The organism is Pseudomonas sp. 32A (assembly GCF_052682255.1).
The window spans coordinates 1-113,282 of sequence record NZ_JBQYLY010000001.1 but is presented as its reverse complement, the minus strand read 5'-3'; the positions used below and the strand labels follow the sequence as shown (position 1 = coordinate 113,282).

Sequence of the window (113,282 nt, the reverse complement as noted above, 5' to 3'; positions counted from 1 at the left end):
GGAACCATGCACAGCGCCCACCAATGGATACTGTTGGACCAACGCCTCCAGACGCGCCTTGAAATGTCCGCCCACGACTTGAGCGTTTTCCCAGAGCTTTTCCTCCTCCATCACGTCCAGCACTGCCATGCCGATCCGGCAACTCACCGGGCTGCCTCCCGAGGACGAGAAGAAGTAACCCTCGGCCTCCAGCGCCTCGGCAATTTCCCGGCGGGTGATTACCGCGCCCAATGGCTGGCCGTTGCCCATGCCCTTGGCCATGGTGATGATGTCCGGCACCACGCCCTGCTCTTCAAAGCCCCAGAAGAAATGGCCCATGCGGCCGTAACCCACCTGCACTTCATCGGCGATGCACACGCCGCCCTGTTCCCGGACAAGGGCGTACACCTGTTGCAAATAGCCGGGCGGCAGGGAAATCCCGCCGGCATTGCCATACACCGGCTCACAGATGAAGCCCGCCAGCTGGCGGTTCTGCGCGGCGATTTTCGCCAGGTTATGTTCCACGCTACGCACATAGTCCGGGGCACTGCCCTGCCCGCGAAATTCGCCGCGATAGGTATTCGGCGCGGTCACCGGGTGCACCCAGTCCGGGCGGCTGCTCAAGGCCTGGGGGTTGTCGGCAATTGAGGTCGACACCGCGTCCGCCGCCACCGACCAGCCGTGGTACGCCTCCAGCACACTCAGCATGTCGCGCCCGCCGCTGTAGGCCCAGGCCAGGCGAATCGCCAGGTCGTTGGCTTCGGTGCCGCTGTTGACCAGGAACACCCGGTCCATGGAATCCGGCGCCAGCGCCAGCAGACGCTCGGAGAATTCGGCAATCGCTGCATAGTGGAAGCGCGAGTTGGTGTTCAGCAGCGACCATTGCCGCGCCGCCACCTGAGCCATGCATGGGTGACCATGGCCGAGCACCGCGACGTTGTTGAGCATGTCTAGGTAGGAGCGGCCCTGCATGTCGATCAGGTGATTGCGCCAGCCGCGCTCAATGCGCGGCGGGTCGACGTAGTAGTGCTTCTGCGAGCGGGCGAAACTGGCGTCGCGCCGGGCCAGCAGTACTTCGGGGTCCAACTCTGGCTCGGCATCGCACGCCAGTCCGAGCAAAGTGGCCGGGGACGGGCACAACACCTGCCAGGCCGCAGCCCGGGAAGGCGTGCAGAACAGCGGCGGTTCAAGCTCGGCGCGGCACAGTTGCACGATCAGCGGTGCGACAACTTCACCGAGTACCTGGCCTTTTACCACTGCGGCACCGTGCTGCAACAAGGCGTTCACGCCCCACAACCGTACGCTCAACTGCGCGCTGTGCAGGCACAGCAGACCATCGGCCGCGTAGCGCAAGGTGCCGGCGAACGGTGCTTCCACCGTGGCGCCCAGGGGCATATGCAGTTCTACGTGAAGCGGGAAAGTGTCCGGTTCCACGGCGCTGTCGGGTTGGGTGCGGGAAAGTCGATATTGACCATAACGACTGGCTGCCAGCCCATGCACCAAGGCCGCCTCCTCTAAAAGCCGCCGATCAATGCCTTCCTGCTCCCAGTTCCCCGCCTCGAAATGCGGGCTGAGTACGCCCAGGTCGATCAACGCAAATTCACGTCCGACCAAACCCGGTAACAATGGCGCAAAGCCCTCGCCGGCAATGGGTGACAACTCGACACCGACACAGCCAAGAATCGCCGCCTCCATCAGCTCAAAAGGCACCGAGGTGGCCACGCGGAAGATTTCCCACTCATGCTCGGCGTTCTTCAACAGGTACGCGTTATCCGGGTCCAGGCTTTGCTGCTGTTCACTGCTCAGCACCAACACCGCAGCCCGCGCGACAATCAGCGGCCATAGCACCTGCAACTCTTCGTGCTGCAACGGGGTGATCGCGTGGCATGCCTGAATGGCCGGCAGAATGGCGAACGGATCGCCCTCGGCATGGTGCAGCAGCGCCGCGCAGGTCACCGACAGGTCGGCAATGCGCCAGGTGCGTACCAGGTCGCCGAAGTCGATCACGCCCTGGACCTGCCAATGCCGCTGGGCATCGCGCTGCCAGACCACGTTGTCATCGGTGATATCCATGTGCACGGCTTGCCACGGCAAGTGGTCGGCCAAAGGCCGCACGCGGCGCTCGACCTGCTCCACCACGTGCTCAAGCTCGGCACGATACGGGAGGTTTTCGAGGGTCGACAGCAAATGGGTGATCAGCTCAAGGGCGTGGCGCGGGTCCCATTGCAGGGTCCGCTCCAGGCCCGGATGCTCGAAAGCGGCCAGCGCCTGACTCATCCGCCCGCAGAGTTCGCCGAAGCCTGCGATCACTTCACGGCCTAAATGAGGCAAGTGAGTCAGCGGTTGGCCGTCGATGTAATCCAGCAGCCGCAGGTGCACGGTTTGACCGGCGACCGTCTCGGTCAGCAGTTCTTCACCATTAAGAGCCGAAATCACTCTTGGCACCCGTACGTCCGAATGTTCCTGCAGATGCTTGAGGGCGGCGTGCTGGGCCTGCAACTCGACAGCGGCATAGTCGCCCCGGCAGATTTTCAGCACAAAACGACCACGGTCGCTGTCGATGCGGTAGTTGAGGTCTTGCTGGCTGCCGAGGGACTGCATCGCCCCGCCGAGGCCGTAATGCTGCTCCAGTAGCTGCGCCGCAGGCTCCGGCCCGACTTGCGGGCAGGACAGGCTGGCGCGATGAATCAACGTGGCGAGCAACATATGACGACCCCTGGTGTCTGTATCAGGCGCCTATATCGCCATTGTTGACGGGGGTTATGCAACCCCTGCAAATGCGGTGTTTCGGCACGCAAATTGCCATCACCCCTTGCACCGTCTCGCGCCACAACTCAAGCTATGCTCCATTCGCTTAATGTCCGTCTAAGGAAAAGGGCTTCCGACATGCGCATTCTCATCACCGGCGGCGCCGGATTCATCGGTTCCGCTCTGATCCGGCACCTGATTCAACACACCGAGCACGAAGTGCTCAACCTGGACAAACTGACCTATGCAGGCAACCTCGAGTCGCTGACCAGCGTCGCGAGCAACAGCCGCTATGAGTTCGTCCAGGCCGACATCATCGACCAGGCTACCGTCAGCGCCGTGCTCGCGCGCTTTGAGCCAGACGCGATCATGCACCTGGCGGCCGAGTCCCATGTGGACCGTTCCATCGACGGCCCGTCGGATTTTATCCAGACGAATATCGTCGGCACTTACAGCCTGCTGGAGGCCGCCCGCGCCTATTGGCAGAAGCTGGAAGAGCCGGCCAAAAGCGCCTTCCGCTTCCACCACATTTCCACGGATGAAGTGTATGGCGACCTGCACGGCGTCGATGACCTGTTCACCGAGACCACGCCCTACGCGCCAAGCTCGCCTTACTCGGCCAGCAAGGCCGCGTCCGATCACCTGGTCCGCGCCTGGCAGCGCACGTATGGCCTGCCGGTATTGCTGACCAACTGCTCGAACAACTACGGGCCGTTCCACTTCCCCGAGAAGCTGATCCCGCTGGTGATCCTCAATGCCCTGGCCGGTAAACCGTTGCCGGTATATGGCGATGGCCTGCAAGTGCGCGACTGGTTGTTCGTCGAAGACCACGCCCGCGCGCTGTTCAAAGTGGTGACTGAAGGTGTGGTAGGCGAGACCTACAACATCGGCGGCCATAACGAGCAGAAGAATATCGACGTGGTGCGCAGCATCTGCGGCCTGCTGGAAGAGCTGGCCCCTCAGCGTCCGGCCGGCGTTGAAAAATTTACCGACCTGATCACCTTCGTCAAGGATCGTCCAGGCCACGACCAGCGCTACGCGATCGATGCCAGCAAGATCGAACGCGAACTGGGCTGGGTGCCTGAAGAAACCTTTGAAACCGGCCTGCGCAAAACCGTGCAGTGGTACCTCGATAACCTGGAATGGTGCCGCAGGGTCCAGGACGGCAGTTATCAGGGCGAACGATTGGGCAACACTGACGTTAAGGATTTGATCGCATGATGAAGGGAATCGTATTGGCCGGTGGCTCCGGCACTCGTTTGCACCCCATTACCCTGGGCGTCTCGAAACAGCTGTTGCCGGTGTATGACAAGCCGATGATCTACTACCCGATCTCGGTGCTGATGCTGGCCGGGATCAAGGACATCCTGCTGATTTCCACCCCGGTGGACTTGCCGCAATACCGCAATCTGTTGGGCGACGGCAGCCAGTTTGGCGTGCGCTTCACCTATGCAGAGCAGCCGTCCCCGGACGGCCTGGCCCAGGCGTTTTTGATTGGCGAAGAGTTTATCGGTGATGATCCGGTGTGCCTGATCCTGGGCGATAACATCTTCCACGGCCAACACTTCGGCGACCAACTGCGCACGGCTGCTGAGCGCCCGTCCGGTGCGACCGTGTTTGGTTACTGGGTCAACGACCCGGAGCGTTTCGGCGTAATCGATTTCGACGCACAAGGCCGAGCCCTGTCCATCGAAGAAAAACCGGCCAAGCCAAAATCCAGCTATGCGGTGACCGGCCTGTACTTCTACGACAACGACGTGATTGAGATCGCCAAGGCGGTCAAGCCATCGCCGCGCGGCGAATTGGAGATCACCGACGTCAACAACGCCTATCTCAAGCGCGGCGACCTGCATGTCGAACGCTTCGGCCGTGGTTTCGCCTGGCTCGACACCGGTACCCATGACAGCCTGTTGGAAGCCTCCCAGTACGTACAGACCATCGAGCACCGCCAAGGCTTGAAAGTCGCGTGCCTGGAAGAAATCGCTTACGAGAACGGCTGGATCGACCGCGACCACCTGCTGGAGCGAGCTAAGTACTTTGGCAAGACCGGCTATGGTCAATACCTGTACTCACTGGTCGGGGAGCGTAAATGAAAGTCACCGACACCTCGTTGCCAGGCGTATTGATCATCGAACCGAAAGTGTTCGGTGACGAGCGCGGCTTTTTCTACGAGAGCTTCAACGCCCGGGCCTTTGAAGAGGCCACCGGGCTCAAGCGTGATTTCGTGCAGGACAACCACTCCCGCTCGCAAAAAGGCGTGCTGCGCGGTCTGCATTACCAACTCGAACACACCCAAGGCAAACTGGTGCGCGTCACTGCCGGTGAAGTGCTGGATGTGGCCGTCGACATTCGCCGCAGCTCGCCCAATTTCGGGCAGTGGGTGGGCGTGCGGCTTTCAGCCGACAACCATCGCCAGCTGTGGGTACCGGAAGGTTTTGCCCATGGCTTTGTGGTGCTGAGCGACTACGCCGAGTTCCTCTATAAAACCACTGATTATTACCAGCCGAGTGCCGAGCGCTGCATCCTCTGGAACGACCCGACGCTGGCCATTGACTGGGAACTGACCGAGGCGCCGCAACTGTCCGCCAAGGACCAGGCCGGTAAAAGCTTGCAAGAGGCCGACCTCTTTCCATGAACGCACCGTTGAAAATCCTCATCAGCGGCCAACACGGCCAGGTCTCCCGGGAGCTGCAACGGCGCCTCCAGGGCCTGGGCGAGTTGATCGTGCTGGGCCGCGACCAGCTGGACCTGACCCACCCCGAGCAGATCCGCCAGCAAGTACGCGCCCATCGCCCCGGCCTGATCATCAATGCCGCCGCCCACACAGCGGTGGATCAAGCCGAGAGCGAACCGGACGTGGCCTTCGCCATCAACGCCACCGCGCCCGGCGTTTTCGCTGAGGAAGCCAAGGCACTGGGCATTCCGCTGATCCACTACTCCACCGACTACGTGTTCGACGGCAGCAAGGCCGCGCCCTACAACGAAGACGACGCCACCCACCCGCTGGGCGTCTACGGCGCAAGCAAGCTGGCCGGTGAACAGGCGATCGCCGCAGTCGGCGGTGAGCACCTGATTCTGCGCACCAGTTGGGTCTACTCGACCCATGGCAAAAACTTCCTGCTGACCATGCAGCGCCTGCTGCAGGAAAAACCGCAGATGCGCATCGTCGCCGACCAGATCGGTGCACCAACCTGGGCGGGGACCATCGCCAACAGCACCCGTGCCTTGATCGAACGCTGGCAAGCAGGCCAGGCCGGGGACTGGGGTGTCTATCACCTGACCGCCCAAGGCGAGACCTCGTGGTTCGGTTTTGCCCAGGCCATCGGCGAGCAACTACGGGCCAGCGGCCGTGCCTGCGCCGAGCTGGAACCGATTCCCTCCAGCGCCTATCCGACCCCGGCCAAGCGCCCACTGAACTCGCGCCTGGATTGCAGCCGCCTGCAACAGCAGTGGCACGTCTCGCAACCGCAGTGGCACGACGCATTGCGCGAGTGTCTTGCCGAGCAGCACTAGGCATAATGCGCCTGTACCCACAGGCGCATGACTCCCATGACTCCACCCCTTCCGCGAAGACCCCGCTGGCGCAGCCTGGCGTTGCTGGCGCTGTGCCTGGCACCGTTGTTGTGGCCGCTGGAGCACTTGGCCGAGCGCTATTACCGCAGCGAACTGGCCGGTCAGAACCGTCAGACGCTGGACCTGTACGTCGCCAACCTGCTGGGCACCCTGCACCGCTACGAAGTATTGCCACAAATTCTCGGCGACCTGCCGGCCCTGCGTACCGCCATCGACGCTCCCCACGTCAGCACCAACCTGGTCAACGCCAACCACCTGCTCAAGGACGTCGCCGCCCAGGCCGGGGTGGAAGTGATGTACCTGATGGACACCACCGGCAAGACCCTCGCCGCGTCCAACTGGGACAAGCAGGACAGCTTCGTCGGGCGTAATTTTTCCTTTCGCCCGTATTTCAGCGAAGCCATGGCCGGGCGCTTGGGGCGCTTCTTCGGCCTGGGCACCACCTCGGCCAAGCGCGGCTACTTCTTCGCCGCCGCCGTGCGCGATGGCGACAGGATCATCGGTGTGCTGGTGGTCAAGGTCGACTTGGACCACACCGAAAGCCTGTGGGGCAACACCCCCGAACAATTACTGGTGACCGACCACAACGGCGTGGTGATCCTGACCTCGCGCCCGCAATGGCGATTCCGTGCCACCCGCCCGCTGACGGACGAAGAACGCCGCGCCATCATCGCCATCCAGCCCTACCCGACCCGCGACCCGCAGCCGCTGAACCTCAGTTCCACAGCCTGGGTGCGCCAGTCCACCGACATTGCCGAAACCGGCTGGAAAGTCGAGATTCTCGCGCCGCGTACCTTGATCAGCCGTCCGGTGCGTACCGTGGTTGCTGTGGGTGGCGCCGCCTTGCTGGTGCTGATGCTGTTGCTCGGGCTGATGATGCAGCGCCGCCGTCACTACCTTGAGCGCATCGCCTTCGAAGCCAAGGCCCGTCGCGAGCTGGAGATGCGCGTGATCGAGCGGACCAGCGACCTGGAAGGCCTCAACCGCCGGCTGAAGCAGGAAGTGCTGGAGCGCGAACACGCCCAGCAGGAATTGGTGCGGGCTCAGGATGACCTGGTGCAGGCGGGCAAACTTTCCGCGCTGGGCACCATGTCGGCCAGCATCAGCCACGAGCTCAACCAACCGCTGGCGGCGATTCGCAGCTACGCGGAAAATGCCGGGATTCTGCTCGACCATGAGCGCACTGACGACGCCCGTGGCAACCTCAAACTGATCAGCGAACTGACCGGGCGCATGGCCTCGATCATCGCCCACTTGCGCGCCTTCGCCCGACGCGACCGGCATGCGCCGGAAAGCGTGGCCCTGCAACCGGCCCTGGACGATGCACTGGCGCTGCTGGCCAAACGGCGGCGGGCGATGGAAGTGGAACTGATCCGCGACCTGCCCGAGGCCACCTTGTGGGTCGCCGCCGGCGAAACCCGCCTGCGCCAGGTGCTGGGCAATCTGCTGGCCAATGCCCTCGACGCCCTGACCGAAAAAGGCCCGCCGCGCAAACTCTGGTTGAGCGCCGAAACCACCGAACAGGGCGTCAACCTGTACATTCGCGACAATGGCCCGGGCTTCTGCATGGAAGCCCTGGGCCGCGCCAGCGAGCCCTTCTACACCACCAAGACCCGCACCCAGGGCCTGGGGTTGGGCCTGGCGATCTGCGACACCCTGATGCGCGCCTTTGGCGGTGAACTGTTGTTCGCCAACCACAAGGAAGGTGGCGCGCTGTTAACCTTGAAACTGCGCGCCGGAGCACCGGGTGTCAGTCTGCAACCGTCCGAGGACCGCAGTGTATGAGTATCGATAACCAGATTCAGGTGGTGTTGATCGACGATGATCCACACCTGCGTCAGGCCCTGTGCCAGACCCTGGACCTGGCCGGGCTGAAAGTCCTGACCCTCGGCGAAGCCCAGGGCCTGACCGCGCGCCTGTCCCGGGACTGGCCGGGGGTGGTGGTGAGCGACATCCGCATGCCCGGCATGGACGGCCTGGAACTGTTGAGGGAGCTCCACGCCCAAGACCCGGAACTGCCGGTGCTGCTGATCACCGGCCACGGCGACGTGCCGCTCGCGGTACAGGCGATGCGCACCGGCGCCTATGACTTCCTGGAAAAACCCTTCGCCAGCGACGCCCTGCTCGACAGCGTGCGCCGCGCCCTGGCCTTGCGCCGCCTGGTGCTGGACAACCGCAGCCTGCGCCTGGCCTTGAGCGACCGCCAACAATTGAGCACCCGCCTGGTGGGGCACTCCCCGCAAATGCTGCGCCTGCGCGAACAGATTGGTGCGCTGGCAGCGACCAAGGCCGACGTGCTGATCCTCGGCGAGACCGGCGCCGGTAAAGAGGTGGTGGCCCGCGCGCTGCACGACCTGTCGAACCGCCGCACCGGCCCGTTTGTGGCGATCAACGCAGGCGCACTGGCCGAGTCGGTGGTGGAAAGCGAGCTGTTCGGCCATGAGCCAGGTGCCTTCACCGGCGCCCAGAAGCGGCGCATCGGCAAGTTCGAATTTGCCAACGGCGGCACGCTGTTTCTCGACGAAATCGAAAGCATGAGCCTGGATGTGCAAGTCAAGCTGCTGCGACTGTTGCAGGAGCGCGTGGTGGAACGTCTTGGTGGCAATCAGTTGATCCCCCTGGATATCCGCATCATCGCCGCCACCAAGGAAGACCTGCGCCAGTCCGCCGACCAGGGCCGCTTCCGCGCCGACTTGTACTACCGCCTCAACGTCGCGCCCCTGCGCATTCCGCCGCTGCGTGAGCGGGGCGAGGATGCGCTGATGCTGTTCCAGCACTTTGCCGACGAAGCCAGCACCCGCCACGGGCTACCGATGAAAGAGCTGCAACCGGGGCAACGCGCGCTACTGTTGCGTCACAGCTGGCCGGGCAATGTGCGCGAGCTGCAAAACGCCGCAGAGCGTTTTGCCCTTGGCCTTGAACTGGCGCTGGACAGCACCTCGGACAGCCCTTCAGCCAGCGTCCTGACCAGCAGCCCCGGGGGGTTGAGCGAACAGGTCGAGCAGTTTGAAAAAAGCCTGATCGCCGCAGAGCTGGCACGCACCCACAACTCCATGCGCAGCCTCGCCGAGGCCCTGGGCGTGCCGCGTAAAACCCTGCACGACAAACTGCGCAAGCACGGACTGAATTTCGCCGACAGCGGCAACAGCCACGCTGACGACGAATGACCCTTTTCCACCTGCCACGAGGCCACCATGAGTCGCGATAGCCGTTACCTGGAATCGATCCTTCACCACGACATTCCCCTGACCCGGGAAATGGGCCTCAAGGTTATCGACTGGCAGGACCGGCGACTGCAACTGCACTTGCCGCTCGACGCCAACATCAACCACAAGAGCACCATGTTTGGTGGCAGCCTTTATTGCGGCGCCGTGCTTGCGGGTTGGGGTTGGCTGCATTTGCAGCTGCGCGAGGAAGGGATCGAAGACGGGCACATTGTGATTCAGGAAGGGCAGATCAGTTATCCGCTGCCGGTGACTACCGATGCGACGGCGATTTGCCAGGCACCGGATGACAAGGTGTGGAAGCGGTTTTTGGCAACCTATAAACGGTATGGCCGGGCGCGCTTGGCGCTGGAGACATGGATCGTCAACGAGGGCAGTGAAGAGCGAGCCGTGGCCTTTACCGGGCAGTACGTCCTGCACCGCTAAAAGCCATTACCCATAACCAATGTGGGAGCTGGCTTGCCTGCGATAGCATACTGTCAGTCGATATTTTTGTTGGCTGGCCCACCGCTATCGCAGGCAAGCCAGCTCCCACAGTTGATCAGTGTTTGGTTTAAGAACGAGCAAGAGTCAGCAACCGCTCACGCCACTCCGCTTTAGCCGGCAGTGCTAAAAAGAACGGATTCAACAGCGATTCCCGCGCCGGGTAACTGAACGGCTGCCCATTCAATTCCAGCACTTCACCGCCCGCCCCTTCCAGCACACCCTGTGCCGCTGCGGTGTCCCACTGTGAGGTCGGCGCCAAGCGCGGGTAGCAATCGGCGCTGCCTTCGGCCAACAGGCAAAACTTCAATGAACTGCCGATGTTCGCCAGTTTCAACTCACCCAATCCGGCGCTTAGGCCCGCGAGCAAGCGGTCCTGTTCAGGGCTCGTGTGGCGACGACTGGCAACCACGGTAAAGGCTTCACCCGTCGCCGGTGTCTGGCGCACCTGGATTTGCTTGGGCGGAGCGTTCACATCGGAACGCCAGGCACCCAGCCCGGCACCTCCGAAATAGCACCGACCGCTGGTAGGCATCGACACCACACCAAACACCACGCGGCCCTTTTCGATCAGTGCGATGTTGACGGTGAACTCCTCGCTGCCGGAGATGAACTCTTTAGTGCCATCCAGCGGGTCCACCAGCCACCAGCGCCGCCAACCGGCGCGCACGCTCTGGTCAATGTCCGCGTCTTCCTCCGAGAGCACCGGAATGCTCGGGTCCAGGGCAGTCAGCCCGGCGAGGATCAAGTGATGGGCAGCCAAGTCTGCGGCAGTGACCGGCGAATCATCGGTCTTGGTGGTGACGGCAACATCGGCGCGCCAATATGGCAGGATGACCTCGCCGGCCTGGCGGGCCAATTCAATCACGGGGGCAATAAACGGGTGACCCAGGAACAGTTCGCTCATGGCTGGAACGCTCCACGTTGAGTCAACAGGTCGCGCACCAGATACAGCGCCGCCAAGGCGCGGCCCTCGCTGAACTGCTCGTTCTGCGCCAACTGCGAGAGCTCCCGCAGGTTAACCCGGTCGACGCGCATCGGCTCCGGCTCATCGCCTTCCAGGCGTTCTTCGTACAACTCGGTGGCCAGTACCACCTGGATTTTCTGGCTCATGTAGCCGGGGGACAGCGACAGCTCGGTGATGTGCTCCAACTGGCGGGCGCCAAAACCGGCTTCTTCCTTGAGCTCACGGTCTGCTGCCGCCAACACGTCTTCGCCCGGTTCGATCAAGCCCTTGGGCAGTGACAACTCATACTCGTCGGTGCCGCCGCAATTTTCTTCGATCAGCAACGCATGGTCCGAGTCGATCATCGCCACAATCATCACCGCGCCATAACCGGCCCCTCTGCCCACCAGGCGCTCGTAGGTCCGCTCCACGCCATTGGAAAAGCGCAATTGCACTTCCTCCACGCGGAACAAACGGCTACTGGCGACTATTTCGCGGGCGAGGACGGTGGGTTTCTGGCGCATGAGCGGCTCCTTGGCGTGATCGGGTTACTATACCGTGGCTTTTCCGATTGTCTGTGTCGGATATCTTTTCTTACATGAGTGTTCTTTATGCCTCCATTGCCTTGGCACGCCATCGACACCGTCCTGCTGGACATGGACGGCACCTTGCTCGACCTGCACTTCGATAACCATTTCTGGATGGAGCACCTGCCCCAGCGCTATGCCGAGTTGCATGGTGTGAGCCGGGCCATGGCCGAGATGGAGTTGCAACCACTGTTCGAGCGTAACGCCGGACAGTTGCAATGGTATTGCCTGGATTTCTGGAGTGCCGAACTCAAGATCCCGGTGCGCGAACTCAAGCTGGAAACCGCGCACCTGATCGCCCTGCGCCCGGATGCCGATACGTTCCTGGCGGCGATCAAACAAGCGGGCAAACGAGTGATCCTGATCACCAACGCCCATCGGGATTCGCTGTCGTTGAAGCTGGAACGCATCGAGTTGGCGCCTTATTTCGAGCGACTGATCAGTTCCCACGACTATGGTTTCGCCAAGGAAAACCCACAGTTCTGGGACGCCCTGCACGCCGACATCGCCTTCGACCCAGCCCGCAGCCTGTTTATCGACGACACCTTGCCGATCCTGCGCAGCGCCCGGGACTTTGGCGTGGGGCACTTGCTGGCGGTGAAGGAACCGGACAGCCGGAAGGGGCCTAAGGACACGGCGGAGTTTGCGGCGGTTGGGGATTACCGGGAATTGATCGTAGGTTTGTGACAACGCTGAAGATCCAATGTGGGAGCGGGCTTGCTCGCGAATGCGGTGTGCCAGCCACTGAATATATTGACTGATCCACCGCTTTCGCGAGCAAGCCCGCTCCCACATTTGGTTCGCGTATTACTCAGGAATACGCAGCGTCTGCCCTGGGTAGATTTTGTCCGGATGGGACAGCAGCGGCTTGTTGGCCTCGAAGATTTTGTTGTACTGGTTGGCGTTGCCATACACCGCCAGCGAAATAGCGCTCAGGGTGTCGCCCTTTTTCACCACGACAAAGCGGGCCGCAGCGACAGCAGGACCGGAAACGGTGATCTGGTCATCAACACTCGCAACGCCGGCAATATTGCCCAGCGCCAGCAGGATTTTTTCTTTCTCTTCCTGGGTGGCGACTTCACCTGTCACGGTCACCTTGTCACCGTCGACGGTGGTTTGCACATTGGGGTTACCCAACCCGACCTTGGCCACGTGCTCTTTTAACTGCTCGCTCGCGTTGGCATTACCCGGTGTCAATAGATCAATCAACTTCTCGCCTGCTTCCTTAACAAAGCTTAAAAGACTCATGGTGCGCTCTCCTTGGGATTTAATTTCCAGATGCCAAAGACTAGACCAGTCCTACAGAATTGGGTTCCAGCCTGACCAAAGACCCAAACACGCTAGAATCCCACCGCATTGGAATAAGCCCGGAGCGAAGATGGACATCAAACAGCTGAAATTCCTCATCGCCCTCGACGAAACCCGTCACTTCGGCCAGGCGGCGGCGCGCTGCCACATCACCCAGCCGACGCTGTCGATGCGCCTGCGCAGCCTTGAGGACGAGTTGCAGTTGCCGCTGGTCAATCGCGGCCAGCGTTTCGAAGGCTTTACCGCCCCCGGCGAGCGCGTGCTGGCCTGGGCACGCACGGTGCTGGCCGCGTATGACGGTTTGCAGGCCGAAGCGGCGGCTTGTCGCGGCAATCTGGTGGGCACGTTGCGCCTGGGGGTGGTGCCGTTGTCGAGTTTCGATCCGCTGGCATTGATGCAGAAGCTACACAAGGAACACCCCAGCCTGCGCTTTGAGTTGTCCGCGTTAAGCTCCGAACAAATTCTTGAACAACTGGCGAGCAACCGCCTGGACCTCGGCGTGTCGTACCTCGAACGCCTGGACGCCGAGCGCTTCGACTCCCTGGCCTTGGGCGAAACCCGCATGGGCCTGCTGTACGACCAACGGTTTTTCAGCTTCGGCGACAAGCCCCTGAGCTGGGAAGCGCTGATCGAACTGCCCTTGGGCATGCTCACCAGCGGCATGCACTTTCGCCAGTCCATCGACCACAACTTCCACAGCCGCGGCCTCAACCCGCAGCCGCTGTTACAGACCGATGCCGTCCATCAATTGTTACAAGCCGTGCACGGCGGCCTATGCTGCGCGGTGATGCCACTGGACGGCGGCCTCGACGCCCTCACCGAGCACCTGCGCCTGCAACCCATTGAAGACGCCCACACACTGGCCCGCCTCGGGCTGATCATGCGCCGCAGTGCGCCACGCTCGGCGCTGGCAGAAGCCTGTTTTGCGCTGTACCAGAAATCGCTGCTGGAACCTTGATCGACGTCATCTATCGGTAGATCAGTACTGGCGATTAGACGCGACCCTTTGTCGCGCCTAGTCTTACAGCTGAATACTTCCGGTGGTAATGCCCAATGAACGCCCAGCGCCCAGTTTGCGCGGCGCCCGCCCTCGAAACGCCCGCGCCCGCCGCCAGCCAGAGCTACCAGTTTTGTAATCTCGAACACACCGAATCGGCCAGCACCGCGCTCGCCGAGGAAGTGGCGTTGGCGATTGCTTATAACGACATCAGCCAAGCGGTGATGCTGGTGACGCCAACTGACCTTGAAGACTTCATTGTCGGGTTCAGCATCGGTAGCGGCATCATCGAAGACGTTAGCGACATTTATGACCTGAAAATCAGCGGCTCGGGTTCGACCCAATACGCTCAGGTGCAGATTTCCAGCCGCGCGTTCTGGAATATGAAGCAACAGCGCCGGCAACTGGCGGGTACCAGCGGCTGTGGGCTGTGCGGCGTGGAAGCGGTGGAACAGGCACTGCCCAATCTCAAGGTGCTGCCCGGCGCGCCCCTGCCGCCCGCCGAATGGCTGGACGGCCTGCGCCAGCGCATCAGCGCGTTCCAACCCCTGGGCCAGTACAGCGGCGCGGTGCATGCGGCAGTGTTCATGAACAATCAGGGCGAATTGCTGCTGGGCCGTGAAGACATCGGCCGGCATAACGCCCTCGACAAGCTGATCGGCGCGCTGATCCGCCAAAAGATTCCGACCGACGGCGGCCTGGCGATTGTCACCAGCCGCTGCAGCCTCGAGCTGATCCAGAAAGTATTGCGCGCAGGCATCCAGACCCTGGTCAGCCTGTCGTCGCCCACCGGCCTGGCCCTGCAATGGGCCCGCCGGCACAACCTCAATCTCATCCACCTGCCGCAGAAAAGTGCGCCGCGGGTCTACAGCCCTGCGATGGAGAATCAAGCGTGAGCACTCATCATCAAGCCGACGACAAACCTACCCCGCGCTACAAGCCCTACAAAGGCCCGGCCGGTGGCTGGGGCGCACTGATCAGCGTGGCGCAAGCCTGGCTGACCAGCGACAACGCGCTGAAAAACATTCGCATGATGCTCAAGACCAACCAGAACGGCGGCTTCGACTGCCCGGGCTGCGCCTGGGGTGATTCGCCGGAAAGCGGCATGGTCAAATTCTGCGAGAACGGCGCCAAGGCAGTTAACTGGGAAGCCACCAAGCGTCGCGTCGACGCGGCCTTCTTCGCCAAGCACAGCGTCAGCGCGCTGCTGGAGCAGAGCGACTACTGGCTTGAGTATCAGGGCCGCCTGACCGAGCCAATGAGCTATGACGCCGAAACCGATCGCTACAAACCCATCAGTTGGGAGTCGGCTTTCGACTTGATCGGCAAGCACCTCAATGCGCTGCCAAACCCGGACATGGCCGAGTTCTATACCTCGGGCCGGGCCAGCAACGAAGCGGCTTACCTGTATCAACTGTTCGTGCGTGCCTACGGCACCAACAACTTCCCGGACTGCTCGAACATGTGCCACGAAGCCAGCGGCGTCGCCCTGGCGCAAAGCGTGGGCGTGGGCAAAGGCACCGTGACCTTCGATGACTTCGAACATGCGGACGCGATCTTCGTCTGGGGCCAGAACCCCGGCACCAACCATCCTCGGATGCTGGAGCCACTGCGTGAGGCGGTCAAACGCGGCGCTCAGGTGGTGTGCATCAACCCGCTGAAAGAGCGTGGCCTGGAACGTTTCCAGCACCCGCAACACCCGCTGGAAATGCTCACCAACGGTGACAAACCGACCAACACCGCCTACTTCCGCCCGGCGCTGGGTGGCGACATGGCCATCCTGCGGGGCATGGCCAAATTCCTGCTGCTGTGGGAACGCCAGGCCCAGGCCGAAGGCAAGGAAGCCGTGTTCGATCACGACTTCCTCAACGAACACACCGCCAACGTGCTGGATTACCTGGGCAAGATCGACGACACCTCATGGGATGAAATCGTCGAACAGTCCGGCCTGACCCTGGTGGAGATCGAGCAAGCCGCGCGCATGTACGCCAAAGGCAAAAACGTGATCATGTGCTGGGCGATGGGCATCACCCAACATCGCCACTCGGTGCCGACCATCCAGGAAATCGCCAACCTGATGCTGCTGCGCGGCAACATCGGCCGCCCCGGCGCCGGCCTGTGCCCGGTGCGTGGTCACAGCAACGTGCAGGGCGACCGCACCATGGGCATCAACGAACGGCCACCGGTGGCGTTCCTCGACTCCCTGGAGCGTCGTTTCCAGTTCCAGGTACCGCGGGACAACGGCCACAACGTGGTGGAAGCCATTCACGCCATGCTCGAAGGCCGCTCCAAGGTATTTATCGGCCTGGGTGGCAACTTCGCCCAAGCCACGCCGGACAGCCCGCGCACCTTTGAAGCCCTGCGCAATTGCGACCTGACCGTGCAGATCAGCACCAAGCTCAACCGCAGCCACCTGATGCACGGCAAGGACGCACTGATCCTGCCATGCCTGGGCCGCACCGACATCGACATCCAGGCCGAAGGCCCGCAAGCCGTGACCGTGGAAGACTCGTTCAGCATGGTCCACGCCTCCAATGGTCAACTGCAGCCATTGTCGAAACAGATGAAATCCGAGCCTGCGATTCTGGCGGGCATTGCTGCCGCTACATTGGGCAGCAAGCCGGTGGACTGGAACTGGCTGGTGGCCGATTACGACCGCATTCGCGACCTGATCGCCGACACCATTCCAGGCTTCAAGGACTTCAACGAACGCCTGAAAAACCCGGGCGGTTTCTACCTGGGCAACTCGGCCGGCGCCCGTCGCTGGAACACCCCATCAGGCCGTGCCAACTTCCGCCCGAACATCCTGCCCAAGGACCTGGTGCATGAACGCACCCGCAACACCGGGCAATTGCCGGACCTGATCATGCAGTCGATGCGCTCCCACGATCAGTACAACACCACGATTTATGGCCTTGACGACCGCTATCGCGGGGTCAAGGGTCAGCGTGACGTGTTGTTCGTCAACGAAGCCGACATCATCCGCCTGGGCTTCAAGCCAGGGCAGAAGGCCGATATCGTGTCGATCTGGGATGACGGCCGTGAGCGCCGCGTGAAGGGCTTTACCTTGCTGGCGTTTGATATCCCGGCGGGGCAGGCGGCGGCTTATTACCCGGAGGTGAACCCACTGGTGCCGCTGGAAAGCACCGGGGATGGCAGCCACACACCAACGTCGAAGTTTGTGGCCATCCGGCTGGAAGCGGCGAGCGCGACCGGCTTGATCATGGCGAAGTCGGCCTGAGCGATACCTCATTGTGGCGAGGGAGCTTGCTCCCGCTCGGGTGCGTAGCGCCCGTAGAATTTTGGGGCCGCTGCGCAGCCCAACGGGAGCAAGCTCCCTCGCCACAGCCAGCACCCAAGTTTTCTACGGGCACAAAAAAGGCCGCTTTTGCATAAAAGCGGCCGTTCCGAAGTCAATAAAGACTCGCAAAAACAACTTAAGTTCCCCATAAAAAACAGCAACTTAGAGAATTGTATACAACCTATACCACTGGTCGGGTTTCGATTGTCACCGTCTCGATACAACCTCAGGATCGCGCCGTCATCCTCTTGAGGTTCCTCTATGAAGTTCTCCTCGATTCTCTTGTTGTCCCTTGGCCTGGTCAGTGGCGCAGCCATGGCCGGTGGCACCACCGAAGCCGGTGTGGGCGGCGCATTGGGCGGGGTTCTAGGTTCGGTCGTAGGTCAGCAGTTGGGCGGTAACACCGGTTCAGCCATCGGTGCGGCTCTCGGCGGCGCAGGCGGCAGTGCGGTCGGCGCAGACAAGCGCAGCCGCGGCGAAGCGGCCATTGGCGGTGCATTGGGCGCAGCCGGCGGCAACGTTGTAGGCCGAAGTGTCGGCGGCAGCACCGGCAGCCTGATCGGCGCAGCCGCCGGCGGTGGCGCTGGTGGTGCACTGGGCAACTACATGGGCAACAAGAGCGATGACGATGATCGTCGTTACCGTGGGCGCGATAACCGCCGCTATGACCGCGACGACCATCGCGGGCGCGGCCATGCTTATGGGCATCGCAAGAACAAGCATCACTATCGCCACCACCGGTAATACGCAAATCGAAAGAACACAGCGGGCTTAATGTGGGAGCGGTGGGTCAGTCGCCGGATGTATTGGCTGATACACCGCCTTCGCGAGCAAGCCCGCTCCCACATTTGATCTTCACTGTTTCGCAGATCGTATTCAGACCACCAATTGCTGTAACGCGTCGCGCAACATCCCCGGAATCGCCACCGGCTGGTTCGACGCCCGATCTACAAACACATGCACAAACCTCCCCGCAGCACAGGCATCGTCTTCTCCCGCCTTGAACACCGCCAGCTCATACTGCACCGAACTGTTGCCCAATTTGCCCACCCGCAGGCCGATCTCAATACGGTCCGGAAAGGCAATCGAGGCGAAGTAGTCGCACGCCGAACTCACCACAAATCCCACTACCTCACCGTCATGAATATCCAACCCGCCCTGCTCGATCAGGTAGGTATTCACCGCCGTGTCGAAGAAGCTGTAGTAGGTGACGTTATTCACGTGGCCATAAACGTCGTTGTCGTGCCAGCGCGTGATGATTGGCTGGAAGTGGCGGTAGTCGGCGCGCTGTGGCATTGAGTCGGACATGGAAAGATCTCGGGTCAGTGAAGTTACAGGTCGTTCAAATGAGCTTCGGCCCATTCACGCACCTCGGCGTAGGGATACTCCTCCAGCACAGCAAAACCTGGAATCCCTTTCGCCTTCAACTTGGTAAACAACGGCACGCTGATCCCGCCCAGAAACCGGGTCAAACGCTCAGCGCCCGGCAGGTGGCCGTTGTATTCATGATGCCTGTGGATAAATTCACCGCACAGCGCCTGAAAGTTTTTATCCACAAGCGGCGGTAGGCTCGGCGGCGCAGGCAAGTGGGCGACGTTGCCATGGCACACCGAGCAGTGCCCGCACTGCCGGGGCGCGTTTTCATCCCCGAAGTAATGCGCCAGGCGGTAACCCAGGCACTCCTGCGTCGCGAACAGATCCAGCATGGCGTGAATCCGCGCCACTTCCGTCACCTCATGCTGCTTGAAGCCTGTGTATAACTCCGTGCTCAGCACCTGTGGATCAAAGTCGGTATTCAGCAGGGCGTAGACTTCGGTCATCTGCTTGCTTTCCATCTCGATCAGGCCCTGTTCCTGGAAATAATCCAGGGCCTTCACCACCCGACTGCGCTCGGCCTGGTGCTGTTGATACAGCGCGTCGAAGTCCACCGTCGCCCAGGTTTTTGCCCTTTTACAGACCTGGATAATCGCCGCGACAAACTGCTGTCGCTCACCGGAAAAGCGCGCCAGTAGTGCTTCAGGTTCAATCAGATACTTGAATCGATATTCAGCATAAAACGCATAGCGCGGCGCGATCACGCCTTTAAGTTCAAGCTGCACCAGCAACGTCTTGAGCGGCAGTTCGCGGATGTTGCTGAGATCCGAAAGCGAGCGGAGTAAAAACTCCCATTGCCCATCACCACGGGCGGCCTGTATTTCCTCCAGGACGCGGCGAATACCTGCCTGTTCCGGTGTGTCGCCGTACACAAAGTTTTCCAGGATATTCAGGCTGTCGCGGTTGGCCAAAACCAGACAGTCAGACGGCTGCCCGTCACGCCCGGCACGGCCGATTTCCTGGCTGTAGTTCTCGATGGATTTGGGCAGGTCGAAGTGCACCACGTTGCGGATATCACTCTTATCGATACCCATGCCGAAGGCGATGGTAGCGACGATGCAATTGGACTGGCCACCCATGAACCGCTTCTGAATGCCCTCGCGTTTATCGTGGGCCAAGCCCGCGTGATAAGCCTCGGCCTGGATACCGTTACGATTCAAATGCTCGGCAATGTGTTCGGCGGTTTTCTGCAGGGTGACGTAGACGATGCTCGGCTGATTGGCCCGCGCCTTCATCCATTCCACCAGGCGTCGGCGCTTGTCCTGGCCGCTGACGGGCTCCACCAGCAGGTTGAGGTTGGAGCGGTAGAAGCCGGTGGTGATCACATCGTCCGGCGCAATGGCGAACTTGGCCTGCATGTCGGCGATCACCTTGGGCGTCGCCGTGGCAGTCAACAGCAGCGCCTGGGGGATACGGAACTGACGCTGATAGTCCGGCAGCTTCAGGTAGTCCGGGCGAAAGTTGTGGCCCCATTCGGAAATACAGTGGGCCTCGTCCACCACCAGCAGCGAGATTGGCACGCTTTGCAGGAAGTTGCGAAAGCGCTCGTTCTTCAAACGCTCCACGGAAACCATCAGGATTTTCAGCTCGCCCGAACGCGCCCGGGCCATCACGTCATTGGCATCATCGCGGCTTTGGGCCGAGTCGATGCTGCCCGCCGAGATACCGTGGCGCTGCAAGAAACCCAGCTGATCCTGCATCAACGCCAGCAACGGCGACACTACGAGCGTCAGGTGCGGCAGCAGCACGGCAGAAAGTTGATAGCACAGGGACTTGCCGGAGCCGGTGGGAAAAATCGCCGCCGCCGAACGGCCGGCCAGCACAGCGCTAATCGCCGCCTCCTGGCCCAAACGAAACTGTGGATAACCAAAGACCTGTTGGAGGGTGTTGTGCATAAGCTGTCACTCCATTGACCGCTGAACGAGCCCAAAACATAGACCAGCGCATTCAGCGAATCGAGAAAGGTCGCAAGGAAAAAAGAGTCTGGATGATACACAGCCTGGGAAGCGGAGTAGGCACCCGTAAGAAACGTTCCAACCTTACGCAGGACGCATCTCGAAACTCATTGCGCTACAATCAAGCTTCGCACCGAGAGGACGCTGTCATGGCTGAACTGACGTTTGAGCAAAAGCAGGATCACTACCACAAGATCCGCCGTTCCAACTACCTGGCCAGCCTGCGCCTGGAGGGGTTCGACACCCAGCCCGCCGATGTCGACAAACCCCTGCCGACCCGCGAAGCCGTCCTCGCCAAGTACCGCAACACCCCACGCTGATGCTCGACAAATATGGCGTGGGCCAGGACCCGTACTGCTACCGCGGTAGCAGCGTCCTGCGCAACCGCCTCGATTTGTTCGACGAAGAACGCCTGCATCAGGCCGAACGGGAATTGTCTGAAATTGCCGTCGGCAGCCTTCCGCTGTATCCGCCGCCCTACGACCTGGAACGCCTGCAACACATCCACCGCACCCTGTTCGGGGACATCTACGAATGGGCCGGGGAACTGCGTACGGTCAACATCCAGAAAGGCGACACGCTGTTCTGCACACCGGAGCGAATTCCGCCCGAGGCGGCCAAGATCATCCAGCACATGGCGCAGGCCAATTGGTTTGTCGGGGTGACGCAGGCAGAGTTGGTGACGCAAATTGCCGAAGCCTATGGCGACCTCAACGTGATCCACCCGTTTCGCGAAGGGAACGGCCGGGCGCAAAGGATTCTGTTCGAGCAGATCATCGTCAATGCCGGGTTTTCGGTGAATTGGTGGCTGGTGAAGAATGCGGCGTGGATACCGGCGAATATCGACGCGGTGGCGTGTGATTACCGGGGGTTGGAGGCGATTTTTGAGCGGTGTATCAGCACCCCGCGCTAGCCCCGATCGTTCCCTACGCTCCGCGTGGGAATGCCGCCAGGGACGCTCCGCGTCCCGTCATCCGCGCACGACCCAAGCCATGAACACTGGTGACGCGGAGCGTCACGGGATGCATTCCCACGCGGAGCGTGGGAACGATCAGTAATGACCAACTCGACAGCTAATCGCTACCGCTTTCTTACAACCAACGTTACCGAGACATATCCGCTTCTCATCGACACCGAGGCCGCTACCGAAGACATCCAGGCAGCTGCACACCAACGCATCCGTGCCGCTGCCGACCTCCTAGAGACCCTCTCCTGCCTGACCTATGAACAGGCGGACATCAAAGACATTTCCCACATCACCAACGCACTGTATTTGCTGGTCCAGGATGGCTGTGACCTGCTGGAAGTCGCCCAATACGGCATGATGCAACTCACCACCACCGACGCCGTAAAGCGAACACCACCTGAGCAGCCACACAACTAAAAATGTGGGAGCTGGCTTGCCTGCGATAGCGGAGTGTCAGAAAACACCTCTACCACTGACACACCGCCATCGCGGGCAAGCCCGGCTCCCACATTTGACCTGTTTCGTTTGAAGGATCATGGTTCGATCGATAAAGTCAGTCGCCCTGCCCACTCACGCGTAACCACCATGAACCTGGCCCCCAACTTTCCTGAAGACCTTGCCATGCAACAGCTCTTGCAACTGCTGCATGAAGAAATTGGCTTGCCTGAACATAAGACGCTGCGCCTTGAAACCGCCATCAACCTCGACCTGGGATGCGACGGCACCGAAGCCAATCAATTGATGGAAGCGCTGGAGCAAGACTTCGCTGTCGACTTGAACGACTACGACGCTTATCGTTATTTCCAACCTCCCGTCTTCGATGTCTTCCTGAAGCACAGAGCCAAAGGCCGCGGCGACAAAATTCCGCTGACCATCGGCATGCTTTACCTGGCGATCAAGGCCCAACGCTGGGACACGCAAACCCTGGAAAACCGGGCGTACAAAAAACCTTAATTTGATACACCGCTGCCCTCAAAAAATAATAAGGACCTTACATGGACGTACTAATGGGCCTGCTGGCCGCCCTGCTCTGGGGCGGCACGGACTTCCTCGTCGGCCTCAACGCCCGAGCCGTCGGCGTCAAACGCGCGGTGTACTTCGGCCAGGCCCTGGGCTTCCTGATCATGACCTTGCTGCTGGTCATATTCCCGGCGTTCCTCGTCAGATCCCTCGCGGCGCCTTTGAGTGTCTGGCTCCTCGGCGCCGCAGCAGCCCTGCTGACCGTCTCCGGCGCCCTCGCACTGTCCAAGGCCTTCGCTCTGGGCAAAGCGGCCATCGTCGCGCCTCTGGTGACGTCCTACGGCGTGGTGACTACTTTGCTGTCATGGGCCAGCGGCGAACACATCAGCCTGAGCCAGCTCGGCTGCATCGCCTTGTGCGTGGTGGGTGTGATCCTCTCCAGCATCCACAAGGACAACGGCGTGCCTCGCAACAACTCCAGCAGCGCTATCGGCTACGCGATGCTCGCAGCGTTGCTCTACGGCACCAGCTTCTGGGTGCAGGGCCGCTACACCCTGCCGACGCTTGGCCCGGTCACGATGCTTTGGCTTGGGTATTTGGTGGGCCTGTGCGTCCTGGTGTTGATGGTGCTTAAGATCAAAGACGGCCTGAAAGTCCCGCCACTGAAACTGCGCAACGCTGACCGGCGCGAGCCTGATGAACCTCGGCGGGTTCTCGGCGTTCTCGTGGGGTGCAATGGCGGGATCGGTTTCGGTAGTGACCGTGATCAGTACCTTATCTGGCGGGATCGCCGCGATCCTGGGGTTTGTGTTTTTCAAGGAACGACTGTCGGCAGTGCAAGTAACCGGTGTTGTGCTGGTCTTAGTCGGAGCCGTGGTTTTGCACCTCGTCGACTAATTCTTCGCCCACAAAAAAGCCGCCCACTAGGGGCGGCTTTTTCACAACGGCCGAATCTTACAACTTCGGACCCGCAGCCTTGATCGCATCGCTCACTTCAAACTTCTTGAAGTTCTCAACGAACAGACCCGCCAGCGCCTTAGCGGCTTCATCGTAGGCAGCCTTGTCAGCCCAGGTGTTACGTGGGTTCAGCAGGCCAGTCTCGACGCCCGGCACAGCCAACGGCACGTCCAGGTTGATGGTGTCGAGGTGTTCGGTCTCGGCACCAATCAACGCACCGCTCTGGATCGCTGCAATCACGCCACGGGTGGTCGGGATGTTGAAGCGCTTGCCAACGCCGTAGCCGCCGCCGGTCCAGCCGGTGTTGACCAGGTAGACCTTGGAGCCGAAGCCGCGGATGCGCTTGATCAGCAGCTCTGCGTATTCGCCGGCCGGGCGCGGGAAGAACGGCGCGCCGAAGCAGGTGGAGAAGGTCGACTTGATGCCGGCACCCGAACCCATTTCGGTCGAGCCCACCAGTGCGGTGTAGCCGGACAGGAAGTGGTAGGCCGCTTGTTCTTCGCTGAGGATCGAGACTGGCGGCAGTACGCCGGTCAGGTCGCAGGTCAGGAAGATCACAGCGTTTGGCTCGCCACCGAGGTTTTTCTCGGAGCGCTTGGCAACGTGTTCCAGCGGGTAGGCGGCGCGGCTGTTCTGGGTGAGGCTGACGTCAGCGTAGTCGGCGTGCTTGGCGTCATCAATGACGACGTTTTCCAGCACGGCGCCGTGTTTGATGGCTTTCCAGATAACCGGTTCGTTCTTCTCGGACAGGTCGATGCACTTGGCATAGCAACCGCCTTCGATGTTGAACACAACACCTTCGCCCCAGCCGTGTTCGTCGTCGCCGATCAGGTAGCGGCTTTCGTCGGCGGACAGGGTGGTTTTACCCGTGCCGGACAGGCCGAAGAACAGGGTTACGTCGCCGGCTTCGCCAATGTTGGCGGCGCAGTGCATCGGCAGTACGTCGGAGGCCGGCAGCAGGAAGTTCTGCACCGAGAACATGGCTTTTTTCATCTCACCGGCGTAACGCATGCCAGCGATCAGCACTTTTTTCTGGGCGAAGTTGAGGATCACGCAACCGTCGGAGTTGGTGCCGTCACGCTCTGGCACGCATTCGAAGTTGGCCACGTTGAGCACTTGCCACTCTTCACGACCGGCCGGGTTGTACTGGGCCGGGTTGATGAACAGGCAACGACCGAACAGGTTCTGCCAGGCAGTCTGGGTGGTCATTTTCACGGCCAGGTAGTGGTCTTCTGCAGCCCCTACGTGAACGTGGGAAACGAAATGCTCTTGCGCGTTGTTGAAGGCCTCGACGCGAGCCCACAGGGCATCGAACTTGTCGGCCGGGAACTTGCGGTTGATCGGGCCCCAGGCAATGGCAGCCTGAGTGGAAGGCTCTTCAACGATGAAGCGGTCGACTGGCGAACGGCCGGTACGATGACCGGTTTCTACGACCAGCGCGCCGGTATCGGCAAGCACGCCTTCACCGCGCTGCAGGGCTTCTTTGACCAGATCGTCAACACTCAGATCGGTGTATACGGCGTTATTGGCTTGCGTCATGAGGTTCCCCGTCGGCCAGTGGCCGAGTGCTCCAAACGTTTTGTAGTAGAAAGTTGCGCACTACTACCGCGAAAAAAGTGGGCCGGATTATGCCAGAAAAGCCCAAAAAGAGTAGGGCCCTCCGGTCAGAACGGCGGAAATCCGGCGTTTGTCAGGTGATTTACCTGTGCTTAAACGTTTTAGTGGCGGGTGCCTGAAGGGGTGTCTACGCCCGCGCCGGCGAATAATTGAGCAATATCGGCGGCGTCGAACAGGTAGCGCTGGTTACAGAACTGGCAATCGATCTCGATGTTGCCACCGTGTTCCACCACCAGGTCCTGCGCATCTTCCAGGCCCAGGCTGACCAAGGCCGTGGCCGAGCGTTCGCGGGAGCAGCTGCAGTGGAATCGCAGGGATTGCACGTCGAACAGGCGCACGGCCTCTTCGTGGTAGAGGCGGTGCAGGATGGTTTCGTTGTCCAGGCCCAGCAGTTCTTCGGCTTTCAAGGTACCGGCCAGGGCGGTGATATGGGCCCAGCTGTCGGCACGGTCCTCTTCATCCTTGATACGGTCGGCCGGCAGTTGTTGCAGCAGCAGGCCACGGGCACGCTTGCCGTCGGCGTTGAGCCAGAAGCGGGTGCCCACTTGCTGGGACATCACGAAATAGTTGGTGAAGCAGTCGGACAGGGTTTCGCCGTCGAGGTCGACGATGCCTTGGTAGCGCTGGCCAACCGTCGGGTCGACGGTCAGCGCCAGCACACCGTCAGGCATCAGGTCGGCCAGGGTCGCATCTGGGGCAATCCGGTCGGCGTCGTATCGGGCCAGGCCACGGATCTCGCGCTCGCTGGAACATTCGATCATCAATAGCGGGATCGGGCCTTCGGAGCGGGCCTGCAGGATCAGCAAGCCGTCGAACTTCAGGGTGCCTACCAGCAGCGAGGCGGCCGCCATCAGTTCGCCGAGCAATTGTGCAACCGGCTCCGGATAGGGGTGCTTGGCGAGGACTTCGGCATAGCTGCGCTCCAGGGCGACCAGTTCGCCGCGGGCGTCGCTGTCGTCGAAGATGAAGCGTTGGGTGAAGTCGGTATCCGGTAGATCAGTCATAGGTCTGGGTATCTGAATTGATGACAAAATGATGACAACGTTTATAAAATTACACGCTTTAGCACCGTTTTGGTGCGGCCTTCTGCGGGAAAACGAAGCGCTTTAAAGCAAAGAGGAAACAGTTTATGAACAATCCGGGTCTGTTCCAAGCCAAGTGGAACCTCGGGCGCTTGGCCCTGTGTAATTTACTCGCTGTGGGACTCCTGTGTTTTTGGCTCTGGCCGGCGGGCCAGGCGCTCTGCGTAGTTTTCGACGAGTGGCTGTTTCATCTGCTCAACGACCCGTTGGCGAGCAGCTCGACGTGGCTGCATGTGTGGGCGGTGGCGAGTTTGCGACCGTTCGATGCGGTGGTCGGGGTGATTCTGCTGGCCCTGTTGATTCGTGGCGACTGGGTGTTCAAGGCAATTCACGTGCGCCAGGCGTTTTTCGGATTCCTGGGCATTCTGCTGCTGTTGCTGTTTATCCGCATGCTGTTTTCCAAGCTCGCGGCCCAGATGGGCTGGCAACACCATAGCCCGTCGATGGTAATCAGCGGGGCGATTCAGATGAGCGACTATTTCCCGGGCCTTGAGAAGACGTGGGAACTGAAGGACCGCTCCAGCCAGAGTTTCCCGGGGGATCACGCGTCGGTGTTGTTGATCTGGGGGATGTTTATGACGGTGTTTGCCAAACGGATCAGCCAGATTGTGGTGATTTGGGGGCTGGCGCTGCTGTTCATGATGCCGCGGCTGGTGGCCGGCGCGCATTGGGGGCAGGACGATTACATCGGCGGGGTGTTGCTGGCGCTGTTGGCGTTGGGCTGGGGTTACTACACGCCGTTTGCGGCGAAGGTTTCCGGGGGATTGGTGCGGGTGACGACGCCGCTGCTGGATTGGTTTCAGCGGGTACCGTTGGTCAATCGCTTGAGCGTTATCCGCAGCGCTTGAGTGGAAGTTGCAGGAGCCGCCTGGCTCCTGCGGTTTTCCGGTTAATCATCATTGCCACTGCCGCGAAACTTGAACAGGTCGCGCCGCTGTTTCTTACTCGGCTTGCCGTCAGTGGTCATGCCCAGGGAGCCCGCCTTGCGCATGGCCGCCGCGTTTTCGCGCTTGGCGATGCTGGCTTCGGTTTCGGTATACAACGCCTGCGCCTCGGGAGCGCCCTTTCGTACAATTGAAAGCGCCTGGACCACGACGGTTCGCTCATCAAAACCGGCACGAATCTGGAATTCATCGCCGATGCGCGGCTCCTTGCCGGGCTTGCAACGCTCTCCGCGCCAATGCACCTTGCCACTCTCGATGGCCGCTTTGGCCAGGGCGCGGGTCTTGAAGAAGCGCGCCGCCCACAACCACTTGTCCAAACGGACTTTTTCTTCCTCTTCCTGCTTCTGAGCCACTTGAATTCCTCGCTCTGAAAAATGTCGCAACTTTAACGTTGAACCCCTTCAACGCATAAACCCTTGAGCTCACCTAAGATACGCCAGGTAGCATCCTGTTTTCGCGAGGTTAACGCGTGACCGACTTTCCCATTTCACTCACCTCGCCCAAACAAGCCTGTGCGGGTTGCCAGCAAAGCGAACCGCTGGGCTTTGAGTTTGACTTTGCGTATCAGCCTATCGTGGACCTGCGGGACCAGTCGATTTTTGCCCATGAAGCCTTGGTGCGCGGCGTGAATGGTGAGGGCGCGCTGTCGGTGCTGGATCAGGTCAACGACAGCAATCGCTACCGTTTCGACCAGCAATGCCGCACCAAGGCGATCGCCACCGCCTCGACACTGGCCATGCAGACGCACCTTTCAATCAACTTCATGCCCAACGCCGTCTACCGGCCAGAGCTGTGCATTCGCAGCACCCTGGAGGCCGCTCGCGCACACAATTTTCCGCTGGACCGACTGATTTTTGAAACACTGGAAAGCGAGCACGTAGATAACTATCGCCATTTGACGAATATTCTGCGTGAATACCGAGAATTCGGCTTCAAGACCGCCATCGACGATTTCGGGGCGGGCTATTCGGGGCTGAATCTGCTGGCTGATTTCCAACCCGACTTGATCAAACTCGACATGGCGCTGATCCGCGATGTCGACCGTGATCGTGTCCGTCAGGTGATCGTCCGGGGGATTGTCACAATCTGTGAGCAGTTGGGCGTTACTGTCATCGCCGAGGGCATCGAAAGTGCCGGTGAGCGGGACTTTCTCGCCGACTGCGGAATATTCCTGATGCAAGGCTACTGGTTCGCCAAGCCTGCATTCAAAGCCCTGGCCAAGGTATCACCCGACGCCTGGGCGAATTAATTGCCGGTTATTCATATTGAAGACATTTGACCATTTGACCGTTGTGGGTCTGCGTGAGTGGGTGGCACTTCCCGACCTGGGAGTGGCAGGCCTGCGCGCCAAGATCGACACCGGCGCCAGCACCTCGAGCCTGCACGCCACCGAGATCGAGCCGTTTGAGCGCGACGGTGCGAAGTGGGTGCGCTTTACCGCGCACCTGGGCAGCGTGGTGCAACTGCGCCACCGGCGCTGCGAAGCGCCGCTGGTGGCGATGAAAACCATTAAAAGCTCCAACGGCCAGGCCCAGGTGCGGTACGTGATCAGCACCACCCTGGCCCTGGGCGATCGGGTATGGCGGGTGGAATTCACCCTCGCCTGCCGCAAGGCGATGCGCTATCGCCTGTTGCTCGGCTCCAAAGCCCTGATTGACGGCCAACTGGTGGTCAATCCCGGCCTCAAATACGTTCAAGACAAGCCGGTGTTCCCGGTCTCTACTACCTCTGCCACAGGTGTTGCATGAAGATCGCTGTGCTGTCGCGTAACCCGCGTCTGTATTCCACCCGTCGCCTGGTCGAGGCCGGCACCGAACGTGGCCATGAGATGGTGGTGATCGATACGTTGCGCGCCTATATGAACATTGCCAGTCATAAGCCGCAGATCCACTACCGGGGCAAACCGCTGGAAGGTTTCGATGCGGTGATTCCGCGTATCGGTGCTTCGGTGACGTTCTATGGCTGCGCGGTGTTGCGCCAGTTTGAAATGATGGGGGTGTTCCCCCTGAATGAATCGGTAGCCATCGCCCGTTCGCGGGACAAGCTGCGCTCGTTGCAGTTGCTGTCGCGCCGTGGCATTGGTTTGCCGGTGACCGGCTTTGCGCACTCCCCGGATGACATTCCCGACCTGATCGACATGGTCAATGGCGCGCCCCTGGTGATCAAGGTTCTGGAAGGCACCCAAGGCATCGGCGTGGTGCTGTGTGAAACCGCGACAGCGGCCGAGTCGGTGATCGAGGCGTTCATGGGCCTCAAGCAGAACATCATGGTGCAGGAGTACATCAAGGAGGCCGGCGGTGCAGATATCCGCTGCTTCGTGGTGGGCGACAAGGTGATTGCCGCGATGAAGCGCCAGGCCAAGCCGGGTGAGTTTCGCTCCAACCTGCACCGTGGCGGCAGCGCCAGCCTGATCAAGATCACCCCGGAAGAACGCATGACGGCCCTGCGGGCAGCCAAGGTCATGGGGTTGAGTGTGGCGGGTGTGGATATCTTGCGCTCCAACCACGGGCCGCTGGTGATGGAGGTGAACTCGTCACCGGGCCTGGAAGGGATTGAGACCACCACCGGCAAGGATGTGGCGGGGATCATCATTCAGCATCTGGAGAAGAATGGTGGGCCGAATATGACCAGGACCAAAGGCAAAGGTTGAGGACTCCCAACCTGTAAAGCACCGCAAAACCAGTGTGGGAGCGGGCTTGCTCGCGAAGGCGGTGGATCAGTCAACATTTCTATGGACTGACCCACCGCCTTCGCGAGCAAGCCCGCTCCCACATTTAGACCGCGTCCCTGGGCAACATCAGCCCCAACGGCAAGCGAACCCGTGCTTCCAAACCGCCATCCGGCCGGTTACGCAATTCGACATTGCCGCCATGCATCGAAGCAATCCGCCGCACAATCGCAAGCCCCAGGCCCGTACCTTTGCCGCCCCGGGCACGATCGCCACGGGTGAACGGGTTGAAGATGCCTTCCAGCTCTGCGGGATCGATACCGGCGCCACGGTCCATGACACTCAGCACCACATACGGCGCGCTGGTATCCCCGGAAACGTAGGCCGCCACTTCCACATCGGAACCGGCGTGATGCAGGGCGTTGCCAATCAGGTTGTTCAGCAGGCGTTTCATCGAGACCCGACGCAACGCGAACGGCTGGATCGGTTCCAGGCGCATCCGCACCTGCTCACCGTTCTGGTTGTAGGGCGCCACCACCTCACGCACCAGGTCCGTCAGGTCGACTTCTTCCACTACCTCGTCGCGACCGTCGCGGATAAACGCGAGGAACTGATCGAGAATCGCGTCCATGTCCTCGATATCGCGGACCATGTCGTCGGTAAGGTCGGTGTGGTTGCCCATCAGCTCCAGGGAAAGCCGCAAACGCGTCAATGGCGTGCGCAGGTCATGGGACACCCCCGCCAGCATCAGCTCGCGCTCGCGCCCCGCCTGTTCGACATCCTCGGCCATCTGGTTGAACGCGCTGTACACCTCGGTCATTTCACTCGGCGTGTCGCTGATGGGCAGCCGCACACTACGGCCCTGACCGAGCTGGCGTGCAGCAAACACCAGGCGTTTGAGCGGCTGGTTGAGCTGGCGCACAAAAATCCAGGCAGACGCGGTGGAAAGCAAACCAATTGCCAGGAACCAGCCCAGCACGTTCCAGATCTTCTGCCCCCGCAGTGGATGCGGGTACAGCGGCACCTTCAGCCAGTCCTCCCCCAGGCTCGGGGCCCGCACCCACAGCGCCGGCGACACATGCATGCGCAGCCGTACCTCGGTGTCCTCACCCAGTTCGGCCTGCATCTGTCGTTGGTAGATTTCGCTGTAGGGCCAATGTTGCTCGCCCTCGGGCACGCCCGCACCTGCGACCCGGACCAGGGTGGCAGCCTTGGCGATCTTCTCGCGGTTCTCGGGGTCTGCGGCCCAGTAGGCGCGCAAGGTCAGGGCGACACCGTGGCTGTACTGCCGGTCCACCAGCACGTCTTCGTTCATCAACAGATAAACCAGTGTCAGGGCCTTGGAAAACAGTACGACGATGAGCACCAGCCAAAGGGTGCGTGAGAAAAAACTTTGGGGGAACCACAACGGGGTTTTCATAGAAGACAGCTAGACACCTTGCAGGAGCGAGCGAGGCTCGCAGAATTGCAAACGCCGGGCAACCGGCTGACTCTTATCGAGTCAACACCGGCGAGCCCGCTTCTGCAAATCATCGGTCACTTGGTTGCAGTGCCATCCGGCACAAACACGTAACCCACACCCCACACCGTCTGGATATAACGCGGCTTGGATGGATCGGGTTCGATCATCCGGCGCAGACGGGATATCTGTACGTCGATGGAGCGCTCCAGGGCGTCCCACTCGCGGCCACGGGCCAGGTTCATCAGCTTGTCACGGGTCAGCGGCTGGCGAGCGTTCATCACCAGTGCCTTGAGCACGGCGAATTCGCCGGTGGTCAGCATGTGCACTTCATCGCCACGCTTGAGCTCACGGGTGGCCAGCGACAGCTCGTAGTCACCGAAGGTCACGCTTTCGTCTTCGCTGCCTGGGGCACCCGGTACCGGGGCGGCCTGGCGACGCAGTACGGCCTTGACCCGCGCCATCAGCTCATCCGGGTTGAACGGCTTGGCCAGGTAATCGTCGGCACCCAGTTCCAGGCCCTTGATACGGCTCAGCTCATCGCCCTTGGCGGTCAGCATGATGATCGGGATCTGATTGTTGGCACCGCGCAGGCGTTTGCAGGCGGTCAGGCCGTCTTCGCCGGGCAGCATCAGGTCCAGCACCACCAGGTTGAAGACTTCACGTCCCAACAGGCGGTCCATCTGTTCGGTGTTTGGCACCGCGCGTGCGCGATAGCCCTTGGAGTTGAAGAAACGCTCCAGCAGGCTGCTCAGCCCCGGATCGTCATCAACGATGAGAATTTTTTCGCCTTCAGCAGTTTGTGCAGTGCTGCTCATTAGATGCTCCTCTTATCTCGGCGCGCATTATGGCGTAGCTGCCGTTATACGCACCGTGTGCATTGTTAGCAGATTTTTCCTCTACCGCCAGCGAACCCGCGCCCTACAACCTTGGCGGCAATCCCCCCAAGGGCGGAACGCTGGTTATAATGCGGCGCCTTTGTGCAGGGCAACGTCAGTTCGTTACCGTTTACTGCCAGGGGATTTTTTCACCCGCTTGTAGTGATTTTTTCGATTTCGAGGGTCAATAGGCTGCCTCTTGACCCAGGCAGCGGCGCCAGTCGGGCCGCTCAACCAGCCTCGCAAGCCTTGTTTTCCGGGCCTGCGAGCCTGCTTTCAGAATTTCAGGTGGTTTTATGGACAGCATCAACAGCCGCATCGCCGAGGAACTCGGTGTACGCCCACAACAGGTCGAAGCGGCCGTCGCTCTACTGGATGAAGGCTCCACAGTGCCCTTCATCGCCCGTTACCGTAAAGAAGTCACCGGCAGCCTCGATGATATCCAGTTGCGGCATCTGGAAGAGCGCCTGCGCTACCTGCGAGAACTCGACGAACGGCGTATCAGCATCCTCGCCAGTATCGAAGAGCAAGGCAAGCTGACCCCGCAACTGGAACGCGACATCAAGCTCGCCGACACCAAGACCCGCCTCGAAGACTTGTACCTGCCGTACAAGCAGAAGCGCCGCACCAAGGGCCAGATCGCCCTGGAAGCCGGCCTCGGCGAGCTGGCAGACGGCCTGTTCAACGACCCGTCCCTGGCCCCGGAAACCGAAGCTGCACGTTTTGTCGATGCCGAAAAAGGCGTCGCCGACGTCAAGGCCGCCCTCGAAGGCGCCAAGTACATCCTCATGGAGCGCTTCGCGGAAGACGCCAACCTGCTGGAAAAACTGCGCAATTACCTGAAGCAGGAAGCCACCCTCAGTGCCCGCGTGATCGCCGGCAAGGAAGAGGAAGGCGCCAAGTTCCGCGACTACTTCGAACATGATGAGCCGCTGAAAAGCATGCCGTCCCACCGCGCCCTCGCGATTTTCCGCGGTCGCAACGAAGGCATCCTGAGCTCCGCGCTGAAAGTCGGCGACGAGCTGCCAGGCACCATGCACCCGTGCGAAGGCATGATCGGTCAACAATTCGGCATCCAGAATCAGAATCGTCCTGCGGACAAGTGGCTCAGTGAAGTCGTGCGCTGGACCTGGAAGGTCAAGCTCTACACCCACCTGGAAACCGACCTGCTGGGCGAGTTGCGCGACGGCGCCGAGACCGAAGCCATCAGCGTATTCGCCCACAACCTGCACGACCTGCTGCTGGCCGCACCCGCCGGCCCACGCGCAACCCTGGGCCTCGACCCGGGCCTGCGCACCGGCTGCAAGGTTGCCGTGGTCGACGCCACCGGCAAGCTGCTGGATCACGCCACAGTTTACCCCCACGTGCCACACAACAAGTGGGACCAGACCATTGCGATCCTGGCCGCCCTGTGCGCCAAGCACTCGGTGGACCTGATCGCCATCGGCAACGGCACCGCCAGCCGTGAAACCGACAAGCTGGCCGCCGAGCTGATCAAAAAATACCCAGGCATGCAGATGACCAAGGTGATGGTCTCCGAGGCCGGCGCTTCGGTGTACTCCGCGTCTGAACTGGCGTCCAAGGAATTTCCGGACCTCGACGTGTCGATCCGTGGCGCCGTGTCCATCGCTCGCCGCCTGCAGGACCCACTGGCCGAGCTGGTGAAGATCGATCCGAAATCCATCGGCGTCGGCCAGTACCAGCACGACGTGTCGCAGCTGAAACTGGCACGCGGCCTGGATGCGGTAGTGGAAGACTGCGTGAACAAGGTCGGCGTGGACGTGAACACCGCCTCGGTAGCGCTGTTGGCCCGGATCTCCGGCCTCAACACCACCCTGGCGCAGAACATCGTGACCCACCGCGATGAGAACGGTGCGTTCAAGACCCGCGCAGCACTGAAAAAAGTCGCACGCCTGGGCGAAAAAACTTTCGAACAGGCCGCCGGCTTCCTGCGCGTCATGAACGGTGACAACCCGCTGGACTCCTCGGCCGTCCACCCGGAAGCCTACCCGCTGGTGCAACGCATCGCCGCTGAAACCGACCGTGACATCCGCTCGCTGATCGGCGACGCCGCGTTCCTCAAGCGCCTGGACCCGAAAAAGTACACCGACGAAACCTTCGGCGTACCGACCATTACCGACATTCTGCAAGAACTGGAAAAACCTGGCCGCGACCCGCGTCCCGAGTTCAAGACCGCCGAGTTCCAGGACGGCGTCGAAGACCTCAAGGACCTGCAACTGGGGATGATCCTCGAGGGCGTCGTCACCAACGTGACCAACTTCGGCGCGTTTGTGGATATCGGCGTGCATCAGGACGGTTTGGTGCATATCTCCGCGCTTTCGGAGAAGTTCATCAAGGACCCGCGCGAAGCGGTGAAAGCCGGTGACGTGGTCAAGGTCAAGGTCATGGAAGTCGACATCCCGCGCAAACGCGTCGGCCTGTCGATGCGCATGAGCGACACCCCAGGCGAGAAAATCGACGGTGCCCGCGGCGCACGCCCAGGCTCGGCGCCACGCCAGTCCCAAGGCAGCGCACCCCGCAAGGAAACCACTGCGCCAGCCCCGGCCAACAACGCCATGGCTTCGCTGTTCGCCAACGCCAAACAACTGAAGAAACGTTAATGGAACTGCCAGCCGGCTTGACCCACAGCGCTTTCAGCGAACTCATTGGCTGCCGCCTGCAACGCCTGGAAACCGGGGTTGCAGAGGTGGCCATGACCCTGGAGCCGCAGTTGCGCAACCGCGCTGGCAAGCTCCATGGCGGGGCGATCTTCAGCCTGGTGGACATTGCCATGGGGCTGGCCTGCTCCAGCTCCCATGGTTTCGACCAGCAGAGCGCGACCATCGAATGCAAGATCAACTACATCCGCGCCGTTTCCGAGGGCGATGTGCTGTGCACTGCCCGGGTGATTCACCCGGGTCGGCGCACGCTGGTGGTCGAGGCGGACGTGTACCAGGACGAAAAACTGGTCGCAAAAGCACAAGGCACCTTCGCTGTCCTATAGCTCCCTGTCATCGATTTGAGTTAATTTCGGCGCTTCGAAAGTTGCGCCGAACTTTTCCTCGTGCGCGATAGCCAGAATCAGGGACGAGGGCGGCTCTTTCAGAGTGGGTCAATCCGGCTCGAAAACCAGGCGATAACGCCAGTTTCCACTTCACCCTTGTAGACCGTCCTGCCCACCCCCATATTGGGGCGACTGACGCGTGAAGGAATCCAACTTGAGCGAACTTCTCAACCGCCGCCTGGCCCTGCTCGGCAAGCACGAACACCTCTCTTTGCTCGAGCAATGCCTGCACGGCATCGAGCGCGAATGCCTGCGCGTCACCGGTGAAGGCCGACTGGCACAAACGCCGCATCCCGAGGCGCTGGGCGCTGCACTGACCCACGAACAAATCACCACCGACTATTCCGAGTCGCTGCTTGAGTTCATCACCCCGGCGTTGGCCAACCCGGCCGATACCTTGAGCAGCCTCGACAAGATCCACCGTTTTGCCTACAGCAAGCTCGGCAACGAGTACCTGTGGAGTCCATCGATGCCGTGCCCGTTGCCGGCCGAGGAAGATATTCCGATTGCCTACTACGGCACCTCCAACATCGGACAGCTCAAGTACGTGTATCGCAAGGGCCTGGCCCTGCGGTACGGCAAGACCATGCAGTGCATCGCCGGGATCCACTACAACTTTTCCCTGCCGGAAGAGCTGTGGCCGCTGCTCAAGGAAGCCGAAGGCTTCGTGGGTACCGACCGCGACTACCAGTCCACCGCCTATATCGCGCTGATTCGCAACTTCCGCCGCTACAGCTGGCTGCTGATGTACCTGTTCGGCGCCTCGCCGGCCCTGGACGCGGGTTTCCTGCGTGGTCGCTCGCATCAGCTGGAAGTGCTGGACGCCGAAACGCTGTACCTGCCATACGCCACCAGCCTGCGCATGAGCGACCTGGGTTACCAGAGCAACGCCCAGGCCGGCCTGACGCCTTGCTACAACGACCTGGCGAGCTACACCGACAGCCTGCGCACAGCGGTGGCAACGCCCTACGCGCCGTACGTCGAAGTCGGCACCCATAAGGACGGTGAGTGGGTACAGCTCAACACCAACATCCTGCAGATCGAAAACGAGTACTACTCCAACATCCGGCCCAAGCGCGTGACCTACACCGGCGAGCGGCCGATCCAGGCGCTGATGGCCCGTGGCATCCAGTACATCGAAGTGCGCTGCCTGGACATCAACCCGTTCCTGCCGATGGGCATCGACTTGCAAGAGTCGCGCTTCCTCGACGCGTTCCTGCTGTATTGCGCGCTGAATGACAGCCCGCTGTTCGCCGACAACGAGTGCGGCAACGCCACCTCCAACTTCCTTAGCGTGGTCAAGGAAGGTCGCCGTCCGGGCCTGCAATTGCAGCGCCGTGGCGAATCGGTGGACATGAAGGAATGGGCCGCCGAGTTGCTGGAGCAAATTGCTCCGTTGGCAGCCTTGCTGGACCAGAGCCAGGGCATCAATGAACACAGCCAGGCGCTGGACGCCCAGTTGGCGAAGGTCAAGGATTCGTCCCTGACCCCGTCGGCCCAGGTGCTGGCGGCGATGAGCGAGCGTAAAGAGAGCTTTGCGCAGTTCTCGTTGCATCAGAGCCAGGTGCATGCCGAACACTTCCGCAGCGAGCCGTTGAAGGCTGAGGAACAGGCACGCTTTGAAGAGCTGGCGCGTAATTCGCTGGCGCAACAGGCGGAGCTGGAGCAGAACGAAGTGGGCGATTTTGACGTGTTTGTCGGGTCGTACCAGGCGAGCATCCTCGCCATCAGCAACTAAAAGCCTGACACAAAACCCTGTGGGGGCCGGGCTCTTGTGGGAGCCGGGCTTGCCCGCGATGCAGGCGCCGCGGTATTTCATTAGTACCGAGTCGATGCTATCGCAGGCAAGCCAGCTCCCACATTTGGCCCATGCGCCTTCTAGCCTGGCGCTCAAGTTTCTCCTCATAAGCTAATTCGAAAAGGTTATTTATTTTCGGATTCTTAGATCATTTAGTCTTCTCACACGCCGACCTCCGGCCGCCTGATGAGGACCTCCCCTTGAAACTGCACTTCCCCCTTCGCCTCTTGGCGGCATTGTCCCTGGCCGGCGCCAGCCTGTTTGCCCAGGCCGCCGACGTCACCATCGCTTACCAGACCACCGTTGACCCGGCGAAAGTCGCCCAGGCCGACGGCGCTTACGAAAAAGCCACCAACGCCAAGATCGACTGGCGCAAATTCGACAACGGTGCAGACATCATCGCCGCCATCGCTTCCGGCGACGTGCAGATCGGCTACCTGGGCTCCAGCCCGCTGACCGCTGCCGTGACCCGCAAGGTCCCGGTAGAAACTTTCCTGATCGCCACCCAGATCGGCGGCGCCGAAGCCCTGGTGGCCCGCAACGGTTCCGGGATCAACAGCCCGCAGGACCTGATCGGCAAGAAAGTCGCCGTGCCGTTCGTTTCCACCGGCCACTACAGCCTGCTGGCCGCGCTGAAGCACTGGAACATCGACCCCTCCAAAGTGACCATCCTCAACCTCGCGCCGCCGGCCATCATCGCCGCCTGGAAGCGCGGTGATATCGACGCCACCTACGTATGGGACCCGGCTCTGGGCGTAGCCAAGGAAAACGGCAAGGTGCTGATCACCTCCGGCGAACTGGCCAAATTTGGCGCACCGACTTTCGATGCCTGGATCGTGCGTAAGGATTTCGCCGAGAAGCACCCGGAAATCGTCACGGCTTTTGCCAAGGTCACCCTGGACGCCTACGCCGCTTACCGCAAAGACCCACAAGCCTGGCTGGCGGACAAAGGCAACGTCGACAAACTGGTGAAGCTCTCCGGGGCCAAAGCCAGCGACATTCCGCTGCTGCTGCAAGGCAACGTCTACCCGCTGGCGGCTGACCAGGTGACCCTGCTCGGCGCACCGACCACCAAGGCCGTCACCGACACCGCCGCGTTCCTCAAGGAACAGGGCAAGGTCGACGCCGTACTGCCGGACTACGCCCCGTACGTCAGCCCGAAGTTCATCACTAACTGATACCAGGAGTTCACCGCGATGGCCTTGCTACAACTGGAGCGCATCAGCGCACAGTACCCAGGCAGCCCGGAGCCCGTACTGGCCGATATTTCCCTGAGCCTTGGGCCCCAGCAATTGCTGGTAGCCCTCGGCCCTTCCGGCAGTGGCAAGACTTCGTTGTTGAACCTGATTGCCGGCTTTGTCGAACCCAGCGCCGGGCGCATCACCCTTGATGGTGTGCCGGTAAAAGGACCGAGCGCCGAACGCGGCGTGGTGTTCCAGGACGACGCCCTGCTGCCCTGGCAGGACGTGCTGGCCAACGTCGGCTTCGGCCTGGAACTGGCGGGCGTACCCAAGGCCCAGCGCGAAATCCGCGCTCGGGAAATGCTCGCCCTGGTGGACCTCGCCGGCTTCGACGGCCGCCGCATCTGGCAACTCTCCGGTGGCCAGAAGCAACGTGTGGGCTTGGCCCGCGCGTTGGCTGCTGACCCGCGCGTATTGCTGATGGATGAACCGTTCGGCGCCCTCGATGCCTTCACCCGCGAACAGATGCAGGAACTGTTGCTGCAAGTCTGGCGGCGCACAGCCAAGCCGGTGTTCCTGATTACCCACGACATCGAAGAAGCGGTGTTCCTCGCTACGGACCTGATTCTGCTGGCGCCCAATCCCGGCCAGATCGTCGAGCGCCTGAGCCTGGACTTCGGCCAGCGCTACGCCGCCGGGGAGTCTGCACGGGCGATCAAATCCGACCCGCGCTTTATCGAAACCCGCGAACACGTGCTGGGCAAGGTGTTCTCCCAACGGCAGGTGTCCGCATGAGCAGTTACGAATTACCGGCCACCCGCACCGCGCAAACCCCGGTGGTGCCGGTGCGCCGCAGCCTGAGCACCCGCTGGATCAGCGTGCTCACCCTGGTGACCCTGGTTGCCATTTGGTGGGCCGTGACCGCCAGCGGGCTGATCGAGCCGCTGTTCCTGCCACCGCCTTCGGCCGTGCTGCAAAAGGGCTGGCTGCTGGCGACCACTGGCTACATGGACTCCACCCTGTGGCAGCACTTGGGCGCGAGCCTCAAGCGTATCGGCCTCGGCCTCGGCTTTGCCGTGCTGACCGCCGTGCCGGTGGGGATTGCCATCGGCTCCAACCGCATCGCCCGGGGCATTCTGGATCCGCTGATCGAGTTTTACCGCCCGATCCCGCCGCTGGCTTACCTGCCGCTGATCGTGATCTGGTGCGGCATCGGCGAGCTGTCCAAGGTGTTGCTGATCTACCTGGCGATTTTTGCGCCGATCGCCATCGCCACCGCCACCGGCGTACGCACTGTCGACCCGGCCAAACTGCGCGCTGCGCAGTCGTTGGGCGCGACACGGGCACAGCTGATTCGTCACGTAATCCTGCCGAGCGCCCTCCCCGACATTCTCACCGGCGTGCGGATTGGCCTCGGTGTCGGCTGGTCGACGTTGGTGGCCGCCGAGCTGATCGCCGCCACCAGCGGCCTGGGCTTTATGGTGCAGTCCGCCGCGCAGTTTCTGGTCACCGATGTGGTGGTGCTGGGCATCCTGGTGATCGCATTGATCGCCTTTGCGATGGAAATGGGCTTGCGTGCCCTGCAGCGCAAACTGGTGCCGTGGCATGGCCAGGCACACTAAGCATTTTTCGACGAGAATCCCATGAGCAGCCTGACCGTAACACCTCTCAGCACCGCCCTTGGCGCCCAGATCAGTGGCGTCGACATCACCCAACCGCTGAACATCGAACAACGCGACGCTATCGAACAGGCGCTGCTCAAACATTCGGTGCTGTTCTTCCGCAACCAGCCGATCAACCCGCAGCAACAGGCGCGGTTCGCGGCACATTTCGGCGACCTGCACATTCACCCGATCTACCCCAACGTGCCGGAACAGCCTGAAGTGCTGATCCTCGACACCGCCGTGACCGATGTGCGCGACAACGCCATCTGGCACACCGACGTGACCTTCCTGCCCACGCCCGCCCTCGGCGCGGTGCTCAGCGCCAAGCTGTTGCCGGAGTTTGGTGGCGATACGTTGTGGGCCAGTGGGATTGCCGCGTATGAGGCGCTGTCCGAGCCGTTCAAAAAGCTGTTGGACGGTTTAACGGCGACCCATGACTTCACGCGCTCTTTCCCTCTGGAACGCTACGGCAATACGCCGGAAGACCTGGCGCGCTGGGAAGAAGCCCGGCGCAAGAACCCGCCGCTGTCCCATCCGGTGATTCGTACGCATCCGGTGAGCGGGCGTAAATCGTTGTTCGTCAGTGAAGGGTTCACCAGCAAGATCAACGAACTGGAGCCGGCGGAAAGCGAGGCGGTGTTGAAGCTGCTGTTTGCCCACGCGACACGGCCGGAATTCACCATTCGCTGGCGTTGGCAGGAAAATGACGTGGCGTTCTGGGATAACCGCGTGACCCAGCATTACGCGGTGGATGATTACCGGCCGCAACGGCGGGTGATGCACCGGGCGACGATTTTGGGGGATGTGCCGTTCTAGCAGGCACACCACAGATCAAATGTGGGAGCTGGCTTGCCTGCGATAGCGGTGGGTCAGCAACATATTCATCGGCTGACACACCGCCATCGCGGGCAAGCCCGGCTCCCACAGGTGACCGGTGTTGATTCAGAAACTGCTTATTCAGCCGTCGACGGCTTTTCCCACAAGTTAATCCCGCCTTCCTGGGCAAACCGGTCAATCTCCGCCAGCTCTTGCGCGCTGAAGCTCAAATTCTGCAACGCCCCGACGTTTTCAATGATCTGCTCCGGCCGGCTCGCGCCGATCAGGGCGCTGGTGACCCGTGGATCACGCAACGTCCACGCCAACGCCATCTGCGCCAGGCTCTGGCCGCGACGCTTGGCAATTTCATTCAGCGCGCGGGCGTGGGCGATGTTGGCCTCGGACAAGTGCTTGGCCTGCAACGAACCACCACCCGGGCGATTCACCCGCGCATCCGCCGGTACGCCGTTGAGGTATTTGTCGGTCAACAGCCCCTGGGCCAACGGCGTAAAGGCAATCACCCCGGCACCGAGCTCTTCGGTGACGTCCAGCAGGTCTTTTTCCACCCAGCGATTGAGCAGGTTGTAGGCCGGCTGATGGATCAGCAGCGGAACCTTCCACTCTTGCAGCAGCGCGGCAATCTCCCGGGTCTTCACGCCGGAATAGGACGAAATCCCGATGTACAACGCCTTGCCCTGTTGCACGGCAGTGGCCAGTGCGCTGGCAGTTTCTTCCAGTGGGGTGTCGGCATCAAAACGGTGGGAGTAGAAGATGTCCACGTAGTCGACGCCCAGGCGTTGCAGGCTCTGGTCGAGGCTCGCCAGTACGTACTTGCGCGAACCGCCGCCCTGGCCGTAAGGGCCTGGCCACATGTCCCAACCCGCCTTGCTGGAGATGATCAGTTCATCGCGGTAATGCTTGAAATCTTCCCGCAGTAAACGGCCGAAGTTGATCTCGGCGCTGCCGTACGGGGGGCCGTAGTTGTTGGCCAGGTCGAAGTGGTTGATACCCAGGTCGAACGCCGTGCGCAGGAGGGCGCGCTGGGTGTCGATCGGGGTGCTGTCGCCAAAGTTGTGCCACAGCCCCAGGGACAGTGCCGGCAGCACCAGCCCGCTGCGACCTACGCGGCGATAAGGAATAGATTCATAGCGGTTTTCGGCAGCAATGTAAGTCATCGAATCCTCTCTTGGACTTGGGGCAAATAAGGCCCGGGAATAAGCATATTCCCGGGCCTTTTAAGCAGCTGAATCGCTTAAGTCTGCCTTTCCCTTTTACAGCAAAGTCCTACCAGAGTGGAACGACATAGCTCACATACAGACGGTTTTCATCTTGCACGGTGGCGCCCGTAATATCCGGGCTGGCGTGGGCATTTCGCCACGTCACGCCGAGGCCTTTGAGTGTCCCGGTGGGCACTTGGTAAGCCACTGTGACGTTACGTTCCCATTCACTGGTAGTGCCCTGGGTGGTGCGGATGTCATCACCGTGTGCGTAGGACGTGGCGAACGTCAGGCCATTGAGGCCGAGCTTGCCGAAGTCATATTTGTACTGCGCCAGCCAGGTGCGCTCGCCGGCATGCTGGAACTTGTTCAGTTGCATGTTGGTGAGTGCCGGGGTGTCGGCGCCCGAGCCCGGGCCCTGGTTGCTGGCACCGCTGTTCAGGCCGGAATCCAGGTACGGGAAGTCGCTGTCGCCGCTGTTTTTCTGGATGCCCAGGCCGACGGTATGGCCGTCCAGACTGTAGCTTTCCAGCAGGCTGACGGTGGACTGGTTGATGCGACCCTTGGAGGTGCCGTCGCCATAAAAACCGGCTGCGGAATAGTCCTTGTCGCCATCGGCGTTTGCACCCACACCCAGGCTGCGGTACAGGCGCACGTCGGTGTCGATTGCGCCCACAGGCAAGGCGTCATGGCGCTTGGCACCGAGGAAGAACTGCTGGTAGTAATCCTCAAGGTTGGAGTACCACAGGCTGACGGTGGTGTCCGGCAAACCCTTGTAGTCCGCGCCACCGTAGAGGAAGCGATCACTCTCTTTGGTGCCGCCGGCGGTGATCATGCCCTGGTCGCCGGTTTCGTTGCGGATCTTGGTCTTGAGGATGTCACCGGCGGTAAAGGTGAAGTCGGTCAAGTCTTTGGAAACCAGCTGCACGCCCGTGTTGGTCTGCTGGTACAAGCGACCGTCGGTGTTGGCCAGTACCGGGTTGTTGCCGTAGAGCGTGCCGACGCGCAATTCATCCTGGGCGAAGCGCATCTTGAAGGTCGGGCTGAGCACGCCGAATTGGTCGGCGGACTTGCCGTCATCCAGCGGGAACATGCTGCCGGGGTAACGGCCCTGATGATCCTTGTCATTGAGGTCGCCACCGGAATCCAGTTTCAAGCCGTAGAACGCCTGCAAGTCCAAGCCAAAGCCCACTGGGCCATCGGTGTAGCCGGACTTGAAGTTGAACTCAAAACCCTGGCCCCAATCACGGATGCTATGGGCCTTGTTATTGCTGTTCACCACATCGCGCCCCTGCTGATTGAGGTAGCGGTTGAGCAGGGTCACGTCGGCGTGGCTGTCATCGATAAAATCGGCGTGGGCGGACAGCATAAAGCTCGCCATGGCGGCACCTACCATGGGGCTCAATAACGTCTTCATTGGTACCGGTCTCCGTCACTGTTCTGAAATGAAAGCGTCAAACGCTTCACACAATTAGGCGATGGCCATGTGACAGTTCGGAGTCAAAACACCCTTTACCCGGATGAAATTAAATTTAAGGAACCCTTCAAGCACGGGGCTTTGCGGGCGCTGGCGAGCGCTTCAGCGCGCCAAGGGTGGAGGAGTATGGAGGAGAGACGAGGAGCAAAAAAAAGGCCCTGTTCGAGGTATTGAACAGGGCCTTTTCGTTTAGCGAACCAGATGCAGGAACTGCATATGCCGTTCGTACTGGTCGAGGATGTCGTTGATGATCTGCTCTTTGGTGTAGCCCACCAGGTCGTAGTCCTGGCTGCCCTCACTCAAGTGCACTTCCGCCCGGTAGTAGCGGCGGTTGTTGAGCTGCTTGGAACCCATGCCGCCCCGTGCAAATGACGGGGTGAAATAGCCGCGCATCTGCACCTGGTACACGAACGGATGCTGTTCGCCGTGGCCGATTTCCAGGCTGACGCTGTCGTTGGACGGATCAGGCTGGGTGACGACGTTGAGGCCTTTTTCGACAAACACCGCCGTCACTTCTTCGATGGCCGGACGCACCGTGGTCTCGAGGAAACGGTACACCTCATCCCGTGACGGGAAATGCACCGCCTGGCTCAAACGCTGGCGCCAACCGCCCGTGCCTTTGCGTGAGCCCGACACCGGCGCGAGGGAATGCATCTGCGCAATCTGCTTCTGGGATTCGAGGTAGAACGCCTTGTGCAGCCCCCACATCATCAGCAGCAAAATCATCGAGAACGGTAGCGAGGTCAGCACCACGGCCGACTTGAGCGAGTCGATGCTACCGGCAAACAACAGCGCGCTGGTCACCAACGCGGTCATCGCGCCCCAGAACACCCGCAGCCACTTCGGCCCGTCTTCATCGGCGTTGCCGCCTTTGGCCGACAAGGTCGAGAGCACCACGGTGCCGGAGTCGGCCGAAGTGACGAAGAACACGAAGCTGATAAACACCGTGACGGCGATCACCGTCTTGCTCCACGGGTAGGTTTCCAGCAGCAGGTAGAGGCTCATCGACGGATCATCGATGGCCGACTGCCCGAGCGCCGTGAGGCCGTGGTTGAGCACCTGGTCGATGGCGCTGTTGCCGAAGATCGACATCCACGCCAGGGTGAAGCCCAACGGGATCAACAGCACGCCGAACACGAACTCACGGATGGTGCGGCCGCGGGAAATACGCGCGATAAACAGGCCCACGAACGGCGACCATGCGATCCACCAGGCCCAATAGAACACGGTCCAGCCGCCCAGCCAGTCGCTGGGTTTGTCGTAGGCGTAGAGGTCGAAACTCTTGGTCGGCAAGGCGCCGAGGTAGTCGCCGATGTTCTGGATCAGGGTGTTGAGCAAGTGCTGGGTGGGCCCGGCGAACAACACGAACAGCAGCAGCGCACAGGCCAGCAGCATGTTGATGTCGGACATCACCCGCACGCCCTTGTCGACGCCCGAGACGGCGACAAGAATTGCCGCGCCCATCATCAAGGTGATGAGGCCGACCTGGATCCACTGGGTGTGGGCCACGCCGAACAGGTAATCGAGCCCGGAGTTGAGGTGCAACACGCCAAAGCCCATGTCGGCGCCAAGGCCGAACACCGTGGCGATGATGCCGAAGCCGTCCACGGCATAACCGATGGGGCCGTTGATGCGCTTGCCGATCAGCGGGTATAGCGCCGAACGCAACGCCAGCGGCAGGTTATGCCGGTAGGCGAAGTACGCCAAAGCCATGCCGACGAAGGCGAACACGCCCCAGCCATGCAGGCCCCAGTGCAGAAAAAGGATCTGCATGGCCTGGCGCGCCGCGTCACCGTTCAGCGCCTCGCCCTGAGGCGGTTGCACCAGGTGAGTCAACGGTTCGGACACGCAAAAGAAAAACAGCGTGATGCTGATCCCGGCGGCGAACAGCATGCCCGCCCAGGACAGGTAACTGAATTCGGGCTCGTCGTGGTCGGCACCGAGTTTGATCTTGCCGTAGCCCGATAACGCGGTGACCACCACGAAGACCAGATACAGGGTCATCGCCAGCATGTAGTACCAGCCGACCGTATTGGCCGCCCAGTTTTGTGCGGCCAGCAGCCAGGCGCCGGCTTGTTCGGGAATCGCGATGACAGTCAGGCCGAACAGCAGGATGAAGCTCGCGGCGAAGTAAAACACCGGCGGGTTCATGCGGACCTGACCGCTTGAAGGTATGGACGATGCACTCATGAAGGGTGCACCTCAAGGGTATGGGATGTGGCTGTAAAAAACGGACTCAGCAAAGGTAAGCCTCCTGTTGTGAGCGGGCAGCGAACCACCGATTTAACTTGAACGAACAGTCAAGTTAAACATGGATAGGGGTTTGAGGACTAATCGCAGGGCCGAGTGGTAGGTATTTCCTACACTAGCTCAAGGAAAGGTATGACGTATGGGGATGACGAAACGTTCAGCGATGGCTGAGGGAAATACTGGCCGAGACTGGAATGCGATCCATTGTGGGAGCTGGCTTGCCTGCGATTGCGGTAGGTCAGCCAGACATCTGTTGCTGATACACCGCAATCGCAGGCAAGCCAGCTCCCACATTTGATCTGTGTGATCTTGAGAGAGGGGTGCTACTTCTGCGTCCCATCATCATGCTGCAGATTCGCCTGGGTCAGGTTCGCTCCCGCTGGCACGCTCCGCGTCAGCCACACGTTGCCGCCAATGGTCGAACCCTTGCCAATGGTAATCCGCCCCAGAATCGTCGCCCCGGCGTAGATCACCACATCATCCTCGACAATCGGATGCCGCGGATGGCCCTTCTGCAATTGCCCGTCTTCATCCGCCGGGAAACGCTTGGCGCCCAAGGTCACGGCCTGATAGATACGCACCCGTTCGCCGATGATCGCCGTCTCGCCAATCACCACACCTGTCCCGTGGTCGATGAAGAAGCTCGGGCCAATCTGCGCGCCCGGGTGAATATCAATCCCGGTTGCCGAGTGCGCGATTTCCGCACTGATCCGCGCCAGCAATGGCAAACCTGCCCGGTACAAGTGATGCGCCAGGCGATGGTGAATCACCGCCAGAATCCCCGGGTAGCACAACAGCACTTCATCCACGCTGCGGGCCGCCGGGTCGCCGTGGTAGGCGGCAAGTACGTCGGTGTCCAACAGGCTGCGCAAGGCCGGCAATGCCAGGGCGAAATTCTGGATCAGGTGGATGGCATGGGCGTCGACCTCACTGTCATCCTGGCCGCCTTGGCGTGCGGCATACCGCAGCTCCAGCCGCGCCTGGGCGAGCAACGCGTTCAGCGCCACATCCAGGGTATGGCCGACGTAGAAGTCTTCACTTTCTTCACGCAGGTCCACCGGCCCCAAACGCATGGGGAACAGCGCACCGCACAACGCCTCGAGAATCTGCGCCACGGCTTCCCGTGAAGGCAGCTCGCGCCCACCCTGCTCGCCGCTGACCCGGCCATTGCGGGTGCGCCACTGGTCCCGGGCGCTGCGCAGCTGGCTGACGATGGTCTGTAATTGCCAATGACTGGAACGCTCACTCACGGTCTTCACTCCTGACGAAATGCCCACCACTTTACGGCAAGGCACCTGAGCGTCCTTAAGAACCAATAGTGCAATGCTAATAACCCACAGACATAAGCGATTGGCGGTTGCCCCCTGAAAAGTGCCTGCCTATAGTCGGTGCATCTCTGACCACCCGTGCGTAGCCATGATCAAACAACAGCTCGACCGCTTTAACCGTCTGGAACTGCTGGGCGGCGCTACCGCCCTGGAAAAACTCGAGCGGCTGTCGGCCTGGCTGGGGCGTGACGTCTACGTCAAACGCGACGACACCACACCATTGGCGATGGGCGGCAACAAGCTGCGCAAACTCGAATACCTCGCCGCCGATGCGCTCGCCCAAGGTGCCGACACCCTGGTGACCGCTGGCGCGATTCAGTCCAACCATGTACGCCAAACCGCCGCACTGGCCGCCAAGCTGGGCCTGGGCTGCGTCGCCCTGCTGGAAAACCCGACAGGCACCGATGACCCCAACTACCTGGCCAACGGCAACCGCCTGTTACTGGAACTGTTCGACGCCAAGGTCGAGCTGGTAGAAAACCTGGACAACGTCGACGACCAGCTCAACGCCCTCGCCGACCGCCTGCGCAGCAACGGCAAGAAGCCGTACCTGGTGCCCATCGGTGGCTCCAACGCCCTCGGCGCCCTGGGTTACGTGCGCGCCGGGCTGGAGCTGGCCGGGCAGATTGAAGCCAGCGGCATCCCGTTCTCCACCGTGGTCCTGGCCTCCGGCAGCGCCGGCACCCACAGCGGCCTGGCACTGGCACTGGCCGAAGTACTGCCGGACCTGCAAGTGATTGGCGTCACGGTGTCCCGCACCGACGAAGCCCAGCGCCCCAAGGTGCAAGGCCTGGCCGAACGCACCGCCGAATTGCTCGGCGTGCCGCTGCCGGACGCGTTCAAGGTGATCCTGTGGGACGAGTACTTCGCGCCCCGTTATGGCGAACCGAGTGCCGGCACGCTGGCGGCGATCAAGCTGGTGGCCAGCCAGGAAGGCTTGCTGCTGGACCCGGTCTACACGGGCAAAGCCATGGCCGGGTTGCTGGATGGCATTGGCCGCCAGCGCTTTGAAGAGGGGCCGATCATCTTCCTGCACACTGGTGGCGCACCGGCGTTGTTCGCTTATGATTCGAGCTTTTGATATTCCATAAGGAAATATCAGTCTTATTTTATATTATTTTCAAGTCTTAAAAACCGGCTTTATAGTCGCGCCGTAGGCGAGCTTGATGGCGATACGCATGACTGGGCAGATCCAAAACACCGAGTTGATGCAATCGCGGGCAAGCCCGGCTCCCACACACCGCGCTTTTAAGGCAGGATACGACTACCGCGTCACCTGCATCGCTCAACATAAAAACACAGGGGCTCTTCATGACTATTTCCGTATTCCGTCGCACGTTACTGGTTGGTACGTTGGGGCTGGCGCTTGGCGCCGGGTGGCTCGGTCAGGCGGTTGCCGGCGAGCAGTTGGACAACATCAAGAAAGCCGGCGAAATCAAGATTGGCCTGGAAGGCACCTACCCACCGTTCAGCTTCGTCGATGAAAGCGGCAAGCTCAGCGGTTTCGAGGTGGAGTTGTCTGAAGCGCTGGCCAAGAAGCTCGGCGTCAAGGTCAAGCTGCAAGCCACGCCGTGGGATGGCATCCTCGCCGCCCTGGAATCCAAGCGTCTGGACGCAGTCGTCAACCAGGTGACCATCTCCGACGCACGCAAGGAAAAGTACGACTTCTCCAAGCCGTATACCGTCTCCGGTATCCAGGCGCTGACCCTGGCGAAAAACGTCGACACCATCAAGACCGCCGACGACCTGGCCGGCAAGAAGATCGGTGTGGGCCTGGGCACCAACTACGAACAATGGCTCAAGGAAAACCAACCGAAAGCCATCGTCAAAACCTATAACGATGACCCAACCAAGTTCCAGGACCTGCGCATCGGCCGTGTCGACGCCATCCTGATCGACCGCCTGGCGGCGCTGGAATACGCCAAGAAAGCCAAGGACACTGCCGCTGCAGGTGCTGCTTTCTCCCGTCAGGAAGCCGGTATCGCCCTGCGCAAAGGCGAGCCTGAACTGCTGGCTGCGGTGAACAAGGCCCTCGACGAACTGCGCGCCGACGGTACCTTGAAGAAGCTGTCCGAGAAGTACTTCAACGCTGACGTTACTCAATAATGGAAGCAGGTTTCCAACTCGCGCTGGACTCCGCGCCCTTTCTGCTCAAGGGCGCGTATTACACGGTCATTCTTAGCCTTGGCGGGATGTTTTTCGGCTTGCTGCTGGGCTTCGGCCTGGCCTTGATGCGCCTGTCGCGCTTCAAGCTGTTGAGCTGGACCGCCCGCGTCTACGTGTCGTTCTTTCGCGGCACGCCCTTGCTGGTACAGCTGTTCCTGATCTACTACGGCTTGCCGCAAGTGGGCATCGAGCTGGATCCTATCCCGGCTGCCATGATCGGCTTCTCGCTGAACATGGCCGCCTATGCCTGTGAAATCCTGCGTGCCGCCATCGGTTCCATCGAGCGCGGCCAGTGGGAAGCTGCGGCCAGTATCGGCATGACCCGTGCGCAGACCCTGCGCCGGGCCATCCTGCCGCAGGCCATGCGCACGGCCTTGCCGCCGTTGGGCAACAGCTTTATTTCCCTGGTCAAGGACACCGCCCTGGCCGCCACCATCCAGGTGCCGGAGTTGTTTCGCCAGGCGCAATTGGTCTCGGCCCGTACCTTCGAAATTTTCACCATGTATCTGTCCGCCGCCTTGATCTACTGGATTCTTGCCAGCGTTCTGGCGCACGTGCAAAACCGCCTGGAAGCACGAGTCAACCGGCATGACCTGGAGTCTTGAAGCATGATCGTGGTTGAAAAACTGACCAAACAATTCAAGGGTCAGGTGGTGCTTAACGGGATCGACCTTGAGGTCAAGGAAGGCGAAGTCGTCGCCATCATCGGCCCCAGCGGTTCCGGCAAGACCACCTTCCTGCGCTGCCTGAATTTCCTCGAAGAACCCACCAGTGGCCGGATCAAGGTCGGTGACATCGAGATCGACAGCAGCCGCCCGCTCAATCAACAACAAAGCCTGGTGCGGCGCCTGCGCCAGCACGTGGGCTTTGTGTTCCAGAACTTCAACCTGTTCCCCCACCGCACTGCCCTGGAGAACGTCATCGAAGGCCCGATCGTGGTCAAGAAGATGCCCCGGGCTGCCGCGGATGCACTCGGCCGCAAGCTATTGGCCAGGGTCGGCCTGGCGGGCAAGGAAGACGCCTACCCACGGCGCCTGTCCGGCGGGCAGCAGCAACGGGTAGCCATTGCCCGGGCCTTGGCGATGGAGCCTGAGGTAATCCTGTTCGATGAACCCACCTCGGCCCTGGACCCGGAGCTGGTAGGCGAAGTGCTGGCGACCATTCGCAGCCTCGCGGAAGAAAACCGCACCATGGTCATCGTGACCCACGAGATGAGTTTTGCCCGGGATGTTGCCAATCGCGTGATCTTCTTCGACAAGGGTGTAATTGTTGAACAAGGCGATGCAAAGGCACTGTTTGCCAACCCGAAAGAAGAACGTACCCGGCAGTTTCTGAGCAAGTTTATCAACAACTAACTTGTGCCTAGCAAGTGTAAGAATCTTCGCTTAATAGAGTTGCCGAAAGGCAACTCTCTTCTTTAGCACTTTTTGGGAAGTGCCCTTTATTCATTGGGTAAAAGTCACCTTGAAACACTCACTTCAAGTGCCCCTCCAGTAAGACCTTTCTGAATATTCCATAACCTCCCGTTTGCCCCTCCCAGCCTCTTGACGCCAACTAACCAAGCCTCTTATCTAGAACCCAGATAATTGGATCCATTCCGGTTTTTCATTAAGTCGTTCCTTTCGGACTATGCCGCCTGCCCGCGCTTAATGTCCGGAGCGATGGCTGCTGGCTGCATCAAGGAGATTATTTATGAAGCGTATTTCCACCCAGGCGCTGCTCACTGCCCCGACCTTGCCCCAAGCCAATCGAGAAGGCATCAATGCCCTCGCCGCGACAAACCTGCAAGTCGATATCGCGCCTTACGGCGGCATGGATGAAGGCGACCTGATCGAGTTGTTCTGGAACAACTGCTTTGCCGCCTCCCGGCGTGTCACCGCCGGCAAAATCGGCATGCCCACCCGCCTGCGGGTGCCGGAAAGCTTTGTGCAAAATGGCCCGGCGCGGATTCATTACCGGGTCATGCAAGTCGGACGCGACTCGGCGCGCTCGGCCATCACCCGGGTGCAGATCAAGACTGATTACCCAGGCGGCCTGCCCTGTGCACTGAGCATTGACGAAAACCAGAACCTGGCCGCCGTCAGCCTGCCCGAAACCATCCGCCGCCATGGCGTCAACAGCAGCCAGATTCGCCGAGGTGTGCCACTCACCATCGAGCCGTACCTGAACATGGCAACCGACGACGAGATCACGCTGCGCTGGGGTGACGTACGCCTGGACCTGCCAAAAAACCAGGCCGGCGATGTCGGCAAGGCGGTGCAGGTGTGGGTGCCGTCGACGATCATCGTCGAGGCCGGGGATGACCATCGCCTCGAAGTGACCTACTGCATTCGCGACCGAGTCGGCAATAATTCACGCTGGGCGCCAGCCCGCACCCTGCGCATCGCCACGTACGCTCCCAAGGCCCCGACCAGCGCCGCCAAGCCTGTGCTGGTCTACCAACCCCGCCGCCCCGGTTCGCCCTGCGAGCCGGGGTGACAGACCTTCTATGCATATTCCTAAAAGTTAGTTTATTTAAAAATTTAACACGCTTAGGGTATATGCACCGGACCACCGGACATTCCTGATTTTTTATCTTTTCAACGGATGTGAGGTAGGTATGGTCAAAATTACCCCGGTGCGTAACGCCAGGGCATTACGTGCAGCCAAGGAGCGGCGCTGATGTCTAACTTGGCACAAACACCCCCCCAGAGTGATCTGGACGTCGCCCCGCTGTTGTTGCCCGCCAAGGTGCTGCGCAACGACGCCGAGGCCCTGAGCGCGGCTCATGAGCTGGCACAGGCTGCGCGCCTGCAAGCGGCCAGGCGCGATCAGCAACGCAAACTGCCCTGGGCTGAAATCGAGCACTTCACCCGCAGCGGCCTGGGCAGTATTTCCATTCCCCGTGAGTACGGCGGCCCGCAAGTGTCCTTTGTGACCCTGGCCGAGGTGTTCGCGATCATCAGCGCGGCCGACCCGGCGCTGGGGCAAATCCCGCAGAACCATTTCGGCATCCTGCACGTGCTGCAAGGTGCGGCCAGCGAACGCCAGAAAAAGCAGCTGTTCCGGAGCGTGCTGGACGGCTGGCGCATCGGCAACGGCGGCCCGGAACGCGGCACCAAAAACACCCTGGACCTCAAGTCACGCATCACCGCCGAGGGTGACGGCTACGTCATCAGTGGCCAGAAGTTTTACTCCACTGGCGCGCTGTTCGCTCATTGGGTGGCGGTCAAGGCGTTGAACGATGACGGCAAAGTCGTCATGGCGTTCGTGCGCCGTGGCACCGAAGGCCTGCGTATCGTCGATGACTGGTCAGGCTTTGGCCAACGCACCACGGCCAGCGGCACGGTGCTGCTCGATCAGGTGGCGGTGGACGCCGAACTGGTGGTGGAGACCTGGCGCCTCGGCGAAACGCCGGGGATCCAGGGCGCCGTTTCGCAATTGATCCAGGCGGCCATCGACGCCGGCATCGCCCGTGGTGCGCTGGACGACACCATCAGCTTCGTACGCGAACGCTCGCGGCCATGGATCGACGCCAAGGTCGAGCGGGCCAGCGATGACCTGTATGTGATCGCCGATATCGGCAAGCTGAAGATCGAACTGCACGCCGCTGAAGCGCTGTTGCGCAAGGCCGGCCAGGTACTGGATCAAGTCAGTGCCGCGCCGATCACCGCGCAGTCAGCCGCACGCGCCTCGATTGCCGTGGCCGAAGCCAAGGTGCTGACCACCGAGATTTCCTTGCTTGCAAGCGAAAAGCTGTTCGAACTGGCCGGCAGCCGCGCGACCCTCGCCGAATTCAACCTCGACCGTCACTGGCGCAACGCCCGGGTGCACACCCTGCACGACCCGGTGCGCTGGAAGTACCACGCGGTGGGCGCCTATCACCTGAACGGCGCTTTGCCTGCCCGGCATTCCTGGATTTAACGACCAGACCTCTGGAGAAACCTATGACTCTTTCTCATCACGTCGCGGTTATTACCAGCGATGAACAAGCCCTTATTGTCGCCAGCGACCTGGCCGAAGACTTCCGCCGCGACAGCGCCTTGCGTGACCGCGAACGCCGCTTGCCCCTGCCCGAACTGGACGTGTTTTCCCGCTCCGGCCTGTGGGGCATCAGCGTACCCAAGGAATTCGGCGGTGCCGGCGTTTCCAACGTGACCCTGGCCAAGGTCACGGCACTGATTGCCCAGGCGGATGCATCCTTGGGGCAGATCCCGCAAAACCACTTTTATGCCCTCGAAGTACTGCGGGTAAATGGCAGCCCGGCGCAGCAAAAACGCTTGTACGCCGAAGTGCTCGCCGGCCAGCGCTTCGGCAATGCGCTGGCAGAACTGGGCACCAAGACCGCCCACGACCGCATCACGAAAATCACCCGCGACGGTGACGGTTTCCGTATCACCGGTCGCAAGTTCTACTCGACCGGCGCGATCTACGCCCAACGTATTCCCACGTCTGTGGTGGACGAAAACGGCGTGCAGCAACTGGCCTTTGTCACCCGTGACAGTGAGGGCCTGACTGTGATCGACGACTGGAGCGGCTTCGGCCAGCGCACCACCGGCAGCGGTTCGGTGGTGTTCGATAACGTGTGGGTCGCGGCCCAGGACGTGATTCCGTTCCAGAGCGCCTTCGAACGCCCGACCACCGTCGGCCCGCTGGCGCAGATCCTTCACGCCGCCATCGACACCGGCATCGCCCGTGCGGCCTATGAAGATGCGCTGCACTTCGTGCGCACCAAGACCCGGCCATGGATCGACGCCACCAACGACAAGGCCACCGAAGACCCGCTGACCCTGAAAAGCTTCGGCCACTTGAGCATCCGCCTGCACGCCACCGAAGCCCTGCTGGAGCGCTCCGGTGAATTCCTCGACCGTGCCCAGGCCGACAGCAATGCCGACACCGTCGCGGCCGCGTCCATCGCCGTCGCTGAAGTGCGCGCCCTGAGCACCGAGATTTCCCTGGCCGCCGGCAGCACCCTGTTCGAACTCGCGGGCAGCCAGGCCACCCTCGCCGAACACGGTCTGGACCGCCACTGGCGCAACGCTCGGGTGCACACCCTGCACGACCCGGTGCGCTGGAAGTACCATGCGGTGGGCAATTACTACCTCAACGATGAAAACCCGCCACTGCGGGGGACTATCTGATGGCCAAGAAAAAGATCCTGCTCAATGCCTTCAACATGAACTGCATCGGGCACATCAACCATGGCCTGTGGACCCATCCACGGGACACTTCGACTCAATACAAGACCCTCGAATACTGGACCGAACTGGCACAGCTGCTGGAGCGCGGACTGTTCGACGGGCTGTTCATCGCCGACATCGTCGGCGTGTACGACGTCTACCAGAACTCGGTGGATGTGCCGCTCAAAGAGTCGATCCAGCTGCCGGTCAACGACCCGTTGCTGCTGGTCTCGGCCATGGCGGCGGTGACCAAAAACCTCGGCTTCGGCCTGACCGCCAACCTCACCTACGAACCGCCGTATCTGTTCGCCCGGCGCATGTCGACCCTCGACCACCTGAGCCGTGGCCGGGTGGGCTGGAACATCGTCACCGGCTACCTCGACAGTGCCGCCAAGGCCATGGGCCTGACCGAGCAGGTCGAGCACGACCGGCGCTACGACCAGGCCGACGAATACCTGGAAGTGCTCTACAAGCTTTGGGAAGGCAGTTGGGAAAACGACGCGGTGATCAACGATCCGCAGGCGCGGGTGTATGCCCAGCCGGAGAAGGTGCACAAGGTCGAGCACAAGGGCGAGTTCTATCAGGTCGAGGGCTATCACCTGTGCGAGCCGTCGCCGCAACGCACACCGGTGCTGTTCCAGGCGGGCAGTTCGGACCGTGGCTTGCTGTTCGCCGGGCGTCATGCCGAGTGCGTATTCATCAGTGGGCAGAACAAGGCCTCGACCAAAATCCAGGTGGACAAGGTGCGCGCCAGCGCCGTGGAAGCCGGGCGTAACCCGGACGACATCAAGGTGTTCATGGGGCTGAACGTGATTGTCGGCGCCACCGAAGAAGCCGCATGGGCCAAGCACGCCGAGTACCTGAGCTACGCCAGCGCGGAAGCCGGCGTGGCGCACTTCTCGGCGTCCACCGCGATTGATTTTTCCCAATACGAAATCGATGAACCGATCCAGTACGTGAAGAGCAACGCCATTCAGTCCGCGACCAAAAACCTGCAAAACAACGACTGGACCCGGCGCAAATTACTGGAGCAACACGCCCTCGGCGGCCGCTACATCACCCTGGTGGGTTCGCCGGCACAGGTGGCAGATGAACTTGAATCATGGATCAGCGAAACCGGCCTGGATGGCTTCAACCTGACGCGCATCGTCACCCCGGAAAGCTACGTCGACTTTATCGAACTGGTGGTGCCGGAGCTGCAGCGCCGGGGCTCGTACAAGACCGCGTATGACACCGGGACGCTGCGGGAAAAAGTGTTCCACCACTCAGCGCACCTGCCCGAACAACACACCGGCTCCACCTACCGCCACTGAACCCTGTAGGAGCGAGCTTGCTCGCGAAAATCGTTAACGATAACGCGGGGCACCTGACACCCCGCGGCGCCCTCAGGTTTTTCGCGAGCAAGCTCGCTCCTACAATTGGAAATCCATTATGAAAAAAACATTGCTCAGCCACCCAGTCAAAGCACTGGCCCTCGCCCTCGGACTCTTCAGCTCGGCGGTATTCGCCGCTGACGCCCCCTTGAAAGTTGGCACCACCGCCGCCTTCGCAATCCCCCTGGAAGCCGCCGTAGAAGAGGCCGGAAAACAGGGTTTGAAAGTCGAACTGGTGGAGTTCACCGACTGGATCGCACCCAACGTCAGCCTGGCAGCGGGCGATATCGACGTGAACTACTTCCAGCACATCCCGTTCCTGGAAAACGCCAAGGCCGCCGCCGGGTTTGACCTGGTGCCGTTCGCCCCGGGGATCATCAACAACGTCGGCCTGTATTCGAAGAAGTACAAAAACCTCAACGACCTGCCCCAGGGCGCCAGCGTGGCGATTGCCAACGACCCGATCAACAGTGGTCGCGGCCTGCAACTGCTGGCCAAGGCCGGCTTGATCACCCTCAAGCCGGGCGTGGGCTACAAGGCCACTGAAGAAGACATCGTCACCAACCCGAAGAAGATCAAGATCCTGCAAGTGGAAGCCGTGCAACTGGTGCGCGCCTATGACGACGCCGACCTGGTGCAGGGCTACCCGGCGTATATCCGCCTGTCCAAGACCTTCGATGCCGAGTCGGCGCTGCTGTTCGACGGCCTCGACCACCCGGAATACGTGATCCAGTTCGTGATCCAGCCCAAGAGCAAAACCGACCCGCGTGTGATCAAGTTCGTCGACATCTACCAGCACTCGCCGGTGGTGCGCGCCGCCCTGGATAAATCCCTGGGCAAGCTCTACCAAGTCGGCTGGGAAGGCTGAACATGAGCGCCGCCACAGCACAACGACGCGAGACGCAACCACCGCACCTGGACGCGCAGCAGACCGAGCTGCATCCGGCGCTGAACCATGCCCATGTGCGATTCATCAACCTCGGCAAGACCTACGACGGCCAGGTCGTGCCCGCCCTGCAAGGCATCGACCTGGCGATCCAGCGCGGCGAAGTCTTCGGCATTATCGGCCGCAGCGGCGCCGGCAAGTCGTCGCTGATCCGCACCATCAACCGCCTGGAACAACCGAGCAGCGGCCGGGTGTTGATTGACCAGGTCGACATCGGTGACTTCGACGAAGACCGCCTGGTAGCCCTGCGTCGACGCATCGGCATGATCTTTCAGCACTTCAACCTGATGTCGGCCAAGACCGTGTGGCAGAACGTCGAATTGCCGCTGAAAGTCGCAGGCGTGCCCAAGGAGCAGCGCGAGAAGAAGGTGCGCGAGCTGCTGGAATTGGTGGGTTTGCAGGACAAGCACAAGGCCTACCCGGCGCAGCTTTCCGGCGGGCAGAAACAGCGAGTGGGTATTGCCCGTTCGCTGGTGCATGACCCGCAGATTCTGTTGTGCGATGAAGCCACTTCGGCGCTCGACCCGGAGACCACCCAATCCATCCTCGGCCTGTTGCGGGAGATCAACAAACGCCTGGGCTTGACCATCGTGTTGATCACCCACGAAATGGCCGTGATTCGCGAAATCTGCGACCGCGTCGTGGTGCTGGAACACGGCCACGTGGTCGAGCAAGGCCCGGTGTGGGAAGTGTTTGGCAACCCGCAGCACGACGTCAGCAAAACCCTGCTGGCCCCGCTGCAACACGGCTTGCCTGAAGAGTTGCAAAGCCGCTTGCAGGCCACTCCGGCATCCAAGGACGCTGCCGTGGTGCTGCGCTTGCAGCTGACCGGCAGTGCCGAAGACGAACCAGACCTGGCGGCACTGTTCAGCGCCCTCGGCGGGCGCGTGCGCTTGCTGCAAGGCGGCGTGGAGCGCATTCAGGGCCATGCGTTGGGGCAATTGCTGCTGGCGGTGAGCGGCTCGGCCCTGACCGCCGAAGAACTGCGCACCCGCGCCGGGCACTGGGCACAACAGGTGGAGGTGCTGGGCTATGTGGTTTGATCGTTTATTGCAGGGCGCCATCGACACGCTGTTGATGGTCGGTGTGTCATCGCTGATCGCGCTGCTGGTGGGGATTCCGCTGGCGGTGTTCCTGGTGACCAGCGACAAGGGCGGCATCTATCAGGCGCCCGCGTTGAACCGGGTGCTGGGGGCGTTCGTTAACCTGTTCCGCTCGATTCCGTTCCTGATTCTGATGGTGGCGCTGATCCCATTCACCCGGCTGATCGTCGGCACCACCTATGGCGTGTGGGCTGCGGTGGTGCCGTTGACCATCGCGGCCACGCCGTTCTTTGCGCGGATCGCCGAAGTCAGCTTGCGCGAAGTCGATCACGGCTTGATCGAGGCCGCGCAGGCCATGGGCTGCCGACGCTGGCATATCGTCTGGCATGTGCTGCTGCCGGAGGCGCTGCCGGGGATTGTCGGCGGGTTCACGATTACCCTGGTGACGATGATCAACTCCTCGGCCATGGCCGGGGCGATTGGCGCCGGCGGGCTGGGGGATATTGCCTACCGCTATGGTTATCAGCGCTTTGATACCCAGATCATGCTGACGGTGATTGTGCTGCTGGTGATTCTGGTGGCGGTGATTCAGTTGGGCGGCGATCGGTTGGCCAGGGTTCTGAACAAGAGGTGAGGTATAGTCGGGCCCTCTCAGCGCCCGGTATTGCTCGCCATGAAACTCGCCCCCGACGACCTCGACCAGATCACCTCCACCACCCTCGGCCACTACAACAAAGTGGCCGAGGATTTTCGAGAAGGCACCCGTGACCACGACGTGAGCCAGAACATTGATGCGTTGTTGCGGCATATCCAGGGCGACGCGCCGTTTACCGTACTGGATTTCGGCTGCGGGCCGGGGCGGGATTTGCAGACGTTTACCCGCATGGGCCATATCGCGGTGGGGCTCGATGGTTCGGAGCGTTTCGCGCAGATGGCCCGGGAAGACAGCGGCTGTGAAGTGCTGCAGCAGGACTTCCTGAAGCTGGATCTACCTGCCGGACGTTTTGACGGGATCTTCGCCAACGCGGTGCTGTTTCATATTCCCAAGCAGGAGCTGCCGCGCATTCTCGGGCAATTGCATGGGGCGCTGAAGGTCGGTGGTGTGTTGTTCAGCTCAAACCCTCGGGGTGAAAACCAAGAGGGTTGGAACGGGCCGCGGTATGGCTCGTATCACGACCTACAGGCCTGGCAAGAGTTGCTTACGGCAGCGGGGTTTGTGGAGTTGGAGCATTACTACCGCCCCGCCGGATTGCCTCGGGAACAGCAGCCGTGGCTGGCGAGCGTATGGCGCAAGCTGTAGGTCTTTGTTGTTTGGGCTTACGCCTTCGCGAGCAAGCCCGCTCCCACATTTTGGAATGCATTCCCCTGTGGGAGCGGGCTTGCTCGCGAAGGACTCACAGCCGCCACTAATCCAGCTGATACACCACAGCCTGGGCGCCAGGCACAAAAGCCGTAATACGCCCCTCAGCAAAATTCGCCACCAACCGCGTCCCATCGGCAAAGGTGGTCTGCTGCACCTGCTTATCTTCCGTCAGCCAACGAAAATCCGTCATCGCCTGAGTCGCCAACCGCTCATGCAGCGGCCGAAAGAACGCGTCCTGGCGCTGAATCATCGGCAAGCGCTGCTTCACCGTCGCCGCACTCAGGTGATACAGCGGCGGCACGTTGTAGAGCAGTTGCGTCAGCTCGTTCTCGGCCCGCACGTTGCTCAGTTTCAGGCTGTCGAACAGCCAATGGTGGGTGGTGATCACCGAGCCGTGGAACACCGACTGATACAGCGGCAGGCGCATCGTCGGGTCAAAATAGACCGTGCGAAACGGCTCTTTCAACGGCACTGACTTGAAGAACACCGCCGGCTGTTCCGGCGGGTACCAGGCCCCGACGTAATACGGCGACTGCTTGTCCTGGGTCATCTCCCGATCACCCCAGCCCAACACCGGTGTTTGCATGCCGTGGGCAAACAGGATGCCTCGGGCGGTGATCGCGTTGCCGTCCTCGGAACCTGCCGGCAACTTCAGCGCCGTATTGATCCACCGGGCTGCGTCGATATTGCCTTCGGCGTTTTGGGCCTGGGTCATGCTCGCACCCGTGCGATAGCTGTCGAACAACATGCTGGTGGCATAGGCGTCGAGGAACCAGGCGTTGAACCCGGACTTGGCCTGCACCGCCTTGATCCGCGCCTCCAGCAATGGCCGCACGCAGCGCGGGTCGGTGTAGTGGCCGGACTTCTGGAAGCCGGTCTTCAACTGGCCGCCCTTCAACACGATTGCGCACTCGCCATAGGCCTTGCTGCCCAGGTGCGCGGTGGTCCAGTCGGGGTTTTCAGTGGCAGACAGTGCCGTTTCATAAGAGTCGTAGGGCGCCATCAGGTAACCGGCGTCGACTCCGGCCTTCACCGCTTCAGGATGCCAGAGCCCACCTTCCCAGCCCTCCCCCTGGGTCACCAAGAGACGTTTGAGGCCGGCGCCCTTCAATGCATTGGTGACCGACAACGTATTGCCCCAGGTCTCGGGCGTTGTGCTCAAGGCACCGGCAAAGGCCACGGCCAACTCACGACGCAGCGCACCATAGCCATCAGCGAGTTGGGTCATATTCGGTTCGGTGGAGGGCTGCCAGCCCTGCCGGGCCTTTGTGTTGATCGCCGCATTCAGGCCGCGCAGCAGGACAGCCTGCTCATACGGTTGCTTGACCTGTCGAACCTGCGCAGCCTCTTTGTCCAGCAAGCCATTCAACTCCGCCGCCAAGCCTTTGCCACTGCGCAGCAGTTTGAGCAACTGCGGCCAGTCCCGCACATCCCCCAAGCTCAGCAGGTCATTGCCCCACAGGTAGATATGGCTGGCGCCCAGCAGCTTTTCCGCTTCAGGGGTTTGCCGCAACTTGTCCGCCAACGGTTCAAACAGCCCCTGCTCCACCAGCCACTGGTGATAACGCTTGGCGCCGGCCAGCGGGTCGCTTTCGCCCAGGTGCAACAGCACGGTCATCGGCGCCGCTGGGTCCAGTGTGGTGAACTCATGGGAGGCGGACAACGCCAGTCCTTTGCCGTCTACCTGCCAGTGCAAACGGTTGTTGTAAGGATTGGTCATCAGCCAGTTGAGGGTAAACGCGCCGTGATCCACACCCCACAGCGGCAAGCTGAGGTCCTGGGTGGTGTTGACGTCGCCCTGTTCCAGCAGGAAATCCTGCCATACCGCATTGCCCGCCGGCACGTAATGCCCCTCGGCCAGGGGCCAGATCAGGCCCTTGCCCATGGCGCTGGCGGGTTGCCGCAGGATCGCCAACTCACCGGCATCACGGGCGGTAATCGTCAGGGCAAGATCCCGTTGATCGAGGGTGGCGCTCAGCCGATAGGCACCATCGTCCCACTGCCAACTGGCCTGACGGGTGCTTTGGGAGAGCTGGTTGACCCTGTGCGCAGGGACTCCGCTTGAAGCCTGCACGGCGGTCTTGTCACTGGGAATGACGTGGATCGCAAGGGTCGCCGGGTCGATCTCAACCCGCCACAGGGCGTTCTCCAGCACCGTGCCGGCAAGGGCCACGGGCGACAGCAACACGCTACAAACCAGCAGGAAACAACGCATGAGGCAGGCCTTGGCAAAAGGATCAGGCCCGGAGGGTAAAACAATCGACCGGGCGCCAAGGGCAAAAAAATGTTTCAGGGAACATTCCCACGTCCGTGTAGGAATGTCATCGCAGTGGCTGTCAGGCGTTTTCTTTCTTCGGCTCGCGAATCTTGTACCAGGCCACATACAGCGCCGGCAAAAACAGCAGCGTCAGCAAGGTGGCGATGATGATCCCGCCGATCATCGCGTAGGCCATCGGCCCCCAGAACACTTCCCGGGCAATCGGGATCATGCCCAGGCTGGCCGCCGCTGCCGTCAACAGGATTGGCCGGCGCCGGTGTTCGGTGGCTTCCACCACCGCATCCCACGGCGTGTAGCCGTCGCGCTCGTAGGCGTCGATCTGGGTCACCAGAATCACCGAGTTACGGATGATGATGCCGATCAGTGCGAGGATCCCCAGGATCGCCACAAAGCCCATGGGCGTGCCCGTGGGAATCAGCGCCAACACCACGCCAATCAACCCCAACGGCGCGACGCTGGCCACCAGGAACATCTTCTGCACGCTGTGCAGCTGGATCATCAGGAAGGTCGCCATCAGGAACAGCATCAGCGGCACCACCCTGGCAATCGGGCCCTGGGCCTTGCCGCTTTCTTCCACGGTACCGCCGGTGGCGACCTTGTAGCCCACCGGCAACGCGGCGCTGAACTTGTCGATTTCCGGCTTGAGCTGTTTCACCAGGTCGGTCGGCTGCATGTCGTCGCGCACCGCCGCCTTGATGGTGATGGTCGGTTTGCGGTCGCGACGCCACACCAACGGCTGTTCCAACTCATAACGCACGGTGGCAAACGCCAGCAGCGGAATCGAGGTGCCGTTGGGCGTGACGATCTGCAGGTTCTGCAAAGTCTCCGGCGTACCGCGTTCGGCATCTTCGGCGCGGCCGACCACATTGATCAGGTAGATATCGTCATGCACCTGGGTCACCGACGCACCGCTGACCACGCTGTTCATCAACTGCGCCACGTCTTCCGACGACAGCCCCAATTGCCGCGCCTTGTCCTGGGCGATGTCCACCCGCAGGACTTTGCCGGGCTCGTTCCAGTCGTAGATGATTTCGCCCATGTGGGTGTTTTTATCGAGCATGGTCGCCAGTTCGATCGCGTGTTTGCGCACTTGGTCGATGTCCTTGCCAGACACCCGATACTGGATCGGACGCCCCACCGGCGGCCCCATTTCCAGTGGCTGCACGAAGCTGCCCACGCCGACAAAATCTTCCCGCAGGCGTTTTTGCAGGCGCGCAATCAAGGCGCCGCGCTCTTCCAGGCCCTTGCTGACGATCACCAGTTGCGCGTAGTACGGGTTCTCCAGTTGCTGGTCCAGCGGCAGGTAGAAACGGATCGCACCCTGGCCGATATAGGTGCTCCAGCGGGCGATGTCCGGGTCGTCCTTGATGATTGCCTCAAGACGGTCGACGGCCTTGCGGGTCTCGTTGATCGAGGCGTTTTGCGGCAGGTTGAGGTCGACGAGAATTTCCGGACGGTCCGAGGACGGAAAAAACTGGTTCTGCACAAACTGCATGGAAAACACCGACGCCACAAACAGCAGCACGGTAATGCCAATGGCCCACCAGCGGTTGCGCATCGCCCACAGCATGCCGCCATTGAACGCCCGGCCCACACGGCCCGGCTCGGCGTTATGGGGTTTTACCTTGCTGCTGAGGATGTGCACCCCGAGCACCGGCGCGAACAACACCGCGACCACCCACGACACCAGCATCGCCACGGCAATCACCGCGAACAAGGTGAAGGTGTACTCGCCCGCCGAACTCGCGTTGAGGCCAATCGGCACAAAACCGGCAACGGTCACCAGCGTACCGGTCAACATCGGGAACGCCGTGGAGGTGTAGGCGAAGGTTGCCGCCTGCTCCTTGGTTTCGCCTTTTTCCAGGCGCGTGATCATCATCTCCACGGTGATCATCGCGTCGTCCACCAACAGGCCGAGGGCAATGATCAAGGCGCCCAGCGACACCCGCTGCATGGTGATGCCGCTGTATTCCATGAACACGAACACCAGCGCCAGCACCAACGGAATCGAGCACGCCACCACCAACCCGGCACGCACACCGAGGCTGATAAAGCTCACCACCAGCACGATGATCACCGCCTCAAACAACGCGCTGGTGAAGCCGCCGACGGCCTCTTCCACCACTTCTGCCTGATCGGAAACCTTGTGCACGCCCACACCCACCGGCAGGTCGGCGGTCAGCTCGTCCATGCGTTTGTGCAGGGCCTTGCCGAAATCCTGGATGTTGCCGCCCTTCTGCATGGCGATGGCCAAGCCAATCGCCGGCTTGCCATTGAAACGGAACATCGGCGTCGACGGGTCGACATAGCCACGGGTGATTTCCGCCACGTCAGCCAGCCGATAGAAGCGGTCATTGAGCCGCAGATTGACGTTGGCCAGGTCCTTCTCCGAGGCGAACTGCCCGGAGGTGCGCACCGAAATCCGCTCCGGCCCCGCCTCGATCACCCCGGCCGGCGTCACCGCGTTCTGCGATTGCAGGCTCTGCACCACCTGGCGCTGATCAATCCCCAGGGCCGCGAGTTTGCGGGTGGAGAAATTCAGGTAAATCACTTCGTCCTGCTGGCCGATCATCTCGACCTTGCCCAGCCCCGGCACCGAACGAATCTCGGCGCGCGCTTGCTCGACGTAGTCGCGCAACTGGCGCATCGACAAGCCATCGGCGGTAAACGCATACACCGAGCCGAACACATCACCGAACTCGTCGTTGAACGCCGGCCCCTGCAAGCCTTGGGGGAAGCTGCCGCGGATGTCATCGATCTTCTTGCGGACCTGGTACCAGATCTCCGGAATAGCCTTGGCGCTGGTGGTGTCCTTGAGGAACACAAACACCGTGGACTCACCGGGCCGGGTGTAGCTTTTCACGTAGTCGAGGGAATCCAGCTCTTCGAGTTTTTTCTCGATGCGGTCGGTGACCTGCTTCAGGATTTCTTCCTGGGTCGCGCCTGGCCAACGGGTCTGGATCACCATGGTCTTGATGGTGAACGACGGGTCTTCCTCGCGGCCGAGGTTCATGTACGAGAACACGCCCATCAGCAGCGCGACGAACATCAGGTACCAGACGAAGGACTGATGCTTGAGGGCCCAGTCGGATAAGTTGAAGCTCCCTTTCATCGCGGGCTGTCCTCGTCGATTTTGACTTTTTGCCCGGGCTTCAGGCTGTTCACGCCGGCACTCACCACGCGCTCGCCGGGTTTGGCGCCGGCGTTGAGCAAGGCGCTGTCGGCGTCGCGGCTGACGATGGTGACGTCTCGGGGTTGTACGGTCTGGCTTTGGGTGTCGATCACCCAGATGCGGGTCTTGCCGTCGGCTTCCTGCAAGGCGCTGAGGGGCAGTTCGATACGCGGAGCGATGGCTGAGCTCAAGGTCACGCTGATAGCGGTGCCGAGGCGAAACGCGGGCGGCGTTTCGGCCAGGGTCAGGCGGGCGCGACGGGTGCGGGTGGCGCTTTGGGCCTGGGGTTCGATCTCGCGCACGGTGGCAGTCGTGCTGATGTTCGGGTCCATTTGCCCGGCGACCAGGAACACCACATCCGGCGGCAGGCGCTCGGCGAGGCCGGCGGGCAAATCAATGACGGCTTCCTTGACGTCCGGGCGCGCCAGGGTCACCACTTGCTGACCGGCGCTGACCACCTGGCCGGCCTCGGCATTCCACGCGGTGACGATGCCCGCATGGTCAGTGCGCAGTTCGCTGTAGTTGAGCTGGTCCTTGGCCTGGTTGACCGAAGCCTTGGCTTGGTCGAGGGAGGCCTGGGTGGTTTTCAGGTCGGTCTGGGCGATGTCCAGTTGGGCCTGGGCGCCGACGCCACGGCTGAACAGTTCCTGCTGGCGGCGGGCATTGGCCTGGGCGTTGATCCACTGCGCCTGCACGCGAGCCAGGTCACCTTGGGCAGCACGCAATTGGTTCTGTTGATCGGTGGGGTCGAGCACGGCCAGCAACGCGCCCTGCTCCACTTCGGCACCCACGTCGACCGCGCGCCGGGCAATGCGACCCGGCACACGGAAACCCAGGTTGCTTTCATAACGGGCCTGGATCGTACCGGCGAAGCGGCCGAGGTTTTCCTGGTCCTCGGACTTCACTTCAATCGACAACACCGGGCGCACAGGTTCCGGCGCCGGTTCTTCCTTGGAGCACGCCATCAGCAGCAGGCTGGCAGCGAGCAATACCGTCAGCCGCTTCATGGCTGCACTCCCTGGGCCTGAGCCTGATCCGGCGGCTGGGCGATTTCCACGATCATGCCGGGGTGCAGCAGTTGCCCGCCGGCCACCACGACTTTTTCGCCGCCCTTGAGCCCGTCGCTGATGATCACCTTGCCGGTAAGATAACGCGCGACCGTGACCTTGTGCAGTTGCGCCTTGCCGTCGCCATCAATCAGCCAGACAGCCGGCGCGCTGATGTCTTTGGTCAAGGCAGCCCACGGCAACTCGATGCTGGCCTTGGCCGGCCCGTTGGCGGTGGCGCTGACCACCGAGCCCAGTTGCATGCCCTTGGGCAGCGCGTCGAGGGCGATTTTGACTTGTACCGTGCCGGTATTGGCGGCCACGGCCGGGGTGACTTCGCGGACCTTGCCCACGGCGGTAATCTGCGGGTTTTCCAGCAGGCTGACGGTGATCGGTTTGTCCGGCGGCGGCTCTACCAGCAGTGACTCATAGACGTTGAACACCGCGTCGCGCTCGCCATCCCGGGCCAGGCTGAAGATCGGCACGGTGGCCTGCACCACCTGGCCCACCTCGGCCTGGCGCGCGGTGATGATGCCCGGCGCGTCGGCGACCAGCGAGGTGTAGCCCAACTGCTCGCGGGCATTGGCCAACTGCGCCTGGGCGGCGGTCAACGCGCTTTGACTGCTGCGCAACGCGGCCTGGGCGGAGTCGTATTCACTGCGGCTGGTGTAGCCCTTGGGCAAGAGTTTTTCCTGGCGCACAAACGCGGCGGCAGTCTGTTTGACCCGCGCCTGTTCGGCGACCACCTGGGCCTGGGCGGAGTCGACGTTGGTCTGCAAATCCTTCGGGTCGAGCTTGGCCAGCACTTGCTTGGCGCTGACGCGGTCGCCGACATCCACCATGCGCTGGATGATCTTGCCGCCGACGCGGAACGACAGATCGGTCTGCACCCTGGCCTGGATATCGCCGGTCAAGGTCACGGCGGCGGCAAAGTCGGTGGACTTCACCGTCTGCACGAACACCCGGGAATGTTCCTTGGGTTCGGCTTTTTCCTGGCCGCAACCGCTCAGCAGCGCCAGCAAGCCAAGGCCGAGGATAAATGTGGAGGTGGGACCGCCCATGCAGGCTCCTTGCTTGATTGACGCGTCGGTGATTATGCGACTGTTAGCGTAGTTCAGGGTTCCGCGTCGTAGGCATTGACTTACAGGAAATCAGGACGCTCGCGACACATCTCCGCCAGCCGACGCAGGTAACATGCGGATCCACATAATCGCGAACATCCTCTCATGCTCAAAACCCTCGCGGTGGCCAATTACCGCTCGATCAACAAATTGGTGGTGCCGCTGGATCGGTTGAACCTGATTACCGGCCCCAATGGCAGCGGTAAATCCAACCTGTATCGCGCCCTGCGGCTACTGGCGGAGACGGCCCAAGGCGGTGTGATCAACGCACTGGCCCGTGAAGGCGGGCTGGATTCGACCTTCTGGGCCGGGCCGGAAAACATCAGCCGGCGCATGCTCAGCGGCGAAGTCCCGGTAGAGCCCATCGTGCGCCAGGGCGCCAAGCGCCTGCGCCTGGGGTTTGCCGCAGAGGATTTCAGCTATGCGATTTCCCTGGGGTTGCCCGAGAAAACCTTGTCCTATTTTTCCCTGGACCCGGAGATCAAGAAAGAATGCATCTGGGCCGGGCATGTGTTTCGCCCGGCGAGCCTGCTGGTGCAGCGCTCCGGCCCGATGGTACGTGCCCGCGATGGCCGAGCCTGGGATGTACTGGCCCAGCACACGCCGAACTACCACAGCCTGTTCGATCAGGTCGGCAGCCTGCGGGGTTCGCCGGAGGTGTTGCTGCTGCGCGAAAGCATTCGTGGCTGGCGCTTTTATGATCACTTTCGCAGCGACGTCGACGCCCCGGTGCGCCAGCCGCAGCTGGGCACACGTACGCCGGTGTTGCATCACGACGGTCGGGATTTGGCGGCGGCGTTGCAGACCATTCGCGAGATTGGCGACCCGGACGCCTTGCAGCGGGCGATCAGCGACGCATTTCCCGGGGCGCGGTTGAATATCGAGCCGTTGCAGGGCGGCCGGTTTGCCATCGAGTTTTATCAGGAAGGGTTGCTGCGGCCGTTGTCGGCGGCGGAGCTGTCGGACGGGACCTTGCGCTACTTGCTGCTGGTGGCGGCGCTGCTGACGCCGAGGCCACCGACGATGATGGTACTGAACGAACCGGAAACCAGCTTGCACCCGGACCTGCTGCCGGCGTTGGCGCGTCTGATCATCCAGGTGTCGCAGCAGTGCCAGGTGTGGGTGGTGTCCCATGCCAGCCGCTTGATTGCGGCGTTGCAGCAGGATGAAGGGTGTAATTCGATCGTGCTGGAGAAGGTGATGGGGCAGACGCAGGTGGTGGGGCAGCGGGTGCTGGATGAGCCGGCGTGGCATTGGCCCAGCTGATGATCGTTCCCACGCTCTGCGTGGGAATGCATAACGGGACGCTCCGCGTCCCAACAGCAGACGCGGAGCGTCCAAGGCGGCATTCCCACGCGGAGCGTGGGAACGATCATTGACGGATCAACCCTGCCACTTCCCACCTTCAACAATCACACTCTCAGGCTTGGTGTCATCGCTCAGTTCCTTGCGAACATACTGGTCATACAGCTTGAGCAGATACTTCTCCTCGCCCAGCTTGGCCAGCTCGGCATTCACCCAATCCCGCAGTTCGATATTGCCCTTCTTCACCGCCGGCGCAATCGGCGCTTCATCCCCCAGTTTCTGCTCCAGCACACGGTAGCCCGGGTTCTGCTTGGCCCAGCTGAACAGCACCAGGTTGTCCTGGGCATAGGCATCACCACGGCCAGCCGACAGCGCTTGCAGCGACTCGGAGTTTTTCTCGAACTTCAGCAGTTTCCAGTCCGGGTGGTTCTTGGTCAGCCAGATATCCGCGGTAGTGCCGGTGGTGACGATGGTGGTGCGGGTCGCCAGGTCGTCCAGGCTTTTCACCGGGCTGCCGTTGGCCACCAGCGCCTGCACCGCCACTTTCAGGTTCGGGTTGGTGAAGTCCACCGCTTCCTTGCGCTCAGGCGTCACGGTCATGTTGGCGAGGATCAGGTCGACCTTGTCGCTTTGCAGGAACGGAATGCGGCTCGCCGGTTCCACGGCAACGAATTCAACCTTGTTCTCGTCGCCCAGCAGGTCCTTGGCGAAGCGGCGGCCGATGTCGGTATCGAAGCCGACGTAGCGGCCGGACTCATCCACAAAACCAAACGGCGGCTTGTCGGTAAACACGCCGACGATCAGCTTGTCCCGCGCCTTGATCTTGTCGATGTAGCTCACCGCCGCCGGGGCCGGGGTGGCCGCAGCGGCCGTCTTGGCAGGCTCTTCGGATTTGTTGCAGCCGGCCAGCAGCGCGAGGCCGAACAGGGGAAATAACAACTTGGCAGTTTTCATAGCAGCTCCAATTCCTTGGTTCTTTTGGGCAGTGTTGAAACGAAGGAGAACTTCTCCAGGAACTGCTGCGCGCGTGCGGTTTGCGGGTTCGTAAAGAATGCCTCGGGGGTGTTTTGTTCGAGGATGCGGCCGGCCTCCATGAACACCACGCGGTCGGCGACGGCGCGGGCGAAGGCCATTTCATGGGTGACGATCAGTAGGGTCATGCCGTCCCGGGCCAGGCCCTGGATCACTTCCAGTACTTCCTTGACCATTTCCGGGTCGAGGGCGGCGGTGACTTCGTCAAACAGCATGACCTGCGGGTTCATGCACAACGAGCGGACGATGGCGATGCGTTGCTGCTGGCCGCCCGAGAGCTGGCGCGGGTAGGCGTCACGCTTGTCCGAGAGGCCCACCCGCTCCAGCAGTTTTTCAGCCTGGGCCCGGGCTTCGCGGGGCTCGCGTTTTTGCACTTTCAACGGGCCGAGCAAAATGTTGTCGAGCACGCTCATGTGCGGGAACAGGTGATAACTCTGGAACACCATGCCCACGTCCTGGCGCACCTGGCGCCAGTCGGTGGCCTTGTCTAGCAGCTCCTTGCCGGCAAACCGCAGGCTGCCGCTGTGGGCCACTTCCAGGCCATTGAGGCACCGCAGCAAGGTGCTTTTGCCGCAACCGCTGGGGCCGAGAATCACCACCACTTCGCCGCTTTGCACGCTCAGGTCGATGCCCTTGAGCACCTGCTGGTCGCCGAAGTATTTGTTGAAACCCTGAAACTCGATCAATGCGCTCATGCTTGGGCCCAGCGCCGTTCCAGCACCTTGGAGGCGGCCGACAACGGGTAGCAGATAAAGAAGAAAAACAGGAACAGCGCGCCGTAGATCAACACTGACTCGTAGGTGCGCTCGATGATTTGCTGGCCAACCTTGATCACGTCCACCACGCCGATCAGCACCGCCAGGGAGCTGGTCTTGATGATGCGGGTGTAGACGTTGATGGTCGGCGGGGTCATGCGTTTCAGGGCCTGGGGCAGCAGCACGTAGCCGTACAGTTGCGGGTCCGACAGGCCAATCGACAGGCCGGCTTCACGCTGGCCGCGGGGCAACGAATGCAAGGCACCGCGCACCACTTCGCCGACTTCACTGGCGCCCCACAGCGACAACACCAGCACGGCGCACCAGAAGCTCGGAATGCTCAGGCCAAAGAAAATCGGCAGGCCGAAGAACAGCAAGTACAACCACACCAGCACCGGAATGGCGCGGAACAGCTCCAGGTAAATCCGCAGCACCAGGGTGATCGCTTTCGAATTCAACGTGCGCAGTACGCCATACACCACGCCGCCGACGGTGCTGAAGGCAATGCTCAGGAAGGAGATCGACAGGGTTTGCGCAGCGCCCTTGCCCAGTTGCGGCAACGACACCCAGAGTAATTCAAGACCCGAACTGGCCATGCTGGAGCCTCCTTTCAAGGCGGCTGAGCAGCAGCGACAGCGGCAGGAATAACAGCACGCAGATCAACGTCAGCACCGCGAGCATTTCGTAGGTTTTGTAGTAGAGGGCAATGTAGCTTTTGGTGGTGTAGAGAATCTCCGGCACCGCCACCGCCGACACGATGGTGGTTTCCTTGAGCAGGAAAATGAAGTTCGCAAACAGCGCCGGCAGGCTGAGGATCCCCGCCTGAGGCAGGATCACATGGCGTAGCAGCTGCCAGTGGGACAGGCCGATGGACTTGCCCGACTCGATCTGCGCCAGCGGCACCGCCTCGACACCGGCACGCAACACTTCCGTGAGGTAGGCGCCGCCGAGAAAGGTCATGGTGATGATCGCCGCCCAGAACCCGGAGATGTTCAAGCCCAGGGCCGGCAACGCGAAGTAGACGAAAAACAGTTGGATCAGCAGTGGTGTGTTGCGCGCCAGTTCGACGTACAGCGCCACCAGGCGCCATATGTAGGGGGTGCGAAATACCAGCAGCGCAGCATTGATCAAGGCCACCACTAACGAGGTGCCGATGGCGATCAGGCCGACTTGCAAGGTCACGCCCACGGCCTTGAGAAACGCAGGCAGCGTGCTGAGGATAAATGCGTAATCGAAGGTCATCTGAAATCCCTGACGCCGCAGGGGTAATGCGGCGTTGGTGCGGTCCGGTTCAGCGTGGGTAACGCCGAGTAGCGCCGACTTTAAAGGTATAAAAAGCAAACTTTAAATACCGAAATAGCATATTGATATCACCCAAATAGATAACCGGCGGATTCGCGGTACAGGCGGATGACAGCTACTGTTCCTCGGGAGGTAGGAAGGTCTTTTTATCGGTGCTGCACTTCAGGGATAGGCAGCGCGTGGCCAGACTAAGGGCCAATCAACAGGCGAGGGAATGAGCGATGACCAAAGCAAAACCGATTGATCCGCAGGAGCTGGTGAAGTGGCTGGTGGCGCTGCGCAGGGCCATTAACAGTCGAAATATCTGAGCTGACACAGTCCCAAATGTGGGAGCTGGCTTGCCTGCGATAGCGGTGTGTCAGATATCGATGGGGTGACTGATCTACCGCTATCGCAGGCAAGCCAGCTCCCACAACTTTGACCGTGTTCCAACGATAAAAAACGCCGACGCTGTAGAAGCCGTCGGCGTTTAAACCTTGAAGGAGGTTTTGGGGCTCGATCAGAACGCCGGCACGACCGCACCGTTGTATTTCTTCTCGATGAAAGCTTTCACTTCTGGGCTGGTCAGGGCTTTGGCCAGCTTCTGGATCGCGTCGCTGTCCTTGTTGTCCGGGCGGGCAACCAGGAAGTTCACGTACGGCGACTTGGCGTCTTCGATGATCAGTGCGTCCTTGGCCGGGTTCAGACCCGCTTCCAGGGCGTAGTTGGTGTTAATCAGGTCCAGGTCAACCTGGTCCAGTACGCGTGGCAGCAGGGCCGATTCCAGCTCTTTGAATTTCAGGTTTTTCGGGTTGCTGGCAATGTCTTTCGGCGTGGCCAGAGCGTTGCTCGGGTCTTTCAGGGTGATTACGCCAGCCTTTTGCAGCAGCAGCAGGGCACGCCCGGAGTTGCTGCCTTCGTTCGGAATGGCCACGGTGGCGCCATCTTTCAGCTCAGAGATGTTTTTGATCTTTTTCGAGTAACCACCGAAGGGCTCAACGTGCACACCGATGACGGTGACCAGGTTGGTGCCTTTACCCTTGTTGAAGTTTTCCAGGTACGGCAGGGTCTGGAAGTAGTTGGCGTCCAGACGCTTCTCGGCCACCTGCACGTTCGGCTGCACGTAGTCGGTGAAGACTTTGATTTCCAGGTCCACGCCTTCTTTGGCCAGGGTCGGCTTGACCAGCTCAAGGATCTCGGCATGCGGGATCGGGGTAGCGGCTACCACCAGTTTCTCGTTGGCCTGGGCGAAGCTTGCAGTCAGGGCAGCCGCCAGTGCGGTAAACAACAGAACCTTTTTCATGCAGTGTCCTTATCGAAAATCCGGGTCGTCTGGGACGGCCGCTTTTTTAGTGGATGCCAGCGAAGTGCTATCGCGGCGTGGAGCGGACAATACCGAGGTTTTTTATTCCAGAACAATACTTTTTATTCACTTTGATATTCCATTTTGCTCATACAGACCCCAACCCTTTCAATAGACGCTTCAACGCATCACGTTCGGCCTCGGTGCCGCTGCTGAGGATCTGCCGCGCCTGGTGTTCGATCTGCGCCACCGACGGCAGCGGCAGGTTCAAATGCTCCGGTAAAATCTCGTCGCCACTGCTGACCAACAGGGCAAAGTGAATCACGTTCTCCAACTCCCGGGTGTTTCCCGGCCAGGTGTGATGCTCCAACACGCGCTGGGCCTCGTCGCTGATCAGCGGCACCGGCAGGTCGAGGCGCTGGCTGTAGATGCCGAGGAAATACTCGGCCAGTGATAGGATATCGCCCACCCGCTCACGCAGTGCCGGCAACTCCAACTGGCCTTCGCTGAGGTAATGGAACAAGCGCTCGTGAAACTTGCCGGCCGCCACGGCCTGAGCTAGGTCGATGCTGGTGGCCGCCACCAGCCGCACATCCACCGGACTTGGCTGATGGGCCCCGACGCGAGTGACTTCGTGGTTTTCCAGCGCCGCCAGCAACTTGACCTGGATCGGCAACGGCAGGTCGCCGATTTCATCCAGGTACAAGGTGCCGCCATTGGCCGAGCCAAACCAGCCGGCACGGCTACTGGCTGCACCGCTATGGCTGCCTGCGGCATAGCCGAACAACTCGGCGTCGGCGTAAGTCGGGCTGATGGCGCCGCAATTCACCGAGACAAACAGGCCGGTGCGGTCGCTGCCACGGTGGATATGCCGGGCGAGCAATTCCTTGCCGCTGCCGGTTTCGCCGCGGATCAACACGGGCAAGGCGCGGGGGGCGAGGTTTTCGAGGTCTTCGCGCAGTTGCCGCGAACGCGGGTCGACAAACACCAGCGCCTTGGCACGAATGCTCAGGGGGCTTTTTTCGGCGTCGGGGAAGGTCAGCAGGGGCTGACCGAAGGTTTCATGCAGGCTCATGGCAGACTCCCGCCCCATCCACGAAGGGGAAGGGGCGTTTAAAAATTTTATGCACGGCGCCGGGAGTGATGTTCCAGGCGATTTTGCAGGCGATAGAGGTAGGCGAAACCCTGTTCCCAGCGTTGATGGCCGGACTTCACGTTGATATGCCCGGCACCCGCGAGAATTCCCGCTTCGGCGCCCCAGTTACGTGCCAGTTCCAGGGCGCGGGTGGCGCTGACGGCGCTGTCGTTGTCGGAACTGACGACCTGGCTTGGGAACGGCAGCAGGTCACTGGGGATGGGTGCAAAGTTACGCAGGGCGGGAGCGCAGGCAGGGCGTTCGACATCGGCAGGGGCCACCAGCAGAGCGCCGCGTACCTGACGCAGGAACTGCACCGGTGCGGTGGCGGCCCAATGGGCGACCGTGATGCAGCCCAGGCTGTGGGCGATCAGAATCACCGGGGTGCTGTCGGCGGCGATGGCTTCGGCCAGTGCGGCCACCCAGTCTTCGCGGCGTGGGGTGAGCCAGTCGGCCTGCTCCACGCGCGCGCTGTTGGGCAGGCTGTTCTGCCAATGACTTTGCCAATGATCTTCTGGCGATCCTTGCCAGCCCGGCACGATCAGATAACGAATCGACTCGCTGTGCATGGGTGTGCCCTCCTGCAGCGTTTAACGTTGTGGGTCAGTATAGGCACGGGGTATATATTCGTTAAGGAATAAGAAGCTATTTATTAATAACCAAAATGTTTTTTTGAGGTGGTGGGGGGTTTAGGGGGTTGGGGGTACATATCCGTTATTTGGGTAACGGCCGCTTATGGTTCCGCTCTTACAGCGGCTCACTTTTGAAGAGCGCAAAAGTAAGCAAAACGCTCTTGCCCCACCACTCGGCACCTCGCTTGGGCTCGGTGTGCCCTCACTCCGGCTTTGGACCGTGGGCCGCCGTCATGGGCCATCCCTGGCCCAGGACGGCTAACCTGGCGTCCTGCCAGGTTACCCACGCTCCAAAGCCTGCGTTCGGCCAGCGTGGTTTAACGGGGCGCCTAAGATCAAGATCAAGATCAAAAGCAAAAGCACAGCGGCCTCCCGGCCGGCTTGAGTGTTAAAAGCAAAATCAAAAGCTAAAGCGGGCACGGTCCAAAAAATGTGGGAGCGGGCTTGCTCGCGAAGGTCGTTAACGATGACGCGGGCATTCTGGATGAACGCGGCGCCCTCAGGTTTTTCGCGAGCAAGCCCGCTCCCACAGAAAAGCAGATCTGTTTTCGCTCTGGATCTTGCCTTTGCTTTTAACACTCAAGCCGGCCGGTAGGCCGCTGTGCTCTTGCTTTTGATCTTGATCTGACTGCCCCAATAAGCCCGAGGCCGAACGCAGGTATTGCGGAGCGGGTAAACCGGCAGGACGCCGGTTTAGCCGCGCCGGGCCATGGATGGCCCGTCGCGGCGGCCCGCGGAGCAATGCCGGAGTGAGGGAACGCCGAGCCACAGCGAGGCGCCGACAGGCGGGGCAGAGCCCTTTGCTTACTTTGGGGCTTTTCCAAAGTGAGCCGCTGTAAGAGCGGAACCATAAGCCGCCGTTACCTAAATAACGGATATGTACCCAGCCCCCCCCAAAACCACAGCCCAAAAAAAAGGCCGCACCCTGCCAAGGAAACGGCCAAAAAAATTGTCGAGGCATTTGAAACTAACGTGCAGTAATCACCGACAGCTTGGTAATCCCCGCGCGCTCGATAGACGCCATGGCTCGCGCCACTTCGCCATAATTAACTCCATCGTCAGCCTGCAGTTGCACCCGAACATCCGGGTCCTTGGCCTTGGCCGACTGCAAGTTGAATTCCAGCAAATCCGGCTGGATTTCATCCTTGTTGATAAACAGTTTGCCGGCAGCATCAATGCTCACCACCAGCGGGTCTTTCTGCTCCACCGGCGCCACGGCCTCGGTCTTGGGCAGGTTGATCGGAATCGCATTAGTCAACAACGGCGCCGTGACGATAAACACCACCAGCAGCACCAACATCACATCCACCAACGGCGTGACGTTGATCTCGCTCAGCACCTCATCACTGTCTTGCGTGGAGAAGGCCATCTCAGGACGCCTCCTTCACTTTTTGCGCGCCACCCTGGGCACTGGCCTTGCTCAGCGTCGGATGTAGCAGCACGCGGAACGAGTTCTTCTGCGCCAGGCTGTAGAAGTCATGGGCGAAGTCATCCAGGTCAGCAGCCGTGAGTTTCAGGCGACGCAGGAAGTAGTTGTAAACCAGCACCGCCGGCACCGCGACGGCAATACCCACACCAGTGGCCACCAACGCGGCACCAATCGGCCCGGCCACGGTTTCGAGGCTCGCGGAACCGGCGGCGCTGATGCCTTTCAAGGCCTCCATGATCCCCCAAACGGTACCGAACAGACCGATAAACGGCGACGTACTGCCGATACTCGCGACCACCGCCAGACCCGTTTCCAGGGAGCGACGCTCACGCACGATTTGTTGGCGCAGGGCACGTTCCAAACGGTCCTGATGATTGATCGCCTGGCTCAGGTCAGCAGCGTGTGGCGCCTCGCCCACCTGGATCGCGGCATAACCGGCCTGGGCCACACGGGCAGCGGCGCCCGGCCTGGTTTCAGCCAGTTCAGCAGCCGAGTCCAGACTGGAGGCCGCCCAGAACTGTTTGTGGAATTTGCGATCCTGGGACTTGAGGCGGCCGAACTGGACACCCTTGAGCAGGGCCAGGCCCCAAGTGGCGACCGAAAAGACCACCAGCAGCCAGATCACCGCGCTTTCGATGGATTCAGTTGGAGATGCTAATGCCATGATGTTTCCCCTCTGTGCAGGTCGCGATGTGTCCGACACACCGCATCCAATAATTAATGAATCTTGAAATCGATCGGTACGCTGACCCAGCCGTCCTGGGCCACATCGCCCTGCTTGGCCGGTACAAAACTCCAGCGCTTCACGGCAGCCAGTGCGGCGTCGTCGAGTTGCTGGCGACCACTGCTTTTCTGAATCTGGATCTCACCCGGCTTGCCGGTGGCCAACACATGCACCCGCAACAACACCGTGCCTTCCCAACCCCGGCGCTGGGCCAGTGACGGGTATTCGGGCGCCGGGTTCTTCAGGTACGCGGCGTTGGCCGAGGCCGGTGTTACCGGTGCTGGCGCAGGCGGTGCCGGTGCTGGAGCCGGAGGCGCAGGTACAGGCGGCGCGGGCGGCTGCTCGGCGACCGGTTTCGGTGCGGGCTTGGGCACGGGCTTCGGTACCGGCTTGGGTTTCGGAATCTTTTTCGGCGCCGGCTTGGCGGCCAATTCATCAACCACCGGTGGCGGTGGCTCGACAACCGGCGGCGGCGGCGGTGGCGGCACGGGCGGTGGCGGCTCCACCACCGGCGGTGCCGGCTGGGAAAATTCGATCGTCATTGGCGGAATTTCCGGCGGCACAATCGGCAGCACCGGGGTTGGCTTCTGGCTGACCCAATAGATCACCGCACCATGCAAGGCCAGCGCGAGAATCCCCAACAGGATCGCTTCACGCCGACTCAACACGCCCTTGGGGGTTTTCTGCGTACGCAACTGCCCCAACGGCGCGCGGTGCGGCCGGCCAAGGTCGACCAACTCACCACCCGGTGCGTGGCGCCACTGCGCCTCTTGTGCACTGGCGGCGGTCTGGACATTGCCCATTGATTAACTCCCCTGCGGTCTTAAGCAAAAAAACCGACGGGCCTGCCTTGGCGGCCGTCGAGGGCTGAATCATCGGGGCCAGACGCTTATCTCTTAAAGTAATCTTTAAAGTTATAGATAGATCCAAATTGAATAACCGAAACATCCAGATACGCCAAAGCCACGGTCTGCGCGGGCTGGCGCCGAGGCCTAAAATCCGAATGCTTTTGAGGCATACAAAATATTCGCTGAAGGCATGGCTCAGCGGGGATTGCTGGCACATAAATCCAGCAATTGGCGCAGCAACGCCTGCCCCGCCGCGCCCAGACCATTGCGGCCATACAGCGCCAGCCGCACGCCCTGCACCGCCGGCAAACCGCTGTCTGCGCCCAACACCACATGCCCGGGCTGCACGACCCGCACCGGCAGCAAACTGATTCCCAGCCCCGCCGCCACCGCCGAACACACGCTGGCCAGGCTCGCGCTGGAATAACCGATGCGCCAGCGCCAGCCACCCACCTCCAGGTGATGCAGCATTTCATTGCGATACAGGCCACCGGCGGGAAACGCCACCAGCGGCAGCGGATCACGTCCCAGAGAGGGCGCACTGCGGCTGTCGACCCAACACAACGGCTCCGGCCAGGACGCCAGGCAGTCATCGCTGTCGCCCATTTGCTTGACCAGCAGCACGTCGAATTCACCGCCGCGATAATCCCGCAGCAACTCCGGCCCCAAGCCGCTGGTGACCTCCAGCCGAACCCGTGGATAAGCCTGCACAAACGCCGACAGCAACGGCATCAAGCGCTCGGCCGCAAAGTCCTCGGGCACCGCCAGGCGCAGCACGCCATCGCTCTGCTGGTTGATCAGCACGTCAGCCGCCTCTTCGTGCAGCGCCAGGATGCGCCGCGCATAAGCCAGCAAGCGTTCGCCCTCCACCGTGGCCACCACGCGACGCTGATCACGGTCGAGCACCTGGCTGCCGAGTGCGTCTTCCAGGCGACGGATCTGTTGGCTGACCGTGGACTGGGTCAGATGCAGGCGCTCAGCCGCGCGGGTGAAATTGCCGCAATCGACAACGGCGACAAAGCTGCGCAACAACACGGGATCGAACATGGGCCTCACCATTCCATTTGCCACTGATTGGCATGGTTATATTTAATTTCAGAATACCCCTGCGGCTGCCCATACTTCACGCCTCATTGCGCACGAGGGCTTTTCCATGACTGACGATCAACAGCATCTGCATCACGCCGTGCAACTGGCCAAGGCCAACGTAGCCGCCGGTGGCCGCCCGTTTGGTGCGGTCCTGGTGCGCGACGGCAAGGTGCTGGTGGAAGCGGTCAACGAAATCCACTTGAGCCAGGACCCCACCGCCCATGCCGAGATGCTCGCCATCCGCGCCGCCAGCCAACAGCTCGGCCCGCGCCTGGAAGGCTGCGTGATCTACGCCAGCGGCCAGCCCTGCCCGATGTGCCTGAGTGCGATGTACCTGTGCGGTATCTCCCGCGTGGTGTTCGCTGCCAGCAATGAAGTAGCGGCGCCCTTTGGCCTGTCGACAGCGGCGATCTACCAGCAAATGGCGTTGCCTTTGGCGGAGCAAAAATTGCCCGTGCAGCATCTGCCTCAAGCGGCAATGCAAGCCCTCTACGGTGAATGGCAGGCCCTGCATGACGCTGAATAATTCGTTCGCCGGCAAACTCGCCGGTTGGGGTTTGCTGGTGGTGCTGGGCCTGAACCTGCGGCCGATCCTCAGCTCCATCAGCCCATTGCTGGGGGAAATCCGCCTGGCCACCGGCCTGAGTTTCCAGAGCAGCGCCCTGCTCACCAGCCTGCCAGTGATCTGCATGGGGCTGGTGGCGTTGGTGGGTGTGCGCCTGGAGGCAAAGCTGGGGGAGCGTCGCGGGATTGCCCTCGGCCTGATGATGATTCTGCTGGCATGCCTCGCACGCTGGCTGTTTGGCCAGGCGCCGGCGTTGCTGACCACCGCGCTGTTCGGCGGCGCGGGTGTGGCGCTGATCCAGGCGCTGGTGCCGGCGATGATCAAGCGCCAGTTTCACCAGCGCGTGCCGCTGGCGATGGGGGTTTACTCGGCGTCGCTGATGGGCGGCGGTGGCTTGGCGGCGCTGCTCAGCCCGTTGGTGGCCGGGCATTTCCAGCACTGGCAGGCGGGGCTCGGGATCTGGCTGCTACCGGCCCTGGGCGCGCTGTTGCTGTGGGCGTGGCTGCCATTGGGCGCGGCGAAAAACCCGCAGGTGACGGCGCCGTTCCAGGGCCTGCGCAACCGTCGGGCGTGGTTGCTGGCGCTGTATTTCGGCCTGGTGAATTGCGGCTACATGAGCATGGTCGCGTGGTTGCCGGCCTACTATCAGCAGTTGGGTTGGGACGTGCTGCCCAGTGGTTCGCTGCTGGCGTTCATGACGATCTTCCAGGTGATCGCCGCGCTGTTGATGCCCGCACTGGCGCAACGCGGTATTGATCGTCGACCGTTGCTGAGCATCAGCCTGCTGGCCCAGACCGTGGGCTATATCGGCCTGCTGACAGCGCCGCTGGAATTCCCGCACCTGTGGGTGGCGCTGATCGGCTTCGGCCTGGGGGCATGTTTTGCCCTGAGCCTGCTGCTGACCCTGGATCACCGCCGCGACCCTCGGGAAGCCGGCCAACTGGCGGCGTTCGTCCAGGGCGTGGGCTTTTTGATCAACGCCATCTCGCCGTGGCTGACCGGCTGGCTGCGGGAACTGACCGGCAGTTTCGTCAGCGCCTGGTTGGTGCTGACGCTGACGGTGGTGGCGATGCTGATACTCACCCGGGTGTTCAGCCCGGCGACGTATCGCACCGCCCCGGTGGTGGCCTAGAAGTCGTAACGCCCGGTCACCCCAAGCGTGCGCGGAGTGCCCAACAGCCCTTCATAACCCCCATTACCGCCGGTCCACAGCGTGGTGTAGTAGGTCTTGTCGAACGCGTTCTTCAGCCACAACGACACGTCCCACTGCCCCTGCTGATAGTTGCCCCGCAGGCCGGTGGAGAGGTTGACCACGGCGTAGGCCGGGATCTGCCCGTAATCGGAATCTTCCACCGTGCCCACCGCCTTGGAGCGGAACGCATAACTGGCGGTGACGTAGGGTTCGAAGCCGTTATCCAGGTTCCATTTGTATTCGCCATTGGCGTTGGCGATCCACTTCGAAGCGCCCACCACCTGGTGGCCACTCAAGTCGCACGAAGCCGGCGCGCCCGGACGCAGGCTGACTTCCGGCGGGCACGGCGCATCTTTGTACGACAGGTACTGCACGTCGTTGTACGAGCCGTTGATGTTGAGCGTCAGGCCCTTGATCGGGATCAGCGTGCTCTCCACCTCCACGCCCCGTGAGCGCACCGAGCCGGCGTTGGTCAGGTACTGCACGCGGTTGCTGTCGTCGTAGGCGTTGGTCTGATAGCCATTGACCTGGGTCCAGAACAGGTTGGCGTTGAGTTGCAGGCGACGGTCCCACAGGGTGCTTTTGAACCCCAATTCGGCATTGTTGGCGCGCTCGGTGCCGATCAACAGCGAGTCCGGGCCAGCGGTGGGCGCGGAGCCCACCGCCAGGTTGACCCCGCCGGATTTCTCGCCATGGGACAAGGTGGCGTAGCCCAGCAGGTCGTCGTTGAAGCGATAGCTGAGGTTCAACAATCCGGACGGGCTGGTGCTGTATTGGTTGAGGTCGCCGGAGTCATAAGCCCCCGCGCGCCCGCGCCGTGCAGTGGCCGCCGCACCGGTCACCGCAGCGCCGCCAATAGGTGCGTTGCGCGTGACCCAGGCACTTTTCTGCTCATAGGTACCGCGCAGGCCGGCGGTGAAATCCAGGCGCTCGGTCAGGTGCCAGGTGCCTTGGGCGAACAACGCAAAGCTGTCGGTGCGGATATGCCCGTTGCCCACGCTGCTGACGTTGTTCAAGGCGCCCGTGGGCGTGCCGTTCCAGATGTCGGCCTTGGGCCCGTAATAGGCGAAGGATTTGTTGTCCAGGTCGGAGCCGAAGTAGTAGGCGCCGAGCACGTAATCGAAGAAGCCCCCAGTGGGTGAGGCCAGGCGAAATTCCTGGGACCACTGTTTGTCTTCCACCGACACGCCGGCGTTGTAGGAGGCCGGGACGTTGAGGCCGTCGTCGTTGCGCGGGGTGAAATTCCACCAGCGGTAGGAGCTGACCGAGGTCAGGGTGAAGTCGCTGGGCAGCGTCCAGTTGGCTTCCAGCGAGGTGCCGCCCTGAAACACGGTGACGTGCTGGTCGCTGTCGAGGTTGACCTTGCGGTGCGTGCCGTCGACCAGGGTCGCGCCTGCCGCCGCCGCCCGCGATTGATACAGGTTGGTGCCATTGATGGTCGGCCCGGTGCTGTACAGCACGCGGGTGCCGGCGCTGGAATCTTCTTCGTTGTAGTCGCCGATCCAGCGCAGGTTGAAGGTGTCGCTGGGCTTGTACAGCAGTTGCCCGCGAAAGCCCTGGCGTGAACCGCCATTGAGGTCGTGGCCGTCGTACTCGTTCTTGATGTCGCCGTCGCTGCGGGTGCGGTACGCGGAGAAACGGCCCGCCAGGTCCTCGGTCAGCGGGCCGGAAATCGTGCCCTTGGTCTGGAAGTAACCGTCCTCGCCCAGTGACGTTTCAATGCTGCGCTCCGGAGTAAAACTCGGCGCACGGGTGCTGATATTGATCACCCCGGCGGTGGTGTTCTTGCCGAACAACGTGCCTTGGGGGCCGCGCAGTACTTCGAGCTGTTCGATGTCCATCAAGTCGAACACGGCCATCCCCGGCCGCCCCAGGTACACGTTGTCGATGTACAGCCCCACGCTGCCTTCCAGGCCGTCACTGGCCGGGTTGTTCCCCAGCCCGCGAATCGACACGCTGGACTGGCGCGCATGCATGTAGGCGACGTTGACGCTGGGCACCAGTTGCTGCAAATCCTGAATCCGGTAGACCCGCTGGCTCTCCAGGGCCTGGCCGCCGATCACGCTCATGGGCGTGGGCACGTCCTGGGCACTTTCGGTGCGCCGCCGCGCCGTCACCGTGACCGTTTCCAACTGGCCACTGGCGTTCTCACCCTTGGGCGCCGGCGCGGGCTCGTCGGCCGCCTGGCTGCTGGACCAACCGGCACTGCCCGCCAGCAACAGCGCCATCGGCAGGCGTTTCAGGCGCCAGGGAGAGGGAGGGACAGCGCGATTCAACAGGCTCATAAGCGGCTCCGGTGTCAGGAAATACGCTGGATCGCATATTCCTAAAGGCTATTTATTTATGTTTTTACAAACATTTACTGCATAAGAGATAGCCTTTATAAGGAGTCGACCTAATGCATAGCCAATGCATTTCCCCGATATTTTCAATGTGAAAAATGCATATCGACCTGCGCCAACTTCGCCACTTCATCGCCCTTGCCGAGCAACGCAGTTTTGTCGCGGCAGCGGTGACCGTGAACCTGTCGCAATCGGCCTTCAGCCGCAGCATTCAGGCGCTGGAACTGAGCGCCGGGTGCCAGTTGGTGGACCGCGGCCGCAAGGACCTGGCGCCGACCAAACAAGGCCAGGTACTGCTCGAACATGCGCGGCGGCTGGTCAGCGGTGCCCAACAACTGGCGAATGAGATCAGCCAGTTCAACGGGCTGGAGGCGGGTGAGCTGCGCTTCGGTTGCGGCCCGGCGCCCGCTGCCGGATTGATCCCCAGAGCCATCGGCAGTTTTATCGGGCGCTACCCCAAGGCCCGTGTGCAGTTCCAGGTGGACGACTGGCAAAGCCTGAGCAAGCGCCTGCTCAGCGAAGAGTTCGAATTTTTCGTCGCCGACACCCGGCATTTCGAGGCCCACCCGGATTACCAGACCCACCGCTTGCGCCCGCGCAAATGGCACTTCTGCTGCCGCGCCGGGCACCCGTTGGCGGAGCTGGAAAGCGTGGCCGCTGCACAGTTGATGAGCTATCCACTGGCGGTGACGATTCGCCCGCCGAACCTGCGCAAGGTCATCGTCGACCTCAGCGGCCGACCCGACTACACGCCCAACGTCGAATGCGAAAACGGGTACAGCCTGCTGGGCGTGGTGCTGCGTTCGGACGCCATCGGCATCGTCAGCGCCAACAGCGACGTACTGCACATGGCCCGTGGCGAGCTGGTGTGCCTGCGGATTGAAGGTTTGGCGGAAGACCTGGAGGAGCGCTACACCCGCTATGGGATTGTCAGTCGCGCGGGGTATCGGCTGTCACCGCTGGCGGAAGCGATGATCGAGCAGATCAAGGTGATTGATGAGCAGGATGAAGAGGTGTGTGCGCTGGAGAATTTTGCTGTCTGAGCGACCGCTATCGCAGGCAAGCCAGCTCCCACAGGGGAACGCATTTCAAATGTGGGAGCTGGCTTGCCTGCGATAGCGCCAGTCGCCACGCCCATGCAGCCACTGCATGAAACCCATTCCCCAAATGCACTTGCTTCAAGGCCTGCCAAGCGGCGAAATCGTTCGCCTGTCCTCCGTTCGGTGAAGCCTCATGTCCCAACCCAAACCCGTGCGCAATGTGCTGTACATCATGTGCGACCAACTGCGCCGCGATTACCTGTCGTGCTATGGCCATGCCCATCTGCACACCCCCAACATCGACCGCCTGGCCGCCGCCGGCGTGCGCTTCAGCCGGGCCTACACCCAGGGCACAATTTGCGGCCCGTCGCGGATGTCGGCCTACACCGGGCGCTATGTCAGCAGCCATCAGGTGGCCTGGAACGCGGTGCCGCTGCCTCTGGAAGAACTGACTATCGGTGACTACTTGCGGCCCCACGGCATCCGCACCGCACTGGTGGGCAAGACCCACGCCACGCCCAATCTCGAAGCCCTGCAACGCCTGGACATCGACCCTGACAGTGCCCAGGCCCAACCGCTGAATGAGGTGGGCTTCGAAGCTTATTTCCGCCACGACGGGATCTTCCCCGACAGCCCGCTGTTCACCGAAAAACGCGAGTCTGCGCCCTACACCCACTACCTGCGCGAGCAGGGCTATGACGGCACCAACCCTTGGCACGAATGGGCGAATGCAGCCGCCGGCAAATCCGGGGAAATCCTCAGCGGCTGGCACATGCGCAACGCTCACCTGCCGGCGCGGGTGGATGAACAGCACTCGGAAACCGTCTACACCACCGACCGCGCCATCGACTTCATCACCGAGCAAGGCGAGCAGCCGTGGTGCCTGCACCTGTCGTACATCAAGCCGCACTGGCCCTACATTGCCCCGGCGCCGTACCACGCGTTGTATACGGCTGAGCATGTACAGGCACCGATTCGGCCAGCGCCTGGAAAGGAAAGTGATCACCCGGTGTACCACGCCTTCCGCCAGCATCAGGAGAGCCTGAATTTTTCCCGGGACGAAGTGCGGCTTAACGTGATCCCGACCTACATGGGCCTGATCAAGCAGGTGGACGATCAACTCGGCCGGCTGTTTGATTTTCTCGAAAGCAACGGCCGCTGGGACGACACCTTGATCGTGTTTACCAGCGATCACGGCGACTTCCTCGGCGATCATTTCCTCGGTGAAAAGGAATTCCTGTTGGAACCCGCCGTAGGCATCCCGCTGATCGTGCGCGACCCTCGGGCTGCCGCCGATATCAGCCGTGGCTCGGTGGACGAGCGCCTGGTGGAAACCATCGATGCCCTGCCGACATTCCTGCAAGCGCTGGGATTACCCGGTGCCGAACACCGCCTGGAAGGCCGCTCGCTGATCCCGCTGCTGCACGGTGAAAACATCACCTGGCGCCGCTACGCCATCGCCGAATACGACTACGCCTTCCAGGCCCCGGCTCGGGAACGCCTCAACCAGCCCATCGACCGCTGCCGCATGACCATGGTGCGCAGCGAACGCTGGAAATACCTGGCCTACGACGGTTACCCCGCGCAGTTGTTCGACTTGCAGAATGACCCGCAGGAACTGCACGACCTGGGCACCGACCCGGCGCATGCGGATGTGCGCGAGGCGCATCGGGGTTATCTGTTTGAATGGCTGCGGGGCTTGAAACGGCGCACCACCATCAGCCATGCCGAGATTGATCTGCGTGGCCAATGGTTCAGGTATGGAGAGCCGGAAGCGGAGAAGGTGGTGCAGATCGGGGTCTGGTGACCCGAAACGACCAATAAGCTCCCTCGCCACAGGGGTTTGCGTTGGAGTTATAGACCGCGGGTGGTCTGGCTACGCTGCCCCTGCACACTCACCGGCACATCGCCCTTGAGCGTCACCCGGCGCACGATGCGTTCCTGGGTGCCGTAGTCGTCCACCGCGTAATGCTGGGTGGCGCGGTTGTCCCAGATCGCCACGTCGCCGGTGTTCCAGCGCCAGCGCACGGTGTTTTCCAAGCGCGTGACGTGGCTTTGCAGAAGGTTGAACAGGTGCGCCGAATCCACCTGTGAATAGCCCTTCAGGCGTTTGACGAAGTGCCCCAGCAGCAGGGTCTTTTCACCGCTGACCGGGTGCACACGCACCACCGGGTGCTCGGTCTCGTAGACCGTCGAGGTGAAGATCTTGCGGTATTCCTCCAGCTTCTCCGGCGACACATCCGGCTTGCGCGCGGCGTAGTCGTATTCGTTGCTGTGCACGGCCCAGAGCTTGTCCGCCAGTTCCCGCAGTTCGGCATTCAGGTCGTTGTAGGCCGCCGCGGTGTTGGCCCAGACAGTGTCGCCACCCGAAGCCGGCGCCAGCACCGAACGCAGGATCGAGGCCTTCGGGTACGCATCAACGAAGGTTACGTCGGTGTGCCACGAGTTGGCGCGCTGGCCACGGGCGCCGTCCAGTTCCAGCAGGAACCGCGTGCCGTCGCGCACTGGAACGGTGGGGTGGGCAATCGGCTCGCCGAGCAAGTGGGCGAAGGCTTCCTGGCTCTGGTCATCGAGGTGGGTCTGCTCGCGGAAGAAGATCACCTTGTACTGCACCAGCGCCTGCTGGATGGCTTCGACCGTGGCGGCGTCCAGCCCGCCGGATAACGTGATGCCACGGATTTCGGCGCCGATGCGTCCGGCCACCGGGTGGATATCCAGCGCCAGGGCGACGGGTTGAACAGCTAGTGCGGCGTTGCTCATGGTGATGACCCTCATGTGCCAGCTTTCGGTTGGGAGTAGCGTGCAACAAGGCTCTATTCATATGCATTTTAGGTCTAGCAGATGAACGAATGCTTCGTTGACGGAATAAGAGCTTGCATTTAAAACCTCAGCTCCCCCGGTCGCAAATGCCTTCGACCTATTTTTCAAATGCCAGGAAAGCATATGGATCTTCGCCAACTGCGCTACTTCATCGCCCTCAACGAGCACCGCAGTTTTGTGCGTGCCGCCGACGCCATGGGCATCACCCAACCGGCGTTCAGCCGCAGCATCCAGGGGCTGGAACAGGAGTTCGGCTGCGTGCTGGTCGACCGGGGCAACAAGGACCTGCGCCCCACGCCCGAAGGCCAGGTGGTGCTGCAACACGCCCTGAGCCTGGTGCATGGCGCCGCGTTGTTGAGCAGCGAAGTCACGCGCATGACCAAGCTGGATGCGGGCGAATTGCGCTTCGGTTGCGGCCCGGCGCCGGCGGCGAAACTGGTGCCGGATGCGGTGGCGCGCTTTATCACCGCGCACCCGAAAATCCGCACCAGTTTCCAGGTGGATAACTGGGAAAAACTCAGCCGCAGCCTGAGCCGTGAAGAGATCGAATTTTTTATCGCCGACATCCGCCAGTTCGAGTCCGACCCGAACTTTCAGACCCGGCCACTGACACCCAAACGCGGGGTGTTTTTCTGCCGCCCGGGGCACCCGCTGCTGGCCAAGGACAGCCTGTCGACCAACGACATGTTTGATTACCCGTTGGCCGCGCCGCTGATTTCCCAGGGCACTCGCAAACTGCTGGCGAACCTCAGCGGGCGCATGGATTTTTCACCGAGCATTCACACCGAACACTTCCCGGCCTTGGTGAAGATTGTGCTGCAGTCCAATGCCATTGGCGTGGGCACCGAAGAGGCGTTTGCCGAGGACATCGCCAAAGGTGAGCTGGTGCTGCTGCACTGGCGCAACCTGCCGCAAAACCTGGAGAGCCTGAATGCCCGTTGCGGGATCGTCAGCCGCACCGGCTTTCGCTTGTCGCCGGCGGCCAAGGCGATGATCGAGACGCTGGTGGCAGTGGATCAACACGAAGTAAGTGTGGCGGTCTAGCGCACCGCCCCACTCACCTCCCACGTAGCAGCTTGCATTAGGGGGGCTTCAGATGCCGGCGGCCGCCAACTTCGGCGCCACCCAATCGCTCACCTGGAACGGCTTGCGGATCAACCGCTGCTGCGATGCCAGATCCACCTTGTCCTGCAATTTGGCGAGGAATACCGGGTCGAGGGTCGACGGGAATATCTCGCTGAGTTTCTGGTCTTGCAAATCATTGGTCAGGATCACCGGTGGATAACTCGCCAGCCCCGACACCAACTGGATGTAGGCCTGCTTGTTGTTGTCATCGGTCAGCCATTGCACCGCTTGCTGCTGCGCCTTGAGCAGCGTGGCCACGGCTTCGGGATGCTCATCGACAAACTTGCCACTGCCCACCAACACGCTCTGGATACTGCCGGCGTCGCCCAGGTCCTTGGTGCTCAGCGGGATTTCGGCCAGGCCCTTGGCTTGCAACGCGCTCAGGCCCGAACTGCCCCAGGTCGCGTCGATCTGCTTGGCGGCCAGTGCGGCGACGGCGGCGTTGAAGTCCAGGTTGATGACTTTCAGGTCTTTTTCACTCAAGCCCTGACTGGCCAATGCACTGTCGAATGACAGTTGGCTGGCAGTGCCGCGGAACACCGCAACGCGCTTGCCCTTGAGGTCCTGCAGGGTCTTGATGCCCGAACCCGGCACCACCCCCAGATAATGTTTGACGCCTCGGGCGCTGGCACTCAACAGGCGCGTGTCGAGGCCGTTGGATTTGCCGATGATTGCCGCGAGGTCGCCCAGGTAGGCCAGGTCCACCTGGCCATTGGCGAAGGCTTCATTGATCACCGGGCCTGCACCCTTGAAGAAATTCCACTGGATCTTGATGCCTTGGTCGGCGAAGGCCTTTTCAAAAATCTGCTGTTGGCGCAGCACGTCCACTACACCCCCGCCGCTGTGTTGAGTACCGGCGGTGAGGTCGGGCACGGCGATGCGAATTTCCTTGAGGTCGGCAGCCTGCACCAGCCCGGCCAACGCCGTGCCGGCAACGAGTGTGATCAAGCGTTTGAAGGGCAGCTTCATAGGGGGTGCTCCTGAGGGCGGCGGTAGCCTGGGGAGCAGAAAGTAGGCATAAGCGGATCAAAACTTTAAATACTATAAATTCACAATTTAATAGCTTTCAGATCTATAGGCAGCCAAACGCAGGCCCCAGAAGGCTATGCATCAACAGCATGGAAAATATTCTCCAAATGCATTGGATGCGTGTCGGGTAGCGGCTTTAAATAGTTTTTCTTATCCCTCAATCGTCTTGATTGTTTGTTTATAAGATAAAAAAAACATAAAGCCCACCGGACAACGGAGGTCATCCATGGCCCGAATCTCGCTGTTGAGCCTGCCACTGGCGGCCCCTGCCCAAGGGCGGCAGCCACGTTGGCCGCACCTGGGCGACCGCCTGTTGCCCTGGCTGCTGCCGCTGGTGTTGTTCGCCCTGTGGTGGCTGGCCAGCCGCAATCATTGGATGAGCGAACAGATCCTGCCCGCCCCGTCGCTGGTCTGGAGCAGCGCAGTGGAACTGGCCGGCGGTGAGTTGTGGAGCCACTTGGCGATCAGCCTGCAACGGTTGTTCGGGGGCTTGCTCGCGGGCGTGAGTGCCGGTGCATTGCTGGGGGCGCTGCTGGGTTTCAGTCCCCGAGCCGAGCGCCTGGTGTTCCCGACGTTCAGCGCTTTGTCGCAAGTCCCGACCCTGGCGTGGATCCCGCTGTTCATGGTGTTTTTCGGAATTGGCGAAACCCTCAAGCTGGTGGTGCTGGTCAAGGCGATTGTGGTGCCGATCACTTTGCATACGCTGGTGGGGGTGCGCGACGCCCAGCCCGGCCTGCGTGAAGCCGCACGGGTGCTGCGCCTGCCTTCTCACTTGTTGATCCGCCGCCTGATTCTGCCGGCCGCACTGCCGGCGTTCATGGCCGGAGTGCGCCTGGCCCTGGCCGCCGGCTGGACTTCGTTGCTGGCCGTAGAGCTGCTGGCCTCCAGTGAGGGCATCGGCTACCTGATGGTGTGGGCGCGGCAACTGTTCATGCTGGATATCGTCTTCGTGTGCATCGTGGTGATCGGCGTGCTGGGCGTGGTCATGGACCGCGGCGTCGGCTGGCTGGACCGCAAGTGGGTGCACTGGCCGCATCCGGCCACCGCACAGATTCGTCGTGGCCCGCGCTACCAAGGCTGGCAACGCCTGCAACCCTGGCTGCCGCCGCTGGGTTTAGTGGCGCTGTGGCAACTGGCAACACAGCAGGCCTGGGTAGACCCGAACATCCTGGTCAGCCCATGGGCCGTCCTGCAAACCACCGTGGCCGGGGTGCTGGACATGAGCCTGGTCAACGCCCTGGCCCTGAGCCTCGGACGCACCTTGGGCGGCTTGGTGCTGGGAGGCGGCCTGGGCTTCCTCGTGGGCTTGCTGCTGGGCCTGTCGCGCACCAGTGAACGGGTACTCGGCCCGCCCCTTGCCGCCCTGCGCCAGATTGCGATTTTCGCCTGGATACCGCTGCTCACCGCCTGGTTCGGCCTGGGCGAACTGGCCAAGTGGGTGTTCATCGCCCTGGCCGCGTTTTTCCCGCTGTTTATCGCCACCCAACGCAGCGTGCTCAACCTGTCCCCACAATTGAATGAAGCCGCCCAGGTCCTGCGCTTGAGCCTCGGCCAGCGCCTGCGTCGGCTGGTGCTGCCGGGTGCGGCTGCGGGGATTTTTGCCGGCCTGCGCCTGAGCCTGATCTACGCCTGGCTGGGCACCATCGGCGCTGAATATTTCATGCCGTCCAACGGCGGCATCGGCAGCCTGATGATCGGTGCCCAGCAACTGCTGCGCATGGACCTGATCATGAGCGGCATGCTCCTGGTGGGCCTTACCGGCGCCACTCTCAACCTTATCGGCCAACGCATCGAAACCCGCGCCACGCGCTGGAGACACGCATGAACGCACCTATCGTCAGCTTCGCCCATGTGGGCAAATCCTTTGATGTCGACGGCTTCGAACTGGAGGCCATCCGCGAATTCAACCTGGATATTGCCGAAGGTGAGTTCGTCGCCATCGTCGGCTCCAGCGGCTGTGGAAAATCCACCCTGTTGCGCTTGCTGGTGGGCCTCGACACACAGTTTCGCGGTCAGATCAGCGTCGACGGCAAGGCCGTCAGCGGCATCGGTGGCGAGCGCGGCATCGTGTTCCAGGAACACCGTCTGTTCCCTTGGCTGACGGTGGAAGAAAACATCGGCCTGGGCCTGGTCAACGAGCCCCTGAGCGCTGCCGAAAAGCAGCAGCGCATTGGCGACTTTATCGAGCTGGTGGGCCTCACCGACTTCACTCGTGCCTACCCGCACCAGCTGTCGGGCGGGATGGCGCAACGGGTGGCGATTGCCCGCGGCCTGGTGGCCAGCCCGCGCATCCTGCTGCTGGACGAACCCTTCGGCGCCCTCGACGCCCTGACCCGCCAGCAGATGCAGGACGAGCTGCTGGCCATCCGCGCGCGGGCGAAAATCACCACGATCCTCGTGACCCACGACGTGGAAGAGGCGATTTTTCTCGCCGACCGCGTGGTGGTCATGGAGCCGCGCCCGGGGCGGATCAAGCAGGTGGTGGACATCGCCCTGCCCCATCCGCGCCAGCGCAGCAGTTTCGACTTCCACCAGTTGCGTGAAGAACTGCTGCACGAACTGATCAGCGACGACCACTACCAGCCGCCGCTGCGCGAACAGATCCGCGACCTGCCCCTGGCCTTTATTGCCTGCTGACGAGGCGCAATCCTCAGCGCGTCGCCGTTTCAGCCGGATTGATCGCCACCGATGAATGGGCAGTGCGCTCAAACCGATTGGCCCGGGCAAACGTGCCGAAATCGTTGAAACGCACGCCCATTTCAGCCATCACCTTGTGCGCCGTTTTCACCGTCATCTGGCGGATGTAGAACGGCTCCTTGACCACGAAATGATGAATCCCGTGGGTGCTGCCGAAGTTGAAGCAGAACGCCTGCAACGGCCACAGCCACCACGGGTTGAGCACCTGGGTTTGCTGGATCACATTGCCCGGCTCGATGTCACCGTAGTAGTGCATGTTGGAGCTGACAAAGTGCAGGCAGAAGGTGCGCAGCACGTTGGGCCCGATGATCACCACGGCGGCGATGTCGATGATGTGCATCACTGCCAGGGTGTTGGCTGACCAGTCGATTGGCGCGCCCAGCAGGCTGGCGATGCCATTGGCGGCATGGAAGCCGAGGAATACATACCACGCGCCCCAATGCAGCAGCGCCAGCGGTGCATAGACCAGCGCCGTGCGCTTGAGAATGCCCAGCTTGTGCTTCCAGGTCGGTGCCCGCAGCACCCGGATCAGCGCCGACATGATGTTGTCGCCGACCATCAGCAGGCGTGCGAAGCCCCACGGCTCACCGTTGGTGATTGCACGCTCTTCGATGTCGGTTTCGCTGCCGGACACCTTGTGGTGGTTGAGGTGGATATGGCGCCGAACCCAGGGGTTGATGGTGCTGGGCCGCGCCAGCCACACCAGGCCCATCATCAGGTTGTGGGGCAGGCGTTGCTTGCGAAAGTACATGCTGTGGATCAGGTCGTGTTCCAGCTCGTGGGTCAACGATGCAAGGAATGCGTTGAGCAGCAGGCATATCCACCACGCCATGTGCCCGGTGATATACAGCGCCGCCGAACCCAGCATGCCCACCAGGGCAAAGGCCAGGATGCCCGCGCCCAACGCGTCCTGATGCAGCAGCCAGGGGTGGCGCAGACGCAATAACTGCCCCTCGGCCAGCACCACTTCACGAATATGCGCTGAGCGCTGCTGTGCGTTCATCTGCCGGGGGCTTGCAGAAGTACCGTCCATGCTTCCATCCTCTGTCTTATTGATGCGTACATCCTGCCCTATGCGATCTGGCGGGACGCTAGCCCCACACGCCAACCTGTTGACCGCAAGCGCCAATCAACATGACCGAACCGACCTCCCTCGCCAGCTGGACCCGCGCCCTGCGCAAGCAGCTTGACGCCTTGGGCCTCGACAGCGCCGCGTTGTGCGCCGAGGCGGGGCTTGACCCGCAGTTGATGGACGATCCCAACGCACGTTATCCGTTGTCGGCCACCACGCGCCTGTGGGAACTGGCGGTGCAGGCCAGTGGCGACCCGGCGATTGGTTTGCGGGTGTCGCGGTTTGTCAGCCCCACCACGTTCCATGCGCTGGGTTATGCGCTGGTGGCCAGCGGCAGCCTGCGGGAAGTGTTCGAGCGGATCGTGCGCTATCACCAGGTGGTCAGCGACGCCCTGAGCCTGGAGCTTAGCCGGGAGGGCGAACGTTACCGCTTTCGCCTGCAACGGCCTGCCGGTACACCCGCGCCAGCGTTTGAAGCGATTGATGCGTTCGCCGCGATTTACGTGCGCACCTGCCGCAATCGCCTGGGCCGCGAGTATGCGCCGCTGGCGGTATACCTGAGGCGGCCCGAGCCGGCCGATCCCAAGCCGTGGCACACGGTGTTTCGTGCACCCGTGTTTTTCGCCGCCGAGGAAGACCGTCTCGAATTCGCCGCCCAGGACTTTGACAGTCACCTGGACGACGCCAACCCGGAGTTGGCCGAACATAATGAAACCGTGCTCAAGCGCACCCTGGCGCAACTGCGGCCGCTGACCTGGGAGCGCAAAGTGCGTTCGGCCATTGAAGCGCAGTTACCCGACGGTGAGCCGAGTGCCGAGCGCATCGCCCAGGCGTTGCATTTGAGTTTGCGCAGCTTGCAGCGGCACCTGGCGGACGAGGGCTGCCGGTTTGATACGCTGCTCAATGAGTGCCGGGAGAACCTCGCGCTGCTGCATCTGCGGGACCCCGAGTGTTCGCTGGCGGAGATCAGTCATTTGCTGGGGTTTGCCGATACCAGCAGTTTCAACCGGGCGTTCAAGCGCTGGACAGGGATGACACCGGGGCAGTTTCGGGATGGGTTGAGGTAGGTGGAGTTGCGGTGGTTGTGAGGGCCTCTTCGCGAGCAAGCCCGCTCCCACATTTGACCGCATTCCAAAGGATGTACACGGTCAAATGTGGGAGCGGGCTTGCTCGCGAAAGCGGTCGATCAAACACCACAAAAGCCAGAATCAGTCAGCGCCCGCGATCCCGCCGCAACACCTTCTTCACCCGCGCCACCAACGCCCGGGCCTCAAACGGCTTGAGCAAATAATCATCCTCATGCAATTCCAGTCCACGCAGCCGATCTTCAATCCCGTCAGGCGTGGTCAAAAACAGCATCGGCGTCTCCCCCTTCAACCGAATCGCCTGCTGCAGCTTCCAGGCATTCAACCCCGGCAGCATCACATCCAGGATCACCAGGTCGTATTCGGTGCTTTCCACAAAGCGCAGGGCCGCCATGCCGTTGGCCGCCACCTCCACCCTGTAACTGGCCTCTTCAAGACTGCGGCCCATCGCCTCGGCCGCCTCTGACTCGTGTTCCACCAACAGGACGCGCATAACACACCTCGAATAATCGTGAACGCAGGCTACCACCCTCAGGCGTGCGCCGCCTCGCGCAAACGCTGCGGGTCGAGGATTTCGATCTCGCCATAGCCCAGGCGCACGATGCCCTGGCCTTGCAGGTCCTTGAGCAGCGCGTTGGTGGTCTGGCGCGACAGGCTCAACATCGCGGCCAGGTCTTCCTGGGGCAGTTGCAGCACCTGCCGCACCTGCTCGATGTCGCCGTAGCCTTCGGCGATCATCAGCAAACGATGCGCCACCCGCACCGAAGCCGGCATCAGGCTCAATTGCTCGATATTGATAAAGGTCAGGCGCAGCTTCTGGCTCATCAACAGGGCCATGTCGCGCCAGTAACGCGGAGTCTGTTCAAGGATGTGCAGCAAGGCCGGCTGCGGCACCTGCAACAACGTACAAGGCCCGACCGCGCAAGCGTCGTGGGTACGGGGCAACCCGTCGAACAGGGAGATCTCGCCGAACCAGTACGGCAATTCCGCCAGGCTCAACACCGCTTCCTTGCCCTGCTCGTTCACCGCGCTGATGCGCAGGGAGCCTTCCAGCACCGCGTACAACCCACACGGCGGGTCGCCGCGCTTGAACAGGTACTGCCCCGCCGTCAACTGCCGCAACCGGGCGCTGGCCAGCAAGCTATTCTGTAAGTCAGCAGGCAGATGGCTGTACCAGTGACCGGTGGCCAACCGTGGGTGCCACTTCTCTACATCCATGCGAACTCCGAAGATTGTCGGCCAGTTGACAGTGTGTCGCGGGCCTACAGGGCATGATCAAACATCCTACAGGAGGAACAACAATGAAAAGCCTCGTCGACCACCTCAGTCAATACGCCGCCTACCACCGCGACCCGCGCAATATCGCCAGCCACTTTATCGGCATCCCGCTGATTGTGGTGGCGGTGGCTGTGCTGCTGTCACGACCCGAATGGACGGTGGCCGGGCTCTGGCTGTCGCCGGCGGTGCTGCTGGCATTGTTCTCGGCGTGGTTCTATTTGCGCCTGGAGCTGGCACTCGGTGTGCTGATGACGGTGCTGATGGGCCTGTCGGTGTGGGCCGGGCATGTGCTGGCGGCGCAAAGCACCCTGGTGTGGCTGAGCAGCGGCATCGGCATGTTCGTGGTGGGCTGGGTGATCCAGTTTGTGGGGCATTACTACGAGGGGCGCAAGCCGGCGTTTGTCGATGACGTGTCCGGGCTGATCGTGGGGCCGTTGTTTGTGGTGGCGGAGTTGGCGTTTCTGGTGGGGCTGCGGCATGACCTGAAGCGGCAGATTGAAGAGCGCTCGGGGCCCGTGGCCGTGCGGCACAAGAACGCCACGGCCTGAAAAACACTGGAGATCCACATGTGGGAGCGGGCTTGCTCGCGAAAGCGGTGATTCAGTCGATACATCTGGTGACTGACACTCCGCTTTCGCGAGCAAGCCCGCTCCCACATGATCGTTCCCACGCGGAGCGTGGGAACGATCAACGTCTTAGGCTTTTTGCCAGACCTTGGGTTTGAAGAACAACGTCTCGCCCCGCGCCAGACCGGTCAGGCTGTCGTGGTCTTTCACCACTTCTGCCTCGATCAACTCGCTCTGGCCTTCGACTTTCAGGGTCACCCGGGTAGTCGCGCCAAGCGGGCGAATATCACGCACTTCAGCCGCGTGGTGGTCTTCCAGCTCATGGCGTGACAGCGACACTTCATGCGGGCGGAACAGCACGTGCTTGTCTTCACCCAAGTGCAAGCGGTTCGAATCCCCAAGGAAGTGATAAACGAAATCACTGGCCGGGTTTTCGTAGACTTCCCCCGGTGAGCCGATCTGCTCGATCACGCCCTTGTTCATCACCACGATGCGGTCCGCCACTTCCATGGCTTCTTCCTGGTCGTGGGTCACGAACACCGACGTCAGGTTGATGTCTTCGTGCAGCCGCGCCAGCCAGCGGCGCAGTTCTTTACGGACCTTGGCATCCAGGGCACCGAACGGTTCATCCAGCAGCAGCACTTTAGGCTCTACCGCCAAAGCGCGGGCCAGGGCGATACGCTGGCGCTGGCCGCCGGAGAGTTGTTCCGGGTAGCGATCCGAGAGCCAATCGAGCTGCACCATGTTCAGCAACTCATGGACTTTTACCGCGATCTGGCTTTCGGTGGGGCGCTGGTTTTTCGGTTTCATGCGCAGGCCGAACGCGACGTTGTCGAACACCGTCATGTGGCGAAACAGCGCGTAGTGCTGGAACACAAAGCCGACGTTACGATCACGCACGTCGTGGCCGGAGACGTCTTCACCGTGGAACACAATGCTGCCGGCATCCGGGGTTTCGAGCCCGGCGATGATCCGCAGCAAGGTGGTCTTGCCGCAGCCGGACGGGCCCAGCAACGCCACCAGCTCGCCACTCTGGATGTCCAGATTGATGCTGTTCAGGGCCTTGAAGGCGTTGAAATTCTTGCTGACATTACGGACTTCGATCGACATGACTTATTCCTCAGCCGCACCGGCGCGCAGGCGGTTAATACGGTTCTCGCTCCACTGCTTGAGCAGCAGGATGAAGAGCGCCAGGATCAGCAACAGACTCGCGACGGCAAACGCGGCGACGTGGTTGTATTCGTTGTAGAGGATCTCGACGTGCAGCGGCAAGGTGTTGGTTACGCCGCGAATGTGGCCGGACACCACCGACACCGCACCGAACTCACCCATGGCCCGCGCGGTACACAGCACCACGCCGTAGATCAGGCCCCACTTGATGTTCGGCACCGTGACATGCCAGAACATCTGCCAACCGTTGGCGCCCAGCAGGCGCGCGGCCTCTTCTTCCTGGGTGCCCTGCTCCTGCATCAGCGGGATCAGCTCACGAGCCACGAACGGCACGGTGACGAAGATGGTCGCCAGCACGATGCCCGGCAAGGCAAACACGATCTGGATGTCATGGTCCTGCAGCCACGGGCCAAAGAAGCCCTGGGCGCCGAACATCAACACGTAGACCAGGCCGGCGATCACCGGCGAGACCGAGAACGGCAGGTCGATCAGGGTCACCAGGATACTTTTGCCACGGAACGAGTACTTGCTCACGCACCAGGCGGCACTGACACCGAACACCACGTTGAGCGGTACCGAAATCGCCACGGCGATCACCGTGAGTTTCAGCGCCGACAGCGCGTCCGGCTCAAGGATCGCGGTGAAGAATGCACCCAGGCCATTCTTCAGGCCCTGGGACACCACGATAAACAGCGGCAGCAGCAAAAACAGGAAGAACACCAGCCAGCCAAGGCTGATCAGGATGCGTCGGGACACCGCACTGCCACGACGGGCAGCGTTGGCCGAGGACGCGGCGGAAATAGACGATTGGGACATGTTCCGCGCCTCCTTATGGGTGTTCGATGCGCCGCTGCAGCAAGTTGATCAGCAGCAACAGGACAAAGGAAACCACCAGCATCAGCACACCGATGGACGTGGCGCCGTGGTAGTCGTATTGGTCGAGCTTGACCATGATCAGCAGCGGCAGGATCTCGGTTTTCATCGGCATGTTGCCGGCGATGAAGATCACCGAACCGTACTCACCGACACCTCGTGCAAACGCCAGGGCGAAGCCGGTCAACCAGGCCGGCAGCAGCGCCGGCACCAGGATGTAGCGAAACACTTGCAAGGGCTTGGCGCCAAGGCAGGCGGCCGCTTCTTCGATTTCCCGGGGGATATCGGCCAACACCGGCTGCACCGTACGCACCACGAAGGGCAGCGTGACGAAGGTCAGTGCCAGGGTGATGCCCAAGGGGGTGTAGGCGATCTTGAAGCCCAGGTCGGCAGCGAACTGGCCTACCAGGCCGGTGGGCGTGTACAGCGCCGTGAGCGCAATACCGGCGACGGCGGTGGGCAGGGCGAACGGCAGGTCGATCATCGCATCGATGATCTTGCGCCCGGGGAAGGTATAGCGCACCAGCACCCAGGCCAGCAGGGTACCGATCACGCCGTTGATGATCGCGGCATACAACGCAGTGCCGAAGCTCAGTTTCAACGCCGCCAGCACACGGGGTGCGGTGATGATGTTCCAGAACTGATCCCAGGTGAGTTGAGCGGCATGTACAAACATCGCCGCCAGGGGGATGAGTACGATCAGGCTGAGGTACACCACGGTGTAGCCCAGCGTCAGCCCGAAGCCGGGTATGACGGGGGAGATACGACGCGACATAAGAGTCCTTGGTTAGCGGAACGGACATGCAAAACCCGCAAACGAATGCGGGCTCCTGATCCCTGTAGGAGCGGGGCTTGCCCGCGAAAAACGTCAACGATAACGCGGGCAGTCAGGAAGCACGCGGCGTCATGAAGTTTTTCGCGAGCAAGCTCGCGCCTACTGGGCCGAGTAGATCTGGTCGAACACGCCACCGTCATTGAAGAATTTCGGTTGGGCAGTTTTCCAGCCGCCGAAGTCTTTGTCGATAGTCACCAGGTCCAGTTTCGGGAACTGCTGGGCGTATTTGGCGGCGACTTTCTCATCGCGTGGGCGGTAGAAGTTCTTCGCCGCAATCTCCTGGCCAGCCGGGCTGTACAGGTGCTTGAGGTATTCGGTAGCGATCTCGGTGTTGCCCTTTTTCTCGGCGTTCTTGTCGACCACGGCCACTGGCGGCTCGGCGAGGATCGACAGCGAAGGGACAACGATGTCGAACTTGTCGGCGCCGCCGTCTTCTTTCAGGGCCAGGAAGGCTTCGTTTTCCCAGGCCAGCAACACGTCACCCTGACCGTTGTTGACGAAGGTGATGGTCGAACCGCGAGCGCCGGTGTCGAGGATCGGCACGTGCTTGAACAGCTCTTTCACGTATTCCTGGGCCTTGGCTTCGCTGCCACCGGCTTTCAGGCCATAGGCCCAGGCGGCGAGGAAGTTCCAGCGGGCGCCGCCGGAGGTTTTCGGGTTCGGGGTGATCACGGAAACGTCTTTCTTGATCAGGTCGCCCCAATCCTTGATGCCTTTAGGGTTGCCCTTGCGCACCAGGAACACGATGGTCGAGGTGTACGGAGTGCTGGCGTCCGGCAGGCGGGTTTGCCAGTTTTCCGGCAGGGTCTTGCCCAGCTTTGCGATTTCGTCGATGTCACCGGCCAGGGCCAGGGTTACGACGTCGGCACGCAGGCCATCGATCACCGCACGGCCTTGCTTGCCCGAACCGCCGTGGGATTGCTGGATCTTGACGTTGTCGTCCGGGTGCGACTGCTTCCAGAAGCTGGTGAATTCAGCGTTGTAGTCCTGGTAAAGCTCGCGGGTCGGGTCGTAAGACACGTTGAGCAGTTCGTAATCCTTGGCAACGGCGGAACCGGCAAACACGGCACTGGCCAGTGCTGCCAGGGCATAACGGCGAATCGACGACATAGAAGGCTCCTGAAATTCTTGGGTGTTGGCTTTTTCTTATAGTTGCGGGTCTTGCAATCGAATCGCCGATCTTGCTCAGCTCGGTTTGTTGCCCGGGTTCTGCAAACGGAATTTCTCTTTGCGTTCGATCTGTACTACCTGGGCGTTGTGCACAGTGATTTCCACCGCACCAAACCGCAGATCGCGCAGGGCGCTCTGGATCTCGCGCAAAATGGCTGCTTCGTCCTGGCCGTCAACGCTACGTAGAGATGCGCTCATGGTCGTGCTCCTGAAATGAGAAGTGCCTCGCAGTGGCGGCACTGCTTGCGGCGTGAGGGCGATAGTAGATAAGCGCGGATATTCTTAAAAATACTATTTAAGAATGTTTATATAACCAGAAAGAATTTTCTGGTGGGACGTGGGGTTGCAGTGGTTTTCAGGATGAAAAATACTCATGCATGCCTTCACAAAACCCTGTGGGAGCCGGGCTTGCCCGCGATGGCGGTGTATCAGTCAACAGGGATGTCGCCTGTGATGGCCTCATCGCGGGCAAGCCCAGCTCCCACATTGACCGCGTTGTGTCTAACGAATCGCAGGCGCCCTCGCCCAATCCAGCTCACTGGCCGGCATCGGCCGACCAAACCAGTACCCTTGGCCCAGGTCGCACTGTTGGTCCAACAGAAACCGCGCCTGATCGACCTGCTCGATGCCCTCGGCATGCACCTGCATGCCCATGCTCTGCGCCAACGCAATGACCACTCGCACAATCGCCGCATCGTCCTCATCCCACGGCAACCCGGCGACAAAACCCTGATCGATCTTGAGCTTCTGCACCGGCAGCCGCTTGAGCCGCAGCAGCGATGAGTAACCGGTGCCAAAGTCGTCAATCGCCAGGCGCAAGCCCAGCTCCCGCAGGCGGTGCATTTGCTCAAGGGCGACTTCCGGATCTTCCATGACCGCGCTTTCGGTCACTTCCAACTCCAGAAACGCCGGATCCAGCCCGGTGTCGTGCAATACCTTGGCCACTTGGTCGTACAGCTCGCGCCGGGCAAACAGGCGACTGGACACATTCACCGCGAGAAAGGTGAGCGGCGCGCCGTCGGCCAGCCACTGGCACATCTGGCGGCAGGCCTGGTCCATGACCCAGGCGTCGATGTCGGCAATCAGCCCGGTACGCTCGGCAATCGGGATGAAGTCTCCCGGCGGCACCAGCCCGCGCTCCGGGTGCTGCCAGCGCACCAGGGCTTCGACGCCAATCAGGCGGCTGTTCTGTAGCTCGTGCACCGGCTGGTAATAGACCCGCAGCTCTTGCTGCTCCAGGGCGCGGCGCAGTTCGCCGGCCATTTCCACCCGGTGCTGGGCGTGGGCCGTGAGTTCTTCGGTGTACAAGGCGTAGCCTTCGCGACCAGCGCTTTTGGCCTTGAACAACGCGGAGTCGGCGTTGCGCAGCAGTTGCTCGGCGCTCAGGGCATCGCTGGGGAACAGGCTGATGCCGATGCTGGCGCTGATAAACAGTTGATGACCGTCGAAGATGAACGGCTCTTTCATCGCGTCGAGAATACGTTGTGCCAGCGCGGCAGCCTGGACCAGCTGTGGACAACTCTCCGCCAAGACCGCGAATTCATCGCCGCCCAACCGTGCCAGGGTCACACCGGGGCCGAACAGGCCTTGCAGGCGCTCGCCGACCGTCTTGAGCAACTGGTCGCCGACGTTATGGCCGAGGCTGTCGTTGATGATCTTGAAGTGGTCGAGGTCGAGCAGCAGCAAGGCACAGCCACGTTTATGGGCCTGCGCCGACGCCAGGGCCTGTTCGGCGCGGTCGGTGAACAGCAGGCGGTTGGGCAGGTCGGTCAGTGGGTCGTGGTGGGCCAGGTGCGCCAACTCGTGCTCGGAGTGCTTGATGGCGCTGATGTCGGAGAACACCGCGACGTAGTGGCTGATCTGGCCCTGATCATCGCGGATCACCCGGATGGTCTGCCACTGGGGGTAGATTTCGCCGCTTTTTCGGCGGTTCCAGATTTCGCCGCTCCATTCACCGTCGCGCTCCAGGGTCTGGAACATGGACCGGTAGAAACTGGCCGAGTGGCGTCCGGACTTAAACAGGCTGGGCTGGTGGCCCATGACGTCTTCGCACTGGTAGCCGGTAATTTCGATAAAGGCCCGGTTGACGTGAACAATCAGCCCTTGGGCGTCAGTGACCAGCACACCTTCACGGGTGCAATCGAATACGGCAGCGGCCTGGCGCAGGCGCTCACGGTTTTCCCGCAGTGGCTGCTGGACCAGGTTCGCCCGGGCAAAACGGGCGCACAGCAGGTAGATCGCCAGCGCGCTGAGGCTGACCCACACGTAGCCGCGCATCTGAAGCCAGCGGTCCAATTCCACGGGTTCATCAATAAAGTTGATCAATACCTGATGGCTGAGCTGAATCCACACAATCGAAACCAGCAGGTACACCAGCCCTGCACGCAGGGCACCTCGGTATGAAAACAGCATATGTTTAGTAATCCTTACTAAAAAACCAGATTCGCCCTACAAAGGTTACGGATTATAGAATAAGAAACATCCAGTCACTCCTATCTGAAAGGGCGGCTGGTTTTATCTGTAGGCTTAGTGATAATGCGCAAGCTGGTTTTTTCTTTATCTGAGGGCCATACAGCCTATGTGGTACAACGGTTTTCTTGACTTGTCGGCCTGGCAACTGGTGGCAGTCACCCTGTTGATGACCCACGTGACCATTGTCGGGGTCACGGTCTATCTGCACCGCTATTCAGCCCACCGCTCCCTGGAGCTCAATGCTGGCCTGAAACACTTCTTCCGCTTCTGGCTGTGGCTCACCACGGCGCAGAACACCCGCGAGTGGACCGCTATCCACCGCAAACACCACGCCAAGTGCGAAACCGTCGACGATCCCCACAGCCCGGTGATCAAGGGCCTGTCCACGGTCCTGCGCAAAGGCGCCGAGCTGTACCGCGCCGAGGCCGAAAACCCCGAGACCCTGCGCATCTACGGCAAAAACTGCCCGGAAGACTGGATCGAACGCAAGCTCTACACCCCCTACCCGCTGTTGGGCGTGGCGATCATGGGCGTGATCGACCTGCTGCTGTTCGGCACCATCGGCATCACCATCTGGGCCATCCAGATGATGTGGATTCCGTTCTGGGCCGCCGGCGTGATCAACGGCCTGGGCCATGCCATCGGCTACCGCAATTTCGAATGCCGCGACGCGGCGACCAACCTGATTCCCTGGGGCATCATCGTTGGCGGCGAAGAGCTGCATAACAACCACCACACCTACCCCAACTCCGCCAAGCTGTCGGTGAAGAAATGGGAGTTCGACCTGGGCTGGGCCTGGATCAAAGTGTTCAGCTTCCTGCGCCTGGCCAAAGTGCAACGGGTTGCGCCGATCGCCCACCGGGTTGAAGGCAAGGGCCACCTGGACATGGACACCGCCATGGCGATCCTCAACAACCGCTTCCAGATCATGGCCCAGTACCGCAAGTTGGTGATTGGCCCGCTGGTCAAGCAGGAACTGGAGAAGGTCGATCACTCGGTGCGTCACCAATTCCATCGCGCCAAGCGCCTGCTGTCGCGGGAAACCAGCCTGCTGGATGACCGTCACCACGTGCGCATCCAAAGCATGCTGGAACACAGCCAGGCCCTGAAAGTGATCTACGAGAAGCGCCTGGCGCTGCAACAGATCTGGCTGAAAACCAGCACCAACGGCCACGACATGCTGGCGGCGATCAAGGAATGGGTACACGAGGCCGAGGCCAGCGGGATTCAATCCCTGCGGGACTTTGCCCACCAACTGAAGACGTATTCGCTGCGGCCTGCCGCGGTCTGATCACTGTAGGAGCGAGCTTGCTCGCGAAGGGCCCAATTACACCGCGTGCAGCCAGACAGCACGCGTTATCGTTGACGCCCTTCGCGAGCAAGCTCGCTCCTACATGTTTCTGGCGCCATTTCTTGGTCGCCTCAAATCGGCGCTGATAACGGAACTTAGCTGCAAATTCCCCCTCTCAAACAACACTTCGCCATCCCGGCGGCCCTTGTTGTGACCGCTGCCCAACCCCGCGGCATGCCCAGAGAGAGTTGTGCCGATGGTCCCCGAAAAGACCTTCACCGACACCCCCGTCCACGATCAGCCACGACCGGCCGCCGCCGCTACGTTGCTGGCGCTGATGCATGCCCAGGGCGAAGTGGAACGCTTGAGTGAACGCGAGCAACTGCTGAGTTCACTGCTGGTCAGCGTGAATGCCGTGCTCTGGGCCATCGAGTGGGACACCCGCCGCGTGCTGTATGTCAGCCCGGCCTATGAGCGGGTTTTCGGACGTACGGCAGGCATGCTGCTGGCGGACCATCGGGAATGGCGCAACAGCATTCACCCCGAAGACCTCGACTACGCCGAGCACAGCCTGGCCCAAGTGCTGCACAGCGGCGCCGTGGAAGACCGCGAGTACCGCATCATCACCGCCGACGGGCAGATCCGCTGGCTCAGCGACAAGTGCTACATCAGCCAGCAGGCCGAGCCCGGCCAGCCGGTGATCGTCGTCGGCATGGCCGAGGACATCACTGAAAAGAAGCAGCTTGAGCTTGAGTTGCATCGCCTGGCCACCACCGACGTGCTGACCCGCAGCAGCAACCGTCGACACTTCTTCGAGTGCGCCCACCACGAGTTCGAACGTGCCTGCCTGCAGGGCACACCTTTGGCGTTCCTGTTGCTGGACATTGATGACTTCAAAGTGGTCAACGACACCTACGGCCACCTGGAGGGCGATCAGGTGTTGCAGCGTATCGCCGAGAGCGGTCGAGGGGTTCTGCGCCGTGGCGACCTGTTCGGGCGCATTGGTGGCGAAGAATTCGCCGCCGTGCTGCCCGGTTGCGCACCGGAGATGGCAATGCAGGTGGCCGAACGCCTGGGGCATGAGATTGCGCAACTGAGTTTCAGCCATGACGGTGAGAGCTTCGCGGTCACCGTCAGCCAGGGCCTGGCCAGCCTGACGGCCGAGGATGCCAACGTCGACAGCCTGTTCGCCCGCGCCGACGCCGCGATGTACGAGGCCAAGCGCCAAGGCAAAAACCGCGTGCTCGTCGGCTGACGCTACGCGATTACCTGTGGGAGCCGGGCTTGCCCGCGATGCAGGCACCTTGGTGTGCCAGTTGTACCGGGATGATCCTATCGCAGGCAAGCCAGCTCCCACACTGGCCCGCATCGCCTGCTAGGTTTTGCGCATACGCGTCAATTCCGGCAAACCCACCTTGAGCAGGCGCGCCGTCTTGCTTTTCGCCAGCGCCTCAACGCCTTCATGCTCGGTCAGCCGCGCCAGCTGCGCCGCCAGGTTCACCACCAGCGCTTCCCGGGAATACACCCCGCCTTCCAACGAGTAAATCGCCGCGATCAACTGGCGCAGCTCCAGCGGCAAGCGCCAGCGCGTGCGCAACGCCGAGCCATAGGCCGCGCCGAAGGTGTAGAGAGACTCGCCAATCGCTTCGTCATCCAGTTCGCCGCCACCCTGCAACCAGTCTTGCAGGCACCGCAGCAAGGCCAGGTCGCCGAGGCGATGGAGGATGCCGGCGCTGTAGCAGCGCTCGTGATCAAGGTCGAGCATGCGCCCCAGGCTGCGGGCGTAATCGGCAGTACGTTGGGAAAGCTGCCAGTAACGCTCGGCGTAATCCCTGAGGCCAGGGTCGCTCAGCACCACGTTGTGCTTGAGGGCCAGCCCCAGGATCAGGTTCATGCTCTGCCCGGCCGCCAGCTTGTGCAGGGCCATGGCCAGGGTTTGTACCGGCGAGCCGTGATACCCGGCGCTGTTGGCGGCGGCGATCAGCACGGCGGTGATTTGCGGGTCCATGCGCACCTGCTCTTCCAGGCGCTTGAGGTCCAGGCCCTCCGGTTCCAGGCTGTATTGCACCGCAGCCTGTACGTCGACTCGCAGCGGCGCGCCATCGGAGGCTTCGCGGCGCCGCTCCAGAAACACCGGCAAGGTCATGCCCGGCGCCAGGGCCGGGACTTCGCAATACACCGTTTCGCCTTCATTCAACAGCAAGTCTTGCAGGCGCTGGGTCAGGCTTTCCATGTTCAAGGGTTTGGTCAGGTACGCCGTCGGCGCCAGGGGCAAGACTTCGTGCACGCTGGCGCTGTCGTTGCGGGTGCCCAGCAGGATAAACGGCAACAGCGGCGTTCGCCGTTGCTGGCGCACGCTGTGCAACAGGCTCAGGCCATCGACGCCGGGCAGCTCCCAGTCGGCGATGATCAGGTCGTAGGGTTTGTCACGCAGCAGCTCGGCGGCCTGCTGGCCATCGGCACACACATCCAGCCGTGCGTCACAGCGCACATTCAGCAACACCTGCTTGAGCAAATCCCGGGACCAAGGGTCGGCCTCGGCAATCAGCACACGGGGTACAGCAGGTAAATCAACAGCAGTCATCCAGCACGCTCCATCGGCAATACCAGCACCTTAGACAAAGGAGCCGCCTGGGTACAATGAACAACGGCTGAATACCGTTCATCGGGCACAAAAAAACCCGCCTAAGCGGGTTTTTTGTCGATCAGGTCAACTTTCGATCACAGCTCGGAGAAGCACTCTTCGATGATCGCCAGGCCTTTGTCCAACTGCTCGTCCGGCGAGGTCAGCGGAACCAGCACGCGCAACACGTTGCCGTAGGTGCCGCAGGACAGCAGGATCAAGCCCTTGTCGCGAGCCTTGGCCACCACGGAAGCAACAGCAGCGGCGTTCGGCTTGTGGCTGTCGCCATCTTCGAACAGCTCGACCGCAATCATCGCGCCCAAGGCACGCACGTCGCCGATTACCGGGTACTTGGCCTGGATAGCTTTCAGGCCGGTCACCAGGCGCTCGCCGACAGCCTTGCAGCGGTCCAGCAGGTGCTCTTCTTCGAACACGTCCATCACGGCCAGGGCCGCAGCGCAAGCGATCGGGCTACCGGCGTAGGTGCCGCCCAGGCCACCCGGCGCGATGGCATCCATGTATTCAGCCTTGCCGCACACGCCGGCCAGCGGGAAGCCGCCTGCGATGGATTTGGCGAAGGTGGTCAGGTCGGCGGCAACGCCCATCTGTTCCATGGCGAAAAAGGTACCAGTACGGCCAGCACCGGTTTGCACTTCGTCGGCGATCAGCAGGATGCCGTGCTTGTCGCACAGTTCGCGCAGGCGCTTCATGAACGATTTAGGCGCGACGTAGAAACCGCCTTCGCCCTGCACCGGCTCGATGATGATGGCAGCGATATCACGCGGCTCGGCATCGTTCTTGAAGATGCGTTCGATGCTGGCGATGGAGTCGTCATCGCTCACACCGTGCAGTTCGTTCGGGAACAGCGCGCGGAACACGCCGCCTGGCATCAGGCCCATGCCGGCCGAGTACGGCACGACTTTACCGGTCAGGCCCAGGGTCATCATGGTGCGACCGTGGTAAGCGCCGGTGAACGCGATCACGCCAGCACGGCCAGTGGCGGCACGGGCGATCTTCACGGCGTTTTCTACCGCTTCAGAACCGGTGGTGACCAGCAGGGTTTTCTTGGCGAAATCACCCGGCACCTTGGCGTTAACTTTTTCGCACAGCTCAACGTACGGCTCGTAGGCCAGTACCTGGAAGCAGGTGTGCGTCAGCTTGTTCAGCTGTTCGGTCACGGCCGCGATGATTTTCGGGTGCACGTGACCGGTGTTCAGCACGGCGATACCGCCGGCGAAATCGATGAACTCGCGACCTTCAACGTCGGTCACGGTGGCGTTCTTCGCCGACTCGGCGAAGATCGGGTGAATCTGGCCAACACCGCGCGGTACAGCGGCTTCGCGGCGTTTCATCAGGGATGCGTTGGTCTTGCTCATAAAGTCCTCATTCGCCACTCATCGGGTGGCGTGGTCCAAGGAATACGTGGCGGGGAGGCAACTACGGCAGCATGCGATGATCGACTGCCACAGCTTTCCCGGCCACTACGAATAACGGTGTGAAACACGCAAAGGGACAGCGCTCTCGTGCCCTTTGCGTTTACTGCAATCTCGCGCCGGGCTTAGATGCCCAGGCAGAGGTATTTGATTTCCAGGTAATCCTCGATCCCGTACTTGGAGCCTTCACGGCCCAGGCCCGAAGCCTTGATGCCGCCGAACGGCGCCACTTCGTTGGAGATCAACCCGGTGTTGACGCCGACCATGCCATATTCCAGGGCTTCAGCCACACGGAACACACGGCCCAGGTCGCGGGCATAGAAGTAGGAAGCCAGGCCGAACTCGGTGTCGTTGGACATCGCGATCACTTCGGCTTCGTCTTTGAAGCGGAACAGCGGCGCCAGTGGGCCGAAGGTCTCTTCCTTGGCCACGGCGGCGTCTTTCGGCACGTTGACCAGGATGGTCGGCTCGAAGAAGTTGCCTTCCATCACCTTGCCGCCGGCCAACAGGGTCGCGCCTTTGCTCAGGGCATCAGCGATGTGCTCCTGAACCTTGGCCACGGCCTTCTCGTCAATCAGCGGGCCGGTGGTGGTGCCTTCTTCCAGACCGTTGCCGATCTTCAGCTTGGCCACCGCCACTTTCAGTTTTTCAGCGAACGCGTCGTACACCGAATCCTGGATGTACAGACGGTTGGCGCAGACGCAGGTCTGGCCATTGTTGCGGTACTTGGAAATGATCGCGCCTTCGACGGCCTTATCCAGGTCTGCGTCGTCGAACACGATGAACGGCGCGTTGCCGCCCAGTTCCAGGGAGACTTTCTTGATGTCCTTGGCGCATTCGGCCATCAGCTGGCGACCGATTTCGGTGGAGCCGGTGAAGGACAATTTACGCACGATCGGGTTGCTGGTCAGTTCGCTGCCGATATCGCCGGCGCTGCCGGAAACCACGCTGAACACGCCTTTCGGAATGCCGGCACGCTGGGCCAGTTCAGCCAGGGCGAACGCGGAGAACGGGGTTTGCGATGCAGGCTTGAGCACCATGGTGCAACCAGCGGCCAAGGCCGGGCCGGCTTTACGGGTGATCATCGCGGCCGGGAAGTTCCACGGCGTGATGGCAGCGGTAACGCCGATCGGTTGCTTGATCACGATCAGGCGCTTGTCCGGCTGGTGGCCGGGGATCACATCACCGTAGACGCGCTTGGCTTCTTCGGCGAACCACTCGATGAACGAAGCGGCGTAAACGATTTCGCCCTTGGCTTCGGCCAGCGGCTTGCCCTGCTCCAGGGTCATCAGGCGAGCCAGGTCGTCCTGGTTCTCGATAATCAGCTCGAACCAGCGACGCAGCTTGTTGGCGCGGTCCTTGGCGGTAAGTGCACGCCAGGCCGGCAGGGCCTTGTCAGCTGCTTCAATGGCGCGACGGGTTTCGGCGGCGCCCATTTTTGGCACGGTACCGAGGATTTCGCCGGTAGCGGGGTTGTTGACCTTGATCGTTTGACCGTTGTCCGCATCGACCCAAGCGCCATCAATGAAGGCTTGCTGGCGGAACAACTGGGTGTCTTTGAGCTGCATGTCGGCTTTCCTTAACAGCACCGCGCACGCGCGGAGCGAATTAGAGTTGTTGAAAGGCGCCTTGAGGGCTGCCGTCAGGGAAATCATTCACTGGGCGCAAGCACGTAAATAGCGCACGAAAGGACAAATGTGCGGTTCAGCACCCAGGCAGGAGCGTTTGAAATCTCAAACGAATCCTAGGATCAATGGGGGTGCAGGGCAATAGTCTGTTCGAAAAAAAGAACGAAAACGGCGCATTTGCTCCATTTTTCTGATCAGCGTGTTGCAGGCGAGTTCAACCGTATTGCACCGAGACGCCCGGCACAGGGCGCCAGCAGCGCGTATTCCTACGGGCGGCCGGGCGAAAAGCGGCATGGACGCCCAAGGTCGACATGGGTATGATGTCGCCCGCACAAGCATCCGTAGCTCAGCTGGATAGAGTACTGCCCTCCGAAGGCAGGGGTCGTGGGTTCGAATCCCGCCGGGTGCACCATCTTCTTTCCCTTGTATTACAAGGGGATAGCGCTCCTGACAGAAACCTGTCCTAGTCCTGAAAGTCGTTTTTGCCACAAATTTGCCACACTCAAAAGTGGCGGGAATGGTCGAAATGGCAACAATCAGGAATCGCGGCGAGTATCAGTGGGAAGCGCAAATCCGCCGTAAGGGTTATCCAGCCCAGCGCAAAACCTTTGAAACCAAAGCCGATGCCCAGGCCTGGGCACGCATGATCGAAAGCGAAATCGACCGGGGTATTTTTGTCTCTCGGGTCGAGGCTGAACGCACTGCCTTTCATCAACTCATCGATCGCTACATCTCCGAGATTGCTCCGAAGCACAAAGGCGCTTACTCGGAAATCAAACGCCTGGAAGCGCTCAAGCGTCATCCATTGGCTACGCGCATCGTTGCCACCCTCACCTCCTCCGACTTTGCCCGTTACCGCGACGAGCGCCTGAAGATTCGCAAGGGTAATACCGTTAAGCGTGAGCTGGCTTTGTTTCAGTGTGTGATTGAAGTCGCTCGCCGTGAGTGGGGCATTCATCTGGCCGAGAATCCAGTCAGGATGGTCAGCCGTCCAAGCTACAACGACGAACGTTCGCGACGATTGGACCCCATTGAAGAGCAATACATGCTCGGCGCGTTAGAGCTCCGTGAGCGACGTGCTGATGGGACCTACGCCGATGCATCACACAATCCATGGATACGGCCCATCGTCCAACTCGCGATTGAGACAGCCATGCGCCGGGGCGAGATTTTAGAGCTGCGCTGGAAGCATGTGAACCTGGAACGTAGAACCGCGCACCTGCCCGCAACCAAGAACGGCCTGCCCAGAACTGTTCCGCTTTCGCCTAACGCCATCCAGCTGTTGAAGGACTTGCCGCGCTCGCTGTGCGGTCGAGTTTTTCCCACCACCGCTGATGCGCTCAAGAAGGCCTTTGTGCGAGGTCTGGAGCGTGCGAGGCTGAAATACTTGGGAGATTGCGGGGTGGCGCAGGTAACTCCTCAGGAAGACTTCCTGATCAACCTGCGCTTTCACGACCTGCGGCATGAAGCGACCTGTCGGCTGGCGACCAAACTGCCGAATTTGATCGAGCTCGCGAGCGTGACGGGGCATCGGGAGGTGAACATGCTGAAGCGGTATTACAACATTACTGCGGAGGAGCTGGCCGCGAAGCTAGCTTGATCGACCCACACCGGTCCGTGCGGTAATCGCACAGACGGAGCATCATTTGCGCACCACTGGGTCAGTCGAGGTCAGCACACTAGGTGTTTTTGACAGGCAGAAGTCGGCAAAAAGCGGAACTCCACCCCTCCAGTTAGTGAGCCCATTGCAGATATCGGAACCCAGTGGATAACATGGGTGAAAGCTAGCTTAGTGACACACTCTTCTCTGCTCGAATGCATCTCCACTTTGTGCAAGGGAACGCTAGAAGACCATTTCCACAGCACAGCCCCAATGGAATATATGCGCCATGCTTCACATCTCCGTCAAAACATCTAATTGCGACCAAAACAATCAATACCTCATCGAAGAAATGGCAACGGCTTCGGTCAGCTTGGAGCTTCACTTTGATGAAATTGTGAGCACTCAATCTCGCTCGGAACGAAAGCAAGAACTCACTCAAGCGATTCAGCGTGAACTCTCGCAGTTCAAGTGGCTAATCTCCGGTAGCGTGCAGATCGAGTTTGCTTGGTACCTCCACAGCATCCAACGCCAAGAGACGGACAAGGTGGGTGATATTGACAACATCACAAAGCCAATTCTTGACGCACTGACTGGACCAGATGGGATACTCATAGACGATTCTCAAATCGGGTCGGTGCACACTTTCTGGATGTCTCGCAACGAACAGCTTTCCTACAGCGTCCTGAGGCTAAGTATTCAGTTCTCTAATGACGATTGCCTAGACAAACACAACCTCGTTTTCATCCAATATTGGAACGCGATGTGTGTCGCTCTGAATGTTGACTTCGCAGACCAAAAGTCCATTTTTGGTGCGCTCTTCGTGGTTCGAGCACGCAAGATTTACCGCAGCATGGCGAGCTGGTTCCGAGAAACTGGCGCCAACGCCGACCGATTCCTAATCCAGTCGACATGGGAATTCCATCGGACACGTGTCGGTGGCTTTCCTAGGGAATGCGTTCTGTCTATGGCGCAGTTTAACCAGAGGGCGCTAAACGCCGGATTGGACTGGGGCGCTCTTCGCAAATTACGGCAGGCACTCGGACGCCTTCCATCTCTACGAGCGCCGGCGCACCGTAGTGTGAGGCGTATTCCTACGGATGAATAGCCTGAAGGGCAGATGTCCTGACATGCGTCCCGCAGTGGAAATAAAAGTGATTTTTCAGAAAAGCAGTCGCTAGGGGGAAGACTCATCGCTGAGGATCTACTCCACTCCATTGCGATCATTCAACCCTGCGACACGACCGGCTGATTAGGGTCGCTAGCGAACTTTCGCAGAAGCCCGCATTCGGCCGCTAACTCATTCAATTGTTGCACAAGCTTCTCGCTGGACCGAACAGTAAACATTCAAGTATTGGACCTCAATTCCTTTTCCAACTGCTCTACGAACTTTGAGCATTCGCTAACAACTGTCTCGACCGACTCAGCGGTTAGATCATGAAAGTCACCAGCTTTCGTTTTACCAGCTCGATGAACCAGATCGTGCCGAATCAATACACTTTTAAAAACTTCTGTGAAAACAGGAAAATCAACCCCAAATGTATCCCGGTACATACCGCTTACTTTTGGCAAGTTGTGGTACAGGACGCTTTTCATTGACTCAATTGCTTTTGCCTCTATCCCTTCATGCACCTTGAACAACTCTGCAATAAAGAATTTTTCTTGGCCGTATTCATTGAAGTTTTCAACGAAGGCCCGTAGATTCCCCTTATTACCTTGAACAAGCGATATAAACCGATCGCACAGATATGTCTCCAAAGATGTAATCACATTTGCATAAAGCATGTACGCCATTTGCTTTTGCAGACTTTTACCATCATCCAGCTTAATGCCATTGAGCTCAATGACATTTTGCATACTGCTTGTAAATGTCATATAGACATCATGCTCTGACAATACTTTACCACCAGAGAACCTGTTTCCAATAACTTCTAGTATGCGTTGCTCTATGAGCGAAGGTCGGTTTAATTGCAATACCGATATCGTTACCTCTCCTTGTTCCGTTACGCCTTCCAAGTATCCGTTTTCATTTTGCTTTATGTGCTTAGAAAAATCATCATGCAACGGATTTAGTAGTAAAGGTCGTCCGTCATCGGCAACAGGAAAACTCGCGCCTTTAATCATATTGCATGCTCGACACGCAATAAGCATATTGCCTTTATCAAGAGCCATGTGCGGGTAGGTGGATTTGGGATAGAAGTGTTCGATATCCGCCATTAACGGATCGTAAAGTTTGACTCCGCAATAAGCACACTGATGCTTGAATTTTTCTAAAATCTCAGGCTTTAACGCTTTAAAATTACGACTCATTCTATTATGCCTCTGGGGAGCGGACGTTAGCTGATCTACTTTCGAAAAATTGTCTGACAATCTTAAAAAGCCGCGTAGAAGATGCATTAATGCAGCACAGCGCAATAAAGATCCGAGAATCACCTACATGACTCTAAAGCTCTACATTGTTTATAAAATTGTCCACATAATAAATTTTAGTTTTTACTTGGAAGGCACGGTAGATAATCTTGGCTTTCGCAACTGATTTTTTATCCCCGCAAATAAAATATGAGCACTTTGAGTGCTATATAGACATGCAGCGCATCAGTAAGCATGTTGTTCAGGTTGTTTTTCTTTTCAATTTTCTCTTTAAAAACGGGGAAAAAATCAAGAATCCCATAGGCGATCGTGAATTTATCCTCTTCACTGATCGTATCTATTGAACGACCGTCAACATTAAGAAAAGATTGAAAGATAGAGATAAAATTCCGTTCAATCTCCTCTGGAGGCGAAAGCAAGTAACTATATATAGGCCATTCTCTTATTTCTTCAGCCGCCGGCTGGTTCAATCTGACGATTTCTATGAGTGAGCTTCTAAAATTTCTTTGGAGCTTGTGATCTGCGAGGCCATTTTCCTGAAGGTGATCTACGAAGCTTTCCAGTAATCCGGGAGACATTACTCCGTGGAACCGGTCTAAGAAAGGAACCAGAACATTTCCACCGGAAAGTTTGGCCACATCAACTTTATAGGACAGAAAATCGAATTTTAAATTTTTCAGTTCTGGTGTGTTTTTTTGATCCGCTGCCATTGCCTCATATACTAAGCCGGGAGGTATTTTATCCACGCAAAATCCTGAACCGTTTTTATGCGGGCCTATACACCACCCCTCCGTAATTATTGCCAATTGCTCAAGGTCTTTCTTGATGTAGCTTGCATTAGAACACCTCAACAAATCACTAATGTGAGCATGAGAATATGGCGTCAAGTAACCCTTATTCCTCCCTGCGCTCAAATTTTCTACAAGACGAGAGCTTTTTCTGTCTTGAATGATGTCTTGGAAAATGTTCCAGTCCAAGTATATTGATTTTATACTGCCTGTATT

The 113,282-nt window shown here is 60.9% G+C and carries 100 protein-coding genes, 1 tRNA gene and 2 pseudogenes (1 of these 103 running past the window's edge); 56 read left to right on the top strand and 47 right to left on the bottom strand.

The genetic code is table 11. The features are described 5' to 3' along the window. On the bottom strand, window positions 1–2,685 hold the 5' portion of the coding sequence (locus tag ACUN0G_RS00515; RefSeq protein ID WP_445572472.1) for an aminotransferase. The gene continues 225 nt to the left of window position 1, outside the view; only the first 2,685 of its 2,910 coding nucleotides appear in the window; its start codon is at window positions 2,683–2,685; its stop codon lies off the left edge, out of view. Between the two features lie 180 nt (window positions 2,686–2,865). On the opposite strand from ACUN0G_RS00515, the gene rfbB reads away from it, so the two are divergent. From rfbB to ACUN0G_RS00480, 7 genes are read left to right on the top strand one after another with little or no spacing between them, the layout of a single operon-like run. Next, complete coding sequence (gene rfbB / locus ACUN0G_RS00510; protein ID WP_258343214.1) at window positions 2,866–3,948, top strand: dTDP-glucose 4,6-dehydratase; 1,083 nt, start codon at window positions 2,866–2,868, stop codon at window positions 3,946–3,948. Then, the gene (gene rfbA, locus ACUN0G_RS00505) at window positions 3,945–4,820 is read left to right on the top strand and encodes a glucose-1-phosphate thymidylyltransferase RfbA (protein ID WP_063033570.1); all 876 of its coding nucleotides are present in this window, start codon (window positions 3,945–3,947) and stop codon (window positions 4,818–4,820) included. Before rfbB ends, rfbA begins: the two co-directional genes overlap by 4 nt. Further along, on the top strand, window positions 4,817–5,362 hold the full coding sequence (gene rfbC / locus ACUN0G_RS00500; RefSeq protein ID WP_258343213.1) for a dTDP-4-dehydrorhamnose 3,5-epimerase: 546 nt from the start codon (window positions 4,817–4,819) through the stop codon (window positions 5,360–5,362). The genes rfbA and rfbC overlap by 4 nt, the downstream gene beginning before the upstream one ends. Next, window positions 5,359–6,240: a dTDP-4-dehydrorhamnose reductase gene (rfbD, locus tag ACUN0G_RS00495; RefSeq protein ID WP_445572471.1), complete on the top strand. Its 882-nt coding sequence runs from the start codon at window positions 5,359–5,361 to the stop codon at window positions 6,238–6,240. The genes rfbC and rfbD overlap by 4 nt, the downstream gene beginning before the upstream one ends. Window positions 6,241–6,276: 36 nt before the next feature. After that, entirely contained in the window at window positions 6,277–8,085 is a 1,809-nt protein-coding gene (locus tag ACUN0G_RS00490; protein ID WP_421551602.1) for a sensor histidine kinase, read from the top strand. Continuing rightward, window positions 8,082–9,467 carry a sigma-54-dependent transcriptional regulator gene (locus tag ACUN0G_RS00485; RefSeq protein ID WP_445572470.1) on the top strand — a complete coding sequence of 462 codons (1,386 nt, stop codon included), beginning with the start codon at window positions 8,082–8,084 and terminating at the stop codon, window positions 9,465–9,467. Before ACUN0G_RS00490 ends, ACUN0G_RS00485 begins: the two co-directional genes overlap by 4 nt. Window positions 9,468–9,494: 27 nt before the next feature. After that, entirely contained in the window at window positions 9,495–9,950 is a 456-nt protein-coding gene (locus ACUN0G_RS00480) for a YiiD C-terminal domain-containing protein (protein WP_445572469.1), read from the top strand. Between the two features lie 127 nt (window positions 9,951–10,077). Here ACUN0G_RS00480 and cysQ read toward each other — a convergent pair whose 3' ends face one another. Both cysQ and nudE read right to left on the bottom strand, forming a co-directional pair. Further along, window positions 10,078–10,914: a 3'(2'),5'-bisphosphate nucleotidase CysQ gene (gene cysQ / locus ACUN0G_RS00475; protein WP_445572468.1), complete on the bottom strand. Its 837-nt coding sequence runs from the start codon at window positions 10,912–10,914 to the stop codon at window positions 10,078–10,080. Beyond that, a complete protein-coding gene (nudE, locus tag ACUN0G_RS00470; RefSeq protein WP_445572467.1) occupies window positions 10,911–11,477 on the bottom strand; it encodes an ADP compounds hydrolase NudE in 567 nt (188 codons plus the stop codon). The genes cysQ and nudE overlap by 4 nt, the downstream gene beginning before the upstream one ends. A gap of 87 nt (window positions 11,478–11,564) precedes the next feature. Between nudE and yrfG the strand changes: the two genes are divergently transcribed. Beyond that, window positions 11,565–12,227, top strand: a complete 663-nt coding sequence (gene yrfG, locus ACUN0G_RS00465) for a GMP/IMP nucleotidase (RefSeq protein WP_010168969.1) — start codon at window positions 11,565–11,567, stop codon at window positions 12,225–12,227. Window positions 12,228–12,347: 120 nt separating this feature from the next. On the opposite strand, the gene lysM is transcribed toward yrfG, so the two are convergent. Continuing rightward, window positions 12,348–12,788, bottom strand: a complete 441-nt coding sequence (gene lysM, locus ACUN0G_RS00460; protein WP_258343204.1) for a peptidoglycan-binding protein LysM — start codon at window positions 12,786–12,788, stop codon at window positions 12,348–12,350. Window positions 12,789–12,918: 130 nt separating this feature from the next. On the opposite strand from lysM, the gene ACUN0G_RS00455 reads away from it, so the two are divergent. From ACUN0G_RS00455 to ACUN0G_RS00440, 4 genes are all read left to right on the top strand, one after another. Beyond that, entirely contained in the window at window positions 12,919–13,806 is an 888-nt protein-coding gene (locus ACUN0G_RS00455) for a LysR family transcriptional regulator (RefSeq protein ID WP_258343203.1), read from the top strand. A 95-nt stretch (window positions 13,807–13,901) separates the two neighbouring features. Continuing rightward, window positions 13,902–14,741, top strand: a complete 840-nt coding sequence (gene fdhD, locus ACUN0G_RS00450) for a formate dehydrogenase accessory sulfurtransferase FdhD (protein WP_008435774.1) — start codon at window positions 13,902–13,904, stop codon at window positions 14,739–14,741. Continuing rightward, entirely contained in the window at window positions 14,738–17,086 is a 2,349-nt protein-coding gene (locus ACUN0G_RS00445) for an FdhF/YdeP family oxidoreductase (RefSeq protein WP_063033578.1), read from the top strand. The genes fdhD and ACUN0G_RS00445 overlap by 4 nt, the downstream gene beginning before the upstream one ends. 321 nt (window positions 17,087–17,407) lie before the next feature. Next, window positions 17,408–17,890, top strand: a complete 483-nt coding sequence (locus ACUN0G_RS00440; RefSeq protein ID WP_008435777.1) for a glycine zipper domain-containing protein — start codon at window positions 17,408–17,410, stop codon at window positions 17,888–17,890. A gap of 132 nt (window positions 17,891–18,022) precedes the next feature. Here the strand turns inward: ACUN0G_RS00440 and ACUN0G_RS00435 are convergent, their stop codons facing one another. Continuing rightward, on the bottom strand, window positions 18,023–18,454 hold the full coding sequence (locus ACUN0G_RS00435; protein WP_445572466.1) for an acyl-CoA thioesterase: 432 nt from the start codon (window positions 18,452–18,454) through the stop codon (window positions 18,023–18,025). A 23-nt stretch (window positions 18,455–18,477) separates the two neighbouring features. Next, window positions 18,478–20,415, bottom strand: a complete 1,938-nt coding sequence (locus tag ACUN0G_RS00430; RefSeq protein WP_445572465.1) for a RecQ family ATP-dependent DNA helicase — start codon at window positions 20,413–20,415, stop codon at window positions 18,478–18,480. A 209-nt stretch (window positions 20,416–20,624) separates the two neighbouring features. On the opposite strand from ACUN0G_RS00430, the gene ACUN0G_RS00425 reads away from it, so the two are divergent. From ACUN0G_RS00425 to ACUN0G_RS00405, 5 genes and pseudogenes are all read left to right on the top strand, one after another. Next, window positions 20,625–20,795, top strand: coding sequence for a YhfG family protein (locus ACUN0G_RS00425; protein WP_017478120.1), 171 nt, complete (start codon window positions 20,625–20,627; stop codon window positions 20,793–20,795). After that, window positions 20,795–21,388, top strand: a complete 594-nt coding sequence (locus ACUN0G_RS00420) for a putative adenosine monophosphate-protein transferase Fic (RefSeq protein WP_445572464.1) — start codon at window positions 20,795–20,797, stop codon at window positions 21,386–21,388. Before ACUN0G_RS00425 ends, ACUN0G_RS00420 begins: the two co-directional genes overlap by 1 nt. Before the next feature lie 144 nt (window positions 21,389–21,532). Continuing rightward, window positions 21,533–21,859, top strand: a complete 327-nt coding sequence (locus ACUN0G_RS00415) for a hypothetical protein (RefSeq protein ID WP_445572463.1) — start codon at window positions 21,533–21,535, stop codon at window positions 21,857–21,859. A gap of 168 nt (window positions 21,860–22,027) precedes the next feature. Then, entirely contained in the window at window positions 22,028–22,396 is a 369-nt protein-coding gene (locus tag ACUN0G_RS00410) for a DUF1493 family protein (RefSeq protein ID WP_445572462.1), read from the top strand. 53 nt (window positions 22,397–22,449) lie between these two features. Then, window positions 22,450–23,299, top strand: a pseudogene (locus ACUN0G_RS00405) (EamA family transporter). 57 nt (window positions 23,300–23,356) lie between these two features. Here the strand turns inward: ACUN0G_RS00405 and ACUN0G_RS00400 are convergent. Together ACUN0G_RS00400 and hslO are read right to left on the bottom strand one after the other, a co-directional pair. After that, window positions 23,357–24,898 (bottom strand): phosphoenolpyruvate carboxykinase, encoded by a 1,542-nt coding sequence (locus tag ACUN0G_RS00400; protein WP_017478115.1) that lies wholly within the window; start codon window positions 24,896–24,898, stop codon window positions 23,357–23,359. Window positions 24,899–25,077: 179 nt separating this feature from the next. Then, on the bottom strand, window positions 25,078–25,980 hold the full coding sequence (gene hslO / locus ACUN0G_RS00395) for an Hsp33 family molecular chaperone HslO (protein ID WP_003213189.1): 903 nt from the start codon (window positions 25,978–25,980) through the stop codon (window positions 25,078–25,080). A 125-nt stretch (window positions 25,981–26,105) separates the two neighbouring features. Here hslO and ACUN0G_RS00390 point away from each other — a divergent pair, with 125 nt between their 5' ends. Next, window positions 26,106–26,906, top strand: a complete 801-nt coding sequence (locus tag ACUN0G_RS00390; RefSeq protein ID WP_445572461.1) for a phosphatase PAP2 family protein — start codon at window positions 26,106–26,108, stop codon at window positions 26,904–26,906. Window positions 26,907–26,947: 41 nt separating this feature from the next. Here ACUN0G_RS00390 and ACUN0G_RS00385 read toward each other — a convergent pair whose 3' ends face one another. Next, a complete protein-coding gene (locus ACUN0G_RS00385; RefSeq protein WP_017478112.1) occupies window positions 26,948–27,355 on the bottom strand; it encodes an RNA-binding S4 domain-containing protein in 408 nt (135 codons plus the stop codon). 116 nt (window positions 27,356–27,471) lie between these two features. On the opposite strand from ACUN0G_RS00385, the gene rimA reads away from it, so the two are divergent. Genes rimA through rimK form a run of 3 tightly spaced genes read left to right on the top strand, consistent with a single transcriptional unit; the run spans window position 27,472 to window position 29,652 of the window. Then, a complete protein-coding gene (gene rimA / locus ACUN0G_RS00380; RefSeq protein ID WP_421551609.1) occupies window positions 27,472–28,251 on the top strand; it encodes a S6 modification regulatory phosphodiesterase RimA in 780 nt (259 codons plus the stop codon). A 16-nt stretch (window positions 28,252–28,267) separates the two neighbouring features. Then, window positions 28,268–28,750, top strand: coding sequence for a retropepsin-like aspartic endopeptidase RimB (gene rimB, locus ACUN0G_RS00375; protein ID WP_026078048.1), 483 nt, complete (start codon window positions 28,268–28,270; stop codon window positions 28,748–28,750). Then, window positions 28,747–29,652 (top strand): 30S ribosomal protein S6--L-glutamate ligase, encoded by a 906-nt coding sequence (rimK, locus tag ACUN0G_RS00370; protein WP_010214091.1) that lies wholly within the window; start codon window positions 28,747–28,749, stop codon window positions 29,650–29,652. The genes rimB and rimK overlap by 4 nt, the downstream gene beginning before the upstream one ends. 124 nt (window positions 29,653–29,776) lie before the next feature. On the opposite strand, the gene ACUN0G_RS00365 is transcribed toward rimK, so the two are convergent. Continuing rightward, window positions 29,777–31,090, bottom strand: coding sequence for an ATP-binding protein (locus tag ACUN0G_RS00365; protein ID WP_003213176.1), 1,314 nt, complete (start codon window positions 31,088–31,090; stop codon window positions 29,777–29,779). 116 nt (window positions 31,091–31,206) lie between these two features. Continuing rightward, on the bottom strand, window positions 31,207–31,947 hold the full coding sequence (ompR, locus tag ACUN0G_RS00360; protein ID WP_003213175.1) for an osmolarity response regulator transcription factor OmpR: 741 nt from the start codon (window positions 31,945–31,947) through the stop codon (window positions 31,207–31,209). A 356-nt stretch (window positions 31,948–32,303) separates the two neighbouring features. Here ompR and ACUN0G_RS00355 point away from each other — a divergent pair, with 356 nt between their 5' ends. From ACUN0G_RS00355 to tauD, 7 genes are all read left to right on the top strand, one after another. Beyond that, window positions 32,304–34,628 (top strand): Tex family protein, encoded by a 2,325-nt coding sequence (locus ACUN0G_RS00355; RefSeq protein ID WP_421524614.1) that lies wholly within the window; start codon window positions 32,304–32,306, stop codon window positions 34,626–34,628. After that, window positions 34,628–35,011: a PaaI family thioesterase gene (locus tag ACUN0G_RS00350; RefSeq protein WP_421524613.1), complete on the top strand. Its 384-nt coding sequence runs from the start codon at window positions 34,628–34,630 to the stop codon at window positions 35,009–35,011. The genes ACUN0G_RS00355 and ACUN0G_RS00350 overlap by 1 nt, the downstream gene beginning before the upstream one ends. 214 nt (window positions 35,012–35,225) lie before the next feature. Further along, entirely contained in the window at window positions 35,226–36,809 is a 1,584-nt protein-coding gene (gene gshA, locus ACUN0G_RS00345) for a glutamate--cysteine ligase (RefSeq protein WP_445572460.1), read from the top strand. A gap of 260 nt (window positions 36,810–37,069) precedes the next feature. Then, complete coding sequence (gene tauA, locus ACUN0G_RS00340) at window positions 37,070–38,047, top strand: taurine ABC transporter substrate-binding protein (RefSeq protein WP_003213167.1); 978 nt, start codon at window positions 37,070–37,072, stop codon at window positions 38,045–38,047. Between the two features lie 18 nt (window positions 38,048–38,065). Then, window positions 38,066–38,845: a taurine ABC transporter ATP-binding subunit gene (gene tauB, locus ACUN0G_RS00335; RefSeq protein ID WP_258343182.1), complete on the top strand. Its 780-nt coding sequence runs from the start codon at window positions 38,066–38,068 to the stop codon at window positions 38,843–38,845. Continuing rightward, entirely contained in the window at window positions 38,842–39,672 is an 831-nt protein-coding gene (gene tauC / locus ACUN0G_RS00330; protein WP_076018188.1) for a taurine ABC transporter permease TauC, read from the top strand. The genes tauB and tauC overlap by 4 nt, the downstream gene beginning before the upstream one ends. 21 nt (window positions 39,673–39,693) lie before the next feature. Further along, window positions 39,694–40,530 carry a taurine dioxygenase gene (gene tauD, locus ACUN0G_RS00325; protein ID WP_258343178.1) on the top strand — a complete coding sequence of 279 codons (837 nt, stop codon included), beginning with the start codon at window positions 39,694–39,696 and terminating at the stop codon, window positions 40,528–40,530. A gap of 137 nt (window positions 40,531–40,667) precedes the next feature. Here tauD and mgrA read toward each other — a convergent pair whose 3' ends face one another. From mgrA to epsC, 4 genes are all read right to left on the bottom strand, one after another. Further along, window positions 40,668–41,705, bottom strand: a complete 1,038-nt coding sequence (gene mgrA, locus ACUN0G_RS00320) for an L-glyceraldehyde 3-phosphate reductase (RefSeq protein ID WP_003211877.1) — start codon at window positions 41,703–41,705, stop codon at window positions 40,668–40,670. A 109-nt stretch (window positions 41,706–41,814) separates the two neighbouring features. Continuing rightward, complete coding sequence (locus tag ACUN0G_RS00315) at window positions 41,815–43,143, bottom strand: OprD family outer membrane porin (protein ID WP_445575502.1); 1,329 nt, start codon at window positions 43,141–43,143, stop codon at window positions 41,815–41,817. 270 nt (window positions 43,144–43,413) lie between these two features. Beyond that, window positions 43,414–45,375 carry a choline transporter BetT gene (betT, locus tag ACUN0G_RS00310; protein ID WP_177025968.1) on the bottom strand — a complete coding sequence of 654 codons (1,962 nt, stop codon included), beginning with the start codon at window positions 45,373–45,375 and terminating at the stop codon, window positions 43,414–43,416. A 422-nt stretch (window positions 45,376–45,797) separates the two neighbouring features. After that, entirely contained in the window at window positions 45,798–46,724 is a 927-nt protein-coding gene (epsC, locus tag ACUN0G_RS00305; RefSeq protein ID WP_445572459.1) for a serine O-acetyltransferase EpsC, read from the bottom strand. Between the two features lie 166 nt (window positions 46,725–46,890). Between epsC and ACUN0G_RS00300 the strand changes: the two genes are divergently transcribed. The 13 genes and pseudogenes from ACUN0G_RS00300 (at window position 46,891) to ACUN0G_RS00240 (ending at window position 58,789) form a co-directional block, all read left to right on the top strand. After that, window positions 46,891–47,883 (top strand): D-cysteine desulfhydrase, encoded by a 993-nt coding sequence (locus ACUN0G_RS00300; protein ID WP_421524610.1) that lies wholly within the window; start codon window positions 46,891–46,893, stop codon window positions 47,881–47,883. Window positions 47,884–48,113: 230 nt separating this feature from the next. Then, window positions 48,114–48,908: a cystine ABC transporter substrate-binding protein gene (gene tcyJ, locus ACUN0G_RS00295; protein WP_003211859.1), complete on the top strand. Its 795-nt coding sequence runs from the start codon at window positions 48,114–48,116 to the stop codon at window positions 48,906–48,908. Further along, window positions 48,908–49,573, top strand: coding sequence for a cystine ABC transporter permease (tcyL, locus tag ACUN0G_RS00290; protein WP_063033597.1), 666 nt, complete (start codon window positions 48,908–48,910; stop codon window positions 49,571–49,573). The genes tcyJ and tcyL overlap by 1 nt, the downstream gene beginning before the upstream one ends. 3 nt (window positions 49,574–49,576) lie before the next feature. Continuing rightward, window positions 49,577–50,323 carry an L-cystine ABC transporter ATP-binding protein TcyN gene (tcyN, locus tag ACUN0G_RS00285; protein ID WP_063033598.1) on the top strand — a complete coding sequence of 249 codons (747 nt, stop codon included), beginning with the start codon at window positions 49,577–49,579 and terminating at the stop codon, window positions 50,321–50,323. Between the two features lie 337 nt (window positions 50,324–50,660). Beyond that, window positions 50,661–51,446 (top strand): hypothetical protein, encoded by a 786-nt coding sequence (locus ACUN0G_RS00280; protein ID WP_445572458.1) that lies wholly within the window; start codon window positions 50,661–50,663, stop codon window positions 51,444–51,446. Window positions 51,447–51,629: 183 nt separating this feature from the next. After that, a complete protein-coding gene (locus tag ACUN0G_RS00275; protein WP_445572457.1) occupies window positions 51,630–52,871 on the top strand; it encodes an SfnB family sulfur acquisition oxidoreductase in 1,242 nt (413 codons plus the stop codon). A gap of 23 nt (window positions 52,872–52,894) precedes the next feature. Continuing rightward, window positions 52,895–54,088, top strand: a complete 1,194-nt coding sequence (locus tag ACUN0G_RS00270) for an SfnB family sulfur acquisition oxidoreductase (RefSeq protein WP_445572456.1) — start codon at window positions 52,895–52,897, stop codon at window positions 54,086–54,088. Continuing rightward, window positions 54,088–55,440 (top strand): LLM class flavin-dependent oxidoreductase, encoded by a 1,353-nt coding sequence (locus ACUN0G_RS00265; protein ID WP_218263178.1) that lies wholly within the window; start codon window positions 54,088–54,090, stop codon window positions 55,438–55,440. Before ACUN0G_RS00270 ends, ACUN0G_RS00265 begins: the two co-directional genes overlap by 1 nt. Before the next feature lie 17 nt (window positions 55,441–55,457). After that, a pseudogene (locus ACUN0G_RS00260) lies at window positions 55,458–55,547 on the top strand (outer membrane lipoprotein carrier protein LolA); the annotation flags it as partial. Between the two features lie 11 nt (window positions 55,548–55,558). Beyond that, the gene (locus ACUN0G_RS00255) at window positions 55,559–56,368 is read left to right on the top strand and encodes a MetQ/NlpA family ABC transporter substrate-binding protein (RefSeq protein ID WP_445572455.1); all 810 of its coding nucleotides are present in this window, start codon (window positions 55,559–55,561) and stop codon (window positions 56,366–56,368) included. A gap of 2 nt (window positions 56,369–56,370) precedes the next feature. Further along, window positions 56,371–57,489 (top strand): methionine ABC transporter ATP-binding protein, encoded by a 1,119-nt coding sequence (locus tag ACUN0G_RS00250; protein ID WP_445572454.1) that lies wholly within the window; start codon window positions 56,371–56,373, stop codon window positions 57,487–57,489. Beyond that, a complete protein-coding gene (locus ACUN0G_RS00245; RefSeq protein ID WP_003211840.1) occupies window positions 57,479–58,123 on the top strand; it encodes a methionine ABC transporter permease in 645 nt (214 codons plus the stop codon). The genes ACUN0G_RS00250 and ACUN0G_RS00245 overlap by 11 nt, the downstream gene beginning before the upstream one ends. A 39-nt stretch (window positions 58,124–58,162) precedes the next feature. After that, window positions 58,163–58,789: a class I SAM-dependent methyltransferase gene (locus ACUN0G_RS00240; RefSeq protein ID WP_177021017.1), complete on the top strand. Its 627-nt coding sequence runs from the start codon at window positions 58,163–58,165 to the stop codon at window positions 58,787–58,789. 106 nt (window positions 58,790–58,895) lie between these two features. Here ACUN0G_RS00240 and ACUN0G_RS00235 read toward each other — a convergent pair whose 3' ends face one another. The 4 genes from ACUN0G_RS00235 to ACUN0G_RS00220 all read right to left on the bottom strand — a co-directional run bounded on the left by ACUN0G_RS00235 (window position 58,896) and on the right by ACUN0G_RS00220 (window position 66,409). Beyond that, window positions 58,896–61,067: a glycoside hydrolase gene (locus ACUN0G_RS00235; protein ID WP_445572453.1), complete on the bottom strand. Its 2,172-nt coding sequence runs from the start codon at window positions 61,065–61,067 to the stop codon at window positions 58,896–58,898. Between the two features lie 121 nt (window positions 61,068–61,188). Beyond that, window positions 61,189–64,242: an efflux RND transporter permease subunit gene (locus ACUN0G_RS00230; RefSeq protein WP_445572452.1), complete on the bottom strand. Its 3,054-nt coding sequence runs from the start codon at window positions 64,240–64,242 to the stop codon at window positions 61,189–61,191. Further along, window positions 64,239–65,309 (bottom strand): efflux RND transporter periplasmic adaptor subunit, encoded by a 1,071-nt coding sequence (locus tag ACUN0G_RS00225; protein WP_445572451.1) that lies wholly within the window; start codon window positions 65,307–65,309, stop codon window positions 64,239–64,241. The genes ACUN0G_RS00230 and ACUN0G_RS00225 overlap by 4 nt, the downstream gene beginning before the upstream one ends. After that, the gene (locus ACUN0G_RS00220) at window positions 65,306–66,409 is read right to left on the bottom strand and encodes an efflux RND transporter periplasmic adaptor subunit (protein ID WP_445572450.1); all 1,104 of its coding nucleotides are present in this window, start codon (window positions 66,407–66,409) and stop codon (window positions 65,306–65,308) included. Before ACUN0G_RS00220 ends, ACUN0G_RS00225 begins: the two co-directional genes overlap by 4 nt. A 165-nt stretch (window positions 66,410–66,574) precedes the next feature. Here ACUN0G_RS00220 and ACUN0G_RS00215 point away from each other — a divergent pair, with 165 nt between their 5' ends. Beyond that, window positions 66,575–67,735, top strand: coding sequence for an AAA family ATPase (locus ACUN0G_RS00215; protein ID WP_445572449.1), 1,161 nt, complete (start codon window positions 66,575–66,577; stop codon window positions 67,733–67,735). 117 nt (window positions 67,736–67,852) lie between these two features. Here the strand turns inward: ACUN0G_RS00215 and ACUN0G_RS00210 are convergent, their stop codons facing one another. The 11 genes from ACUN0G_RS00210 to ACUN0G_RS00160 form a co-directional block, all read right to left on the bottom strand. Beyond that, complete coding sequence (locus tag ACUN0G_RS00210; RefSeq protein WP_010168882.1) at window positions 67,853–68,728, bottom strand: transporter substrate-binding domain-containing protein; 876 nt, start codon at window positions 68,726–68,728, stop codon at window positions 67,853–67,855. Next, window positions 68,725–69,501, bottom strand: a complete 777-nt coding sequence (locus ACUN0G_RS00205) for an amino acid ABC transporter ATP-binding protein (RefSeq protein WP_219272056.1) — start codon at window positions 69,499–69,501, stop codon at window positions 68,725–68,727. Before ACUN0G_RS00205 ends, ACUN0G_RS00210 begins: the two co-directional genes overlap by 4 nt. Continuing rightward, complete coding sequence (locus ACUN0G_RS00200; protein ID WP_421524599.1) at window positions 69,498–70,157, bottom strand: amino acid ABC transporter permease; 660 nt, start codon at window positions 70,155–70,157, stop codon at window positions 69,498–69,500. The genes ACUN0G_RS00205 and ACUN0G_RS00200 overlap by 4 nt, the downstream gene beginning before the upstream one ends. Then, window positions 70,138–70,803: an amino acid ABC transporter permease gene (locus tag ACUN0G_RS00195; protein ID WP_177025810.1), complete on the bottom strand. Its 666-nt coding sequence runs from the start codon at window positions 70,801–70,803 to the stop codon at window positions 70,138–70,140. Before ACUN0G_RS00195 ends, ACUN0G_RS00200 begins: the two co-directional genes overlap by 20 nt. Window positions 70,804–71,362: 559 nt before the next feature. After that, the gene (locus ACUN0G_RS00190; RefSeq protein ID WP_258343158.1) at window positions 71,363–72,145 is read right to left on the bottom strand and encodes a MetQ/NlpA family ABC transporter substrate-binding protein; all 783 of its coding nucleotides are present in this window, start codon (window positions 72,143–72,145) and stop codon (window positions 71,363–71,365) included. 148 nt (window positions 72,146–72,293) lie between these two features. After that, entirely contained in the window at window positions 72,294–73,220 is a 927-nt protein-coding gene (locus ACUN0G_RS00185; RefSeq protein ID WP_076018210.1) for a sigma 54-interacting transcriptional regulator, read from the bottom strand. Between the two features lie 47 nt (window positions 73,221–73,267). Beyond that, window positions 73,268–73,849 (bottom strand): alpha/beta hydrolase, encoded by a 582-nt coding sequence (locus tag ACUN0G_RS00180; RefSeq protein ID WP_010168877.1) that lies wholly within the window; start codon window positions 73,847–73,849, stop codon window positions 73,268–73,270. Window positions 73,850–74,879: 1,030 nt separating this feature from the next. Beyond that, a complete protein-coding gene (locus tag ACUN0G_RS00175) occupies window positions 74,880–75,281 on the bottom strand; it encodes an ExbD/TolR family protein (protein ID WP_003218118.1) in 402 nt (133 codons plus the stop codon). A gap of 1 nt (window position 75,282) precedes the next feature. Beyond that, entirely contained in the window at window positions 75,283–76,008 is a 726-nt protein-coding gene (locus ACUN0G_RS00170) for a MotA/TolQ/ExbB proton channel family protein (protein WP_093210160.1), read from the bottom strand. 50 nt (window positions 76,009–76,058) lie between these two features. Next, window positions 76,059–76,868 carry an energy transducer TonB gene (locus tag ACUN0G_RS00165; RefSeq protein ID WP_167665672.1) on the bottom strand — a complete coding sequence of 270 codons (810 nt, stop codon included), beginning with the start codon at window positions 76,866–76,868 and terminating at the stop codon, window positions 76,059–76,061. Between the two features lie 240 nt (window positions 76,869–77,108). Further along, entirely contained in the window at window positions 77,109–77,960 is an 852-nt protein-coding gene (locus ACUN0G_RS00160; RefSeq protein ID WP_404607873.1) for a LysR family transcriptional regulator, read from the bottom strand. 106 nt (window positions 77,961–78,066) lie between these two features. On the opposite strand from ACUN0G_RS00160, the gene ACUN0G_RS00155 reads away from it, so the two are divergent. Next, window positions 78,067–78,528, top strand: a complete 462-nt coding sequence (locus ACUN0G_RS00155; RefSeq protein WP_421552949.1) for a nucleoside deaminase — start codon at window positions 78,067–78,069, stop codon at window positions 78,526–78,528. Continuing rightward, a complete protein-coding gene (locus ACUN0G_RS00150; RefSeq protein ID WP_445572448.1) occupies window positions 78,515–79,699 on the top strand; it encodes a CynX/NimT family MFS transporter in 1,185 nt (394 codons plus the stop codon). The genes ACUN0G_RS00155 and ACUN0G_RS00150 overlap by 14 nt, the downstream gene beginning before the upstream one ends. Here ACUN0G_RS00150 and ACUN0G_RS00145 read toward each other — a convergent pair. Next, window positions 79,696–82,044: a TonB-dependent receptor gene (locus ACUN0G_RS00145; RefSeq protein WP_445572447.1), complete on the bottom strand. Its 2,349-nt coding sequence runs from the start codon at window positions 82,042–82,044 to the stop codon at window positions 79,696–79,698. The genes ACUN0G_RS00150 and ACUN0G_RS00145 overlap by 4 nt on opposite strands. Before the next feature lie 155 nt (window positions 82,045–82,199). On the opposite strand from ACUN0G_RS00145, the gene ACUN0G_RS00140 reads away from it, so the two are divergent. Next, window positions 82,200–83,144, top strand: coding sequence for a LysR family transcriptional regulator (locus ACUN0G_RS00140; protein WP_445572446.1), 945 nt, complete (start codon window positions 82,200–82,202; stop codon window positions 83,142–83,144). A 190-nt stretch (window positions 83,145–83,334) separates the two neighbouring features. Then, window positions 83,335–84,948: an alkaline phosphatase family protein gene (locus ACUN0G_RS00135; protein ID WP_445572445.1), complete on the top strand. Its 1,614-nt coding sequence runs from the start codon at window positions 83,335–83,337 to the stop codon at window positions 84,946–84,948. Window positions 84,949–84,995: 47 nt separating this feature from the next. Here ACUN0G_RS00135 and ACUN0G_RS00130 read toward each other — a convergent pair whose 3' ends face one another. After that, complete coding sequence (locus ACUN0G_RS00130; RefSeq protein ID WP_063033623.1) at window positions 84,996–85,901, bottom strand: TauD/TfdA dioxygenase family protein; 906 nt, start codon at window positions 85,899–85,901, stop codon at window positions 84,996–84,998. Window positions 85,902–86,084: 183 nt separating this feature from the next. Between ACUN0G_RS00130 and ACUN0G_RS00125 the strand changes: the two genes are divergently transcribed. Continuing rightward, entirely contained in the window at window positions 86,085–87,005 is a 921-nt protein-coding gene (locus ACUN0G_RS00125) for a LysR family transcriptional regulator (protein WP_445572444.1), read from the top strand. Between the two features lie 48 nt (window positions 87,006–87,053). On the opposite strand, the gene ACUN0G_RS00120 is transcribed toward ACUN0G_RS00125, so the two are convergent. Beyond that, the gene (locus ACUN0G_RS00120) at window positions 87,054–88,055 is read right to left on the bottom strand and encodes an ABC transporter substrate-binding protein (RefSeq protein WP_076015538.1); all 1,002 of its coding nucleotides are present in this window, start codon (window positions 88,053–88,055) and stop codon (window positions 87,054–87,056) included. 286 nt (window positions 88,056–88,341) lie between these two features. On the opposite strand from ACUN0G_RS00120, the gene ACUN0G_RS00115 reads away from it, so the two are divergent. Both ACUN0G_RS00115 and ACUN0G_RS00110 read left to right on the top strand, forming a co-directional pair. Further along, window positions 88,342–89,940 carry an ABC transporter permease gene (locus ACUN0G_RS00115; RefSeq protein WP_445572443.1) on the top strand — a complete coding sequence of 533 codons (1,599 nt, stop codon included), beginning with the start codon at window positions 88,342–88,344 and terminating at the stop codon, window positions 89,938–89,940. Then, window positions 89,937–90,752 (top strand): ABC transporter ATP-binding protein, encoded by an 816-nt coding sequence (locus ACUN0G_RS00110; RefSeq protein WP_258343136.1) that lies wholly within the window; start codon window positions 89,937–89,939, stop codon window positions 90,750–90,752. The genes ACUN0G_RS00115 and ACUN0G_RS00110 overlap by 4 nt, the downstream gene beginning before the upstream one ends. Window positions 90,753–90,765: 13 nt before the next feature. Here ACUN0G_RS00110 and ACUN0G_RS00105 read toward each other — a convergent pair whose 3' ends face one another. Continuing rightward, window positions 90,766–91,845, bottom strand: a complete 1,080-nt coding sequence (locus ACUN0G_RS00105) for a fatty acid desaturase (RefSeq protein ID WP_445572442.1) — start codon at window positions 91,843–91,845, stop codon at window positions 90,766–90,768. Window positions 91,846–91,946: 101 nt separating this feature from the next. On the opposite strand from ACUN0G_RS00105, the gene ACUN0G_RS00100 reads away from it, so the two are divergent. Further along, window positions 91,947–92,951 carry an AraC family transcriptional regulator gene (locus tag ACUN0G_RS00100; protein ID WP_445572441.1) on the top strand — a complete coding sequence of 335 codons (1,005 nt, stop codon included), beginning with the start codon at window positions 91,947–91,949 and terminating at the stop codon, window positions 92,949–92,951. Between the two features lie 145 nt (window positions 92,952–93,096). Here the strand turns inward: ACUN0G_RS00100 and ACUN0G_RS00095 are convergent, their stop codons facing one another. Together ACUN0G_RS00095 and ACUN0G_RS00090 are read right to left on the bottom strand one after the other, a co-directional pair. Further along, window positions 93,097–93,462: a response regulator transcription factor gene (locus tag ACUN0G_RS00095; protein ID WP_445572440.1), complete on the bottom strand. Its 366-nt coding sequence runs from the start codon at window positions 93,460–93,462 to the stop codon at window positions 93,097–93,099. A gap of 38 nt (window positions 93,463–93,500) precedes the next feature. Continuing rightward, window positions 93,501–94,187 (bottom strand): Crp/Fnr family transcriptional regulator, encoded by a 687-nt coding sequence (locus ACUN0G_RS00090; protein ID WP_258343133.1) that lies wholly within the window; start codon window positions 94,185–94,187, stop codon window positions 93,501–93,503. Between the two features lie 83 nt (window positions 94,188–94,270). On the opposite strand from ACUN0G_RS00090, the gene ACUN0G_RS00085 reads away from it, so the two are divergent. Further along, window positions 94,271–94,795 (top strand): Mpo1 family 2-hydroxy fatty acid dioxygenase, encoded by a 525-nt coding sequence (locus tag ACUN0G_RS00085; protein ID WP_063033632.1) that lies wholly within the window; start codon window positions 94,271–94,273, stop codon window positions 94,793–94,795. Between the two features lie 147 nt (window positions 94,796–94,942). Here ACUN0G_RS00085 and ACUN0G_RS00080 read toward each other — a convergent pair whose 3' ends face one another. The 6 genes from ACUN0G_RS00080 to dibA all read right to left on the bottom strand — a co-directional run bounded on the left by ACUN0G_RS00080 (window position 94,943) and on the right by dibA (window position 101,273). Beyond that, window positions 94,943–95,923 carry a sulfate/molybdate ABC transporter ATP-binding protein gene (locus ACUN0G_RS00080; RefSeq protein WP_063033633.1) on the bottom strand — a complete coding sequence of 327 codons (981 nt, stop codon included), beginning with the start codon at window positions 95,921–95,923 and terminating at the stop codon, window positions 94,943–94,945. A 3-nt stretch (window positions 95,924–95,926) separates the two neighbouring features. Beyond that, a complete protein-coding gene (gene cysW, locus ACUN0G_RS00075; protein WP_177025672.1) occupies window positions 95,927–96,799 on the bottom strand; it encodes a sulfate ABC transporter permease subunit CysW in 873 nt (290 codons plus the stop codon). Window positions 96,800–96,812: 13 nt separating this feature from the next. Then, entirely contained in the window at window positions 96,813–97,631 is an 819-nt protein-coding gene (gene cysT / locus ACUN0G_RS00070; RefSeq protein ID WP_258343132.1) for a sulfate ABC transporter permease subunit CysT, read from the bottom strand. Window positions 97,632–97,790: 159 nt separating this feature from the next. Continuing rightward, on the bottom strand, window positions 97,791–98,801 hold the full coding sequence (locus ACUN0G_RS00065) for a sulfate ABC transporter substrate-binding protein (protein WP_445572439.1): 1,011 nt from the start codon (window positions 98,799–98,801) through the stop codon (window positions 97,791–97,793). A gap of 75 nt (window positions 98,802–98,876) precedes the next feature. After that, window positions 98,877–99,059 carry a sulfur starvation response protein OscA gene (gene oscA / locus ACUN0G_RS00060; RefSeq protein ID WP_003170956.1) on the bottom strand — a complete coding sequence of 61 codons (183 nt, stop codon included), beginning with the start codon at window positions 99,057–99,059 and terminating at the stop codon, window positions 98,877–98,879. A 303-nt stretch (window positions 99,060–99,362) separates the two neighbouring features. Further along, window positions 99,363–101,273 carry a phosphodiesterase DibA gene (gene dibA / locus ACUN0G_RS00055; protein WP_445572438.1) on the bottom strand — a complete coding sequence of 637 codons (1,911 nt, stop codon included), beginning with the start codon at window positions 101,271–101,273 and terminating at the stop codon, window positions 99,363–99,365. A gap of 166 nt (window positions 101,274–101,439) precedes the next feature. Between dibA and desA the strand changes: the two genes are divergently transcribed. Both desA and ACUN0G_RS00045 read left to right on the top strand, forming a co-directional pair. Further along, window positions 101,440–102,624 (top strand): delta-9 fatty acid desaturase DesA, encoded by a 1,185-nt coding sequence (gene desA / locus ACUN0G_RS00050; protein ID WP_010168824.1) that lies wholly within the window; start codon window positions 101,440–101,442, stop codon window positions 102,622–102,624. A 256-nt stretch (window positions 102,625–102,880) separates the two neighbouring features. Continuing rightward, window positions 102,881–103,879 (top strand): GGDEF domain-containing protein, encoded by a 999-nt coding sequence (locus ACUN0G_RS00045; RefSeq protein WP_421552943.1) that lies wholly within the window; start codon window positions 102,881–102,883, stop codon window positions 103,877–103,879. A gap of 120 nt (window positions 103,880–103,999) precedes the next feature. Here the strand turns inward: ACUN0G_RS00045 and ACUN0G_RS00040 are convergent, their stop codons facing one another. The 3 genes from ACUN0G_RS00040 to gabD form a co-directional block, all read right to left on the bottom strand. Further along, a complete protein-coding gene (locus ACUN0G_RS00040) occupies window positions 104,000–105,208 on the bottom strand; it encodes a response regulator (RefSeq protein WP_258343127.1) in 1,209 nt (402 codons plus the stop codon). Between the two features lie 137 nt (window positions 105,209–105,345). Further along, a complete protein-coding gene (gabT, locus tag ACUN0G_RS00035; protein WP_258343126.1) occupies window positions 105,346–106,623 on the bottom strand; it encodes a 4-aminobutyrate--2-oxoglutarate transaminase in 1,278 nt (425 codons plus the stop codon). Between the two features lie 182 nt (window positions 106,624–106,805). Beyond that, a complete protein-coding gene (gabD, locus tag ACUN0G_RS00030) occupies window positions 106,806–108,248 on the bottom strand; it encodes an NADP-dependent succinate-semialdehyde dehydrogenase (protein ID WP_003218155.1) in 1,443 nt (480 codons plus the stop codon). 395 nt (window positions 108,249–108,643) lie between these two features. Between gabD and ACUN0G_RS00025 the strand changes: the two genes are divergently transcribed. The 3 genes from ACUN0G_RS00025 (at window position 108,644) to ACUN0G_RS00015 (ending at window position 111,016) form a co-directional block, all read left to right on the top strand. After that, window positions 108,644–108,720: transfer RNA gene (locus ACUN0G_RS00025), tRNA-Arg, on the top strand. A gap of 105 nt (window positions 108,721–108,825) precedes the next feature. Further along, window positions 108,826–109,908 (top strand): site-specific integrase, encoded by a 1,083-nt coding sequence (locus ACUN0G_RS00020; RefSeq protein ID WP_445572437.1) that lies wholly within the window; start codon window positions 108,826–108,828, stop codon window positions 109,906–109,908. Window positions 109,909–110,197: 289 nt separating this feature from the next. Then, on the top strand, window positions 110,198–111,016 hold the full coding sequence (locus tag ACUN0G_RS00015) for a RusA family crossover junction endodeoxyribonuclease (RefSeq protein WP_445572436.1): 819 nt from the start codon (window positions 110,198–110,200) through the stop codon (window positions 111,014–111,016). Window positions 111,017–111,255: 239 nt separating this feature from the next. Here ACUN0G_RS00015 and ACUN0G_RS00010 read toward each other — a convergent pair whose 3' ends face one another. Together ACUN0G_RS00010 and ACUN0G_RS00005 are read right to left on the bottom strand one after the other, a co-directional pair. Further along, the gene (locus ACUN0G_RS00010) at window positions 111,256–112,218 is read right to left on the bottom strand and encodes a hypothetical protein (RefSeq protein ID WP_445572435.1); all 963 of its coding nucleotides are present in this window, start codon (window positions 112,216–112,218) and stop codon (window positions 111,256–111,258) included. A gap of 230 nt (window positions 112,219–112,448) precedes the next feature. Beyond that, window positions 112,449–113,282: hypothetical protein (locus ACUN0G_RS00005; protein WP_445572434.1), on the bottom strand; the 834-nt coding region annotated here is incomplete at its 5' end.

What these genes read in the sequence shown, in the direction of transcription:
- ACUN0G_RS00150 (WP_445572448.1), top strand. Translation starts at nt 78,515, where the DNA reads ATGACGCTGAATAATTCGTTCGCCGGCAAACTCGCCGGTTGGGGTTTG.
- tauC (WP_076018188.1), top strand. Translation starts at nt 38,842, where the DNA reads ATGAGCAGTTACGAATTACCGGCCACCCGCACCGCGCAAACCCCGGTG.
- ACUN0G_RS00220 (WP_445572450.1), bottom strand. Translation starts at nt 66,409, where the DNA reads ATGGGCGGTCCCACCTCCACATTTATCCTCGGCCTTGGCTTGCTGGCG.
- ACUN0G_RS00350 (WP_421524613.1), top strand. Translation starts at nt 34,628, where the DNA reads ATGGAACTGCCAGCCGGCTTGACCCACAGCGCTTTCAGCGAACTCATT.
- ACUN0G_RS00440 (WP_008435777.1), top strand. Translation starts at nt 17,408, where the DNA reads ATGAAGTTCTCCTCGATTCTCTTGTTGTCCCTTGGCCTGGTCAGTGGC.
- ACUN0G_RS00410 (WP_445572462.1), top strand. Translation starts at nt 22,028, where the DNA reads ATGAACCTGGCCCCCAACTTTCCTGAAGACCTTGCCATGCAACAGCTC.
- ACUN0G_RS00140 (WP_445572446.1), top strand. Translation starts at nt 82,200, where the DNA reads ATGCATATCGACCTGCGCCAACTTCGCCACTTCATCGCCCTTGCCGAG.
- ACUN0G_RS00315 (WP_445575502.1), bottom strand. Translation starts at nt 43,143, where the DNA reads ATGGTAGGTGCCGCCATGGCGAGCTTTATGCTGTCCGCCCACGCCGAT.
- fdhD (WP_008435774.1), top strand. Translation starts at nt 13,902, where the DNA reads ATGAACGCCCAGCGCCCAGTTTGCGCGGCGCCCGCCCTCGAAACGCCC.
- nudE (WP_445572467.1), bottom strand. Translation starts at nt 11,477, where the DNA reads ATGCGCCAGAAACCCACCGTCCTCGCCCGCGAAATAGTCGCCAGTAGC.
- ACUN0G_RS00300 (WP_421524610.1), top strand. Translation starts at nt 46,891, where the DNA reads ATGATCAAACAACAGCTCGACCGCTTTAACCGTCTGGAACTGCTGGGC.
- rimK (WP_010214091.1), top strand. Translation starts at nt 28,747, where the DNA reads ATGAAGATCGCTGTGCTGTCGCGTAACCCGCGTCTGTATTCCACCCGT.
- ACUN0G_RS00180 (WP_010168877.1), bottom strand. Translation starts at nt 73,849, where the DNA reads ATGCACAGCGAGTCGATTCGTTATCTGATCGTGCCGGGCTGGCAAGGA.
- ACUN0G_RS00425 (WP_017478120.1), top strand. Translation starts at nt 20,625, where the DNA reads ATGGCTGAACTGACGTTTGAGCAAAAGCAGGATCACTACCACAAGATC.
- ACUN0G_RS00175 (WP_003218118.1), bottom strand. Translation starts at nt 75,281, where the DNA reads ATGGCCTTCTCCACGCAAGACAGTGATGAGGTGCTGAGCGAGATCAAC.
- ACUN0G_RS00210 (WP_010168882.1), bottom strand. Translation starts at nt 68,728, where the DNA reads ATGAAAACTGCCAAGTTGTTATTTCCCCTGTTCGGCCTCGCGCTGCTG.
- ACUN0G_RS00355 (WP_421524614.1), top strand. Translation starts at nt 32,304, where the DNA reads ATGGACAGCATCAACAGCCGCATCGCCGAGGAACTCGGTGTACGCCCA.
- rfbC (WP_258343213.1), top strand. Translation starts at nt 4,817, where the DNA reads ATGAAAGTCACCGACACCTCGTTGCCAGGCGTATTGATCATCGAACCG.
- ACUN0G_RS00250 (WP_445572454.1), top strand. Translation starts at nt 56,371, where the DNA reads ATGAGCGCCGCCACAGCACAACGACGCGAGACGCAACCACCGCACCTG.
- rfbA (WP_063033570.1), top strand. Translation starts at nt 3,945, where the DNA reads ATGATGAAGGGAATCGTATTGGCCGGTGGCTCCGGCACTCGTTTGCAC.
- desA (WP_010168824.1), top strand. Translation starts at nt 101,440, where the DNA reads ATGTGGTACAACGGTTTTCTTGACTTGTCGGCCTGGCAACTGGTGGCA.
- mgrA (WP_003211877.1), bottom strand. Translation starts at nt 41,705, where the DNA reads ATGACTTACATTGCTGCCGAAAACCGCTATGAATCTATTCCTTATCGC.
- ACUN0G_RS00195 (WP_177025810.1), bottom strand. Translation starts at nt 70,803, where the DNA reads ATGACCTTCGATTACGCATTTATCCTCAGCACGCTGCCTGCGTTTCTC.
- ACUN0G_RS00155 (WP_421552949.1), top strand. Translation starts at nt 78,067, where the DNA reads ATGACTGACGATCAACAGCATCTGCATCACGCCGTGCAACTGGCCAAG.
- ACUN0G_RS00365 (WP_003213176.1), bottom strand. Translation starts at nt 31,090, where the DNA reads ATGAAAACCCCGTTGTGGTTCCCCCAAAGTTTTTTCTCACGCACCCTT.
- ACUN0G_RS00420 (WP_445572464.1), top strand. Translation starts at nt 20,795, where the DNA reads ATGCTCGACAAATATGGCGTGGGCCAGGACCCGTACTGCTACCGCGGT.
- ACUN0G_RS00040 (WP_258343127.1), bottom strand. Translation starts at nt 105,208, where the DNA reads ATGACTGCTGTTGATTTACCTGCTGTACCCCGTGTGCTGATTGCCGAG.
- tauD (WP_258343178.1), top strand. Translation starts at nt 39,694, where the DNA reads ATGAGCAGCCTGACCGTAACACCTCTCAGCACCGCCCTTGGCGCCCAG.
- ompR (WP_003213175.1), bottom strand. Translation starts at nt 31,947, where the DNA reads ATGAGCAGCACTGCACAAACTGCTGAAGGCGAAAAAATTCTCATCGTT.
- ACUN0G_RS00435 (WP_445572466.1), bottom strand. Translation starts at nt 18,454, where the DNA reads ATGTCCGACTCAATGCCACAGCGCGCCGACTACCGCCACTTCCAGCCA.
- cysQ (WP_445572468.1), bottom strand. Translation starts at nt 10,914, where the DNA reads ATGAGCGAACTGTTCCTGGGTCACCCGTTTATTGCCCCCGTGATTGAA.
- ACUN0G_RS00185 (WP_076018210.1), bottom strand. Translation starts at nt 73,220, where the DNA reads ATGAGCCTGCATGAAACCTTCGGTCAGCCCCTGCTGACCTTCCCCGAC.
- tauB (WP_258343182.1), top strand. Translation starts at nt 38,066, where the DNA reads ATGGCCTTGCTACAACTGGAGCGCATCAGCGCACAGTACCCAGGCAGC.
- rfbB (WP_258343214.1), top strand. Translation starts at nt 2,866, where the DNA reads ATGCGCATTCTCATCACCGGCGGCGCCGGATTCATCGGTTCCGCTCTG.
- ACUN0G_RS00125 (WP_445572444.1), top strand. Translation starts at nt 86,085, where the DNA reads ATGGATCTTCGCCAACTGCGCTACTTCATCGCCCTCAACGAGCACCGC.
- ACUN0G_RS00480 (WP_445572469.1), top strand. Translation starts at nt 9,495, where the DNA reads ATGAGTCGCGATAGCCGTTACCTGGAATCGATCCTTCACCACGACATT.
- ACUN0G_RS00255 (WP_445572455.1), top strand. Translation starts at nt 55,559, where the DNA reads ATGAAAAAAACATTGCTCAGCCACCCAGTCAAAGCACTGGCCCTCGCC.
- ACUN0G_RS00490 (WP_421551602.1), top strand. Translation starts at nt 6,277, where the DNA reads ATGACTCCACCCCTTCCGCGAAGACCCCGCTGGCGCAGCCTGGCGTTG.
- ACUN0G_RS00065 (WP_445572439.1), bottom strand. Translation starts at nt 98,801, where the DNA reads ATGTCGTCGATTCGCCGTTATGCCCTGGCAGCACTGGCCAGTGCCGTG.
- ACUN0G_RS00135 (WP_445572445.1), top strand. Translation starts at nt 83,335, where the DNA reads ATGTCCCAACCCAAACCCGTGCGCAATGTGCTGTACATCATGTGCGAC.
- yrfG (WP_010168969.1), top strand. Translation starts at nt 11,565, where the DNA reads ATGCCTCCATTGCCTTGGCACGCCATCGACACCGTCCTGCTGGACATG.
- rfbD (WP_445572471.1), top strand. Translation starts at nt 5,359, where the DNA reads ATGAACGCACCGTTGAAAATCCTCATCAGCGGCCAACACGGCCAGGTC.
- lysM (WP_258343204.1), bottom strand. Translation starts at nt 12,788, where the DNA reads ATGAGTCTTTTAAGCTTTGTTAAGGAAGCAGGCGAGAAGTTGATTGAT.
- ACUN0G_RS00225 (WP_445572451.1), bottom strand. Translation starts at nt 65,309, where the DNA reads ATGAAGCGGCTGACGGTATTGCTCGCTGCCAGCCTGCTGCTGATGGCG.
- hslO (WP_003213189.1), bottom strand. Translation starts at nt 25,980, where the DNA reads ATGACTGATCTACCGGATACCGACTTCACCCAACGCTTCATCTTCGAC.
- gabT (WP_258343126.1), bottom strand. Translation starts at nt 106,623, where the DNA reads ATGAGCAAGACCAACGCATCCCTGATGAAACGCCGCGAAGCCGCTGTA.
- ACUN0G_RS00200 (WP_421524599.1), bottom strand. Translation starts at nt 70,157, where the DNA reads ATGGCCAGTTCGGGTCTTGAATTACTCTGGGTGTCGTTGCCGCAACTG.
- ACUN0G_RS00130 (WP_063033623.1), bottom strand. Translation starts at nt 85,901, where the DNA reads ATGAGCAACGCCGCACTAGCTGTTCAACCCGTCGCCCTGGCGCTGGAT.
- cysW (WP_177025672.1), bottom strand. Translation starts at nt 96,799, where the DNA reads ATGTCCCAATCGTCTATTTCCGCCGCGTCCTCGGCCAACGCTGCCCGT.
- ACUN0G_RS00245 (WP_003211840.1), top strand. Translation starts at nt 57,479, where the DNA reads ATGTGGTTTGATCGTTTATTGCAGGGCGCCATCGACACGCTGTTGATG.
- ACUN0G_RS00045 (WP_421552943.1), top strand. Translation starts at nt 102,881, where the DNA reads ATGGTCCCCGAAAAGACCTTCACCGACACCCCCGTCCACGATCAGCCA.
- ACUN0G_RS00430 (WP_445572465.1), bottom strand. Translation starts at nt 20,415, where the DNA reads ATGCACAACACCCTCCAACAGGTCTTTGGTTATCCACAGTTTCGTTTG.
- ACUN0G_RS00110 (WP_258343136.1), top strand. Translation starts at nt 89,937, where the DNA reads ATGAACGCACCTATCGTCAGCTTCGCCCATGTGGGCAAATCCTTTGAT.
- tcyJ (WP_003211859.1), top strand. Translation starts at nt 48,114, where the DNA reads ATGACTATTTCCGTATTCCGTCGCACGTTACTGGTTGGTACGTTGGGG.
- ACUN0G_RS00010 (WP_445572435.1), bottom strand. Translation starts at nt 112,218, where the DNA reads ATGAGTCGTAATTTTAAAGCGTTAAAGCCTGAGATTTTAGAAAAATTC.
- ACUN0G_RS00280 (WP_445572458.1), top strand. Translation starts at nt 50,661, where the DNA reads ATGAAGCGTATTTCCACCCAGGCGCTGCTCACTGCCCCGACCTTGCCC.
- ACUN0G_RS00165 (WP_167665672.1), bottom strand. Translation starts at nt 76,868, where the DNA reads ATGGGCAATGTCCAGACCGCCGCCAGTGCACAAGAGGCGCAGTGGCGC.
- ACUN0G_RS00265 (WP_218263178.1), top strand. Translation starts at nt 54,088, where the DNA reads ATGGCCAAGAAAAAGATCCTGCTCAATGCCTTCAACATGAACTGCATC.
- ACUN0G_RS00485 (WP_445572470.1), top strand. Translation starts at nt 8,082, where the DNA reads ATGAGTATCGATAACCAGATTCAGGTGGTGTTGATCGACGATGATCCA.
- ACUN0G_RS00205 (WP_219272056.1), bottom strand. Translation starts at nt 69,501, where the DNA reads ATGAGCGCATTGATCGAGTTTCAGGGTTTCAACAAATACTTCGGCGAC.
- ACUN0G_RS00275 (WP_445572457.1), top strand. Translation starts at nt 51,630, where the DNA reads ATGTCTAACTTGGCACAAACACCCCCCCAGAGTGATCTGGACGTCGCC.
- ACUN0G_RS00145 (WP_445572447.1), bottom strand. Translation starts at nt 82,044, where the DNA reads ATGAGCCTGTTGAATCGCGCTGTCCCTCCCTCTCCCTGGCGCCTGAAA.
- ACUN0G_RS00100 (WP_445572441.1), top strand. Translation starts at nt 91,947, where the DNA reads ATGACCGAACCGACCTCCCTCGCCAGCTGGACCCGCGCCCTGCGCAAG.
- dibA (WP_445572438.1), bottom strand. Translation starts at nt 101,273, where the DNA reads ATGCTGTTTTCATACCGAGGTGCCCTGCGTGCAGGGCTGGTGTACCTG.
- ACUN0G_RS00120 (WP_076015538.1), bottom strand. Translation starts at nt 88,055, where the DNA reads ATGAAGCTGCCCTTCAAACGCTTGATCACACTCGTTGCCGGCACGGCG.
- tcyN (WP_063033598.1), top strand. Translation starts at nt 49,577, where the DNA reads ATGATCGTGGTTGAAAAACTGACCAAACAATTCAAGGGTCAGGTGGTG.
- ACUN0G_RS00085 (WP_063033632.1), top strand. Translation starts at nt 94,271, where the DNA reads ATGAAAAGCCTCGTCGACCACCTCAGTCAATACGCCGCCTACCACCGC.
- ACUN0G_RS00080 (WP_063033633.1), bottom strand. Translation starts at nt 95,923, where the DNA reads ATGTCGATCGAAGTCCGTAATGTCAGCAAGAATTTCAACGCCTTCAAG.
- ACUN0G_RS00270 (WP_445572456.1), top strand. Translation starts at nt 52,895, where the DNA reads ATGACTCTTTCTCATCACGTCGCGGTTATTACCAGCGATGAACAAGCC.
- ACUN0G_RS00390 (WP_445572461.1), top strand. Translation starts at nt 26,106, where the DNA reads ATGAACAATCCGGGTCTGTTCCAAGCCAAGTGGAACCTCGGGCGCTTG.
- ACUN0G_RS00230 (WP_445572452.1), bottom strand. Translation starts at nt 64,242, where the DNA reads ATGAAAGGGAGCTTCAACTTATCCGACTGGGCCCTCAAGCATCAGTCC.
- ACUN0G_RS00015 (WP_445572436.1), top strand. Translation starts at nt 110,198, where the DNA reads ATGCTTCACATCTCCGTCAAAACATCTAATTGCGACCAAAACAATCAA.
- ACUN0G_RS00090 (WP_258343133.1), bottom strand. Translation starts at nt 94,187, where the DNA reads ATGGATGTAGAGAAGTGGCACCCACGGTTGGCCACCGGTCACTGGTAC.
- ACUN0G_RS00240 (WP_177021017.1), top strand. Translation starts at nt 58,163, where the DNA reads ATGAAACTCGCCCCCGACGACCTCGACCAGATCACCTCCACCACCCTC.
- ACUN0G_RS00235 (WP_445572453.1), bottom strand. Translation starts at nt 61,067, where the DNA reads ATGCGTTGTTTCCTGCTGGTTTGTAGCGTGTTGCTGTCGCCCGTGGCC.
- ACUN0G_RS00455 (WP_258343203.1), top strand. Translation starts at nt 12,919, where the DNA reads ATGGACATCAAACAGCTGAAATTCCTCATCGCCCTCGACGAAACCCGT.
- cysT (WP_258343132.1), bottom strand. Translation starts at nt 97,631, where the DNA reads ATGTCGCGTCGTATCTCCCCCGTCATACCCGGCTTCGGGCTGACGCTG.
- gabD (WP_003218155.1), bottom strand. Translation starts at nt 108,248, where the DNA reads ATGCAGCTCAAAGACACCCAGTTGTTCCGCCAGCAAGCCTTCATTGAT.
- ACUN0G_RS00105 (WP_445572442.1), bottom strand. Translation starts at nt 91,845, where the DNA reads ATGGACGGTACTTCTGCAAGCCCCCGGCAGATGAACGCACAGCAGCGC.
- ACUN0G_RS00020 (WP_445572437.1), top strand. Translation starts at nt 108,826, where the DNA reads ATGGTCGAAATGGCAACAATCAGGAATCGCGGCGAGTATCAGTGGGAA.
- ACUN0G_RS00400 (WP_017478115.1), bottom strand. Translation starts at nt 24,898, where the DNA reads ATGACGCAAGCCAATAACGCCGTATACACCGATCTGAGTGTTGACGAT.
- tcyL (WP_063033597.1), top strand. Translation starts at nt 48,908, where the DNA reads ATGGAAGCAGGTTTCCAACTCGCGCTGGACTCCGCGCCCTTTCTGCTC.
- ACUN0G_RS00160 (WP_404607873.1), bottom strand. Translation starts at nt 77,960, where the DNA reads ATGTTCGATCCCGTGTTGTTGCGCAGCTTTGTCGCCGTTGTCGATTGC.
- ACUN0G_RS00115 (WP_445572443.1), top strand. Translation starts at nt 88,342, where the DNA reads ATGGCCCGAATCTCGCTGTTGAGCCTGCCACTGGCGGCCCCTGCCCAA.
- oscA (WP_003170956.1), bottom strand. Translation starts at nt 99,059, where the DNA reads ATGAGCGCATCTCTACGTAGCGTTGACGGCCAGGACGAAGCAGCCATT.
- ACUN0G_RS00415 (WP_445572463.1), top strand. Translation starts at nt 21,533, where the DNA reads ATGACCAACTCGACAGCTAATCGCTACCGCTTTCTTACAACCAACGTT.
- ACUN0G_RS00095 (WP_445572440.1), bottom strand. Translation starts at nt 93,462, where the DNA reads ATGCGCGTCCTGTTGGTGGAACACGAGTCAGAGGCGGCCGAGGCGATG.
- ACUN0G_RS00215 (WP_445572449.1), top strand. Translation starts at nt 66,575, where the DNA reads ATGCTCAAAACCCTCGCGGTGGCCAATTACCGCTCGATCAACAAATTG.
- ACUN0G_RS00190 (WP_258343158.1), bottom strand. Translation starts at nt 72,145, where the DNA reads ATGAAAAAGGTTCTGTTGTTTACCGCACTGGCGGCTGCCCTGACTGCA.
- betT (WP_177025968.1), bottom strand. Translation starts at nt 45,375, where the DNA reads ATGAACCCGCCGGTGTTTTACTTCGCCGCGAGCTTCATCCTGCTGTTC.